The 81810-nt window shown below is 70.6% G+C and carries 73 protein-coding genes and 2 pseudogenes; 50 read left to right on the forward strand and 25 right to left on the reverse strand.

What is annotated here, in order from left to right:
• Positions 1–583 precede the first annotated feature (583 nt).
• From thrB to ABD224_RS14550, 20 genes are all read left to right on the forward strand, one after another.
• Positions 584–1513, forward strand: coding sequence for a homoserine kinase (gene thrB / locus ABD224_RS14455; RefSeq protein WP_344049949.1), 930 nt, complete (start codon positions 584–586; stop codon positions 1511–1513).
• Positions 1514–1930: 417 nt separating this feature from the next.
• On the forward strand, positions 1931–3940 hold the full coding sequence (gene rho, locus ABD224_RS14460) for a transcription termination factor Rho (protein ID WP_344049950.1): 2010 nt from the start codon (positions 1931–1933) through the stop codon (positions 3938–3940).
• 355 nt (positions 3941–4295) lie between these two features.
• The gene (locus ABD224_RS14465; protein ID WP_344049951.1) at positions 4296–5432 is read left to right on the forward strand and encodes an LCP family protein; all 1137 of its coding nucleotides are present in this window, start codon (positions 4296–4298) and stop codon (positions 5430–5432) included.
• Between the two features lie 275 nt (positions 5433–5707).
• Positions 5708–5938 (forward strand): 50S ribosomal protein L31, encoded by a 231-nt coding sequence (gene rpmE, locus ABD224_RS14470; RefSeq protein WP_067391298.1) that lies wholly within the window; start codon positions 5708–5710, stop codon positions 5936–5938.
• A gap of 126 nt (positions 5939–6064) precedes the next feature.
• The gene (prfA, locus tag ABD224_RS14475; protein WP_344049952.1) at positions 6065–7132 is read left to right on the forward strand and encodes a peptide chain release factor 1; all 1068 of its coding nucleotides are present in this window, start codon (positions 6065–6067) and stop codon (positions 7130–7132) included.
• Between the two features lie 146 nt (positions 7133–7278).
• Positions 7279–8118, forward strand: a complete 840-nt coding sequence (prmC, locus tag ABD224_RS14480; protein ID WP_344050015.1) for a peptide chain release factor N(5)-glutamine methyltransferase — start codon at positions 7279–7281, stop codon at positions 8116–8118.
• A gap of 91 nt (positions 8119–8209) precedes the next feature.
• Positions 8210–8857: an L-threonylcarbamoyladenylate synthase gene (locus tag ABD224_RS14485; RefSeq protein WP_067391289.1), complete on the forward strand. Its 648-nt coding sequence runs from the start codon at positions 8210–8212 to the stop codon at positions 8855–8857.
• Positions 8858–8927: 70 nt separating this feature from the next.
• A complete protein-coding gene (locus tag ABD224_RS14490; RefSeq protein WP_344049953.1) occupies positions 8928–9542 on the forward strand; it encodes an arsenate reductase/protein-tyrosine-phosphatase family protein in 615 nt (204 codons plus the stop codon).
• Positions 9543–9704: 162 nt separating this feature from the next.
• Complete coding sequence (locus ABD224_RS14495; RefSeq protein WP_344049954.1) at positions 9705–10961, forward strand: serine hydroxymethyltransferase; 1257 nt, start codon at positions 9705–9707, stop codon at positions 10959–10961.
• A 148-nt stretch (positions 10962–11109) separates the two neighbouring features.
• Positions 11110–12516: an MraY family glycosyltransferase gene (locus ABD224_RS14500; protein ID WP_344049955.1), complete on the forward strand. Its 1407-nt coding sequence runs from the start codon at positions 11110–11112 to the stop codon at positions 12514–12516.
• Between the two features lie 329 nt (positions 12517–12845).
• Positions 12846–13283, forward strand: coding sequence for a Cg1360 family ATP-synthase-associated protein (locus ABD224_RS14505; protein WP_344049956.1), 438 nt, complete (start codon positions 12846–12848; stop codon positions 13281–13283).
• 225 nt (positions 13284–13508) lie between these two features.
• Positions 13509–14330, forward strand: a complete 822-nt coding sequence (gene atpB, locus ABD224_RS14510; protein ID WP_344049957.1) for a F0F1 ATP synthase subunit A — start codon at positions 13509–13511, stop codon at positions 14328–14330.
• Between the two features lie 71 nt (positions 14331–14401).
• Positions 14402–14641, forward strand: coding sequence for an ATP synthase F0 subunit C (atpE, locus tag ABD224_RS14515; RefSeq protein ID WP_344049958.1), 240 nt, complete (start codon positions 14402–14404; stop codon positions 14639–14641).
• Between the two features lie 44 nt (positions 14642–14685).
• Positions 14686–15231: a F0F1 ATP synthase subunit B gene (locus ABD224_RS14520; RefSeq protein WP_344049959.1), complete on the forward strand. Its 546-nt coding sequence runs from the start codon at positions 14686–14688 to the stop codon at positions 15229–15231.
• 2 nt (positions 15232–15233) lie between these two features.
• The gene (locus ABD224_RS14525) at positions 15234–16049 is read left to right on the forward strand and encodes a F0F1 ATP synthase subunit delta (protein ID WP_344050016.1); all 816 of its coding nucleotides are present in this window, start codon (positions 15234–15236) and stop codon (positions 16047–16049) included.
• 138 nt (positions 16050–16187) lie between these two features.
• Entirely contained in the window at positions 16188–17777 is a 1590-nt protein-coding gene (atpA, locus tag ABD224_RS14530; RefSeq protein WP_344049960.1) for a F0F1 ATP synthase subunit alpha, read from the forward strand.
• 21 nt (positions 17778–17798) lie between these two features.
• Positions 17799–18713, forward strand: coding sequence for a F0F1 ATP synthase subunit gamma (locus ABD224_RS14535; RefSeq protein ID WP_344049961.1), 915 nt, complete (start codon positions 17799–17801; stop codon positions 18711–18713).
• Positions 18714–18716: 3 nt separating this feature from the next.
• Positions 18717–20153, forward strand: coding sequence for a F0F1 ATP synthase subunit beta (gene atpD / locus ABD224_RS14540; protein ID WP_344049962.1), 1437 nt, complete (start codon positions 18717–18719; stop codon positions 20151–20153).
• 109 nt (positions 20154–20262) lie between these two features.
• Positions 20263–20637, forward strand: a complete 375-nt coding sequence (locus tag ABD224_RS14545) for a F0F1 ATP synthase subunit epsilon (protein WP_344049963.1) — start codon at positions 20263–20265, stop codon at positions 20635–20637.
• A gap of 130 nt (positions 20638–20767) precedes the next feature.
• Entirely contained in the window at positions 20768–21214 is a 447-nt protein-coding gene (locus ABD224_RS14550; protein ID WP_067391252.1) for a DUF2550 domain-containing protein, read from the forward strand.
• Positions 21215–21566: 352 nt separating this feature from the next.
• Here the strand turns inward: ABD224_RS14550 and ABD224_RS14555 are convergent, their stop codons facing one another.
• The 3 genes from ABD224_RS14555 to ABD224_RS14565 form a co-directional block, all read right to left on the reverse strand.
• A complete protein-coding gene (locus tag ABD224_RS14555) occupies positions 21567–23390 on the reverse strand; it encodes a glycosyl hydrolase family 18 protein (RefSeq protein WP_344049964.1) in 1824 nt (607 codons plus the stop codon).
• 178 nt (positions 23391–23568) lie between these two features.
• Entirely contained in the window at positions 23569–24225 is a 657-nt protein-coding gene (locus tag ABD224_RS14560; RefSeq protein ID WP_344049965.1) for a response regulator, read from the reverse strand.
• Positions 24222–25424: a sensor histidine kinase gene (locus ABD224_RS14565; RefSeq protein WP_344049966.1), complete on the reverse strand. Its 1203-nt coding sequence runs from the start codon at positions 25422–25424 to the stop codon at positions 24222–24224. The genes ABD224_RS14560 and ABD224_RS14565 overlap by 4 nt, the downstream gene beginning before the upstream one ends.
• 151 nt (positions 25425–25575) lie before the next feature.
• On the opposite strand from ABD224_RS14565, the gene ABD224_RS14570 reads away from it, so the two are divergent.
• A complete protein-coding gene (locus ABD224_RS14570; RefSeq protein WP_344049967.1) occupies positions 25576–26196 on the forward strand; it encodes a hypothetical protein in 621 nt (206 codons plus the stop codon).
• Positions 26193–26375 (forward strand): DUF5708 family protein, encoded by a 183-nt coding sequence (locus ABD224_RS14575; RefSeq protein WP_344049968.1) that lies wholly within the window; start codon positions 26193–26195, stop codon positions 26373–26375. Before ABD224_RS14570 ends, ABD224_RS14575 begins: the two co-directional genes overlap by 4 nt.
• A 3-nt stretch (positions 26376–26378) precedes the next feature.
• On the opposite strand, the gene ABD224_RS14580 is transcribed toward ABD224_RS14575, so the two are convergent.
• Positions 26379–26951 (reverse strand): cob(I)yrinic acid a,c-diamide adenosyltransferase, encoded by a 573-nt coding sequence (locus tag ABD224_RS14580; protein ID WP_344049969.1) that lies wholly within the window; start codon positions 26949–26951, stop codon positions 26379–26381.
• Positions 26952–27452: 501 nt separating this feature from the next.
• On the opposite strand from ABD224_RS14580, the gene ABD224_RS14585 reads away from it, so the two are divergent.
• The 3 genes from ABD224_RS14585 to ABD224_RS14595 all read left to right on the forward strand — a co-directional run bounded on the left by ABD224_RS14585 (position 27453) and on the right by ABD224_RS14595 (position 31872).
• Complete coding sequence (locus tag ABD224_RS14585) at positions 27453–28301, forward strand: 3-hydroxyacyl-CoA dehydrogenase family protein (protein ID WP_344049970.1); 849 nt, start codon at positions 27453–27455, stop codon at positions 28299–28301.
• A gap of 153 nt (positions 28302–28454) precedes the next feature.
• On the forward strand, positions 28455–28775 hold the full coding sequence (locus tag ABD224_RS14590; protein WP_344049971.1) for an STAS domain-containing protein: 321 nt from the start codon (positions 28455–28457) through the stop codon (positions 28773–28775).
• A 421-nt stretch (positions 28776–29196) separates the two neighbouring features.
• Positions 29197–31872 (forward strand): P-loop NTPase family protein, encoded by a 2676-nt coding sequence (locus ABD224_RS14595; RefSeq protein ID WP_344049972.1) that lies wholly within the window; start codon positions 29197–29199, stop codon positions 31870–31872.
• Between the two features lie 60 nt (positions 31873–31932).
• On the opposite strand, the gene nucS is transcribed toward ABD224_RS14595, so the two are convergent.
• Complete coding sequence (gene nucS / locus ABD224_RS14600) at positions 31933–32604, reverse strand: endonuclease NucS (RefSeq protein WP_344049973.1); 672 nt, start codon at positions 32602–32604, stop codon at positions 31933–31935.
• A 297-nt stretch (positions 32605–32901) separates the two neighbouring features.
• Between nucS and ABD224_RS14605 the strand changes: the two genes are divergently transcribed.
• Positions 32902–33294, forward strand: a complete 393-nt coding sequence (locus ABD224_RS14605; RefSeq protein WP_344049974.1) for an SCO5389 family protein — start codon at positions 32902–32904, stop codon at positions 33292–33294.
• Positions 33295–33392: 98 nt separating this feature from the next.
• On the opposite strand, the gene ABD224_RS14610 is transcribed toward ABD224_RS14605, so the two are convergent.
• Positions 33393–34433, reverse strand: a complete 1041-nt coding sequence (locus tag ABD224_RS14610) for an LLM class flavin-dependent oxidoreductase (RefSeq protein ID WP_344049975.1) — start codon at positions 34431–34433, stop codon at positions 33393–33395.
• A 242-nt stretch (positions 34434–34675) separates the two neighbouring features.
• Between ABD224_RS14610 and ABD224_RS14615 the strand changes: the two genes are divergently transcribed.
• Positions 34676–35017: an ATP/GTP-binding protein gene (locus ABD224_RS14615; protein WP_344049977.1), complete on the forward strand. Its 342-nt coding sequence runs from the start codon at positions 34676–34678 to the stop codon at positions 35015–35017.
• Between the two features lie 265 nt (positions 35018–35282).
• Here ABD224_RS14615 and ABD224_RS14620 read toward each other — a convergent pair whose 3' ends face one another.
• From ABD224_RS14620 to mce, 7 genes are all read right to left on the reverse strand, one after another.
• Entirely contained in the window at positions 35283–36146 is an 864-nt protein-coding gene (locus ABD224_RS14620; RefSeq protein ID WP_344049978.1) for an ABC transporter permease subunit, read from the reverse strand.
• On the reverse strand, positions 36143–37357 hold the full coding sequence (locus ABD224_RS14625; RefSeq protein WP_344049979.1) for an ATP-binding cassette domain-containing protein: 1215 nt from the start codon (positions 37355–37357) through the stop codon (positions 36143–36145). The genes ABD224_RS14620 and ABD224_RS14625 overlap by 4 nt, the downstream gene beginning before the upstream one ends.
• Positions 37358–37469: 112 nt before the next feature.
• On the reverse strand, positions 37470–38237 hold the full coding sequence (locus tag ABD224_RS14630; protein WP_344049981.1) for an ABC transporter permease: 768 nt from the start codon (positions 38235–38237) through the stop codon (positions 37470–37472).
• A gap of 3 nt (positions 38238–38240) precedes the next feature.
• Positions 38241–39257: an ABC transporter ATP-binding protein gene (locus ABD224_RS14635; protein ID WP_344049982.1), complete on the reverse strand. Its 1017-nt coding sequence runs from the start codon at positions 39255–39257 to the stop codon at positions 38241–38243.
• Between the two features lie 98 nt (positions 39258–39355).
• Complete coding sequence (locus ABD224_RS14640) at positions 39356–40291, reverse strand: coiled-coil domain-containing protein (RefSeq protein ID WP_344049983.1); 936 nt, start codon at positions 40289–40291, stop codon at positions 39356–39358.
• A 453-nt stretch (positions 40292–40744) separates the two neighbouring features.
• Entirely contained in the window at positions 40745–44554 is a 3810-nt protein-coding gene (gene scy, locus ABD224_RS14645; protein ID WP_344049984.1) for a polarized growth protein Scy, read from the reverse strand.
• 207 nt (positions 44555–44761) lie between these two features.
• The gene (gene mce / locus ABD224_RS14650; RefSeq protein ID WP_067397850.1) at positions 44762–45202 is read right to left on the reverse strand and encodes a methylmalonyl-CoA epimerase; all 441 of its coding nucleotides are present in this window, start codon (positions 45200–45202) and stop codon (positions 44762–44764) included.
• Positions 45203–45350: 148 nt separating this feature from the next.
• Here mce and ABD224_RS14655 point away from each other — a divergent pair, with 148 nt between their 5' ends.
• Positions 45351–46568 (forward strand): acetyl-CoA C-acetyltransferase, encoded by a 1218-nt coding sequence (locus ABD224_RS14655; protein WP_344049985.1) that lies wholly within the window; start codon positions 45351–45353, stop codon positions 46566–46568.
• A 118-nt stretch (positions 46569–46686) separates the two neighbouring features.
• On the forward strand, positions 46687–47643 hold the full coding sequence (gene meaB / locus ABD224_RS14660) for a methylmalonyl Co-A mutase-associated GTPase MeaB (RefSeq protein ID WP_344050017.1): 957 nt from the start codon (positions 46687–46689) through the stop codon (positions 47641–47643).
• Between the two features lie 204 nt (positions 47644–47847).
• Here meaB and ABD224_RS14665 read toward each other — a convergent pair whose 3' ends face one another.
• From ABD224_RS14665 to ABD224_RS14680, 4 genes are all read right to left on the reverse strand, one after another.
• Complete coding sequence (locus ABD224_RS14665; RefSeq protein WP_344049986.1) at positions 47848–48324, reverse strand: MarR family winged helix-turn-helix transcriptional regulator; 477 nt, start codon at positions 48322–48324, stop codon at positions 47848–47850.
• A gap of 93 nt (positions 48325–48417) precedes the next feature.
• Positions 48418–49221 (reverse strand): AIM24 family protein, encoded by an 804-nt coding sequence (locus ABD224_RS14670; RefSeq protein WP_344049987.1) that lies wholly within the window; start codon positions 49219–49221, stop codon positions 48418–48420.
• Positions 49218–49868: an AIM24 family protein gene (locus ABD224_RS14675; protein WP_344050018.1), complete on the reverse strand. Its 651-nt coding sequence runs from the start codon at positions 49866–49868 to the stop codon at positions 49218–49220. The genes ABD224_RS14670 and ABD224_RS14675 overlap by 4 nt, the downstream gene beginning before the upstream one ends.
• 1 nt (position 49869) lies before the next feature.
• On the reverse strand, positions 49870–50502 hold the full coding sequence (locus ABD224_RS14680) for an AIM24 family protein (RefSeq protein ID WP_344050019.1): 633 nt from the start codon (positions 50500–50502) through the stop codon (positions 49870–49872).
• A 192-nt stretch (positions 50503–50694) separates the two neighbouring features.
• Here ABD224_RS14680 and ABD224_RS14685 point away from each other — a divergent pair, with 192 nt between their 5' ends.
• The 8 genes and pseudogenes from ABD224_RS14685 to ABD224_RS14720 all read left to right on the forward strand — a co-directional run bounded on the left by ABD224_RS14685 (position 50695) and on the right by ABD224_RS14720 (position 57913).
• Positions 50695–51039, forward strand: coding sequence for a DUF3817 domain-containing protein (locus ABD224_RS14685; RefSeq protein ID WP_344049988.1), 345 nt, complete (start codon positions 50695–50697; stop codon positions 51037–51039).
• Positions 51036–51173, forward strand: a pseudogene (locus tag ABD224_RS14690) (thiamine-binding protein); the annotation flags it as partial. The gene ABD224_RS14685 and the pseudogene ABD224_RS14690, both read left to right, overlap by 4 nt.
• A 19-nt stretch (positions 51174–51192) precedes the next feature.
• On the forward strand, positions 51193–52596 hold the full coding sequence (locus tag ABD224_RS14695; protein WP_344049989.1) for a recombinase family protein: 1404 nt from the start codon (positions 51193–51195) through the stop codon (positions 52594–52596).
• 1665 nt (positions 52597–54261) lie between these two features.
• The gene (locus tag ABD224_RS14700; RefSeq protein ID WP_344049990.1) at positions 54262–54756 is read left to right on the forward strand and encodes a hypothetical protein; all 495 of its coding nucleotides are present in this window, start codon (positions 54262–54264) and stop codon (positions 54754–54756) included.
• A gap of 342 nt (positions 54757–55098) precedes the next feature.
• Positions 55099–55473, forward strand: a complete 375-nt coding sequence (locus tag ABD224_RS14705; protein ID WP_344049991.1) for a hypothetical protein — start codon at positions 55099–55101, stop codon at positions 55471–55473.
• A 133-nt stretch (positions 55474–55606) separates the two neighbouring features.
• Positions 55607–56362, forward strand: coding sequence for a hypothetical protein (locus ABD224_RS14710; protein ID WP_344049992.1), 756 nt, complete (start codon positions 55607–55609; stop codon positions 56360–56362).
• Entirely contained in the window at positions 56359–56664 is a 306-nt protein-coding gene (locus tag ABD224_RS14715; protein ID WP_344049993.1) for a hypothetical protein, read from the forward strand. The genes ABD224_RS14710 and ABD224_RS14715 overlap by 4 nt, the downstream gene beginning before the upstream one ends.
• A gap of 994 nt (positions 56665–57658) precedes the next feature.
• Positions 57659–57913: a hypothetical protein gene (locus ABD224_RS14720; protein WP_344049994.1), complete on the forward strand. Its 255-nt coding sequence runs from the start codon at positions 57659–57661 to the stop codon at positions 57911–57913.
• 447 nt (positions 57914–58360) lie between these two features.
• Here the strand turns inward: ABD224_RS14720 and ABD224_RS14725 are convergent, their stop codons facing one another.
• Complete coding sequence (locus tag ABD224_RS14725; protein WP_344049995.1) at positions 58361–58588, reverse strand: hypothetical protein; 228 nt, start codon at positions 58586–58588, stop codon at positions 58361–58363.
• 166 nt (positions 58589–58754) lie between these two features.
• On the opposite strand from ABD224_RS14725, the gene ABD224_RS14730 reads away from it, so the two are divergent.
• The 6 genes and pseudogenes from ABD224_RS14730 (at position 58755) to icmA (ending at position 62707) form a co-directional block, all read left to right on the forward strand.
• On the forward strand, positions 58755–58991 hold the full coding sequence (locus ABD224_RS14730; protein WP_344049996.1) for a winged helix-turn-helix domain-containing protein: 237 nt from the start codon (positions 58755–58757) through the stop codon (positions 58989–58991).
• Positions 58992–59159: 168 nt separating this feature from the next.
• A pseudogene (locus ABD224_RS14735) lies at positions 59160–59330 on the forward strand (thiamine-binding protein); the annotation flags it as partial.
• Between the two features lie 163 nt (positions 59331–59493).
• The gene (locus ABD224_RS14740) at positions 59494–59946 is read left to right on the forward strand and encodes a hypothetical protein (protein WP_344049997.1); all 453 of its coding nucleotides are present in this window, start codon (positions 59494–59496) and stop codon (positions 59944–59946) included.
• Positions 59947–59957: 11 nt separating this feature from the next.
• On the forward strand, positions 59958–60467 hold the full coding sequence (locus ABD224_RS14745; protein WP_344049999.1) for a MarR family winged helix-turn-helix transcriptional regulator: 510 nt from the start codon (positions 59958–59960) through the stop codon (positions 60465–60467).
• A 129-nt stretch (positions 60468–60596) separates the two neighbouring features.
• Positions 60597–60932, forward strand: coding sequence for a DUF3817 domain-containing protein (locus ABD224_RS14750; RefSeq protein ID WP_344050000.1), 336 nt, complete (start codon positions 60597–60599; stop codon positions 60930–60932).
• Positions 60933–61006: 74 nt separating this feature from the next.
• Complete coding sequence (gene icmA / locus ABD224_RS14755; RefSeq protein WP_344050001.1) at positions 61007–62707, forward strand: coenzyme B12-dependent isobutyryl-CoA mutase large subunit; 1701 nt, start codon at positions 61007–61009, stop codon at positions 62705–62707.
• Positions 62708–62817: 110 nt separating this feature from the next.
• On the opposite strand, the gene ABD224_RS14760 is transcribed toward icmA, so the two are convergent.
• Positions 62818–63561, reverse strand: coding sequence for a TetR/AcrR family transcriptional regulator (locus ABD224_RS14760; protein ID WP_344050002.1), 744 nt, complete (start codon positions 63559–63561; stop codon positions 62818–62820).
• Between the two features lie 301 nt (positions 63562–63862).
• Here ABD224_RS14760 and ABD224_RS14765 point away from each other — a divergent pair, with 301 nt between their 5' ends.
• From ABD224_RS14765 to ABD224_RS14780, 4 genes are all read left to right on the forward strand, one after another.
• Positions 63863–64834, forward strand: a complete 972-nt coding sequence (locus ABD224_RS14765; RefSeq protein ID WP_344050003.1) for a tetratricopeptide repeat protein — start codon at positions 63863–63865, stop codon at positions 64832–64834.
• A 665-nt stretch (positions 64835–65499) separates the two neighbouring features.
• Positions 65500–66132: a DUF6230 family protein gene (locus ABD224_RS14770; RefSeq protein ID WP_344050004.1), complete on the forward strand. Its 633-nt coding sequence runs from the start codon at positions 65500–65502 to the stop codon at positions 66130–66132.
• 155 nt (positions 66133–66287) lie between these two features.
• Positions 66288–66872: a DUF6114 domain-containing protein gene (locus tag ABD224_RS14775; RefSeq protein ID WP_344050005.1), complete on the forward strand. Its 585-nt coding sequence runs from the start codon at positions 66288–66290 to the stop codon at positions 66870–66872.
• Complete coding sequence (locus tag ABD224_RS14780) at positions 66862–68331, forward strand: hypothetical protein (RefSeq protein WP_344050006.1); 1470 nt, start codon at positions 66862–66864, stop codon at positions 68329–68331. The genes ABD224_RS14775 and ABD224_RS14780 overlap by 11 nt, the downstream gene beginning before the upstream one ends.
• 107 nt (positions 68332–68438) lie before the next feature.
• On the opposite strand, the gene pyk is transcribed toward ABD224_RS14780, so the two are convergent.
• From pyk to pta, 3 genes are all read right to left on the reverse strand, one after another.
• Complete coding sequence (gene pyk, locus ABD224_RS14785; RefSeq protein ID WP_344050007.1) at positions 68439–69869, reverse strand: pyruvate kinase; 1431 nt, start codon at positions 69867–69869, stop codon at positions 68439–68441.
• A gap of 101 nt (positions 69870–69970) precedes the next feature.
• Positions 69971–71188, reverse strand: coding sequence for an acetate kinase (locus tag ABD224_RS14790; protein ID WP_344050008.1), 1218 nt, complete (start codon positions 71186–71188; stop codon positions 69971–69973).
• 38 nt (positions 71189–71226) lie between these two features.
• The gene (pta, locus tag ABD224_RS14795) at positions 71227–73308 is read right to left on the reverse strand and encodes a phosphate acetyltransferase (RefSeq protein ID WP_344050009.1); all 2082 of its coding nucleotides are present in this window, start codon (positions 73306–73308) and stop codon (positions 71227–71229) included.
• Between the two features lie 248 nt (positions 73309–73556).
• Between pta and ABD224_RS14800 the strand changes: the two genes are divergently transcribed.
• Positions 73557–74582: an ATP-dependent 6-phosphofructokinase gene (locus ABD224_RS14800; protein WP_344050010.1), complete on the forward strand. Its 1026-nt coding sequence runs from the start codon at positions 73557–73559 to the stop codon at positions 74580–74582.
• A 187-nt stretch (positions 74583–74769) separates the two neighbouring features.
• Here ABD224_RS14800 and ABD224_RS14805 read toward each other — a convergent pair whose 3' ends face one another.
• Positions 74770–75468, reverse strand: coding sequence for a response regulator (locus ABD224_RS14805; RefSeq protein WP_344050011.1), 699 nt, complete (start codon positions 75466–75468; stop codon positions 74770–74772).
• Positions 75465–77150, reverse strand: a complete 1686-nt coding sequence (locus ABD224_RS14810) for a sensor histidine kinase (RefSeq protein WP_344050012.1) — start codon at positions 77148–77150, stop codon at positions 75465–75467. Before ABD224_RS14810 ends, ABD224_RS14805 begins: the two co-directional genes overlap by 4 nt.
• Before the next feature lie 147 nt (positions 77151–77297).
• Here ABD224_RS14810 and ABD224_RS14815 point away from each other — a divergent pair, with 147 nt between their 5' ends.
• Together ABD224_RS14815 and ABD224_RS14820 are read left to right on the forward strand one after the other, a co-directional pair.
• Positions 77298–78710 carry a cation:dicarboxylate symporter family transporter gene (locus tag ABD224_RS14815; protein WP_425580979.1) on the forward strand — a complete coding sequence of 471 codons (1413 nt, stop codon included), beginning with the start codon at positions 77298–77300 and terminating at the stop codon, positions 78708–78710.
• A 189-nt stretch (positions 78711–78899) separates the two neighbouring features.
• Entirely contained in the window at positions 78900–81131 is a 2232-nt protein-coding gene (locus ABD224_RS14820) for a HelD family protein (RefSeq protein ID WP_344050020.1), read from the forward strand.
• Positions 81132–81153: 22 nt separating this feature from the next.
• On the opposite strand, the gene ABD224_RS14825 is transcribed toward ABD224_RS14820, so the two are convergent.
• Positions 81154–81810, reverse strand: a 657-nt coding sequence (locus tag ABD224_RS14825; RefSeq protein ID WP_344050014.1) for an alpha amylase C-terminal domain-containing protein, incomplete at its 5' end; no start/stop codon positions are given.

An 81810-nucleotide genomic window follows, 5' to 3' on the forward strand; every position in this document is an offset into this window, starting at 1 on the left:
CGCGACGGACGCGCCCGCGTACGCCGTGCCGCCCCCCGCGGGCCGTGCGGCAGGTCCCGCGCGGTGGTGGCGGGCGGCGGTGCGCCCGCCCGGGCCCACGGAAGCACGAAAGGGTGTTTCATCCGGGTGGTCCTGTGTGTCGTGGATCGCGGTGATCGGTACGGGATGCGCGCAGGGCGTGACGCTGGGACGGGGAGTGCACCGATGCTCCAGGTGCTCTCACCCGAGCGGCGGTACCGTCCGGGCGGTGTCCCGCCGCGCACTCCGTCCGCCCGGGCGGCGGCCGGCCGCACCCGCGCAACCGCCCCGCTTCCTGCCGACTCCCTCTTCCGGCGCCCCTTCTGGGGACTCCCGGAGGAGGTGGGGGTGCACAAGGGGCTTGCGACACGCATCGTGCGCCTCCTGTGCGCCCTATGTCGCCACTGAACCTTCCTTCGATAGGCTGTAGGGAACCCGCCCGTCGCATATGCCGTGCACAGGGCGTGGCGCCGCGTCGTCCCCGCGGCCCGAGGGTTCTCGTCCTTATCGAAGGTCGATCGAGTCTCATTCGACCATCACGCAGCTCAAGGAGAGTCAACGAGCGATGGCCGGTCCCGCGTTCCGCGCCGCCGCCGTCCGGGTGCGCGTCCCCGCCACCAGCGCCAACCTCGGACCGGGCTTCGACGCCCTCGGCCTCGCGCTGGGGCTCTACGACGACATCGTGGTCCGGGTGGCCGACTCCGGGCTGCACATCGACATCGCCGGCGAGGGCAGCGAGACACTGCCGCGGAACGAGGACCACCTGCTCGTCCGCTCGCTGCGCGCCGCCTTCGACGCCCTCGGCGGACAGCCGCGCGGACTGGAGATCGTCTGCGCCAACCGCATCCCGCACGGCCGCGGTCTCGGTTCCTCCTCCGCCGCCATCTGCGCCGGCCTCGTCGCCGCCCGCGCCGTGACCATAGGCGCCGAGGCCAGGCTCGACGACACCGCGATGCTCGAGCTGGCCACCGAGCTCGAGGGCCACCCGGACAATGTGGCGGCCTGTCTGCTGGGCGGGTTCACCCTGTCCTGGATGGAGGACGGCGCCGCCCGGGCCATCAGGATGGAGCCGTCCGATTCCATCGTTCCGGTGGTTTTCGTGCCCACGAAACCGGTCCTCACCGAAACCGCCCGCAGCCTGCTCCCGCGCACCGTGCCGCACGTCGACGCCGCCGTCAACGCGGGCCGCGCCGCCCTGCTCGTCGAGGCCCTCACCCGCCGCCCCGAGCTGCTGTTCCCGGCCACCGAGGACCGTCTGCACCAGGAGTACCGCGCCCCGGCCATGCCGGAGAGCGCCGCTCTCGTGGAGCGGTTGCGGGCCGACGGCATCCCCGCGGTCATCTCCGGCGCGGGCCCCACCGTCATGGCGCTGGCCGACGAGGGAACCGCCGACAAGGTGGAGCATCTGGCGGGCGCGGACTGGGCAGCGAACCGACTGAGCCTCGATCTGCAGGGAGCCTGCGTACTGCCGCTCACCGTCGGCACGGAGAGTTGAAAGTCGGGGATTGCCGGATTTGGAGAGGGGGAATGTTTGTTGGATCCGGTAGTGTTAATCTCAAGTCAGCACCCGGCCCCACCATGGCGAGGTGCTTCGTGTCCCCGTCCGGGACAGAGATTCCTTCGGGAGCCCCCCAAACCGCACTGCGTGGTGTATGTCGCACCTGAACAGGACGCCGTACGCGCACACTGAGCGGTCCACCGGGCACGCTCCGGAATCGGCGCGACCACGCACGTGACACAGCGACATCCGGTGCCACGAACCGTCGAGGAAGCGCCAATCACCAGAAATTTCCTCCGCCGCTTTTGGCGGACCACCGCCCCGGCACGGTCCCCCCACAAGGGCCGAAGCCGGACAGCACAACCGGTCGCCGAGCCGAGACAGGCCGACGTCCGCTCCAGGGAAGGACGCTTCGTGAGCGACACCACCGATCTGATGGGCGCACGTGTCGAGGAGACCGCTGCCGCGCCCGCCACGGACGCCTCCGCGCCTGCAACAGGTACCGGCTCCCGGCGTCGCCGCGGTACCGGCCTTGAGGGCATGGTGCTGGCCGAGCTGCAGCAGGTCGCCTCCAGCCTCGGCATCAGGGGCACCGCGCGCATGCGCAAGAGCCAGCTGATCGAGGTCATCAAGGAGGCGCAGGCGGCAGGGGGCGCTCCCGCCGCGAAGACCGCTCCTGCCGCGGGTGACGCCACGGGGAGCAAGCCGAAGCGCCGCGCCACCTCCCGGGCCCGTACGGGCGAGGGGGCCGCACCCGCGGAGAAGGCGGCCGAGTCCTCCGCCGACAAGGCCGAGAAGGCCGACAAGGCCGACCGGGCCGGGAAGACCGACAAGGCCGAGAAGGCCGTGGCCCAGCAGCAGATCGAGATCCCCGGCCAGCCGGCCAGCGAGGACGCTTCCGCCGAGCGTCACCGCCGCGCCACCGCCGAGGCGGGCGCTCCGGTGAACAGCGCCGAGACGGCCGCCGCCGAGCCGAGGACCGAGACCTCCGCACAGCCGCAGCAGCAGGACCAGCAGCAGGCCCAGGGCCAGCAGCAGGGCGAGGCGGCCAAGAGCGACGCCGGTGAGGGCGGCGAGGGCCGCCGCCGCGACCGCCGAGGCCGGGACCGCCGCGGCAAGGGCGACGACCAGCAGAACCAGAACGGTCAGCAGCGCCAGCAGCAGAACCAGCAGCAGAACGACGACGAGTACGAGGGCGGCCGCCGGGGACGCCGGGGCCGCTACCGCGACCGCCGGGGACGCCGGGGCCGCGACGACCTCTCCGAGCCGCAGATCGCCGAGGACGACGTCCTGATCCCGGTCGCGGGCATCCTGGACATCCTCGACAACTACGCCTTCATCCGCACGTCCGGCTACCTGCCCGGCCCCAACGACGTGTACGTCTCCCTCGCCCAGGTCCGCAAGAACGGCCTGCGCAAGGGCGACCACATCACCGGTGCGGTCCGCCAGCCGAAGGAAGGCGAGCGGCGCGAGAAGTTCAACGCGCTGGTCCGCCTGGACTCCGTCAACGGCATGGCGCCCGAACACGGGCGCGGACGCCCCGAGTTCAACAAGCTGACGCCGCTGTACCCGCAGGAGCGGCTCCGTCTGGAGACCGACCCGGGCATCCTGACCACCCGCATCATCGACCTGGTCTCGCCGATCGGAAAGGGCCAGCGCGGTCTGATCGTGGCCCCGCCGAAGACCGGCAAGACCATGATCATGCAGGCGGTCGCCAACGCGATCACGCACAACAACCCCGAGTGCCACCTGATGGTCGTCCTCGTCGACGAGCGTCCGGAAGAGGTCACCGACATGCAGCGGTCGGTCAAGGGCGAGGTCATCTCCTCGACCTTCGACCGTCCGGCCGAGGACCACACCATGGTCGCCGAGCTCGCCATCGAGCGCGCCAAGCGCCTGGTGGAGCTGGGCCACGACGTGGTCGTCCTGCTGGACTCCATCACCCGTCTGGGCCGTGCCTACAACCTCGCCGCCCCGGCCTCCGGCCGCATCCTGTCCGGTGGTGTGGACTCCACGGCCCTGTACCCGCCGAAGCGCTTCTTCGGTGCGGCCCGCAACATCGAGGACGGCGGTTCGCTGACCATCCTCGCCACCGCCCTGGTGGACACCGGGTCCCGCATGGACGAGGTGATCTTCGAGGAGTTCAAGGGCACCGGCAACATGGAGCTCAAGCTCGACCGGAAGCTCGCCGACAAGCGGATCTTCCCGGCGGTCGACGTCGACGCGTCCGGTACGCGCAAGGAGGAGATCCTGCTCGGTGCGGAGGAGCTCAACATCGTCTGGAAGCTGCGGCGGGTGCTGCACGCGCTCGACCAGCAGCAGGCGATCGAGCTGCTCCTCGACAAGATGAAGCAGACCAAGTCGAACGTCGAGTTCCTGATGCAGATCCAGAAGACCACCCCGACGCCCGGGAACGGGGACTAGGCACCCCGCCGGGAAAGCCGGGAAGCCGGGGAACCACCGTGGCCCGCGGGCCACGGGCGGTTCACGGCCGGTCGCACGGTTCCTGCGCCCCACGCGGCGCACCGAGGCCGCTCTCATGCCGCTCCTGCCGGCACGGGAGCGGCCTTTTGCCGTGCACGAGACCGTGCACAAGACCGCCGCCTGTCGCGCACGAGACCGTCGCCGCAAGCGTTGTGCGGTCTTTTTCCGGTTTTCACCCTCTGAGGGGAAGAGTGACGATGGTCGGGTACGGCTCGTCGACCGGGTCCGGTCCCGAGACCCCCGAGCACATGGAGCAGACGTCCGGATACGAGACCTCACCAGGCCCGAGGAGCGCATGTCCGCCGAGAGCACGCCGGACCCCGGCATACCGGAGGAGACCGGCAGCACGAGTCCCCGCCGCCGTGCCAGGGGCCGCCGCAGACCCCTCGGCCGGCGGCGCAGGGCCCTGACGGTCATGGCCTGGACCGCCGCGGGGATCGTCCTGCTCGGCGGCACCGGCGTCGGCTGTCTCTACCTCAAGCTCAACGGCAATCTGGCGACGATCGACATCGACCGGCTCCTCGGCTCCGACCGGCCCACCAGGACCGACAACGGCTCCCAGCACATCCTCGTCCTCGGCTCCGACAGCCGGTCCGGCGGCAACGGGAGGCTGGGCGGCGGCACCGACACCGGCAGCGCCCGCTCCGACACGGCGATGATCGTGCACGTGTACGAGGGCCGCAGGAAGGCGAGCGTCGTCTCCATCCCGCGCGACACCCTCGTCGACCGTCCCGAGTGCACCGACGCCGACGGCGGCACGCATCCCGCGGCCCGTGGTGTGATGTTCAACGAGTCGTACTCCACCGGCGGCGCAGCCTGCGCGGTGAAGACCGTCGAGTCGATGACCGGCATCCGCATGGACCACTATCTGGAGGTCGACTTCGAAGGCTTCCGGCGGCTCGTCGACGAACTCGGCGGCGTCCCGGTCACCACGACGAAGGACATCGACGACCCGAGGAGCCATCTTCACCTCGAGGCCGGCACGCACACCCTCGACGGACGGCAGGCCCTCGGCCTGGTCCGCACCCGGCACGGCGTCGGCGACGGCTCCGACCTCGGCCGCATCCAGCTTCAGCAGGCCTTCCTCAAAGCGCTGGTCGACCGGGTCGGGCGGACCGGCCTCCTCACCCGCCCGGAGAAGCTCTACCGCCTCGCCGACACCGCCACCAAGTCCCTCACCACCGACTCCGGCCTGGGCTCGGTCGACGCCCTGATCTCCTTCGCCGCCGGCCTCAAGGACATCGACTCCTCCGACATGACCATGATCACCCTGCCGGTCCGGTACGACCGGGCGGACCGGAACCGGGTCGTGGTCGAGGAGGCCAAGGCCACACAGGTCTGGGAGGCCCTGAGGAACGACCGGCCGATCCCGAAGGCGGCCACCGAGGGAACGGCCACCGGTGAGGCCAGGGGAGTGGTGGGCACCCCGTGAGAAGTACGGGACCGCGCCGGCACACGGCTCGCCTCCCCCAGGACTCACCTCCCAGGACTCACCCCCCAAGAGGGGCCCGCACGAGGGCGCACGGGCCCGTGGAGCCCCCGCGGGGAAAGCGCGGGAAACCCGGGAGAACGCGGGGAACAAAACGACCCCACCCCCCGGTTTGGGGAGATGGCCCCAGTCCTGGCAGACTGGACCGTCGGCTCCGGTTCACGCACCGCATCCCGCGGCTGCGACCCGGCGCCCTCCCGGAACCGTAGGAGACACCCTTGAAGCGCGACATTCACCCCGCGTACGTCGAGACGCAGGTCAGCTGCACCTGCGGCGCGTCGTTCACGACCCGCAGCACGATCGAGTCCGGCACCATCCGGGCCGAGGTCTGCTCCGAGTGCCACCCGTTCTACACGGGCAAGCAGAAGATCCTCGACACCGGTGGCCGTGTGGCCCGCTTCGAGGCCCGCTTCGGCAAGAAGGCCGCCGCCGGCTCCAAGAAGAAGTAGCGAGCCCCTTTCCGCCGGTCCATGGCAGTGCCCCGCCCGGGGCGCGCCGGGACCGGCGTTTTTGATCGCTCGCCTCCCCCTTCCCCGCAGCACCCGCAGCACAGCAGGCAACACAGGAGCCGAAAGATGTTCGAGGCCGTCGAGGAACTCGTCGCTGAGCACGCCGAGCTGGAGAAGAAGCTCGCCGACCCGTCGGTCCACGCCGACCAGGCGGGCGCGCGCAAGCTCAACAAGCGCTACGCCGAGCTCACCCCGATCATCACCACGTACCGCTCCTGGAAGCAGCTCGGTGACGACATCGACACCGCGCGCGAACTGGCCGCCGACGACCCGGACTTCGCAGCCGAGCTCAAGGACCTGGAGCGGCAGCGCGAGGAGCTGACCGACAAGCTGCGCCTTCTGCTCATCCCGCGCGACCCCAGCGACGACAAGGACGTCATCCTCGAGATCAAGGCCGGTGCCGGCGGCGACGAGTCGGCGCTCTTCGCCGGCGACCTGCTGCGCATGTATCTGCGCTACGCCGAGCGGGTCGGCTGGAAGACCGAGATCATCGACGCCACCGAGTCCGAGCTGGGCGGCTACAAGGACGTCCAGGTCGCGGTGAAGTCCCGCGGGCCGGTCGAGCCCGGCCAGGGCGTGTGGGCCCGGCTGAAGTACGAGGGCGGGGTGCACCGCGTGCAGCGGGTGCCGGCCACCGAGTCCCAGGGCCGTATCCACACCTCCGCCGCCGGTGTGCTGGTCACCCCGGAGGCCGAGGAGGTCGACATCGAGATCAACCCGAACGATCTGCGCATCGACGTCTACCGGTCCTCGGGCCCGGGCGGGCAGTCCGTCAACACCACCGACTCCGCCGTGCGCATCACGCACATCCCGACCGGGGTCGTCGCCTCCTGCCAGAACGAGAAGAGCCAGCTGCAGAACAAGGAGCAGGCCATGCGCATCCTGCGCTCCAGGCTGCTGGCCATGGCGCAGGAGGAAGCGGAGCGGGAGGCCGCCGACGCCCGCCGCAGCCAGGTCCGCACCGTCGACCGCTCCGAGAAGATCCGCACCTACAACTTCCCGGAGAACCGCATCTCGGACCACCGCATCGGCTTCAAGGCCTACAACCTGGACCAGGTCCTGGACGGCGACCTGGACGCGGTCATCCAGGCCTGCATCGACGCGGACACGGCCGCCAAGCTCGCGGCCGCCTGAGGCGCACCGGGCGCCTCGCACGGCACAGCGCACACCGCACCGAGCCCGGCGCACAGCACACAGGACACAGACACAGGACGACGCAGGAGCACCGGAGGACCAGCGTGCAGCAAGGAATCGGGGGGCGGCCCCCCAGCCCCCGCAGCGTGCTGCTCGCCGAGGTGGCCCAGGCCACGCAGCGGCTGGCCGACGCCGGCGTGGACTCGCCGCGCGCCGACGCGGAAGAGCTCGCCGCGTTCGTGCACGGCGTCAAACGGGGCGAGCTGCACTCCGTGAAGGACGCCGACTTCGACGCCCGGTACTGGGAGGTCATCGCCCGCCGCGAGCAGCGCGAGCCGCTGCAGCACATCACCGGACGGGCCTACTTCCGCTACCTGGAGCTCCAGGTCGGCCCCGGCGTCTTCGTGCCCCGTCCCGAGACCGAGTCCGTGGTCGGCTGGGCGATAGACGCCGTCCGCGCCATGGACGTCGTCGAGCCGTGCATCGTCGACCTGTGCACCGGTTCGGGCGCCATCGCGCTCGCCCTCGCCCAGGAGGTGCCGCGCTCCCGCGTGTACGCCGTGGAGCTGAGCGAGGACGCGATGAAATGGGCCCGCAAGAACGTCGAGGGCACCAGGGTCGAGCTGCGCCAGGGGGACGCCCTGACCGCGTTCCCCGACCTGGACGGCCAGGTCGACCTCGTCATCTCCAACCCGCCGTACATCCCGTTGAGCGAGTGGGAGAACATCGCTCCCGAGGTCCGCGACTACGACCCGGAGATGGCCCTGTTCTCCGGGGAGGACGGCCTCGACCTGATCCGCGGGCTCGAACGCACCGCGTACCGGCTGCTGCGGCCCGGCGGGGTCGTCGTCATCGAGCACGCCGACACCCAGGGCGGTCAGGTGCCGTGGATCTTCTCCGAGGAGCGGGGCTGGGCCGACGCGGCCGACCACCCCGACCTCAACAACCGGCCGAGGTTCGCCACCGCCCGCAAGGCACTGCCATGACGTCCGTGCGGCCGATCCCCAGCACTTCGATCCAGCAGTACGTGTACATCCAGCAGCACGTGTACGACGTGTACAAGGAGGCCCGCTGACCATGGCACGGCGATACGACACCAACGACGCCACCGACCGCGCGACGGGCCTGCGCGAAGCCGCGTCGGCCGTCCGCCGGGGCGAGCTCGTGGTCCTGCCCACGGACACCGTCTACGGCCTCGGAGCCGACGCCTTCTCCGCCGAGGCCGTGGCCGATCTGCTCGCGGCCAAGGGCCGGGGGCGCACCATGCCCACCCCTGTCCTCATCGGCTCCCCGAACACCCTGCACGGGCTGGTCACGGACTTCTCCGAGAAGGCCTGGGAGCTCGTGGACGCCTTCTGGCCGGGCGCGCTGACCCTGGTCGCCCGGCACCAGCCGTCCCTGCAGTGGGACCTGGGGGACACCCGGGGCACGGTCGCCGTGCGGATGCCGCTGCACCCGGTCGCCCTCGAACTGCTCACCGAGGTCGGTCCGATGGCCGTCTCCTCGGCGAACCTGACCGGCCACCCCGCGCCGGAGAACTGCGACGCCGCGCAGGAGATGCTCGGCGACTCCGTCTCCGTCTACCTCGACGGCGGCCCGACCCCCGGCAATGTGCCGTCCTCCATCGTCGACGTCACCGGCCGGGTGCCCGTGCTGCTGCGCGAGGGCGCCCTGTCCCCGGAGGAGCTGCGGAAGGTCGTACCCGACCTCGAGGTGGCGAATTGACGGCGCTCGCATCCCCCGGGATCCCCGGGGCCTTCGCGCTCCCGGCCGTGTGCGAGCAGGGGGGACCCTCATGCCCGGCATAGGCGACACCTTCCGCATCCTCCACGTCAGCACCGGCAATGTGTGCCGCTCGCCCATCACCGAGCGGCTCACCCGGCACTTTCTGGCGGACCGGCTCGGGGACGCGGACGGCAGCGGGCTGATCGTGGAGAGCGCAGGCACCTGGGGCCACGAGGGTGCGCCGATGGAGGCCAACGCGGAGGCGGTACTGGCCGACTTCGGCGCGGACGCCTCCGGCTTCGTGGGCCGGGAACTGCTGGACGAGCACGTGATCATGGCCGATCTCGTGCTGACCGCCACACGCGACCACCGTGCCCAGGTCATCTCCATGGGCCACTCGGCGGGCCTGCGCACCTTCACCCTGAAGGAGTTCACCCGTCTGGTGCGGGCGATAGACCCGGCCACGCTCCCTCCCCTGGAGGACGGCGTGGTCGAACGCGCCCGCGCCCTGGTCCGTGCCGCCGCCGCTCTACGCGGGTGGCTCCTGGCCCCCACGGCCGAGGCGGACGAGGTCCACGACCCCTACGGCGCCCCCCTGCCCTTCTTCCGCTCGATCGGCGACGAGATACACCAGGCCCTGGACCCGGTGGTGACGGCGCTGACGGGGGTGGCCGCGCGGACCTGACGGGAGCTGCGATCCCGGCGGCGCCGGGGCGGCGCCCGAGGCGCGCACGGGCTCCACGGGACCGGGGCGCACGGCGTACCCGGGACGGCGCAAGGGCCGCGCGGGGCGGCGGGGGCGGGCCTACATTGGTCGTACGTCACCGTCGACCGTCCGGAGCGCGTCATGTCGGTCATCCCCGTCCTCGAGGCCGATGTCCTGCGGCGACAGGACCCCGAACTGGCCGACATCCTGTCGGGGGAGCTGGAGAGGCAGTCGACGACCCTGCAGCTGAACGCCGCCGAGAACTTCACCTCACCGGCGGTGCTGGCCGCGCTCGGCTCGGCGCTGGCGAACAAGTACGCCGAGGGCTACCCGGACGCCCGGCACCACGGCGGCTGCGAGATGGCCGACGCCGCCGAGCGGCTGGCCGTCGAGCGGGCCAAGGACCTGTTCGGCGCCGAGCACGCCAATGTCCAGCCCCACTCGGGCTCCTCGGCGGTCCTGGCCGCCTACGCGGCGCTGCTGCGCCCCGGCGACACCGTGCTCGCCCTCGGCCTGCCGTACGGCGGCCACCTCACCCATGGCTCGCCCGCGAACTTCTCCGGCCGCTGGTTCGACTTCGTCGGCTACGGCGTCGACGCCGAGACCGGGCTCATCGACCACCTCCAGGTGCGCGCTCTCGCCCGTGCGCACCGGCCCAAGGCGATCGTGTGCGGGTCGATCGCCTATCCCCGCCACATCGACTACGCCTTCTTCCGCGCGGTGGCCGACGAGGTGGGCGCCTATCTGATCGCCGACGCCGCCCATCCCATGGGCCTGGTGGCCGGGGGAGCGGCGCCCAGCCCCGTGCCGTACGCCGACGTGGTGTGCGCCACCACCCACAAGGTGCTGCGCGGCCCGCGCGGCGGCATGATCCTGTGCGGCGGCGACCTCGCCCGGCGCATCGACCGCGCCGTCTTCCCGTTCACCCAGGGCGGTGCGCAGATGCACACCATCGCCGCGAAGGCCGTCGCGTTCGCCGAGGCCGCGACCCCGGCTTTCGCCGCCTACGCCCACCAGGTGGTCGTCAATGCGCGGGTGCTCGCGGCCCGGCTGGCCGACGAGGGCCTGGACGTCGTCACAGGCGGCACCGACACCCACCTGATCACCGCCGACCCGGCGCCGCTCGGCGTCGAGGGGCGTGCCGCGCGCGGGCGGCTGGCCGCCGCCGGGATCGTCCTGGACTGCTGCGCCCTGCCGCACGCCGGCGCCCGGGGGCTGCGGCTGGGCACCGCCGCGGTGACCACCCAGGGCATGGGCCAGGGCGAGATGGAGCGGATCGCCGTCCTGCTCGGCAAGGTGCTGCGCGGCGAGCTCGACGGGGCGGAGGCGAGGGAGGAGGTGCGGGAACTCACCGGTGGATTTCCGCCGTACCCCCGTGTCCCGGCCGCGCCGGGATAGGTGAGGCGGCCGGACGACCGTACGAGGCCTCGCACGGCCCCGCACGGCCGTGCGTGCAACCATCGACGCTACCCGGAAGTCCCCATGCATACACCCGCGTCGCTAGGGTGTGGGGCTGAGATGGCCAGCGAGACCTGTGGGGAAGCCTGTGCGTGAATACCTGCTGACGCTCTGCATCACGGCCGCGGTGACGTACCTGCTGACAGGGCCGGTGCGCAAGTTCGCGATCGTGGCGGGGGCGATGCCGGAGATCCGGGCGCGTGATGTGCACCGGGAGCCCACTCCCCGGCTCGGCGGGATCGCGATGTTCTTCGGCCTGTGCGCGGGGCTGCTGGTCGCCGGCCATCTCACCAACCTCAGCGAGGTCTTCGACCGGTCGAACGAGCCGCGCGCGCTGCTCTCCGGAGCCGCCCTGATCTGGCTGATCGGTGTCCTCGACGACAAGTTCGAGATCGACGCCCTGATCAAGCTGGGCGGCCAGATGATCGCCGCCGGTGTGATGGTCATGCAGGGTCTGACGATCCTGTGGCTGCCCGTCCCGGGCGTGGGCACGGTCGCGCTGACCCAGTGGCAGGGCACCCTGCTCACCGTGGCACTGGTGGTCATCACGATCAACGCGGTCAACTTCGTCGACGGCCTGGACGGGCTGGCCGCCGGCATGGTGTGCATCGCCGCCGCCGCGTTCTTCATGTACGCGTACCGGATCTGGTACTCGTACGGCATCGAGGCCGCCGCCCCCGCCACGCTCTTCGCCGCCGTCCTGATGGGCATGTGCCTGGGCTTTCTGCCGCACAACATGCATCCCGCGCGGATCTTCATGGGGGACTCGGGGTCCATGCTGATCGGCCTGGTCCTGGCCGCGGGCGCGATCTCGGTGACCGGGCAGGTCGACCCGGACCTGATGAACCTGTTCACCGGCTCCGAGCGCAGCTCCGTCCACCAGATGGTGCCGGTCTACATCCCGCTGCTGATGCCGCTGACCATCATCGCGATCCCGGCCGCCGACCTGATCCTCGCCATCGTGCGGCGCACCTGGCGCGGACAGTCGCCGTTCGCCGCCGACCGCGGCCATTTGCACCACCGTCTGCTGGAGATCGGCCACTCGCACAGCCGGGCGGTGCTGATCATGTACTTCTGGTCGGCGCTGATCGCCTTCGGGACGCTGGCCTACTCGGTCAACTCCGCCTCCATGTGGATCGTGCTCGGCGTCGCCCTGCTCAGTTTCGTCGGGCTGGTGCTGCTCCTGCTGCCGCGCTTCACACCGCGTGCGCCGCGCTGGATGGAGTCCTTCGTCCCGCCGCGCTACCGGCGCAAGCGCCCGGCCTCGGCGCCGCGTGCCTCGGCGCCGCGTGCCTCGGCGCCGCGTGCCTCGGCGCCGGCGGCCCCGACGTCCACGGCCGCCCAGCCGGCGGCCTCGAAGCCCCTTGTCACGGCCGATGCCCGGGGGACCTCGGGCGAACGGGTCGGGGCCGGTGTGACCGGAGCCAACGGAGCGACCGCGCTGAGTGCCCGCTCGCGCCTGCTGGAAGGACACAAAGCGGAAACATCGCGTTGACGGCCAGGGAAGGAAATCCGGTCAGGGCGTTGCCCTCGCAGGGTTGCGGACGTTGATGAAATGTGGACAAAGTGAGACGCACTGATGCGCGTTCTGCACGTGCGCGCAGCACCGGCCTCATGTGTGAGGGTGAGCACATCGAGAGGGTAAAGACCTCATCAAATAGTTTGTGATACCGTTCACGAGAACCCCCGGACAGAGTCGAAGGACCCGAGTGCGACGGTCCTTTGAGACCTGGTGCTGTGAGACCGAGGTCCCTTCTCTCTCGACGCCGGGACTACGCTCGTCCACGACGACACCCTGCCCCTGTGATCTGCGGAGTTGCCGCCATGCCGTCCAGTGACGTCCGGAACCTGGTGCCGATCGCCGCTCCCGCGGCTGCCGTCGGCGCCGTCGCGGTCGCCGTCGGCGGCGTGGTGGCCGGCGGCAAGGGAGCGATCGGTGCGGCTGTCGGCACAGGGCTGACCATCCTTTTCATGGGCCTCGGCGTCTATGTCCTGCAGTGGACGGCGAGGACGCTCCCGCAGATCTTCCAGGCCATGGGCCTCATGCTCTACGCCGCCCAACTCCTCCTGCTCACGATCTTCTTGGCCCTCTTCAGGGGGACCACCCTCTTCGACGCCAAGACGTTCGCGTTCTCGCTCGTCATCACGACGGTCGTATGGGTGGCCGCACAGGCACGAGCGCACATGAGGGCCAAGATCTTCTATATCGATCCGGATTCCGGGAAGAGCGGGAAGCCGGAGAAGACGGGAACTTCGCCGTGAGAGGTAGGCCCGGGATAAAGGCGTGCGAGAACTCCTGCTATCGTCCGGTGCCAACTGCGGCATCGCGGGCGCGGGCATCCGGGCCTGTGCCCGCTGGATCGCGAGGCTCGATACCCCCCAGCCGCCCCCACATCCGTAAAACCAGTCCGGTGCCGACCCGCGGCTGTGTGCCGCGCCGACACAACGAGGTTGCCCTACCCATGCGCCACGCTGAAGGAGCCCGCGGTGAGTGCTGACCCGACGCAGGTGCTCGCCTTCGAGACCGACTGCCACATCTTCGAGGGCTGTGGCTTTCCGGCTCCCGGCCTGCACTCGTTCCTGTTCGAGCCTCTCTGGGGCGACGCGGACAGCAACCTGTACTTCAACAAGACGATGCTGCTGGCCCTGCTCGGCTCGATCATCGTCGTCGGCTTTTTCTGGGCTGCCTTCCGCAAGCCGAAGGTCGTCCCCGGCAAGCTCCAGATGATCGCCGAGGCCGGCTACGACTTCGTGCGCCGCGGGATCGTCTACGAGACCATCGGCAAGCGCGAGGGCGAGAAGTACGTGCCCCTCATGGTCTCGCTGTTCTTCTTCATCTGGATGATGAACCTCTGGTCCATCGTCCCGGTCGCCCAGTTCCCGGTGACCTCGATCATCGCGTACCCGGCCGTGCTCGCGCTGATCGTGTGGCTGACCTGGATCATTCTGACCTTCAAGCGCCACGGGTTCGTCGGCTTCTTCAAGAACGTCACGGGTTACGACCCGTCGATCGGCCCCGTGCTGCCGCTGTCGATGACCATCGAGTTCTTCTCGAACCTCCTGATCCGGCCCTTCACGCACGCGGTACGACTTTTCGCGAACATGTTCGCGGGCCACACCCTGCTGCTGCTCTTCACGATCGCCAGCTGGTACCTGCTGAACGGCATCGGCATCGCCTACGCCAGTGTCTCGTTCCTGATGGTCCTCCTGATGACGCTCTTCGAGCTCTTCATCCAGGCGATCCAGGCGTACGTCTTCGTCCTCCTGGCCTGCAGCTACGTTCAGGGCGCGCTCGCCGAGCACCACTGAGCACCCCCTCGGTCCCCGAAATCGTCCGGTGGCCAACCCCCACCGGTCCACCAAGAAAAGGAAGAACCGGCATGTCCCAGACCCTTGCTGCTGCTGCCACTGTTACCGGCTCGCTCGGCTCCATCGGTTACGGTCTCGCCGCCATCGGCCCCGGTGTGGGCATCGGCATCATCTTCGGCAACGGCACTCAGGCTCTGGCCCGTCAGCCCGAGGCCGCCGGTCTGATCCGCGCCAACCAGATCCTCGGTTTCGCCTTCTGTGAGGCGCTGGCCCTCATCGGCCTGGTCATGCCGTTCGTCTACGGCGTCTGATCGTCTGATCTGCGACCAGCCCATTCGACGAAAGGCACTCTGATATGAGCCCACTGCTCACTATCGCGGCCGAGGAGATGGAGAATCCCCTCATCCCGCCGATTCCCGAGCTCGTCATCGGCCTGCTCGCCTTCGTCATCGTCTTCGGTGTTCTCGCCAAGAAGCTCCTCCCGAACATCAACAAGGTTCTGGAGGAGCGCCGCGAGGCGATCGAGGGCGGGATCGAGAAGGCCGAGGCCGCCCAGAACGAGGCCCAGAGCGTGCTCGAGCAGTACAAGGCTCAGCTCGCTGAGGCCCGGCACGAGGCCGCGCGCCTGCGTCAGGAGGCACAGGAGCAGGGTGCCGCGCTCATCGCCGAGATGCGCGCGGAGGGCCAGCGGCAGCGTGAGGAGATCATCGCCGCCGGTCACGCCCAGATCGAGGCCGACCGCAAGGCCGCCGCGGCGGCGCTGCGCCAGGACATCGGCAGGCTCGCCACCGAACTGGCCAGCAAGCTCGTCGGCGAGTCCCTTGAGGACCACGCCCGGCAGAGCCGTGTGATCGACCGCTTCCTCGACGAACTCGAGGAGAAGGCAGAGGCCGCTCGATGACCATGCACGGAGCGAGCCGCGAGGCTCTGACCGCTGCACGTGAGCGTCTTGACGCGCTGACGGACTCCACAGCCGTGGACGCCGCGGGGCTCGCGGAGGAACTGGCGTCCGTCACCGCGCTGCTCCACCGCGAGGCCGGCCTGCGTCGGGCCCTCACCGACCCGGCGCAGCCCGGCGAGGCCAAGGCCACGCTGGTGCACCGCCTGCTGGGCGGCCAGATCAGCGGCACGACCGAGGATCTGGTCTCCGGCATGGTGCGCTCCCGCTGGTCGCAGCCCCGCGACCTGGTGGACGCGCTGGAGGAGCTGGCGAACGTCGCCGACCTCACCGCGGCGGAGCGGGCCGGTGCGCTCGACAGCGTCGAGGACGAACTGTTCCGCTTCGGACGGATCGTCTCCTCGAGCACCGAGCTGCGTGCGGCCCTGACCGACCGGGCCGCCACCGCGTCGGCCAAGACCGAGTTGCTGAACCGGCTGCTCGGCGGCCGGGCCAATGCGACCACGGTGCGTCTGGTGACGCGCCTTGTGACCGCGCCGCGGGGACGTAGCCTTGAAGCGGGACTCGAGTCCCTCGGCCGGCTCGCCGCCGACCGCCGCAACCGCATGGTCGCCGTCGTCACCTCGGCGGTCCCGCTGAGCGACCGGCAGAAGCAGCGCCTCGGCGCCGCCCTCGCCAAGCTCTACGGCCGCCAGATGCATCTGAACCTCGACGTGGACCCCGAAGTCATCGGAGGGATCCGGGTGCAGGTCGGCGACGAGATCATCAACGGCTCCCTCGCGGACCGGCTCGAAGACGCCGCCCGTCGCCTGGCGAGCTAGCAGCAACTCAACACAAGACGTACACGACGGCCCTGGTTGGGCCGTGCAGAGGATTCACCTCTTATTGGGGGAGTCCCGACGCGTGGAATACCCCCCCAAGTGAAACTTCGGGCCCAACAAGGAGAGCAGGGAACCCAGATGGCGGAGCTCACGATCCGGCCGGAGGAGATCCGGGACGCACTGGAGAACTTCGTCCAGGCGTACAAGCCGGACGCGGCCTCGCGCGAGGAGGTCGGCACGGTCACCCTTGCCGGCGACGGCATCGCGAAGGTCGAGGGGCTGCCCTCGGCCATGGCCAACGAGCTGCTGGAGTTCGAGGACGGCACCCTCGGCCTCGCCCTCAACCTCGAGGAGCGCGAGATCGGTGCCATCGTCCTCGGTGAGTTCAGCGGCATCGAGGAGGGCCAGCCGGTGCGGCGCACCGGTGAGGTCTTGTCCGTCGCCGTGGGTGAGGGCTACCTCGGCCGTGTGGTGGACCCCCTCGGCAACCCGATCGACGGCCTCGGCGAGATCGAGACCGAGGGCCGCCGCGCCCTCGAACTGCAGGCCCCCACGGTCATGCAGCGCAAGTCGGTGCACGAGCCGATGGAGACCGGCTACAAGGCCGTCGACGCCATGACCCCGATCGGCCGCGGTCAGCGTCAGCTGATCATCGGCGACCGTGGTACCGGCAAGACCGCCCTCGCCGTCGACACGATCATCAACCAGCGCGACAACTGGCGTTCCGGCGACCCGAAGAAGCAGGTCCGCTGCATCTACGTCGCCATCGGCCAGAAGGGCTCCACCATCGCGGCGGTCCGCCGCGCGCTGGAGGAGAACGGCGCGCTGGAGTACACGACCATCGTCGCCGCCCCGGCGTCCGACCCGGCCGGCTTCAAGTACCTGGCGCCGTACACCGGCTCCGCCATCGGCCAGCACTGGATGTACCAGGGCAAGCACGTCCTGATCGTCTTCGACGACCTGTCCAAGCAGGCCGACGCCTACCGTGCCGTGTCGCTGCTGCTGCGCCGCCCGCCGGGGCGCGAGGCCTACCCGGGCGACGTCTTCTACCTGCACTCCCGCCTGCTGGAGCGCTGCGCCAAGCTGTCCGACGACATGGGCGCCGGTTCGATGACCGGTCTGCCGATCGTCGAGACCAAGGCCAACGACGTCTCGGCGTTCATCCCGACCAACGTCATCTCCATCACCGACGGCCAGTGCTTCCTGGAGTCGGACCTGTTCAACGCCGGTCAGCGTCCCGCGCTGAACGTCGGTATCTCCGTCTCCCGAGTCGGTGGTGCCGCCCAGCACAAGGCGATGAAGCAGGTCTCCGGCCGCCTTCGTGTGGACCTCGCCCAGTTCCGTGAGCTGGAGGCGTTCGCCGCCTTCGGCTCCGACCTGGACGCGGCCTCCAAGGCCCAGCTGGAGCGTGGTCAGCGCATGGTCGAGCTGCTGAAGCAGAACCAGTACGAGCCGATGGCCACCGAGGACCAGGTCGTCTCCATCTGGGCCGGCACCACCGGCAAGATGGACGACGTGCCGGTCGCCGACATCCGCCGCTTCGAGAAGGAGATGCTGGAGTACCTGCACCGCAAGGAGCAGGGCCTCATGACCTCCATCCGCGAGGGCGGCAAGATGTCCGACGACACGCTGCAGGCCATTGCCGAGGCGATCGCCGAGTTCAAGAAGCAGTTCGAGACGAGCGACGGCAAGCTCCTCGGCGAAGAAGCCTCGGCCGCCGCCAAGTGACGTAAGGAAGGGACCTGACTCATGGGAGCTCAGCTCCGGGTCTACAAGCGTCGCATCCGATCCGTCACCGCGACCAAGAAGATCACCAAGGCGATGGAGATGATCGCCGCCTCGCGTGTCGTCAAGGCGATGCGCAAGGTGTCGGCCTCCACTCCGTACGCCCAGGAACTGACCCGCGCGGTCACGGCGGTCGCCGGCGGGTCGGACGTCAAGCACCCGCTGACCACGGAGGCGGAGAACCCGACCCGTGCCGCGGTCCTGCTCCTCACGAGCGACCGCGGCCTGGCCGGGGCCTTCAACGCCAACGCCATCAAGGCGGCGGAGCAGCTGACCGCACGTCTCGAGAGCGAGGGCAAGCAGGTCGACACCTACATCGTCGGCCGGCGCGGTGTCTCCCACTACACCTTCCGTGAGCGCAAGATCGCGGAGTCGTGGACCGGCTTCACCGACGAGCCCTCGTACGCGGACGCCAAGACGGTGGCGGCCCCTCTGATCGAGGCCATCCAGAAGGACACCGCGGCCGGCGGTGTGGACGAACTCCACATCGTCTACACCGAGTTCGTCTCGATGATGACGCAGACGGCGGTTGACGCCCGGCTGCTGCCCCTGCGCCTGGAAGAGGTCTCGGACCAGACGGCGACCAAGGACCGGATCCTTCCGCTGTACGACTTCGAGCCCTCGGCGGAGGACGTCCTCGACGCGCTGCTGCCGCGCTACGTGGAGAGCCGTATCTACAACGCGCTGCTCCAGTCGGCCGCCTCCAAGCACGCCGCCACACGGCGTGCGATGAAGTCGGCCACCGACAACGCCGGCGAACTCATCGAGACCCTCACCCGGCTTGCCAACCAGGCCCGCCAGGCCGAAATCACCCAGGAAATCAGCGAGATCGTCGGTGGCGCCAGCGCCCTGGCCGACGCGACCGCGGGGAGTGACTGACACATGACCACCACTGTTGAGACGGCCACGGCGACGGGCCGCGTCGCGCGGGTCATCGGCCCGGTCGTCGACGTGGAATTCCCCGTCGACGCGATGCCGGACATCTACAACGCCCTCCACGTCGAGGTCCTGGACCCCGCCAAGAAGGGCGAGAAGAAGACACTGACCCTGGAGGTCGCCCAGCACCTGGGCGACGGCCTGGTCCGCGCGATCTCCATGCAGCCCACCGACGGCCTGGTCCGCCAGTCCCCGGTGACGGACACCGGTGCGCCGATCTCCGTCCCGGTCGGCGACTTCACCAAGGGCAAGGTGTTCAACACCCTCGGTGAGGTGCTGAACACCGACGCCGAGTACGACGGCGAGCGCTGGCCGATCCACCGCAAGGCGCCGAACTTCGACGAGCTCGAGTCGAAGACCGAGATGTTCGAGACCGGCATCAAGGTCATCGACCTGCTGACCCCGTACGTCAAGGGCGGCAAGATCGGTCTGTTCGGCGGCGCCGGCGTCGGCAAGACGGTGCTCATCCAGGAGATGATCTACCGTGTCGCCAACAACCACGACGGTGTGTCGGTGTTCGCCGGTGTCGGTGAGCGCACCCGTGAGGGCAACGACCTCATCCAGGAGATGACCGAGTCGGGCGTCATCGACAAGACCGCCCTGGTCTTCGGTCAGATGGACGAGCCCCCGGGCACCCGTCTGCGCGTCGCGCTGGCCGGCCTGACCATGGCCGAGTACTTCCGCGACGTCCAGAAGCAGGACGTGCTGTTCTTCATCGACAACATCTTCCGCTTCACCCAGGCCGGTTCCGAGGTCTCCACGCTGCTCGGCCGTATGCCCTCCGCGGTGGGCTACCAGCCGAACCTGGCCGACGAGATGGGTCTGCTCCAGGAGCGCATCACCTCGACCCGCGGTCACTCGATCACCTCGATGCAGGCGATCTACGTCCCCGCCGACGACCTGACCGACCCGGCCCCGGCCACCACCTTCGCCCACCTCGACGCGACGACGGTTCTGTCCCGTCCGATCTCCGAGAAGGGCATCTACCCGGCCGTGGACCCGCTGGACTCCACGTCCCGGATCCTGGACCCGCGCTACATCTCGCAGGACCACTACGACTGCGCCATGCGCGTCAAGGGGATCCTGCAGAAGTACAAGGACCTCCAGGACATCATCGCGATCCTCGGTATCGACGAGCTCGGCGAGGAGGACAAGCTCGTCGTCCACCGGGCCCGCCGTGTGGAGCGCTTCCTGTCCCAGAACACCCACGTGGCCAAGCAGTTCACCGGTGTGGACGGCTCGGACGTGCCGCTGGACGAGTCGATCGCCGCGTTCAACGCGATCTGCGACGGCGAGTTCGACCACTTCCCCGAGCAGGCGTTCTTCATGTGCGGTGGTCTTGAGGACCTGAAGAAGAACGCGAAGGAGCTGGGCGTCTCCTGAGCCATGTGCTCATCCGAGGGGGCGGGTGCGTCCCGCCCCCTCTCTCACGCCCCTTAGAATTGACCCCAACACCCGGCAGTCCCGCCGGGTGGTGACCCGAGGAGCCACCTTGGCTGCTGAGCTGCACGTCGCGCTGGTCGCGGCCGACCGAGAGGTCTGGTCCGGCGAGGCCACCCTGGTCGTCGCGCGCACCACCTCCGGCGACATCGGCATCATGCCTGGTCACCAGCCGCTGCTCGGTGTGCTGGAGTCGGGCCCGGTGACCATTCGTACCAGCGAGGGCGGGACGGTCGTCGCCGCGGTGCACGGCGGTTTCATCTCGTTCGCGGACAACAAGCTGTCGCTGCTGGCCGAGGTTGCCGAGCTGGCGGACGAGCTCGACGTCAAGCGCATCGAGCGGGAGCTGGAGCGCGCGAAGGCGGAGGGCGACGAAATTGCCGAGCGGCGCGCGGAGGTCCGGCTGCGCGCGGCGAAGGCGAGCTGAAGTCTGCCGGCCCTGTGATGACGTCACTCAGCCGCGGTCGGAACCGGAGCAATCCGGTACCGGCCGCGGCTGAGGTGAATATGGGTGTTCTTTCCGTTCCACTGCCGAGGAGACGAGGAGGTCGGTGCCGATGGTCCTCGCTCTGACTGTGTGCGGACTGGTGGTCCTGCTCGTGGTGGTGGGACTGTTCGTCTTCGGTCTGCGGCGCAGGCTGATCCAGCGCTCCGGCGGCACCTTCGACTGCAGTCTGCGCTGGGACGTACCGGAGAACCCCGACCCCGGCGGCAAGGGCTGGAGCTACGGCGTCGCCCGCTACAACGGTGACCGCGTCGAGTGGTTCCGTGTCTTCTCCTACGCCCCCCGCCCGCGCCGCACCCTGGAGCGTGCGTCCATCGAGGTGGCCGGCCGCCGTCTTCCCGAGGGCGAGGAGGAGCTCGCACTGCTCTCCGACGCGGTCGTCCTCACCTGTCTGCACCGCGGTGTCCGCCTGGAGCTCGCCATGAGCGAGGACGCCCTGACCGGCTTTCTGGCCTGGCTGGAGGCCGCACCGCCCGGCCAGCGGGTGAACGTCGCGTAGCGGCGTTCAGGGGCCCGCTGGGTGGGGGTCCCCCCGGCAGCGGAGCTGTTGGGGGAGGGTGAACGTCGCGTAGCGGCGTTCAGGGGCCCGCTGGGTGGGGGTCCCCCCGGCAGCGGAGCTGTTGGGGGAGGGTGAACGTCGCGTAGCGGCGTTCAGGGGCCCGCTGGGTGGGGGTCCCCCCGGCAGCGAAGCTGTTGGGGGAGGGTGAATGCGGCGTGGACGTGACATGGGCGTGAGATGGTGAACACTGCGGAAGGCTCCCCCGGACGGGGTCCGGGGGAGCCTTCCGCGGTTTCTCTGTGTTTTCCGCGCGTCCTTTCGTGCTTTCGTGCTCTTCGGACGCGGGCCGCTGTTACGACAGGCCGCTGTGGATGGCGCTGACCAGCTCACCGTTGCTGGTGTCGCCGCTGAACTCCCAGAAGAAGGCACCGCCCAGGCCCTGGGACTTGACCCAGTTCATCTTGGTGCCGATGGTGGCCGGGGTGTCGTAGGACCACCAGTTGGTGCCGCAGTGGGCGTAGGCCGTGCCGGCGATGGTGCCGGTGGCCGGGCAGGAGTTCTTCAGGACCTTGTAGTCCTCGACGCCCGCCTCATAGGTGCCGTTCGCCGGACCGGTGGCGGTGCCGCCCGGGGCGGCCTGGGTCACGCCGGTCCAGCCGCGGCCGTAGAAGCCGATGCCGAGCAGCAGCTTGTGCGCCGGAACGCCCTTGGCCTTGAGCTTGGCGATGGCGGAGGCCGAGTCGAAGCCCTGCTTCGGGATGCCGTTGTAGGAGGTCAGCGGCGAGTGGGGGGCGGTGGGGCCGGTCCTGTCCCAGGCGCCGAAGTAGTCGTACGTCATCACGTTGTACCAGTCGAGGTACTGGGCGGCGCCGCCGTAGTCGGCCGCGTCGATCTTGCCTCCGGCCGAGGCGTCCGCGGTGATCGCGGCGGTGACCAGGTAGTCCTCGCCGAACTCGGCGCGCAGGGCCTGCATGAGGTTCCTGAAGGCCGCCGGGCCGCTGGAGTCGCAGGTCAGACCGCAGGCGTTCGGGTACTCCCAGTCGATGTCGATGCCGTCGAAGACATCCGCCCAGCGCGGGTCCTCCACGACCTGCTTGCAGGACTTGGCGAACGCGGCCGGGTTCTGTGCGGCCTGGGCGAAGCCGCCGGAGTAGGTCCAGCCGCCGAAGGAGTACAGCACCTTGATGTGCGGGTACTTCGCCTTCAGCTGGCGCAGCTGGTTGAAGTTGCCGCGCAGCGGCTGGTCCCAGGTGTCGGCGGTGCCGCTGACGGACTGGTCGGCGGTGTAGGCCTTCTCGTAGGCGGCGAAGGTGTCGTCGACGGCGCACTGACCGTTCCTGACGTTGCCGAACCCGTAGTTGATGTGGGTGATCTTGGCCGCCGAGCCGGAGGTCACCAGGTTCTTGACGTGGTAGTTGCGGCCGTAGACGCCCCACTCGGTGAAGTAACCGAGCTTGATTTTGTCGCCGGGGAGCGGCGGTTCCTCGGAGCCGCCGGTGGTGCGGACCCGGACCGAGCCGCTGACCGGTCCGGTCTGGTCGGCGGTGTCACGGGCCTGGACGGCGTAGGAGTACTCGGTGCCCTTGGCGAGGCCGGTGTCCGTGTACGACGTGCCGGTCACGGTGGCGACCCGGACGCCGTCGCGCAGCACGTCGTAGTTCTTGATGCCCTTGTCGTCGGTCGCCGCGCTCCAGGACAGCCGCACCGAGGTGTCGGTGATGTCCGAGGCGGTCGGGGTGCCGGGCGCGGAGGGGGGCGCGTCGCCGGGGACGGAGGTGCCGTCGCAGCTGCCGCCGTTGATCTTGCAGCCGGAGGGGGAGCCGGAGCCGGTGCCGTTGAAGCCGAAGGAGACCGATGCCCCGGGGGCGAGGGTGCCGTTCCAGGCGGCGTTCCTGGCGATCCAGTGGTCGCCGGAGTTGGTGACCGTGGCGTCCCAGGCGGAGGTGACCTTGGTGCCGGAGGGGAAGTCCCACTCGAGGGTCCAGGAGTCGATGGTCGTGGTGCCGGTGTTCTTCACCGTCCACTTGCCCTCGAAACCGGATCCCCAGTCCTGGGTCTTGACATAGGTGGCGGTCACGGAGGTGGCGGCCTGGGCGGGGGTCGCGAGAGCGACGAGACCGGCCAGGGGGAGGGTCAGGGCCGCGAGCCCGGCCGCGACTCTATGGGTGAAGCGCATGCAGCGCCTCCTTATGTGGGGGTATGGGGTTGTGGGGATGGAGAGATGTGAAATGCCGGATTGCCGGAATCCCGGAATGCCGGGAAGGGGAGAGTTTGCTGTGGGCATGACCAGTCGGCATGCTCGCAGTGCCGCGAGAATAGAAAGGTCTGGACCATAGGTCAATAGGTCTGGACCACTATCCTTCGAGCTTCTCGATCCCCAACTCCCGCGCCAGCACTGCCGCTTGCACCCGGCTGCGCAGCCCCAGCTTCCCCAGCAGACGGCTGACGTGCGTCTTCACCGTGCCCTCCGCCATGTCGAGACGGTCCGCGATGCCGGCGTTGGACAGGCCCTCGCCGAGGCAGGACAGCACCTCGCGCTCGCGCCGGGTGAGGGAGTCCAGCACCGCCGGATCGGCCGTCGTCCGCCGGGCCGGCTGCGCGGCGAACTCGGCGATCAGCCGCCGGGTGACGGCCGGGGCGACGATCCCCTCCCCGCGGGCCACCGTGCGCACGGCCTCGACGAGGTCCTTCGCCTCCGTGTTCTTCAGCAGGAACCCCGCGGCCCCTGCCCTGAGCGCCCCGAAGACGTACTCGTCCAGGTCGAAGGTGGTCAGCACCAGCACATCGGCGAGCTGCTCCTCGACCACCTGCCGGGTCGCCGACACCCCGTCCAGACGGGGCATCTGCACATCCATCAGCACCAGGTCGGGGCGCAGTTCGCGGGCGAGCGCCACCGCCTGCTCGCCGTCCGCCGCCTCGCCGACCACCTCGATGCCGGGCGCGCTGCGCAGAATGAGGACCAGCCCGGCGCGGACGGCGGACTGGTCCTCGGCCACCAGGACGCGGATCATCGGGTCTCTCCTTGTGCGACATCGGTGAGGGGGAGGCGGGCGCGGACGACCCAGAGCGTGCCGTCCGCGGGGTCCGGGGCGTCCTCGGGGCCCGCGCCGAAGGTGCCGTGCAGCAGGGCGACCCGCTCCCGCATCCCGACCAGACCGGCCCCGGAACCCGGGACGCGAGGGGCGTCCCGGCCGCCGCAGGGGCTGCTCACCCGGAGTTCGAGGCTGTCGTCCCGCTCGCGCAGCCACACCGTGACCCTTCCCGGTGCGGCATGCTTCAGCGCGTTCGTCAGCGACTCCTGCACGATCCGGTAGGCGGCGAGCTCGACCGGTGCGGGCACGGAGTCGTACACGGCGTCGAGGGTGACGTCCAGGCCGTTGGCGCGGGCGTTCCGCACCAGGGTGCCGAGGCCGTCGAGGGTCGGGGTGGCCGCCGGTTCCCGGTCGCCGGACCCCTCCCGCAGAATGCCGATCAGACGGCGCATCTCGGACAGTCCCTGGACGCTGTTCTCCCGGATCACGGTGAGCGCCTCCTTGGAGGTCCCGGGGTCGTCCAGGGAGAGCGCGGCCGTGGAGTGGATGGCGATGGCGGAGAGGTGATTGGCCACCAGGTCGTGCAACTCCCGTGCCATCCGGGCCCGTTCCGCGGTCACCGCCTGGGTGCGGTCCATCTCCGCGAGCAGCGCGGTCTGCTCGGCCCGCAGACGGGCGGCCTCGGCGGCGTCGCGGTGGTTGCGCACGATCAGACCGGTCGACGCGGGCGTGAACGCGAGGGCGCCGACGGCCACCCCGATCAGCAGCGCCTCGGGCATCCGCCACACGGCGTACGGCACCAGCGCGCCGGCGATGCTGAGCAGCCCGGTGAACCGCGGGAGGAAACGGGCGGTGCCGGGCGGGCCGTACAGAACGGCGGCGTACATCAGGTCGGTGTACATCGCGATCACGGCGATGCTGCCCTGGGTCAGGGTGTCCGCCGCCAGCGCCAGGGTGCCGACGAGCAGCGCGGTGCGCGGGGCGGAGCGGCGCAGCAGCTCGCAGCCGGCCGTCACGAGGAGCGGCAGCAGGGGGAACCAGCGGTTTTCGAGGAGCACGGTCGGCTCGTCGGCCGGCCGGACACCGAGACCGAGGCCCCACAGCAGCAGTCCGCCGAGGAGCCCGGCGAGCGCGGCCCATGCGTCGACATGGTGCGGTCGGGGCAGTCGTAGCACCATGACACCATCCAACACGGCGCGCGCACCCGGTGCCTGACCCCTGGGAAGGGTCCCGGACTGCAACTTTCGATTACCACGAGTTCGTCGGCGGCGACGACGCGACGGGCCGGTCCGCACGGGAGCCTGGAAGGGTGACCGAGAGGAGCGAACCGTGATCGTCGCCCTGATCGCCGCCTGCGAGATCGGCTTCTGGGTGCTGCTGGCACTGGGCCTGACCGCCCGCTATCTCCTGAAGTGGCGCCGCACCGGCCTGGCCCTGCTGCTGTGCGAGCCGCTGCTGGAGGTCGTCCTGCTGGTCGTCACCGCGATCGATCTGAGGAACGGCGCCCAGCCGGACTGGACGCACGGTCTGGCCGCGCTCTACATCGGCTGCACCGTCGGCCACGGCCACCGCACGGTGAAGTGGCTCGACGGCCACGCCGCCCATCGGCTGGGCGGTGCTCCGAAGCCCCCGGGGCCGCCGCGCCACGGCCTGGCCCGCGCCCGGCACGAGACCAGGGTGTGGCTGGGGACGCTGCTGGGCGCCGTCGTGGCGACCGTGCTGCTCCAGCTCGCCATCCGGTACGTCGGCGACGCGAGCCGCACCACCTCCCTGGAGGCCTGGCGCCACATCGCCTGGCGCGCCGCGGTGATCCACGGGCTGGTGACCCTGGCCTACTGGATCTGGCCGAAGAAGGCCCCGGCGGGGGAGCCGGAGGCCGGGCGCGCGGCCCGCGCGGAGGGCATCACGCGCGGGGAGCACGTGATGCGCACGGAGCGTGCGACCCGATGACCGAGGCGCACAGGAATCTTCTCGCGGGGGCCGTCACGCTGATGGTGGGCCTGGGACTGTGGCGGTTCGCCGGGGGAGTGGAGCTGCCGGTGGTCGATCTTTCCAAGGTGGGGGTGGTGCTGATGTACGTCGGCGGCGCCGAGGTCCTGCTGGGCCTGTACCGGACGGTGCGGAGGTAGGACTCAGCGCTCCCCGCCCGGCACCCACAGCACGTCGCCGTTCTCCTTGTTCGCGGTGCGGGCCAGGATGAACAGCAGGTCGGACAGGCGGTTGAGGTAGGTGGCCGTCAGCGGGTTCATCGTCTCGCCGTGCACCTCCAGGGCGGCCCACGTCGACCGCTCGGCGCGGCGGACCACCGTGCAGGCCTGGTGGAGCAGGGCCGCGCCCGGAGTGCCGCCGGGAAGGATGAAGGAGCGGAGCTTGTCCAGCCCGGCGTTGAAGCGGTCGCAGTCCGCCTCCAGGCGGTCGATGTAGAACTGCTCGACCCGCAGCGGCGGGACCTCAGGGTTCTCCACCACCGGCGTGGACAGGTCCGCGCCCACGTCGAACAGGTCGTTCTGCACGCGGGTGAGGACCTTGACGATCTCCTCGTCGAGACCACCCAGGGCGATCGCCGTGCCGATCACCGCGTTCGCCTCGTTGGCATCCGCGTACGCGGCGATCCGCAGATCCGTCTTGGCGACCCGGCTCATGTCCCCGAGGGCGGTGGTCCCCTTGTCCCCGGTCCTGGTGTAGATGCGCGTCAGATTGACCATGCGGCCAATCTAGATGCTTCCCCGGCGAATGCCGCCATCGTCTCCGTGTTCTTTCTTCGTACGCGCGTCCTGGTGCGGGAGACCCCCTCGGGGAGGAGACGGCCGGGAAGGAGGGGACGGAGGAGGCGGCGGGGAGGGGAGGCCGCCGGCCCGTGCGGCGCTGACCGGGGCGGATCCGCGAGGAAACCGGAAGAAGCCCGCGAGAAGCCCGGGAGAGGTCCAGGAGAAGCCGAGAGGAATCCGGGGGGAAACCCGGGAGAAATCCGGGAGAAAACAGAGAAATCGGTGCCCGGTCACCACGGCCGGACTCCCCTCCGGCCCGGCCGCCGGGAAGATCATCAAGTCCGTCATGGGGGACGTGACGGGTGTCTCACCTCCTGAGACAGTGACACGCATTACTTACGGTCCTCAAGGAGGCGTGCGAGCGCTAGTGTCCGCCCTGGAGTCATTCATGAGCCGCGAGTAAGCGCTCGCGCCGTCGTCATCCCAGGGGAGTCGTCAGTGGCACGGAAGCTTGCCGTCATCGGGGCCGGTCTCATGGGGTCGGGGATTGCCCAGGTCTCCGCGCAGGCGGGCTGGGACGTCGTTCTGCAGGACGTCACCGACGAGGCACTGAAGCGTGGCACCGACGGCATCAGGGCCTCGTACGACAAGTTCGTCGCCAAGGGCAAGATGGAGGCGCAGGAGGCCGACGCCGCCCTCGCCCGGATCACGACCACCACCGACCTGGACGCCGCCGCCGACGCGGACGTCGTGGTCGAGGCCGTCTTCGAGAAGCTCGAGATCAAGCACGAGGTCTTCCGCACGCTCGACAAGCTCGTGCGCGAGGACACCGTGCTCGCCTCCAACACCTCCGCCATCCCGATCACCAAGATCGCGGCCGTGACGGAGCGTCCGGAGCGGGTCGTCGGTGTGCACTTCTTCTCGCCGGTGCCGATGATGCAGCTCGTCGAACTCGTCCGCGGCTACAAGACGAGCGATCACACGCTCGCCGCCGCACGGGAGTTCGCCGAGTCGGTCGGCAAGACCTGCATCGTCGTCAACCGGGACGTGGCCGGTTTTGTGACCACCCGTCTGATCTCCGCCCTGGTCGTGGAGGCGACCAAGCTGTACGAGTCGGGCGTCGCCAGCGCCGAGGACATCGACCTCGCCTGCAAGCTGGGCTTCGGTCACGCCATGGGTCCGCTGGCCACCGCCGACCTGACCGGTGTCGACATCCTGCTGCACGCCACCAGCAACATCTACACCGAGACCCAGGACGAGAAGTTCGCTCCGCCGGAGCTGATGCGCCGGATGGTTGATGCCGGTGACATCGGGCGCAAGAGCGGGCAGGGCTTTTACACGTACTGACACCGCACCAGGGCCCCCGAGGCTCTGGGTTCACCCGGCAGGGTGAATTCGGTATCGGTTTGCTTACAGCTGGCAACCAGACTGTCGCAGAAACAGTCAGAGGGTGCACAGCCACTGTCAACGGAGTACGCCGCCGCATTCTCGGGAGTGCATATGTTCATCAGGGGCGACCACGCCGAGCTGGTCGTCGGGGGCCGCCTCGATGTCCGCAGCGCGGCGGACGCCCGTACGGTCCTGCACGCGGCCGTCGACAACGGCGTCGGTGACCTGGTGCTCGACCTGTCCGAGCTCGACTCCTGGGATGCCACCGGACTCGGTGTGATCATGGGTGCCCACCGGCGGGCCGGCCGCTGCGGGCGGCGGCTGGTGCTGCGCGGCGTACCGCCGCAGATGCAGCGCCTGCTGGTGGCCACCCGGCTGCACCGCATCCTCGCCATCGAGGGCGGCATCGGACTCGAGTCCCTCCGCGTCTGAAGGAGTGTCATCCAGGCCGGGCTCGTCGGACGAGAGCCCTGCCGCCCTCCTGAGCCGAGCGCTTCCTCCCCCTGCCCGAAGGACGTGCGGGACGTCCCGCGCCGGGCCCCGCCCCCGGGTCCGGCCGGGACCGTACGAAAGGCTCCGGCCGGGCCATGGGCGTGCGCGGGGAAGCCGGCCCCTCGGGAAGCCGGACGCACACCGTCGAACCGTACGTCAGGCGTAATTCTCGCGAGACCTGACGTCTCGGACGGCTCGGTACCCTGGGCTGTCGGAGATACTGTGCGAAGGTTTAGGGTGCGGTCGCCCGCTGCCCAGAAACCCTCGAGCGGGCCCGGACCGGAGGCGACAGCGCGGTAGCGGCAAGGCCGGGAGGGGCCGGCCACGGTCGGCACACGACGCTTTTGGGGGCTTGGAACCTATGGACCCGACCATCCGGGAACCCGAGGACATGGGCCACGACAGCGACGGCCAGACGCCGCGTCAGCGCCCGTCCAGGGAACCCCTCGCATCCGACTTCACGTCGCAGACGCCCGCACCGGCCCGCACGGCACGGATCGTCACGGGCGAGTTCCTGCTGACCGTCAACCCCGTCGACGGCAGCGAGATCGAAGCCCTCCCGCCCGGGGACGTCCGCCCGCTCGAAGGCCCCGGAGGAAAACCCCTCGCGCGGCCGCGGAAGCACACCGAGGAAGAGCGTGCCGAGAGGGAAGCCGCGGCCGAGCCGCCCCACCCGCCGGGCCTGGCCCCGTCCGCACAGCCGCTGCTGGAGCGCCAGGACGAGCGCGAGCAGCTGGTACGGCTGCTCGCCCGCGGCTGCTCCGTACGCCTGACCGGGCCGCGCGGCTCCGGCCGCACCAGCCTGCTGGACCTCGTCGCCGACGACTGCACGGACCTCGCCCCCGACGGCGTCGTCCGCCTCTCCGGCTTCCGCCGCAGCGCGAGCGACCTGCTGTACGACCTCTTCCACGCCGTCTACCACGCGCCCGGGTACCGGCCCGACGAGGACGAACTGCGCGCCTACGTCCGCGAGATCGGCGCGATCGTCGTCGTGGACGACATCGAGTTCGGCGGCAGCGCGCTGGACGAACTGCTGGAGGCCACCCCCGAGTGCGCCTTCCTGATCAGCGCCACACCGGACGTGCCCGCGCCGTCCGCCGAGGCCGACTTCCAGGAGGTCCTCCTCAGCGGCCTGGACCGGGCCGGCGGAGTGGAGCTCATCGAGCGGGGCGTGGGCCGGGCACTCACCGAGGCGGAGACCACCTGGGCCGGCGACCTCTGGTTCGAGTCCGAGGGCCTGCCGCTGCGCTTCGTCCAGGCCGGTGCCCTGCTCAGCCAGCACGACCGGCTGCGGGCCAGCACCAGCGCGGTCGACGAGTTCGGTGTCTTCGAGGACGCGCCCCCCTCGGACGTCCCCCTCGACGGGGGCGCCGGTGACGACGTACCCCTGCCGTCGCTCGGCGAGGCCGCCGCGCCCGCGCCGCTGCTCGCCTCCCGGCTGAGCGCGTCCGCGCGGGACACCCTGCGGTTCGCCGTCGCGCTCGGCGGCGAGGTGCCCCACCAGGCGCATCTGCCCGCGCTGGTCGGCGACACCCACGCCGACGCCGCGCTGGGCGAACTGCTGAGCTGCGGACTGGTCTCCCCGGTCGGCTCCCGCTACCGGCTCGCCGCCGGGGTGCTGACCCAGCTGGAGGCCGCCGGCTACGGCGAGGGCGCCGCGGACCGGGTCCTCACCGCCGCCCGGCACTACACCTGGTGGGCCGGACATCCCTCGGTCAGCTCCGAGCGGGTGTGCGCCGAGGCGGACGCCGTGCTCGCCGTGCTGGCGATGCTGGTGCCGGAGACCAGGCCGGCGGACGCGGAGGAGGCGAGCCCTGCCGTCCGGCTCGCCCGCACGGCCGCGCCCGCGTTCGCCGCGGGGCTCGCCTGGAGCGCCTGGGAGCGGACGCTGCGATTCGGCGCCGAGGCCTCCCGGCTCGCCGGAAACGTCGCCGAACAGGCCTACTTCCACCACGAGTTGGGCATCCTCGCGCTCTGCGGCGGCCGGCTGGACCGGGCCCGCGCCGAGCTGGAGGCCTCCATCGGGCTGCGCGGTGCGCTCGCCGACAAGCGCGGCACCGTCGCCGGGCGCCGTGCCCTCGCCCTGGTCGCCGACCGCTCCGGTACGGCACCGGTCGACATGGGCCTGGCGGCCCTCGGGGCGACCGTGGGGGAGGAGGTGCCGGACGCCCGCACCGAGGAGTCGGCGTCCCCGCCGGGCGAGATCACCGTGCCCCTCCCGGCGCTCCAGCCGCCCGGTGCCGCCCCCGCCACGCCCCCGGGCCCGGCGGGCGGCCCGGCCAGGCACCGTGTCGGTTTCAAGGGCCTGGCCCGGCGCAACCTCGTGGCGGCCGGCGCCGGCACCCTCCTCGCCGCCGGCCTCGGCACGGTGGTGACCCTCGGCGCCACCTCCCACAACGACGCCAACACCCCCGCCGACAAGGTCAAGGTCAACCCGTCCGCCGGCCAGGACACGGACGACGGCACCCTGGACGCCGACGCCCCGGCCCGGGGCGACACCGGAACGGCGACCAGCCGCCCGGCCGGCTCGGGTCCGGGCGGCACCCGCGAGGCGTCCGGCGATCCGACGGCACCGGGGGACGCCGAGCCGTCGGAGAGCGCCAGGCCGTCCGGCACGGGCGAGTCCCCGGGATCCCCGTCCACGTCGCCCGGGACGCCGGGGGAGTCCGGTTCGTCGACCGGCGGCACGAGCGGCGGGAGCAGCGGTGGCTCCACGGGCGGTTCTCCCGGGGGGAGCACCGGAGGCTCTTCCGGCGGTTCCCCCAGCGGGGGCACCGGGGCCCCCACGGGCGGTGCCAGTGGAGAGCCCTCGGGCGGTACCAGCGGGGAGCCCTCGGGTGGCGCCAGTGGAGAGCCCTCGGGCGGTACCAGCGGGGAGCCCACGGGCGGGACGACCGGCGAGACGACGGGAGGCTCCTCGCCGTCGTCCAGCGCCTCGGCGAGCGCCCCGGTCGAGTCCAGCAGTCCGGCGAGCGCCCCGGCGGACGGCGGCACGAGCGCACCGGGCGGCACCGGCAGCCCCGACATGGTGATCTGAGATCCGACAAGTTCTTGCCGCAGCGGCGTCCGGCCGCTGCGGCAAGAACCGTCAAGTGCCTCAGAACAGGCGCAGCTTGTCGTCCTCGATGCCCCGCAGCGCGTCGTAGTCCAGGATGTGACAGCTGATGCCGCGGTCGGTGGCGAGGACGCGGGCCTGGGGCTTGATCTCCTGAGCGGCGAAGATGCCCCTCACCGGGGCGAGATGGGGATCGCGGTTCAGCAGTTCCAGGTAGCGGGTGAGCTGCTCCACGCCGTCGATCTCACCGCGCCGCTTGATCTCGACCGCGACCGTCTGCCCGTTGCCGTCCCGGCACAGGATGTCCACCGGGCCGATGGCCGTCATGTACTCGCGGCGGATCAGCGTGAAGCCCTCGCCGAGGGTCTCGATCCGGTCGGCGAGCAGTTCCTGGAGGTGTGCTTCCACGCCGTCCTTGATCAGCCCCGGATCCACGCCGAGTTCGTGCGTGGAGTCGTGGAGGATCTCCTCCATGGTGATGATCAGTTTCTCGCCTGCTTTGTTGACGACCGTCCAGACGCCCGCCTGATCGCCTGTGCCCTCCTTCAGCGTGCACGGCGGTGACATCCAGTTCAGCGGCTTGTAGGCGCGGTCGTCGGCGTGGATCGAGACGCTGCCGTCCGCCTTGATCAGGATCAGACGGGGGGCTGGCGGCAGATGGGCGGTGAGCCGGCCCACGTAGTCGACGGAGCATCGGGCAATGACGAGACGCATGGTCGGCAACGCTACTCGACGCACGGCGGTGCGCGCGATTCGGTGAGGGACCCGCTGCCGGCGGCCGGCCGCGCCCCTGCGGACCGTCCCGTTTTTCCCTTGATAACCCGTGTTCACTCGTGGCCGATTGTGTGCCCAACTCGACCGGCGTGTATGCGCATTCTCCTAGTGAGCCCTCGTTCTTGTGCCTACCGTAGTGAACGGGAGGTCGTGATCTGTGTACTTACCGTGTTCGGTATCGCGAGCCCCCATACCTGTCAGGCAACCCCTGCTGTTTGGGGTGCGAGAGGAGAACTCATGTCGCTCGACGTCTCACCGGCCCTCCTCGAACAGGCCGAGCGAGGCGAGGTCGATGAAGCCGCTTTCGTCGACTGCGTCCGGACCTCCCTGCCCTACGCATGGGAGATGATCAGTTCTCTGGTGGAGCGGCTGAAGGAGGAAGGCGGCCCGTTCGCCGACAACCAGACGCCCCCGCCGGACGAGCGGGCCCGCGGACAGCTGCTGCGCGTGCTGGCGAGTGACGCCATACGCGGTGCACTGCAGCGGCACTTCGGTGTGCGGCTGGCCTTCCAGAACTGCCACCGGGTGGCGGTGTTCCCGCAGGACCCCTCGGTCGACGAGACGCTCGCCCAGTTCACCTCGGTGCGCAGCCAGGTGCTCAACCAGTCCCCGGAGCTGCGGGACTGCTGACGCCGTGAGCCATGTGCTTGCCGCTCCGTCCGCGGGACGTGCACGGCGCGCAGGGGCGGCAAGCCGTTCGTGGGGTGGGGCTGCTCCCAGGTGCCCGCTCAGCGGAGGCGGGGCAGTACCTCGGCGCCCAGCCGTCGTACGTTCTCCCCCGTCGCCACCAGGTCGCCCGAGCCCTCCACGAGCAGGGCGAAGCGGGAGATGCCGGTCCGCTCGAAGGTTGCCGCGAGCCGGTCGGCGCACAGCTGCGGGGGACCCACCGGGTGCAGACCGCAGAGCAGTTCGGTGTACTCCAGGGGATCGCGCATCCGGCGGGGCCGGCCGTCCACGGTGACATGGGCGTCCAAGCCCCGTTTCAGCCATCCTGGCATCGCCTTCAGCAGCGTCTCCACCGCTTCCGAGCGCCGGTCCGCGATCTGACAGACCCCCGCGGAGACATGGGCGGCGTTCCGGATCTCCTCGTCCGTCCGGCCCGCCGCCCGCGCACACCGCCGCCACAGGGCGACCATCTCGGCCTTCTCCTCGTCCCCGACGTGCATGCCCAGCAGCATCGGCAGTGCGCGCTCCCCGGCCAGCCGGACGCTCGCCGGAGAGGTGCAGGCGACGAGGACCTCGGGGCCCTCCGCCTTCGCCGAGCCCTCCGGAAGCGCTTCCGACGGGCGCGGTACGACGGGCACCTCACGGAAGGTGAATCGTTCCCCCGAGGCCGACACCGAGGGTTCGCGCAGCCAGCGCAGCAGCAGGTCCAGCGACTCCGGGAAGTCCTTCTCGTACGCCTCCAGCCCCGTGCCGAACACCTCCAGGTCCACCCAGGGGCCGCCGCGCCCCACCCCCAGCGAGAACCGTCCGCCGCTCGTCACGTGCAGCAGCGCCGCCTGCTCGCCGAGCGCGACCGGGTGGGTGGTGGGCAGCACACTGACCGCCGTCCCCACTCTCAGACGGCGGGTGCGGCCGAGCAGCAGCGCGGCCAGGGTGATCGCCGACGGACATGTCCCGTACGGAACGAAGTGGTGCTCGGCCAGCCAGACCGTGTCCAGCCCGGCCTCCTCGGCGATCTCGGCGGAGCGGACCGCCCGGTGCAGCGCCTCCCCCTGGCCCTGCCCCGGGAACTGGGCCGCCAGCACGAAACTTCCTACGCGCATTGCTCTTCCTGCTTCCTCGGCTCCGACACGGAGCTCCCCGTCGGGCATAACCGCCCGACACGTGCCGAAGTCACGGCCTGGCGAAGAGATTTACGGATTGTCTGCGGAATGGGAGGCGAGACGGCCGCAACGGACGGCGTCAACGAGGGACTTGGAGAGATCGGTTTCGTACATCCGCCCCTCACGGCGGCGCGTAGGCTGGAGAAGGTCCGTGTTCTCCGTACATGTCCGTGAGGTGTTCCGTGTCCCCGCGTCGCAACCGACCCAAGGGTGGAAGAGGTGCTGCCCGGCCCGGACGGAGCGCCGCGGACGACTCCGCGGACCGCTACGGAGGCTGGCAGTTCACCGAGACCTGGCAGGGCGAGGACTGGAGTGTGCGCCATGTCGCGGGCGCGAGCGCCCAGGGCAAGACCTACCGCTGCCCGGGCTGCGACCAGGTGATCCCCTCCGGCGTCCCGCATGTGGTGGCCTGGCCGCAGTACGCGGGCGTGGACGACCGCCGGCACTGGCACAAGGCGTGCTGGAACGCGAGGGACCGCCGCACCGCACGGGTGCAGCGCTCCCGCAACGCGCCGCGGTTCTAGAAGGGGTTCCGGAAGGGGCCGGAAGGAATCCGGGCAGGAGCCCGGAAAGCGTCCGGAAAGGGGCCGGAAAGCGTCCGGACGGGGTGCCGTTCGGACCCCGCCGCAGGGCGCGGGCTCCGGCTGCACGGCACCGCTCGCCGGGGCCGGCCCGGTCCGATCCGGAGGACGTTCCGATCCGGAGGACGTCCCCGGCCGCCGTCGCTTTTCCGTCGTCCGCCCGCGGAAGGAGCCGGAGGGCGACGGCAGGACCCCGGGTCCGTCGAAGTCAGACGTCCCGCTTCTGCAGCAGCACGCAGGCGGCGGCGAATGCGACGGCCGTCATGCCCAGGATGATCCACAACGAGTCCCAGCCGGACGGGCCGGAGTCCCTGAGCGTGGTGCCGGAGTTGGCGTAGAAGATGGCCATCTGGCTGGGGATCGAGTAGTTGAACAGGGCGTCCCGCACCTTCTCCAGCGATTCCACCTGCATGAACGCCGCGATGACCAGCGGGGCGAGCACCACACCGATCATGAGGGTGATGGCTCCCGCCGAGTGCCGCAGGATCGCGCCCACCGCCAGCGAGAGCAGGCCGAGCAGGGCCAGGTAGAGGCTGATGCCGAGCGTGCCCCTGAGCCACTCCTCGCCGGTCGGCTGCCGGGCGTCGGTGCCGTCGAGCAGGGCCGTGTGCACCAGGGCGACGAGCCCGGCGGAGAACAGGGTGGCGGTGAAGGCGACGAGGAAGAACACCACGGCCTTCGCCGTGAGCACCCGGACACGGCTCGGGCAGGCCGTCATCGTGGTGCGGATCATGCCGGTGCCGTACTCCGAGGCCGTGGTCAGCACCCCGAGCGTGATGATGCAGACGCTGCCGACCAGCAGCCCGAAGAAGCCGAGCGCCAGCGGGTTCTCGCCGCCGTGGAACTCCGAGGGCGACCTCACGATGACCCAGGCGATCAGCGCTCCGATGCCGAGCACGATCAGCATGTAGATGCCGAGGGTCCACACCGTGGACCGCACCGACCTGATCTTCGTCCACTCCGAGGCGATGGCGTGCCCCAGATGGGCGCGCACCATGGGGATCGGCGAGGTGTAGCCGTTCTCCCAGGAGGGCGGCGCGGCCTGCGGCAGCGGAGTCTGCGGTGTGCTCATCGGGCGTCCTCGGACGGGGCGGAGTCGGCGGAAGCGGCGACCGGCGCGGACGGCTGCTCGGACGCGGCGGAGGCCGTCCGCGGCGCGGGAGCCGCCGAGTCCGGCTGCCGGGCCGGGGCGGACGCCCCGGGGGTTCGGGGCGTGTCCTGGGCGTGCGCGTCCGTGTCCGAGGCGGACGGACGGTCCCGCTGGGGCGGCGGTGGGACGTACCAGCCGGGCTGGCCCTGGCCGGGGACCGGCAGGGGCGGCTCGGCGCCGGGCGGTAGGGGCTGCATCAGACCGGCCTTCTGGTCGGTGGTCGAACGGTAGTCGACGGCCTCCTGGGTCATCCGCATGTACGCCTCCTCCAGCGAGGCCTGGTGCGGTGACAGCTCCCACAGGCGTACGCCCGCCTCGTGCGCGAGGTCGCTGATACGGGGCAGCGGCAGCCCCGTCACCCGCAGCGCGCCGTCCTGCTCGGGCAGCACATGCGCGCCCGCCTCCGTCAGCACGGACGTCAGCTTCTCCCGCTGCCGCGGCTCGGTGTCGGGCGTACGGACCCGGGCGAAGCCCGCGGAGTTCGCGGCGATGAAGTCCTTCACGCTCATGTCGGCGAGCAGCCGTCCCCGCCCGATGACGATCAGGTGGTCGGCGGTGAGCGCCATCTCGCTCATGAGGTGGCTGGAGACGAACACGGTCCGTCCCTCCGCCGCCAGCGACTTCATCAGATTGCGGACCCAGAGGATGCCCTCGGGGTCGAGACCGTTGACCGGCTCGTCGAACAGCAGTACCTGCGGGTCGCCGAGCAGCGCGGCGGCGATGCCGAGCCGCTGGCCCATGCCGAGGGAGAAGCCCTTGGACCGCTTCTTCGCCACGTCGTGCAGCCCGACCACGTCCAGCACCTCGTCCACCCGGCGGGCCGGGATGCCGGAGAGCTGGGCCAGGCACAGCAGATGGTTGCGCGCGCTGCGTCCTCCGTGCACGGCCTTGGCGTCCAGCAGCGCGCCGACCTGACGGGGCGCGTTCGGCAGTTCGCGGTAGGGGCGGCCGCAGATCGTCACCGTTCCGGAGGTGGGGTTGTCCAGACCCAGGATCATCCGCATGGTCGTCGACTTGCCCGAGCCGTTCGGTCCCAGGAAGCCGGTGACAGCGCCGGGACGCACCTGGAACGAGAGGTTGTCCACGGCGAGCTTGTCGCCGTAGCGCTTGGTCAGGCCGACTGCCTCGATCATGCTCCGCACCCATCGAAAGGTTCAGGACAGCGGGACACACGCCCCCCGCAAGGGTTAGGAGGATAACCGGGCGCCGATGGTTCCGCCCAAGAGGAAGCAAAGCTCCCGGCCGTCAGGCGTCCCGCTTCCGCAGCAGCAGATAACCGCCGACGAGCGCCGCGATCACCCACAGCACCATGATCCCGAGCCCGCCCCAGGGGCCGTAGGGCGTGTCGTCGCCGGCCGGGATGACCACCTGCATGATGCGGCTGCCGGCCTGGTCGGGCAGGAACTGGCCGAACTTCTTCGTCGCCGGGACGGCGCCGAGGATGTTGGAGATCAGGAAGAAGAACGGCATCAGGATGCCCAGCGACAGCATCGGCGAGCGCAGCATCACGGCGATGCCCATGGAGAACATCGCGATCAGCGCCATGTACAGACCGCCGCCGACCACCGCCCGCAGCACGCCCTCCTCGCCGAGCGAGGTGCCCAGCGAGCCCAGCAGCGCCTGCCCGAGGAAGAACGCCATGAAGCTGGTGACCATGCCGACCACGAGCGCCAGCGTGGTCGCCACCGCCACCTTGCTCGTCAGGAAGGCGCCGCGCCGCGGCACGGCGGCCAGGGAGATGCGGATCATGCCGGTGCTGTACTCGTTGGTCACCACCAGCACACCGAACACGATCATCGCCAGCTGGCCGAGCCCCATGCCGGCGAAGCTGATGTAGGTCGGGTCGAAGGAGAGCCGGTCCTGCTCCCCCATGTCCCCGAACCCGCGCCGGGCCAGGGCCGACACCAGCATGCCGAGTGCGACGGTGACGACCAGGGCCAGGGACAGGGTCCACACGGTGGACGCCACCGACCGGATCTTGGTCCACTCCGACCTGATGATCTGGGTCGTCATGGCTCAGCTCTCCTTCTTCGTGTCCGCGGCCACGGGCTGGGCGGGCGTCGCGGCGGGCTCGGCCGGCTGGGCGGGTGCCGCGGCGGGCTCGGCCCCACCGGTCTGCCGCGCCTGCCCGGTGTGCGCGTGATACTCCACCGACCCGGCCGTCAGCTGCATGAACGCTTCCTCCAGCGAGGACTGCCGGCTGCTCAGCTCGTGCAGCACGATGCGATGCTCGGCGGCCAGCTCACCGATGCGCTCCGCCTTGCCGCCCTCCACCTCGAGCAGCCCGCCGTCCTTCTCCACGGCCGTGATCCCGGCCGTGTGCAGCACGTCGAGCATCCGCTCGCGCTCCGGGGTGCGGATCCGGACCCGGCACTGGGAGTTCTGCGCGATGAAGTCGGCCATGGACATGTCCGCGAGCAGCCGGCCCCGGCCGATGACCACGAGGTGATCCGCTGTCAGTGCCATCTCGCTCATCAGGTGCGAGGAGACGAACACCGTGCGGCCCTGGGCGGCGAGCGACTTCATCAGGCTGCGGATCCACTGGATGCCCTCGGGGTCGAGACCGTTGACCGGCTCGTCGAACATCAGGATCCGCGGGTCGCCGAGCAGCGCGGCGGCGATGCCGAGCCGCTGGCTCATGCCGAGGGAGAAGCCCTTGGCCTTCTTCCGTGCGACCGGGGTCAGGCCGACGACGTCCAGGACCTCGTCCACCCGGCGGGCCGGGATGCCGTTGCTCTGCGCCAGGCACAGCAGATGGTTGTAGGCGCTGCGTCCGCCGTGCACGGCCTTGGCGTCCAGCAGGGCGCCGATGTACGTCAGCGGGTTCTTGAGCTCCTGGTAGCGCCGACCGTCGATGCGCACACTGCCGGCGGTGGGGTGGTCCAGGCCGAGAATCATCCGCATGGTCGTCGACTTCCCGGCGCCGTTCGGTCCCAGGAAGCCGGTGACGGTGCCCGGCCGGACGGTGAAGGTGAGGTTGTCGACCGCCAGCTTGTCCCCGTAACGCTTGGTCAGCCCCTCGAGCTCGATCATGCGGCCCACGCTAGAACAGTCGTGAAGCTCCCCGCCAGTTGAATGAGGCAGGGAGCTTCACGGCATATCGGCCCATGCCGGGCAAAGCGGTGCAGTCGTTACCGGGACTGCTGGGCGGGAACGCTGCGGGAGACCGACTCGTCCTCGGTCGGCGAGCTCGTGGCGGCCACCGCGGCACCGGTGAGGGTCGCCAGCATCTCGCGCACGTTCGTCAGCTGGGCGTTGATGGAGTCGCGGCGGTTGGTCAGAGCCGCGAGCTCGCGCTCGGACTCCGAGCGGATACGGTCCGCCTTGGCGTTGGCGTCGGCCACGATGTCCTCGGCCTGACGCTGGGCCGTCTCCACCGTCTGACGGGCGCGGCGCTCGGCGTCGGTGCGCAGCTTCTCGGCCTCCAGGCGCAGCTGCTCGGCGCGGTGCTCGATCTCCGCCAGCCGCTTCTCCGCCTTGGCCTGACGGGCCGCCAGGTCGCGCTCGGACTGCTCACGCCGCTTGGCGAGGTTCGTCTCGAAGTCGGCGGCGGCCTGGGCGGCCTTGGCACGGGTCTCCTCGAAGAGGGCCTCCGCCTCCTCCCGCTTGGACTGCGCGTCCCTCTGCGCCTCGGCGCGCAGCTGGGCGGCCTCGGCCTGGGCCTTCTCGACGATCCGGATGCCCTCTTCCTCGGCCTTGGCCTTGCGCTCCGCGGCGTAGGCCTCGGCGTCGTTGCGGACCTGCTGGGCCGCGGCCTCGGCCAGCTCGCGCTGCTGCTCGGCCGCGCGCCGGGCCTCCTCACGCAGATCCTTGGCCTCCTCCTCGGCGAGGCGGAGGATCTTCTCGACCCGTGCACCGAGGCCCGCGTACGACGGTTCCGCGTCACTGAGCTGGGCCTGGGCGTTCTGCGTCTCGAGATGGAGCTCCTCGATGCGCTTCTCCAGGGCGCTGATGCGGGCGAGAGCACTGTCGCGGTCGGAGACGAGCTTGGCAATACGTTCGTCCACCTGAGCGCGGTCGTACCCACGCCGCACAAGCTCGAAGCCGTAGGGGGAAGTGTCGCTCATGGGGTTCCTGTCGAAAGAGACCGGTGAGGTGATAGGTGGAATCCTAGGCGCCGAAGCGGTGTGTCATCGAGCGGATACGTGTTTGATCTGGAGAATGACACCTCTTTTGAGTGGCTGACCGCCGGAAGCCTTGCCAAGAAGCGGGGCAAAGCCCCGCGAAAGGCAGGAATCCGGTTCTCCGGCGCGGGGACCGCCCGGCGGGTCCCGCCGCGGGCGCGGGGCCGGCATGCTCCATCCGGGTTCCGCGGGCAGGGAGTTCCGGCGGCGTGCCCGTCGCTTTCCGGCCCGGGCTCCGTGAGCAGGAGGACCCCATGGGCTCCGTGAGCAGGAGGACCCCATCGCGCCGACTTCCTCCTCCTCCGTGCCTGCGCCACACACCGGACCCCGCCCGGACCGCGCCCGGGCGGCTGTGCCGAGCACCACGACCTTATCCCGGCCCGCCGTGCCGGACGGTCACCCCTCCGACGACTTGCCGCCCGACCGGGGTGCCCCCACGCCCGCCTTGATCCCGCCGTCCTTTCCGGACGGCGGGGCCTCGAACGACTCCAGCGCCTCCAGGACGTCCTGGACCCGGGAGATCTCGGCGTTGATGTCCTCGCGCCGGCGCATCAGGATCTCCAGCTCGCGCTTGCCCTCCTCGACCGTGCGCCGCGCCTCGCGGACCGCCTCGGCCTTCAGCTCCTCGGCCTCCTTGACGAGCGTCGCCTTCTTCTGCTCGGCCTCCTTCAGCAGCGCCTCGGCCTTCTTCACCGCGGCGATGCGCACCTTGCCGGCCTCGGTGTTGGCCTCCGAGACGATCTCCTTGGCCTTGGCCTGTGCCTTGGCCAGCTGCTCCTCGGCCGCCTTGATGAGCGCGTCGCAGCGGTCGCCCGTCGACTTCATCGTCTCGGCGGCCTCGCGGCGGGCCCGCTCGTGCAGCTCCTCGATCTCGCGCGTCAGACGCTCGCGCAGCTCCTCCGCGCGCTCCCGGATCTGGGTGGCGTCCCGGCGGGCGCCGACGAGCAGCTCGTCCGCGTCCGTGCGGGCCTTCTCCACCATCGCGGTGCCCTCGATCCTCGCCTCGGACAGGATCCGCTCGGCCTCCTTGCGGGCCGCGCCCACCATCGTATCGGCCTGGGACTCCGCCTCCGCCTTGGTCTCGACCGCGCTCGCCTGCGCCTCGGCGAGCAGCTTGTCGGCCTCGGCCGTGGTCTCCGTGATGAGCTTGTCGACCTGCTCGGCGGCCTCCGAACGCCGCTTGTTGGCCTCCTGGCGGGCCTCGTCCAGGGTCCGCTCGGCCTCCGCGCGGGCCTCGGTGACCAGCCGCTCGGCCTCCTCCTCCGCCTCGGTCCTGAGCCGTTCGGCCTCCTTGCGGATCCGCTCGGCGTGCGTCTGCGCGGAGCCCACCGTCTCGGCGGCCTCGGCACGCAGCCGCTCCGCGTCCCCGGTGGCGTCGGAGATCAGCTTCTCCGCCTCGGCGACGGACTCGGCCCGGACCCGCTCGGCCTCCGCGCGGGCCTCGGACAGGAGCGCGTCCGCCTGGGCCGCCGCCTCCGAGCGGATGCGGTTGGCGTCCTCGCGGGCCTCCGCGCGGGTGCGCGAGGCGTCCTGCTCGGCCCGGGCGACGGTGTCGGAGGCCTCCGTGCGCGCCCGCTGGGCGTGCTCGACGGCGTCGGCGCGGACCCGGTCCGCCTCCGCGATCGCCTCGGAGACCGTGCGCTCGGCCTCGGCCTTGGCGGCCTCGGCCTCCTCCTGCGCCTCGCGCCGCAGCCGGCTCGCGTCCTCGCCGGCCCGCTCCCGCTCGGCGTAGGCGTCGGCGCGGACCCGGTCCGCCTCCTCCTCGGCCTCCTTGCGGGTGCGCTCCGCCGCGTGCTCGGCGGCCGAGCGCAGTCCGGCGATCTCCTCCTGCGCCTGCTCGTGCAGCCCGGCCACGGAGTCCCGTACCTGCTGGGCGTGCTGTTCGGCGGCGGACACCAGCTCGGTGGCGCGCCGGTCGGCCTCCTCCACCAGCCGGGTGGCCTCGGCCTCCGCCTCCTCCACGCGCTTGCGCGCGGAGGCCAGCAGCTCCTCGCTCTGCTCGCGGGCCCGCTCGCGCTCCTGGTCGGCCTCGGTCCGCGCGGCACCGAGCAGTTCCTCGGCCTCGCGACGGCGCCGGGCCGCCTCCTCCTGGGCGGCGGCCAGCGCCTCGGACGCCTCCGTGCCCAGCCGCTCGGCCGCGGCCTGGGCCTCCGCACGGACCCGGTCCGCGGTCTCCTGGGCCTCCGTCCTGAGCCGCTCGGCCTCGGCCGCTGCCTGCGACCGCAGCCGTACGGCGAGGGCCTCGCCCTCCGCGCGGGAGGCGGACGCGTCGGCGGCGGCCTCGGCACGCAGCCGCTCGGCCTCCTCCTCCGCCTGCTGCCGCAGCGTCCGGATCCGCTCGGCGGCCTCGCTGCGCAGCCGCTCGACCTCCTCCGCGGCCTCCCGGCGGATCCGGGCGGCCTCCTCGCGGGCGTCGGTCAGCGCCAGCTCGGCGGCGGCGAGACGCTCCTCGGCCTCGGTGCGCAGCCGGGCGGCCTGCTCGGCGGCCTCCGCCTGCCGGGCCGCCGCCGCCTGCTCGGCCTCCTCGCGCAGCTCGCGCGCGGCCCGCTCGGCCTCCGCCTTGACGGCCTCGGCCTGCTCGGCGGCCTCCTCGCGCTGCTTCTCGGCCTCCTTGCGGGTGCGCTGCAGGGTCTCCTCGGCCTGCCGGCGCAGCGTGGTGGCCCGTTCGATCGCCTCGGTGCGGACCTTCTCGCTGTCGGTCTGCGCGGTGGTGCGCAGCTCGTCGGCGTCCGCCTTCGCCTTGGCCAGCAGCTCCTCGGCGGACTTGGCCGCCTCCTCGATCTGCGCCACGGCCTCCTTGCGGGCCTCGGCGCGGATCTTCTCGCCCTCGGCGACCGCCTCGGCCCGCAGCTGCTCGGCCTCGGCGCGCAGCCGGCGGGCCTCCTCCTGCAGCTGGACCGTCTTGGCGCGGTACTCCTTGGTGTCGTCCTTGGCGGCGCCCTTGAGCTGCTCGGCGATGCTCTGCGCCTCGGCGCGCAGCCGCTCGGCCTCCGCCTCGGCCTCCTTGCGGATCCGCTCGGCCTCCTCGGCCGCGGCCCGGGTGGTGCGCCGGGCGTCCTCCGACGCCTTGTTCAGCACGTCCTCGGCGGTCTTCGCCGCCTTGGACAGCTGGGTCGCGCTCTCCTCGGCGGTGATCGTGCGGGCCTTCTCGGCGGCCTCCGCGACGATCTTCTCCGCCTCGGCACGGGCGTCCGCGATCACCTGCTCGGCCTCGGCCTTGGTGGCCTCGGCCTCCTTGGTGGCCTCCTCGACCAGCCGGGCGACCTGCTCCTTGGCCGTGCGCGTGCGCTGCTCGTTCGCGGCCTCGGCGGTGGCCAGCGTCTTCGCCGCGGTCTCCTTGGCCTCGGCGACCAGCTTCTCCGCCTCGGACTGCGCCTTGCGCAGCGCCTCCTCGGCCTGGGCCATGCGCTGCTCGGCGGCCCGGCTCAGCTCGGCGGCCTGGCGGCGGGCGGCGTCCGACTCGCTCAGTGTGGAGGTGCGCAGCTGCTCGGCGTGCTCGGCGGCCTCCTGGGCCTGGAGGGAGGCGGCGTTCAGCAGCCGTTCGGCCTCCGCGCGGGCACGGCGCAGGACCTGCTCGGCCTCCGCGCGGGCCGCCTCGGCCTCGCTCTGCAGCCGCTGCCGGGCCTCCGCGGTCAGCCGCTCGGCCTCCGCGCGGGCGGCGGCCATCGTCTGCTCGGCCTCCGCGCGGGACTCGTCGAGCAGACGGCGGGCCTGCTGCTCGGTGCGGGCGCGCAGCTGCTCGGCCCACGCGACGTTCTCGTTGACGTGCGACTCGACGGTCTTCCGGCGCTCGGCGAGCTCCTGGTCGAGCTGCTGGCGCCGGCTGACGGCCTCGGCGTGCAGCTCGGCCTGCAGACGCGCGGCCTGCTCGGCGTGCTCCTGGAGGATGCGCTGGGTCTGCGCCCGGGCCTGGCTCAGTTCGCGCTCGGCGTCCGCGCGGATCTGATCGGCCTGCATCTGCGCGTTGCGCAGCAACTGCTCGGCCTGGTAGCCGATGTCGGCACTGTCGTAGGCGGGCCGGGACATGAGAGCGCGGCGCGCCTCGTGCAGCTTGGCGCGCAGCACCTCGACCTGGTAGCCGAGGTCCTCGGCATGCTGGATCGCCTTGTCCCGCTCGGTTTTCAGCCGTTCCATCTCGGCCTCGAACCGAGAGAGGTGGTCGACGTCAGCCGCCGGCTCTCGCTCCTGGCGTTCGTAGCCCCGCACTGCGCGGTCCCATCCGTCCCCTGGTCGCAAGCCTGTCCAAAGAGCTCCGTCCATCCGCCGAACGGGGCCCCCGGGGAATGGTGTCAGATCAACGGCGGAGCGTGCGCTGCCGCCCCGGCGTTCGTCCCCCGAAACCGGACCCCGGAAAGCGGTCGCATCGCAGTGGACACGACCGCTCCCAACCCTACCGGCCCTTTTGTACGTGGGTCAGTGCCGATCCGACTCAACAGGCGCCGAAGTGACCAGTTCTGTCAGCACGCCATGACAGTCCTTGGGGTGCAGGAAGGTGATCCGTGACCCCATGGAACCGCGTCGCGGCTCGTCGTACAGAACGCGTACGCCCTTGCCGCGGATCTCGGCGGCGTCCGCGTCGACGTCCGCCGTGCCGAAGGCGATGTGGTGCACGCCCTCGCCGTTCTTCGCAAGCCACTTGGCGACGGGGGAGTCCTCGCGGATGGGCTCGAGGAGCTGGAGGTAGGACGAGCCGCCGTCGGAGGTATCGTTGATCTTGAGCATGGCCTCGCGCACGCCCTGCTCCTCGTTGACCTCGGTGTGGAACACCTCGAAGCCGTAGGTGGCCCGGTAGAACTCGACGGTGGCGTCGAGGTCGTGGCAGGCGATCCCGATGTGGTCGATTCGCGTCAGCATGGGTTCAGTGCAACGCGCATCGGATGGTTACGCAACGTGCGCGCGATCACACTCACCGCCGGATGACGGGGCGGAGGACCCCTCAGTACATTCGAGGTAAACCCTCGTTCACTCCTCGGCTGTCCAGCCGGTAAGGGGATCGCAGCTCATGTCTTCTGGAACCTCAGGAACGTCCGGAACGAACAGCTCGGTGATCGTCGCGGGCGCCCGTACGCCCATGGGACGACTGCTCGGCTCGCTCAAGTCCTTCTCGGCCGCCGACCTCGGCGGCTTCGCGATCAAGGCCGCCCTCGACCGTGCGGGGATCGGGGGCGACCAGGTGCAGTACGTCATCATGGGCCAGGTGCTCCAGGCCGGTGCGGGGCAGATCCCGGCACGCCAGGCCGCGGTCAAGGCCGGCATCCCGATGAACGTCCCGGCGCTCACCGTCAACAAGGTCTGCCTCTCCGGTCTGGACGCCATCGCCCTGGCCGACCAGCTGATCCGCGCGGGTGAATTCGACGTGATCGTCGCCGGCGGCCAGGAGTCCATGACCAACGCCCCCCACCTGCTCCCCAAGTCCCGCGAGGGGTACAAGTACGGCGCCGTCCAGGTGCTGGACGCCATGGCCCACGACGGCCTGACCGACTCCTTCGAGGGCATCGCCATGGGCGAGTCCACGGAGAAGCACAACGCCCGTCTGGGCATCGGCCGCGCCGAGCAGGACGAGATCGCCGCCCTGTCCCACCAGCGCGCCGCCGCCGCGCAGAAGAACGGCGTCTTCGAGGCCGAGATCACCCCGGTGGAGATCCCGCAGCGCAAGGGCGACCCGGTCCTGTTCAGCAAGGACGAGGGCGTCCGCGGCGACACCACCGTGGAGACGCTGGCCAGGCTGCGTCCGGCCTTCGCCAAGGACGGCACGATCACGGCCGGCTCCTCCTCGCAGATCTCGGACGGCGCGGCGGCCGTGGTGGTGATGAGCAAGGCCAAGGCGCAGGAGCTGGGCCTGGAGTGGATCGCCGAGATCGGCGCCCACGGCAATGTGGCCGGCCCGGACAACTCCCTGCACTCCCAGCCCTCCAACGCGATCCGGCACGCGCTGAAGAAGGAGGGCCTGGAGGTCTCCGACCTCGACCTCATCGAGATCAACGAGGCGTTTGCCGCGGTCGCCGTGCAGTCAATGAAGGACCTCGGCGTCTCCACGGAAAAGGTGAACGTGAACGGCGGCGCCATCGCCCTGGGTCACCCGATCGGGATGTCCGGCGCCCGTATCGTCCTGCACCTGGCCCTGGAGCTGAAGCGGCGCGGCGGCGGCATCGGCGCGGCCGCGCTGTGCGGTGGCGGCGGCCAGGGCGACGCGCTGATCATCCGGGTGCCGGAGGCGTGACGGACCCCGACGGCGCGATCCCCTTCCCCGACCGACCCCTCTCGTACGACTCGTACGACCCCTTTGTACGCCCCCTTGTACGCGGACGGCGTACGAGGATCACGTGAACGGAGCTGTGATGCAGGACGTCTCCTCTCTGGTGGCCCAGGCGAGGGAGGGCCGGCCGAGGGCCGTGGCCCGGCTGATCTCCTTGGTGGAGGGGGCGTCCCCGCAGTTGCGGGAGGTGATGCGGACGCTCGCTCCGCTCACCGGCAACGCCTACGTGGTCGGTCTCACCGGCTCCCCGGGCGTGGGCAAGTCGACGTCCACCTCGGCGCTGGTGACGGCGTACCGCAAGCAGGGCAAGCGGGTCGGCGTGCTGGCCGTCGACCCGTCCTCGCCCTTCTCCGGAGGGGCCCTGCTCGGCGACCGCGTCCGCATGTCGGAGCACGCCTCCGACCCGGGCGTCTACATCCGCTCCATGGCCTCCCGCGGCCACCTGGGAGGCCTCGCCTGGGCCACTCCGCAGGCGATCCGCGTGCTGGACGCGGCGGGCTGCGACGTGATCCTGGTGGAGACGGTCGGTGTGGGCCAGTCGGAGGTGGAGATCGCCTCCCAGGCGGACACCTCGGTCGTCCTGCTGGCCCCGGGCATGGGCGACGGCATCCAGGCGGCCAAGGCCGGCATTCTCGAGATCGGCGACGTCTTCGTCGTCAACAAGGCCGACCGTGAGGGCGCGGACGCCACCGCCCGGGAGCTGAACCACATGCTGGGCCTCGGCGAGGCCCGCGCCCCTGGCGACTGGCGCCCGCCCATCGTCAAGACGGTGGCCTCCCGCGCCGAGGGCGTCGACGAGGTCGTGGAGGCCCTGGAGAAGCACCGTGCCTGGATGGAGGAGCGCGGTGTCCTGACGGAGCGGCGCCGGGCCCGTGCCGCCCGTGAGGTGGAGACGATCGCGGTCACGGCCCTGCGGGAACGCATCGGCGACCTGCACGGCGACCGCCGTCTGACCGCTCTCGCGGAGAGGATCGTGGCGGGGGAGCTGGACCCGTACACCGCGGCGGACGAGCTGGTGGCGGGCCTGACGAAGGAGTAGCCCGCCCGGCCGGCGGACAAGAAGCCGGCAGCAAGCCGGCACCACCCCGGCAGCGAGCGGGGGTCAGCCGGCGTCAGGCGTACAGGAGGCGGACGCCGGAAGCGCACAGGAAAGCGGCAGGCGGGGCTCCCGGGGAGCCCCGCCTGCCGCTCTGTGCGGCGGTGCCGGCGCCGGGGCGGTGCACTCACCCCGGCAGACCGGGTGTCACAGCCGTCCCCTCTGGTCCCGCAGGTGCTGGGCGACCGGCTTCAGCGCCTTGTCCAGCTCCATCAGCACCTCGGGATCCAGCAGGTCGATGAAATGCCTTCGCACGGATGCCACATGGTGCGGTGCGACCTTCTGCATGGTCTCCATGCCGTGCTCGGTGAGGACCGCGTACAGTCCCCGGCGGTCGGACTCGCAGTTCTCACGGCGCACCAGGTTCGCGTTCTCCATACGGGTGATCTGGTGCGAGAGGCGGCTCTTGGACTGGAGGGTGGCGGCCGCGAGGTCGCTCATCCGCATGCGCAGGTCCTCCGACTCGGAGAGATTCACCAGGATCTCGTAGTCGTTCAGCGTCAGGCCGAACGGCTGCAGGTCCTTCTCGAGCTGGTACGTCAACAGCCTGTTGACCTCCAGGTGGGTGCGCCAGGCGCACTGCTCCGCATCGGTCAGCCAGCGGGTGGCCGTCTCGGTCTCCATGAATGAAGTCTACCTAAGAAGTTGAAAAGCGAACTAATGAGGGTGGTGTGACGGGTGTGCACACGTTCGATGTCACACTCCGCAGACTACCGCTCACAGCCCGAAGCGGCGCCGGAGTCCCTCCACCTGTCCGGGAAGGCTCGGTAGACCGGATGAGTGTCCGCCGGTTCCGGACGGGCCTCCGGCGCCGGGTACTCCGGGTGCGTCCGGGAGCACTCCCGTGGCCTGCTCGGGCATGAGGGTCTCACTCGACTGGAGCAGCACGGTGCCGGTCCCCGTGAACTCGAACTGATGCTCCTCCCCGGAGACCGGTCCGAGGCCCGTCATCGCACGTAGACCGCCCCATACGCCGGTCAGATACCCGTGGTCGTAGTGGTGGCACGGGGTGGGGCAGTCGGCCCATCCGACCAGCGCCTGCGGGTCCACCCGGATGGGGGGTTCCATGAACACCACCGGTCCGTTGGAGGCGGCCACGAACTTTCCGGTTCCGATGAGTGTCAGAAAGCCCGGCACGATCGACTGTTTGAGTGCAAGAGTTGGCTGAAAAGCGAGCAGATTGCCGGAGCGAATGGTCAGATTGCCGTCGTCCAGGTCGAAGGAGTTGACATCGAAGGCCCGGTCGGCGAGCAGCATCCGCCCCGAACCCTCGGCCACCACCCAGTCGCTCGCGTGCAGAGGCGAATGGAAGGCGGTGCGGATCAGACGGTCCAGCCGGCCGTGCCCGATGCCGTTGAACTCGATCGCCCCGTAGTAGGCGATCATCTTCCCCTTCTGCAGGAACCACTGGTTCCCCTTGAGCTCCACGCAGAAGGTGTACGGGTTCACGTTGTCGTCGGCCGGCAGGGTCGCCGGGTCGTGGATCACGGGCCCGGCGCCGGGTGTTCCGTACGCGCTCACAGTTTCTCCTCCGACGCCTGGACGTAGACCGTGCCGCTGCCGCTCAGCTCCAGCTGGAAGCCCTCCCCGGAGCCGCGCCCCACCAGCTCGCGCCAGCCCAGCGCGGTGGACAGCCGGTTGCGGACGTCGCCGTGATGGGCGACATAGGCCTGCGGATCGACATGGACCGGACGCTGCGGGGTGATCGGCAGCTCGAAGACACCGCCGTGCGCCATCACGGCCACCGACCCATGCCCCCTCAGCGTGGTCGTGAACAGCCCCTGGCCCGTCACCTGGCCGCGCACCATGCCCATGACCCCGCCCTGCGAGCCCATGAACATCGTCCCCTGCTCGAGCGTGCCCTCGAAGGCGAGCAGCCGGTCCGCCTCCACGTACAGCGTGTCGCCCGTCAGGGTGATCACATGCACATGGTGGCCGCCGTGCCCGAAGAGGACCGTGCCGTTGCCCTCCACGGTCATCAGCGGAGCGGCCTCGCCCGCCACCCGGCGCCCGATCATCGACATCAGACCGCCCTGGCCGCCCTGGAGGTTGGGGGTGAAGGTGACGTCGCCCCGGTAGGCGAGCATCGCCCCGCGCTGGCTGAACAGCCGCTGCCCCGGCACGACCGTCGCCTCGACCATCATGGAGTTGATCTCACGGAACGCCATCTCACACATCACCCGCGATCGTGTTCCGCTCGCTCGGCTGGACGTACACCAGCCCGTCCCCCTCGAACCGGATCTGGACGGCCTCCCCGCCGCCCTCCCCGATGAGGGTGCGGAAGGTCGCGCCGGACTGGAAGGTCTGCCGCACATTCCCCTGATGCGCGACGTACGCGCCTGGATCGACGATCAGCGGGTACTGCGGACTCACCCGGAGCACCACCGCCGGCCCGTCCGACAGGATCGCCGCCTGCCCGTGGCCCTCGACCGTGGTCGTGAACAGCCCGTTCCCCTGCGAGGCGCCGCGCAGCCCGGTGAACGTGGTTCCCGTCCTCAGCCCGGCCTCCGTCGCGAGCAGATTGCTCGCCTCGACGTACAGCCTGTCCCCGGACAGCCGCACCAGATTGATCTCCGACGCCCGGTCGGCGAACCAGCAGGTCCCGTGACCGCGCACCTCCATCACGGTCATCTGCTCCCCGGTGAGCCGCCGGGTCACCATGCCGCGCAGCCCCTCGCCGCCCCCGGTCAGTCTCTTGAAGGACATCTGCCCGTCGTACGCGACCATCGAGCCGTTCTTCGCCCTCACGGCGTCCCCGGTCATCTCGACGGCGAGCACCTTGCTGCCTTGAAGTCGGAACATCGCCACGCAGCGACGGTAGCGGCGAAGGAGGAAGGCCGACAGAGCCCACGGGAGGAGAACGCCCCTGATCGCACCCGTACGGGTCTGCCGCGGCACCCCCCGGCCGCCCCCGCCGGACGGTTTGCCACAATGGGCGGAGCTTGTGCTCGTGTTCACAAGCCCCCGTCAGTCGTCTCCCCCCGAAGGTGACCTGTGGACATCAAGACCGCCACCGCCCTCCGCCGCCTCCGTCTGGTCTCCGGTCCCGAGGCGGTCTCCTTCCTCGTGCTGCTGGTCTGCTCGGTCCTGAAGCGGACCACGGAGTTCAACGCGGTGCCCGTGATGGGCGCGATCCACGGCGTCCTGGTCATCCTGTACGTGATCTTCTGGGCCGACGCGTGGAACCGGGTGAAGTGGCCGTTCAGGACCGCCGCCCTCTACCTCGTCCTCTCGGTCCTGCCGGCCGGCGGCTTCCTCGCCGATCGCCGGCTCAAGAGGGAGGCCGAGGACGCGGTGATCGCCTCCCGTGCCCGCCGTGAGGGGATCGTGAACGCATGATCGTCGCCTTCTCCGTGACACCGCTGGGCGTCGGCGAGGACGTGGGGGAGTACGTCGCCGAGGCGGTCCGGGTCGTCCGCGCATCGGGCCTGCCCCACCGCACCGACGCGATGTTCACCTCCATCGAGGGCGAACACGCCTAGCCTCCCGTACATGGAGAAGCCGAAGACGATAGCCGCATACCTTCGCCTGTCCCGCGAGTCTGACGACTCCGCCAGCCTGGACACCCAGCGCGCTGCCATCGCTGCCTGGGTCCGTACGCATGGTTACGACCCTGACAGCGTCGTGGAGTACGTCGACAACGGAGTGTCCGGCGCAAAGCCGCTGGAGGAGCGCAAGGCCATGGCCCGGCTGATGGCCGACCGGCCTGACGTCGTCGTGGCCTGGAAGCTGGACCGCTTCGCCAGATCCGTCTCTGAGTTCCTGCGCCTGGTCGCCTGGGCGGAGGCACACGGAGCCGCTGTCGCCACCACAGACGGGACTGTCGACGCGACGACGCCGACAGGCCGCATGGTGGCCACGGTCCTGGCCGCCCTGGCGGAGTGGGAGCGCTCGATGATCGCCAGCCGTATTACTGAGGGCCACGCGACCCGCCGTGCTCAGGGCCGCTGGTCCTCCGGCAGGCCGCCGTACGGTTACCGCATCGTTCGCAGGGACGGAGCCGCGTACCTGGAGATTGACCCGGACCAGGCCGCCATCATCAAGGCCGCTGTCTCCCGCCTGATCGATGGCGGGACCGTGGCCGGTACCGCGCGCCTGACCGGCCTGTCCGAGCCGCAATGGAGGAGACTCCTGAAGTCGTACACACTCCGCGGCTGGCGCACACATAAGGGGGAACTGGTCTGTGAGCCTGACGGCGTGACCCCTGTGCAGTTCGCGGAGCCGATCCTGACGGCAGCGGAGTGGAAGGCAGTTCAGGACCGCATGGAGGCCCTGGCCACGGGCAAGGACCGCGCTCCCCGCCGTGCCGCTCCCATGTGCTCCGGGTCGGCCTGGTGTTACCGCTGCAACGGTCCCCTGTCCGGCGGGACCAGTGACAAGGGCATCCCGCTGTATCGGTGCCGCACCGGGCATGTGTCGATATACGCCCAGACCCTGGACAGCCGCGTAGAGGAGGACTTCCTGGCGAAGTTCGGCTTCTACCAGGAGACGGTCGTCCGGCTGGAGGGCGGTAACGATCTGTCGGAGGAGATGCTGGCGGCCAGGGAACAGGCCGATCGGCTGGCCCAGCGTATGGCCACGGCCGGCCCGCTGCTGATGGCTTCCCTGGAGAAGCTGGCCGCGGACCTGGAGGCCACATACGAGCGTTTGAAGGCCGCCCACGACCCGGACGTGAGGGAGGTCCCGGTACCGACTGGCAGGACCATGGCGGAAGCCTGGGAGACGTCCGACCAGAAGGAGCGGACCCGTCTGCTGTCCTCCATGGGTCTCCGCGTCGTGCTGTATCCCAAACAGCGGGAGGACCGGCTGGAAGTCACATGGGGCGGTGCGGAGGACCCGTACGCTCAGCACATGGAGGAGCTGGAGGCGGAGGAGCGCGCGGCTGCCTTCGCCTGACAGAGACGGCGGAGACCTGGAGGAGTCGGCCCGGAGCGGGTCGGCCCCTTTGCTGTGACCGGGGAGCGGCGAAGCGTGACAGCGGAGAGGCGTCTGACCAGGGAATGTGACGTATGTAGTTAGGTGTCACTCCTACCTAGAGAACCTGCATAGTCTGTGCTTTTTCAGCTTCACCAGGATGGTGTGTCATCCGCCCTCTTCCGTAACACACCCCAGGAAGCCGCCCTTCGCGCCTCTCCGCTGCCCTCCAGCCGGAGGCTGCCAGACGCCCCTCTGGCGACCCTAGGCACGCCTCCAGTCAATCGGCCTGCCCTTCGTCCCTGACGCCGTCAGACGCCTGTCTGGCCCTTTCCAGGCCCGCGCCTGTCGGCTGCCAGCTCCCGCGTCTCCCTGGCCGCCTCCTGGTCCGCTGCCAGTCGCGGAGCCAGCCGAGAGCCTGGGGTGCTGGAGGCGGCCAGGAGGGCCAGGAACGGCTCTGGAGGATCCTGTAAGGCCCTGTAGCCCTGTCCTGGACTGAGGGACTGGCCAGCCGTCCCAGGCCCTTACAGGGCCGTCTGCGGCTTTCGTGGCCTGGCAGGGCCAGCGGAGGCAGCGGCGGACGTCGTATCTCTCCCCGCTGTCTTGCGTCTGTCCCGAGCCAGGGGACGTCCTCACCGGACTACTAGTAGAGGGACGCTTTGCGTCCTCCTGCGACCGTCTGTCACCCCTGGGTCGCTGGTCGAGACTTGGCCGTCCTGGCCGCCCCCTCTGAGTGACAGCAGAGGTGAGGGCAGCGGGACGGCCTTCTTTACTGCCCTGGGTCAGGTCGGTCCGGCGCGCGGTTTTCTGCGGCTCTGGTCCCAGGCTCAGACTCCGCGGCCTTCGGCGGGCCACGGGGAGGCTGCCTTCAGTCTCATCTTCAAGGAGGCCCCCAGCAAGGGCTCCACTCAACGCCCCGGACCTGGCCTCTTCATTGGTCCGGGGCCCTCACTCTTCCCAGCGCGCAGGCCCACCACGTTCCGCGCTGCCGACTGATTCCGGCTCCGGACGGCCGGTCCGAACGTCCGAACTCTCTTCCTGGCCGACGTGGCTGGAGGGGCGACAGGTCAAGCGACTGTGGTGGGTCCGCTTCCTGTCGCCTCCCCCTGCCGCGTCGGCCTTTGTCGTACCCAGAACGGAGACCCACCACATGCCCTACAGCGAAGACGAGTTGGCGAACATGTGCGCCGCTCCTGGCTGTACGAACCAGCTCCCAGAACCTGAACCGCGTCAGCGCACGCGCACCTATGGCCTAGAGGCGGAGCCTGGTACCGACATGCGGTCGACGCGTCGGCAGCGTCTGACGTGTTCCGCGGCCTGCCGTAAGCGACTCCAGCGCGCACGCCAGGGCTACCAGAAGCCTTTCAAGCCCTGTCGGTTCTGCGGGGAGCTGATCGACAGCTACAGGGGCAATGACGTGCGCTGCCCAGAGGACGACCGGTCCGATTACTGCGATGACCTCCAGTGGGCAAAGGAGGAGCGCCAGGCCCGTCTGGAGGCCCGTAAGGAGGGCCCTGTCGAGTGTGAGGGCCCGAACTGCACGGCCGAAGTCGTCTGGTCCGGTCGTGGCCGTCCCCGCCGTTTCTGCTCTGGACGCTGTCGTATGGCTGCCGTCCGTGCCCGCCGCCGTGGAGAGGAGACCCAGAAGTGAACACCGCTGTCCTGGACACGATCACTGCTGAACTGACTGCCGCCGGCTGGCACGCCATCGCCCCCCAAGAGTCCGACCCGCGGGCCCCTATCGTCCAGGCCCTCCAGCGTCATCGTGTCAAGGCTGACGACAGGGTCGTCCGTGCAGTCTCTGCCGCGCTGGAGGCCCGGCGCCCGAAGCCTGAGCGGGAATCTGTTGACGACCTGGGCCTTCCCATGCCGACCCGCCAGGAGCTGGCCGAAGAAGCGGCCTGGCTGGTGGATGTGTTCTGGGCCTACTCCTTCACCCGCCAGGACGGTGCCTGGGTCTTCGAGAACCCCAACGTCGTGGCGGACGCGGCTCCGGAGAACCTGCGCCGTACGTGCTTCCGCGCGGGTCTGTTCGTGGCCCAGGCCCACGGCCTGCCGCAGTCGAAGGCTCCGAACATGCGGGACGTCGTCCGTGCGCTCCAGCGGCGCCTCTGGGCTGACGGACGCGTGAAGCGCGGCTGACCGACTGACCGAACCTCACGAGCTGCCCAGGGCTGATCTCCTGGGCTGTGCCCTCTGGCCTCCCCGCTGCCCTCCTTCCCAGCGGGTCAATGGCCAGGGGGCACTCCTCTTGGGAAGGAGACACAGACCCTTGACCTTGATCACCACCGCCGACGCCTACCGCGCGCAACACGGCGACGACTTGGACGCCTGGACGCCGCGGCCTGACCCGCTGGCCGGCCCGGCTCCTCCAGGGCCGTAGACGCCTCCTGAACGCCTCCAGACCTACCGCTGGGCTGGGGGCCTGGGGCGTGCCCAGAGGCCGCTCAAACGGCCGTGCACGCCCTTCCTGGAGGCTTCTCCGTGACCGATCTCTTCACCTCTCCTGGCTTCGATCTGAAGCCGCTTGATCCGTCTCAGTTGACGGACCGGGACCGGGCCAAGGCTTTCGACTTCGCCGACGTCCTGCCGTCCGTGATCGAACCGGCTCCCGGCGAAGAACTGGCCATCGCTGACTTGTCCCGCGCTGTGAACAAGGTCCTGGACCGACAGGAGCGACCCGGCATCCCTACGTCGTCGATTCGTCGCCTGGCGAAGGCCACTGGCTTTCGTCTCCGAAGCAGCCGGGTCGACCGGGAGTCGTACGTCCAGGACGCCCGGCTGAAGGCTCGCAGCGATGACGTGCGCCGTGACCTGAACACCAGGATTCGCCGCGCTCTGCGTGGGGGCCAGCGGTGACCGTTCCCGCACCGGCTCCGGCGCCCCAGCCGACCCCTGTCGACCTCCTGGACGCGATCAAGGCGATTCGCGCCGACCTGAAGGCCGTACGCCGCCTCCCCAACACCCCTACGAAGAAAGCGAGTCCCGCACGATGATCCCCGAACTTGAGCGAACTGTCCTCCCGCCGGACGACCTTCTCCCGCCGCATATCCAGAAGCTGGCCGCCGAACGGGACAAGGCTTTCGAAGCGGCAGACGACTTCCTGGCCGAACATGACGCGCTCCTCTCTGACCGCTGGGAGGAGATCTACGAGGCTCGCGACATGGTCGCTGCCGCGGAGGCTGCCACCCAGGGCAAGGACCCGATGAAGGTCCCCAGCGAACTGGAGAAGGCCCGCGCGCTTCGTCCCCGCATCGTGGGTGCGGCTCGGGGCCTGGTTCGCAGAGCCAACCAGGCTGACCAGAAGCTGGTCGCAGAGTGGCGGAAGGCCGTCGCCGACCTTGCCCCTGTTGCCAGGGAGCGTCTGGAGAAGGCGGCGGAGAAGTACGAAGAGGCGTACCGGGCCTTCGAGGCTGTCCGCGCTGAGTTCGGTGACGCTGCCTACCTGGCCCGCTATGTGCGTGCCGCTCAGGGGCGGTACATGCCGGACTTCCAGGGCGGCCCGCAGACTCCCCGCCATATCGACTCTGGCGCGCAGGTGAAGGCTGCCCCTGGCCCGCTGGAGCTGAAGGAGGTCATGGACTCCTTCAAGCGCGCCGAGAACCAGCCGGTTGAACGCATGGTCAAGGTCGTCAATGACCGCAATGGGATGGTGCTGACGCTGACTGAGGCCCAGGCCCGCGCCCTGGTCGGCTCCAGCGGCGGGAAGGAAGTCGGCCTTCGCATCCTGGAGAAGGACGACCAGTGACCCAGCTCTCCCGCGAAGACCTCCGCGGCATGACTCCCGCAGAGATCATGCAGGCCCGCGCTGAAGGCCGCCTGGACATGATCCTGGGCCGGCCCGTGACCCTGAACCAGGCCCTGGACGCCGTGGAGGCTGGCAGGCCCTCCCAGGCCCGTACAGACGCTGACAGCGGCCAGGGGGACGCGTCCGCCGACCAGGCCGACGACGGCCAGCTTTCCCGCGACGACCTTCGAGGGATGTCCCCGGCTGACATCTCACGGGCCTACCGGGAAGGCCGTCTGAACCGCCTCCTGGGCCGCTCCTGACCCTCCCCAGGTTCGGGGGCCAGTCGCTCTGGCTGGCCCCCTCCTGGCCTGCCCTGAAGGGAGGCTGACCGTTGCGTCTCCGTGTCGCTGCCTTCGCTCGCTTCGAGTACAGCGGCCAGACGTACGTCTCAGGCGACCTCCTGGACGTCCCCGACGATGCGGCCCTGGGCTGGCTTCGGAGCGGCCTGGTCGTCCCCGCGGACGACTCCTGGCCCGATGGCGTGTTCATCGACGCTGCCTCCGCTGCCCAGCCGGCCCAGGCTCCCCGGCCAGGTCCACGCCAGCCGGAAGAGCCAGCGGAGGAGCCTGAAGGGTCTGCCGAAGGCCAGCCGTGCGGAACCTGCGACCCGCCAGCGCGGAAGACTGGCAAGACCCTGTCGACGTGTCCGACCCCTGGGTGTCCCTGTCTCACGACCGGGGGGAAATGCAAGGGCTGCCGCCAGGCCCACGACCGGCGCCGAAACAAGCGCGCGGACCGGCGTGCGTACCAGGCGAAGGACTGGCAGCAAACCCGGCGCGCGTACCTGCGCGAGCATCCGCTGTGTGAGTGTGAGGACTGCGCGGAGATTCCGGAGCCGCTTCGTCCCGCTGCCCAGGTGGTGGACCACATCGGGTCTAGGGCCGCTGGGTCCCCGTGGCCATGACTGGTCGAACCTGCGTGCCATGGCCAAGCGTTGTCATGACCGGCGGACGATGCGCGATCAGGTCCGCAGCGTTGATGACGGAGAGTGACGCATCCCTGGGGGAGGACCCCCTACAGGTAGGGGACGGCAGCCGCGGAGGAGGGCTCTGACCAGTATGCCGAGCGTTCAACCTCACCCAGCGTGACAGTCCGCCGCCCGATCGACCCCGACCCGAAAGGAGGGCCGCCGTGCCCCGACCCCGTAACCCGTCCGCGCCGTACAGCCGGTACCGTGCCGGAGTCCCTGGCCAGCCGAAGGCCGTTGTCCTGCCGCCGAAGTGTGAGCTGCCGGTGCCACCGATCCCGCCCCAGGTGGAGGACGTTTGGACCGATCACCAGAAGGCCCTCTGGCGCTCCCTGTGGGAGTCGCCCCAGGCAACCCAGTGGGATGACGCTGCGGGCCTTACCGTGGCCGTCCTGGTCACGTACTCCCAGGCCATCCTGACCGGTACCGCCAGCGCGTGGCAGGCCCAGGAGGCGCGGTACACGGCGGAGGCCCTGGGCCTCACACCGGCTGCCATGCAGAAGCTGAACTGGCGCATTGCGGAGGCGGACAGCGATGACTGACCGCCGTTCTGCCCGCCGGGCAGCGAAGCGGGCAGCTCCGGCCATCCGTCCGCGCTTCGGTCCCTGGACTGACCGCCCCATGTCCGGCTGGTCCGTGTGCGCTGTCCACGGCTATGGCGTGGCCCCCGGGACGACCTGTCTCCTGTGTCGTCTGGAGGCGGACATGAAGGCCGACCCGGACGCGTATGAGGCTCCGTGACTGAGCACTGTCCCCCCTCCGGTCTGCCCTTTTCCCGGCTGGCTCCCCTGGCCGGCGGGCCTGTCCGCTGGCTGTCCATGGCTGGCCGCAATGGCTGGCCGCAGACCTGCCGCACTGTCCGCCTCCTGGCCGCCCCTGTCCGGGGGACTGGCCGGAGCCTGCCGGACACAGTGAAGCCCTGACCGCTTCCCGCTCTGGGATGTCCGGTCAGGGCTTTCGTCATGTCCGGGGGCCTGTCCGCGGACCGGTCAGCCTGTCCGGCGCCGTGACCGCCGGTTGACCTCCCTCAGTCTCTTCATGAGCGTGTCGTCCTTCTCCCTGTGGTACGGGCAGCGGCAGGGCGGCCAGGCACTGGTCACCTCCATGGGGGCCAGCCTGTCGGACGACTTGTAGACCTTCACTGGCCCCCACGTCTTTCCGCCGTCCAGGCTGACGCGAATGGTCATCAGCGGCCTGCCGTTCGTACGCTTTGCCATGTCGCACGCTCCCTTACAGCGTCGCGGCCACGCCCCCGGACGCCTCGCACGCGTCGCGGGGGTCCTTTCGTTGTCCACCGTACCCATCCGCGTCACACCGCGTCAGGTCATCGCATGACGCGTCCTACGAAAGCGGGTTGTCGTCGACCGTCGCACGCTGTCTCACATGGAGCCAAAGTACGTGTGGCAAGAGGTCGCCGACGCGATCACGGAGGAGATCAAGGCTGGTCGGCCTCCGGTCGGTGGCAGGCTGCCGAACGAGCGGGAGCTGGCAGCTCAACACGGCGTAGCGCTGAACACGATCCGGCGCGCGGTCCGTGAGCTACGGGAGCGCGGCCTGGTTGCGACCCTGCCGAATAAGGGGACGTTCGTGGTGAGGGCGGAGCCGGAGGGCGGGGAGTAGTCGGCGGAGGAGAGGGAGTAAGTAGTAACTCTCGTTTGGTCCCACTTCCCTCGTTGACTCTCCAGCTCCTCACTTCTACGGCTTCACCTGGGGAACTGTGACCAAACTCGGTTTTCTACTTCCCGCCTCCAGCCTGCCCAGCCATGTACTCCAGGCTTGCCATGTTTGGGCGAGTGGGACGAGGTCATGGACGTCGTCAAGCGCGCCGTGGCCGCGGTGGAGGCACGCGCTCCGCGCGTCTCCCTGGTTCTCAAGGCGGACATCCGCCCCGGAGTGACGGACGGCCTCACGTCCAAGGTGGAGACGGTCGAGAGGTACCTCGCCCAGCGGGGGGACTGAGCGCCCGGCGCTACTTCCGTGACGGCCCGGGGAGGCGCGACCGCCGGCACGGCCGCCCGCGGCCCCGCGGACCCGCGTGCGTGCGGCAGCGGGCCGGTCGGTCCACTGAGGGGCGGCGGACTCCGACGCGCTCGGCGCCGGCTCCGCCGGCCCCGGCCTGCCGGTGTGCGCGCGGCCCGCCGGCACGATCGCGGACGAGCCGTGCGCGGGCTCCCGGCCGCGGCCCGCCGTACGCGAGCGGATCGCCCTGCCCCTGGTCTGCCTCATGCCGCTGTCGCACCTCGGCTACGCTCTGCGTCCGAACCTCCCCGTCTCCCTCCTCCTGCTGCTGCTCTCGGGCGCCGGGGCGGCCCGCACACCGGGCCCGGACCAGTGGTTCGCGCGGGCCGTGCCCAGGAAGCTGCGCGGCCGGGCGACGACCCTGCTCACCGCCGGACTCATGACGGTCCGGAAAGCGGGCACGGCGCCGGCCGGGGTGGCAGCGGAGTGCGCGGGGGTGACCGCCACGGTCGCGGGGGCCGGTGCACGGGGGACGGCCTGCCGCGTCCGGCTCGCCGTGGCCGCCCGCCGGACCGAGGAGCGAGACGGGGCTGACCGGAATATGACCGACAGGTAGGGTCTGGTGACGTGCCGAAGCCCCTCAGTCTTCCCTTCGACCCCATCGCCCGTGCCGACGAGCTCTGGAAGCAGCGCTGGGGAAACGTGCCCTCCATGGCCGCGATCACCTCGATCATGCGGGCCCACCAGATTCTGCTGGCCGAGGTCGACGCGGTGGTCAAGCCGTACGGACTGACGTTCGCGCGGTACGAGGCCTTGGTCCTGCTCACCTTCTCCAAGGCCGGCGAGCTGCCGATGTCCAAGATCGGCGAGCGGCTCATGGTGCACCCCACGTCCGTGACGAACACCGTGGACCGTCTGGTCAGGTCCGGTCTGGTGGCCAAGCGCCCCAACCCCAACGACGGGCGCGGCACGCTCGCCGTCATCACCGACAAGGGCCGTGAGGTGGTCGAGGCGGCCACCCGCGACCTGATGGCGATGGACTTCGGGCTCGGGGTCTACGACGCCGAGGAGTGCGGGGAGATCTTCGCGATGCTGCGCCCGCTGCGCATCGCCGCGGGGGATTTCAAGGACGAGTAGGGATTTTCGCAGGTCGGCGCGCTGCGCCCGCCGAAGCGGGGGTGCTGAGGAGACCCCGGCCGGGGCCGTGCCCGCCGGTGGCCGCGCCCCGCCGGAGCGGGGAGTTTCCGGGCGGCTACGCTCGTACCCATGAAACGAAGCGTGCTGACCCGCTACCGCGTCCTGGCCTATGTCACCGGCGTGCTGCTGGTCCTGCTGACCCTCGGCATGATCGCCAAGTATGCGCTTCACCTCGACGGCGCGGCGGACTTCACGCGCATGGTGGGCATCGCGCACGGCTGGCTGTACGTCCTCTACCTCATCTTCGCCTTCGACCTGGGCTCCAAGGCGAAGTGGCCGGTCGGCAAGCAGCTGTGGGTGCTGCTGGCGGGCACCGTCCCCACGGCCGCCTTCTTCGTCGAGCGCAGGATCACGCGCGAGCTCGAGACCAAGCTCGCGCAGGACGAGGCCCCCGCGACCGCGTAACCGCACCGCCGTACGAACGTCCGTACGGCGGTCTGCCATCGACATTTACTAGGACGTCCTAGTAAATTCGAAGCATGGACGCTGACGCCATAGAGGAGGGCCGCCGCCGCTGGCAGGCCCGGTACGACGCCGCGCGCAAACGCGAGGCGGACTTCACCACGCTCTCCGGTGACCCCGTGGAGCCGGTGTACGGACCCCGGCCCGGGGACACATACGAGGGCTTCGAGCGGATCGGCTGGCCCGGGGAGTACCCCTTCACCCGCGGGCTGTACCCGACCGGCTACCGAGGGCGCACCTGGACGATCCGGCAGTTCGCCGGGTTCGGCAACGCCGAGCAGACCAACGAGCGCTACAAGATGATCCTCGGCAAGGGCGGAGGCGGTCTCTCGGTCGCCTTCGACATGCCGACGCTCATGGGGCGCGACTCCGACGATCCGCGCTCGCTGGGCGAGGTCGGCCACTGCGGGGTGGCGATCGACTCGGCGGCCGACATGGACGTGCTGTTCCGGGACATCCCGCTCGACGAAGTCACCACCTCCATGACGATCAGCGGGCCGGCCATCCCCGTCTTCTGCATGTACCTGGTCGCCGCCGAGCGTCAGGGCGTGGACACGTCCGTCCTCAACGGCACGCTCCAGACGGACATCTTCAAGGAGTACATCGCGCAGAAGGAGTGGCTCTTCCAGCCCGAGCCGCATCTGCGCCTCATCGGCGACCTGATGGAGTACTGCGCCGCCAACATCCCGGCCTACAAGCCGCTGTCGGTCTCCGGCTACCACATCCGCGAGGCGGGGGCGACGGCCGCGCAGGAGCTGGCGTACACGCTGGCGGACGGCTTCGGGTACGTCGAACTGGGGCTGAGCCGGGGCCTGGACATCGACGTCTTCGCGCCCGGTCTGTCCTTCTTCTTCGACGCGCACATCGACTTCTTCGAGGAGATCGCCAAGTTCCGTGCGGCGCGCCGGATCTGGGCGCGGTGGATGCGCGACGTGTACGGCGCGAAGACCGAGAAGGCGCAGTGGCTGCGCTTCCACACGCAGACCGCGGGTGTCTCGCTGACCGCCCAGCAGCCGTACAACAACGTCGTGCGCACGGCCGTGGAGGCGCTCGCGGCGGTGCTCGGCGGCACCAACTCGCTGCACACCAACGCCCTCGACGAGACCCTCGCACTGCCCAGTGAGCAGGCCGCGGAGATCGCGCTGCGCACGCAGCAGGTGCTGATGGAGGAGACGGGCGTCGCCAATGTCGCCGATCCGCTGGGCGGTTCGTGGTACGTCGAGCAGCTGACGGACCGGATCGAGGCGGACGCGGAGAAGATCTTCGAGCAGATCAAGGAGCGGGGACTGCGGGCGCACCCCGACGGACAGCACCCGATCGGACCGATGACGTCCGGGATCCTGCGGGGGATCGAGGACGGGTGGTTCACCGGGGAGATCGCGGAGTCGGCGTTCCGGTACCAGCAGGCGCTGGAGAAGGGCGACAAGAAGGTCGTCGGCGTGAACGTCCACACGGGGTCGGTGACCGGGGACCTGGAGATCCTGCGGGTGAGCCACGAGGTGGAGCGGGAGCAGGTCCGGCTGCTGGGCGAGCGCAGGCGCAAGCGCGACGACGCGGCGGTGCGCTCGGCGCTGGACGGCATGCTGGCGGCCGCGCGCTCCGGGGAGAACATGATCGAGCCGATCCTCGAGGCGGTGCGCGTCGAGGCGACGCTGGGGGAGATCTGCGGCGCGCTGCGCGACGAGTGGGGGGTGTACACGGAACCCGCGGGGTTCTGAGACGCCGGAACCGGGGCGGGACGGCCCGGGTTTCCCGCCCCGCCGCCCCGGCCCTTTCCACATCTTTGGGGCTTCGCCCCGCCGCGGCGCAGTGCACGACTGCGCTTCCGTCACCCGGGGCCGCAGGGCTCCGCTCCCGCGGCCCCGCCGGAGGGCTCAGTCCCCGCATCCCCCTCGGCCCGGATGCCCTCGCCCTCACGCTCCCCCGAGTTCTCCCGGCGGGGAGAAGCCCCTGACGGACTGCCGGCCGTCAGCCCCGTCAGAAGAACGCGGGTGAAGCGCCGCACCCACTCCTCGTCCGCCGGTTCCCCGCTCACGAGGGTGCGGTGGACCACCGTGCCCGCCACCATGTCGAAGATCAGGTCGGCTGTGCGGGCGGCTTCCTCCGGGTCCGGCTCCAGGGGGAGTTCACCGCGGGACTGGGCGCGGGCGCGGCCCTCCAGGACCAGTCGTTTCTGCCGGTCCACGATGGAGGTGCGGATACGGTCCCGCAGGGCCCTGTCGCGGGTGGCCTCGGCTGTCACCGCCATCAGCCCGCTCTGGGCCTCCGGCCGGGCCAGGATCTCCGCGAACCGCAGCACCACGCCTTCGAGGTCGGCGGCGAGGCTGCCGCGGTCGGGGAGGCGGAGTTCGTCGAAGAGCCCGGCGACGGCGTCGACCACGAGTTCGTTCTTGCCGGCCCAGCGGCGGTACAGCGTCGTCTTGGCGACCCCCGCCCGGGTGGCCACGTCCCCCAGGGTGAGCTTGGACCAGCCCAGCTCGACCAGGGCCGCCCGGGTGGCGGCCAGGATCGCTGCGTCCGCGGCGGCGCTGCGCGGGCGGCCGGCGCGGGGGGACCGGGTGCGGCTCTGCATGTCATGACCCTAACCGGACCGCGACTGGCTGATCCTGTGCGGTCGTGAGACAGATCACCGGGGCACGGTTCCCCGGAGCCGCCCGATGGCATTACGCTACGGGTCGTAGCGAAAGCGTGGACACAAGCCCGCGCTCGAGCGACGACCACACACAGCACACGCACAACCACACGCACGACTGCACGCACACCGCACGCGTGAACGACCCCGCGTGGCGGCAGCCAGGCGTCAGGTGGGGACCGGCGCCTGGCCGCACGTCACTGTTTTCACATGCGCGCGCCGAACGGGGGAGGATAGACGCATGCAGCCACGGAACATGTCCATGAGCGGAGTCGTCGACCTCGCCGCGGTGAAGGCGGCCCAGGAGGCGAAGGCGAAGGCGGAGCAGGCGCGCGCACAGGCAGCCAGGGAGGGCGGCGCGGGGGCGGTCTCCCCGGCCGATCTCGTCGTCGACGTCAGCGAGGCCACGTTCGAGCGCGACGTTCTGCAGCGCTCCGCCCAGGTGCCCGTCGTCATCGATTTCTGGGCCGAGTGGTGCCAGCCCTGCAAGCAGCTGAGTCCGGTCCTGGAGCGGCTGGCGACCGAGTACAACGGGCGCTTCCTGCTCGCCAAGATCGACGTCGACGCCAACCAGCTGCTGATGCAGCAGTTCGGGGTCCAGGGGATCCCCGCGGTCTTCGCGGTGGTCGCGGGCCAGGTCCTGCCCCTGTTCCAGGGGGCCGCGAGCGAGGCGCAGATCCGGCGGACGCTGGACCAGCTGGTCCAGGTCGCCGAGCAGCGCTTCGGACTGACCGGCCTGACCGTCGACCCGGACGCCGAGCCGGGCGGCCAGGCGGCCTCGAAGGCCCCGACCGGTCCGTACGCCTCGCTGCTGACCGCGGCCGTGCAGGCCCTGGAGTCCGGGGACCTGGGCGGCGCCATCCAGGCGTACAAGAACGTACTGGCCGACGACCCGGCCCACCCCGAGGCCAAGCGAGGCCTCGCCCGGGCGGAGCTGCTCCAGCGGGTGCGGAGCATGGACCCGCAGAAGGTGCGGAAGGAGGCGGCCGAGAAGCCGGCCGACGTACAGGCGCAGATCGCCGCCGCCGACCTGGATCTGGCGGGCGGGCACGTCGAGGACGCGTTCGGACGGCTCGTCGAGACCGTGCGGCGCACCACCGGTGAGGACCGGGACACGGTGCGGCTGAGGCTGCTGGAGCTCTTCGAGGTCGTCGGGGCCGAGGACCCGAGGGTGACGGCGGCGCGCCGGGCGCTGGCGCGCGCGCTGTTCTGAGTTCTGGGCCGGGAGCCGGTCCGGACCGGCTCCCGTGTGCCGGCCGGCCGGCACACGCCGGGGCACGCGGTGCTCCGGTGATCAAAGTGGCCGAGGATGCTTCCACGCGGCCGCGCTTTACCAAAACTTGGTAATCGCGGCCGCTGTTACTGGGAGTAAATCGGAGGCATTGTTCCGCTCGCATCTGTCCGGGCATCAATGGTTTTGTTCCGCCTTGGACGGCAACCGAGCGTCGCCGAACGGGACCGATGGGCCGGGTCCCGGTAATCCGACCGTTACTAGCGAGTAACGAACCCCCTTGTGCGGGCGGCGAGAATGCACCACGATCGGCGACGCTCGGTCCATTCCCGTACCCCGGCAGCCGGTCGGGGCGCGGGGTGTCTGGGTCCCCACCGAGCAGGGCCGGCTGCAGTGGTGCCGGCCCTTGGACAGGGGGGTCTTCGCCCAACGGCGAAGCCTGTCCGCAAGGTTGTGCGTGATGCGTGTCAGGCGCGACCAGTGGTTGTCGCTCGGGGGTGAACGCCGGTGATTCGGGCGCGATGCGCGCCACCGAGCGCGGGCGCTCTCCTTCCCGAGGACGTAGCACTTCTCCCATCCCTGCCCGGCCGGGCCGCCGACCGGCGGTGAGCCGTCGGCAGGAGATGTACGTCCGAGAAGGAGGAATGATGGAGTCCCAAGTGCGTGGCGGGACCAGATGGAAGCGGTTCGCTGTGGTCATGGTGCCCAGCGTCGCCGCGACGGCGGCGATAGGCGTGGCCCTGGCGCAGGGCGCTCTCGCCGCGTCGTTCAGTGTGTCGGGCCAGTCGTTCAAGGTGACGGCCGGAAAGCTCGTCGGTACCGGGTTCTCCCAGTACGGCGCGATCGACTCGGGCAAGAGCCTGGACGGCAGCAAGGACGAGCACCACCCGGTCGCGGTCTCGGCCTTCAAGAAGGCCACGATCAACAACCTGTGCCAGTCGGTCGTCACGCCCACGCCCTTCGGCAATGTGAGCCTGCTTCTGAGGGCGGGCGGCGGTTCCACGCCGGTCGAGGCCAGCAACCTCTACATCGACGTCGCGGACCTCAGCGCCGACGCGACCTTCAACAACATCGACATCGGCGTTGCGGCCAAGGACGCCACCAAGGGTCCGGGCATGAAGGGCGGCGGCGAGCAGGCCAACCCCTTCGGTTTCGCCCAGCAGGCCGACTCGGCCACGCTGACCGACGTGAAGCAGACGGCGTGGGCGACCACCGCCGGGACCTTCAAGCTCAGCGGCCTGAAGATGTCGCTGGCCGTGGGCACCAAGGAGTGCTACTAGGCACTCGGTGACGGGCGGGGGAGCCGGTGGCGCCCCCGCCCGTCCACCCTTCGCCCACTGCCGCACGCCCTCACCCCCCACCTTCACGCATCCCACCCCCCACCGACGAAGCACCACCCTCTTCACAGCAACGCCGCACCAGGGAGCTGTTTTCCATGAGCGCCGAGACCCCTGCCGCACCCGGCCAGTTCACCCGCCGGAGGCAGCAGTTCCGCGCCTGGCGGGGCACACGTCCGTTCTGGGCCGGGCTGTACGTCATGCTCGGCGGTGTCCCGATCATGTACTTCCCGTACGCCCAGCTCAAGCTCGGTCATCTGACCCTGGCGATGGCGACCACCGCGGGAGCCGGATCCCTGATCATCGGCGTACTGCTCGTCGTCCTGGGCATCAGCCTGTGGTTCCAGAAGCACATCCGGGTCTTCGCGGGTGTCGCGGCGATCCTGCTGGCGCTGGTGTCCCTCCCCGTGTCCAACTTCGGCGGCTTCCTCCTCGGCTTCCTGCTCGCGCTCGTCGGCGGCGCGATGGCCGTGTCGTGGGCGGAGGGCGTGCCGCCCGCGCCGGAGAGCACCACGGGGACCGGTCCGGGACGGGACGCCGCACCCGGGACCGTCCCCGAGGCCGCAGCCGGGACAGCGGCGGACGGGACGGCGGTGGACGAGGCGAGCGAGTCGAACAAGCCGAACGACCTGTCAGGAACGAGCCCGGCCAACGGGGCGAACGGGAGGCGCAGTGCCGACTGACGAGGTGGCCCACGGGGCTGAGGCGGACGAGTCCCGTGCGAGATCCGGGCACCGCCACGCGGCACCCAGAAAGCCGCTGTTCAACAGGTTTCACCTGCCGGCCGGCAAGGCCATGGTCATGGCGGCCATGCCGACGGCGGTCCTCATGGGAATGGGAGTCACGTCGACGTTCGCCGTCGCCGACAACAATCCGTCGGCACCGTCCGCCAAGAATCTGACGATCGACGAGTACAAGGACTGTATCGCGGCGCTCGAGGACTCCGAGGACCAGGGCAAGGACACGAACGACAAGGACGACAGGAACGACGACAGGAACAAGGACGAGGCCTCGGCCGCGCCGACGCCGTCCGCCTCCGCGAGCGCCGGTGACTCCACCGGGGACGGCCGGGACGGCGGTGCGGAGCCGGCGCCCTCCGCGGGTTCCGCGAACCAGGCGAACGGGGCGGGCAGGGCCGACGGGGCGGAGAAGACGGGCAGGAGCCCTTCGGACCCGTCCTCCTCGGCGGACGCGGGGTCCGGCGGCAGGGCCGCGCCCCAGCCCTCCGCCACCGCCCCGGAGAGCGAACCGGGCGGCCGGGACGCCGGGGGCACCGCCGCACCGGCCCCGTCGGAGTCCGCGGGCAGGAGCGGCGGTCTGCTGGGGGCCATCGGCGACACGCTCGAGAACGTCCTCACCGGCGGCAAGCCGGCCTCCACGGCCGAGGAGTCCCCGGCCCCCGGGGCGACGCCGTCCCCCTCCGCCACGCCCTCGGCGGACGAGACGAAGCGGGCCGCGGCCTCCGCGGGCGGGAACAAGCCCGGCGGCGCCGGGAACACCACCGCAGGGAACACCACCGCCCGGGACACCGGCGAGAAGACCACCGGCACGGCCGGGGGCGCCGAAGGTGCCGAAGACACCGGAAAGACCGAGGACGGAGCGGACGGCGCGGCCGGTGAGGCCACCGCCTTGCCGAGTCCGTCCGCGAGCCCCACGACGGACCCGGAGAACTGCCCGGTCGCCACCGACGCCGAGGGCGGCGTGGACAACACGGTGCCCCTGGCCGACGACCCCTGGTACCTGGATGCCAGTTCGCTGCTGCTGATGGGGGCCGACTACCAGGGCATCGTGAAGGTGCGCACGGCCAACGGCACCGTCAAAAGAGTGCTGAAGTACGTCGTCTCGCAGGGCACCGACATCGGCGACCTGCACCAGACGGTGAGGGACGAGCGGGCCGGCAAGACCTACCACGTGCAGGCGGCCAAGGGCTCGATGTCCAGGATCCGCGGTGGTAAGACAGTGATGTACACCGAGAAGATCTCCGGCAAGCTGTTCGGGCTGCTTCCCGCCGAGTTCAGCCCGGACAACCCGCCTCCCCTGAACCTCCCCCTGATCTACTTCACCGACGTCCACGTGGTCCAGGCAGCCCAGTTCGGCGGCAATCTGCACGTACCCGGCATGCACGTCTACACCACCGGCTGAGCCCGCCCGGCACCGTCCGGGAGCAACAGGACGCCCGGGGGTTCCCTCTGCGGCAGAGAGAACCCCCGGGCGTCGTGGCGGACAGCGCGGCACACGGCCCCGCTCGGTCAGTCGCGGTCGCCGCCGCCCAGGTGGTGGACGCGGACCATGTTGGTGGTGCCGGGGACGCCGGGGGGCGAGCCGGCGGTGATGATGACCGTGTCACCGGGGGAGAAGCGCTTGAGCCTGATCATCTCCTGGTCGACCAACTCGACCATGGCGTCGGTGCTGTTGACGAACGGCACCACATGCGGCTCCACGCCCCAGCTGAGCGCCAGCTGGTTGCGGGTGGACTCGTCGGTGGTGAACGCCAGGATCGGCTGGGCCGCGCGGTAGCGGGACAGCCGGCGGGCCGTGTCGCCGGACTGGGTGAAGGCCACCAGGCACTTGCCGTTCAGGAAGTCGGCGATCTCGCAGGCGGCGCGGGCCACCGAACCGCCCTGCGTACGCGGCTTCTTGCCCGGCACCAGCGGCTGCAGGCCCTTGGAGAGCAGCTCCTCCTCGGCCGCCTGGACGATCTTCGACATCGTCTTGACGGTCTCGATCGGATACGCGCCCACGCTGGACTCGGCGGAGAGCATCACCGCGTCGGCGCCGTCCAGGATCGCGTTGGCCACGTCGGAGGCCTCGGCGCGGGTCGGACGGGAGTTGGTGATCATCGACTCCATCATCTGGGTCGCCACGATCACCGGCTTGGCGTTGCGGCGGCACAGCTCGATCAGGCGCTTCTGCACCATGGGGACCTTCTCGAGCGGGTACTCCACGGCCAGGTCGCCGCGGGCCACCATCACACCGTCGAACGCCATGACGACGTCCTCCATGTTCTGCACCGCCTGCGGCTTCTCCACCTTGGCGATGACGGGGACGCGGCGGCCCTCCTCGTCCATGACCCGGTGGACGTCGGCGATGTCCTTGGAGTCCCGGACGAAGGACAGGGCGACCAGGTCGCAGCCCATGCGCAGGGCGAAGCGCAGGTCCTCGACGTCCTTCTCGGACAGCGCGGGCACGTTCACCGCAGCGCCGGGCAGGTTGATGCCCTTGTGGTCGGAGATGACGCCGCCCTCGATGACGATCGTCCTCACCCGCGGACCGTCGACGTCCAGGACCTTCAGCTCGACGTTGCCGTCGTTGATGAGGATCTGGTCCCCGCGCGAGACGTCGCCGGGCAGTCCCTTGTACGTCGTGCCGCAGATGTGCTTGTCGCCCGGGACGTCCTCGGTGGTGATCGTGAACTCGTCGCCCCGCTCGAGCTCGACCGGACCCTCGGCGAAGGTCGACAGACGGATCTTCGGGCCCTGGAGGTCGACGAGGACCGCGACGGCCCGGCCGGTCTCCTTGGCAGCGGCGCGGACGCGGTCGTACCGCGCCTGGTGCTCGGCGTGCGTGCCATGGCTGAAGTTGAACCGGGCCACGTCCATGCCCGCCTCGATCAGGGCGACGAGCATCTCGTGGGAGTCGACTGCGGGGCCGAGAGTACAGACGATTTTCGAACGGCGCATGAGGCGATCCTAACGGTTTGTTTCGCTGCGGAATATTCCGTCCGGTGGAAGACACATATGTGCGGAGTCGCGCTCAGGCGCGCAGGGAAAAAGGGCCGCTGTCAGCCGTTTTCCGTCCTGTTTCCCACCAGTTCGTAAGTCCGGGTCGCGATCTCCAATTCCTCGTCCGTCGGAACCACGGCCACGGCCACGCGCGCCCCCTCGGGCGAGATCAGCCGCGCCCCGCCGCCCCGTACGGCGTTGCGCTCGCCGTCCACCTCCAGGCCCAGTCCCTCCAGGCCCGCGATGGCGGCCTCACGTACAAAGGCCGCATTCTCGCCGATCCCGGCGGTGAAGGCGACCGCGTCCACCGTGCCGAGTACCGCGTAATAGGCGCCGATGTACTTCTTCAGCCGGTGGATGTAGATCTCGAACGCGAGCCGCGCCCGCTGGTCGCCCTCGTCCATCCGGCGCTGGATCTCCCGCATGTCGTTGTCGCCGCACAGACCGAACAGGCCGCTTCTCTTGTTGAGAAGAGTGTCGATCTCGTCCATGGACATTCCGGCAACGCGCTGCAAATGGAAGATGACGGCCGGGTCCAGATCACCTGAACGCGTTCCCATCACCAGTCCCTCCAGCGGCGTGAGCCCCATGGAGGTGTCCACGCACCGTCCGCCGCGCACCGCCGAGGCGGAGGCCCCGTTGCCCAGGTGCAGCACGATCACGTTGACCTCCTCCGGCGCCTTGCCCAGCAGTGCGGCCGTGGCGCGGGAGACATACGCGTGCGAGGTGCCGTGGAAGCCGTAGCGGCGCACCCGGAACCGGTCCGCGAGCGCCGGGTCGATCGCGTAGCGGGCCGCGTACTCCGGCATGGTCGTGTGGAACGCCGTGTCGAAGACGGCGACCTGCGGCAGATCCGGGCGCAGCGCCATGGCCGTGCGGATGCCGGTGAGGTTGGCCGGGTTGTGCAGCGGGGCCACCGGGATCAGCCGCTCGATCTCGGTGAGCACCTCGTCGTCGATGACGGTGGGCTGGGTGAAGAACATGCCGCCGTGCACCACCCGGTGCCCGATCGCGGCCAGTTCGGGGGAGTCCAGCCCGAGGCCGTCCCTGGCCAGTTCCTCGGCGACGGCCTTCAGAGCGGTGTCGTGGTCGGCGATCGGCCCCTGGCGCTCACGGGTGGAGTTTGTGGCGAGGCAGGTGTGCCGGAGGCGGGAGGTCTGCTCACCGATGCGCTCGACCAGGCCGACGGCGAGCCGGCTGGCGTCGCGCATGTCGATCAGCTGGTACTTCACCGATGAGGAGCCGGAGTTGAGGACGAGGACACGGGTCGCGTGCACGGCGGTCGAGAGCTTTCTGTTCAGGGGGCGTTCGTGCGTCAGCGGGCGGGCGACTGGCCCTGGGCCTGGATCGCGGTGATGGCGACGGTGGTGACGATGTCCTGCACCAGGGCGCCGCGCGAGAGGTCGTTGACCGGCTTGCGCAGACCCTGCAGGACCGGGCCGACCGCGATGGCGCCGGCCGAGCGCTGCACGGCCTTGTAGGTGTTGTTGCCGGTGTTCAGGTCCGGGAAGATCAGCACGCTGGCCTGCCCGGCGACCTTCGAGCCCGGCAGCTTGGTGGCGGCCACCGTCGGCTCCACGGCCGCGTCGTACTGGATCGGCCCCTCGACCAGCAGATCCGGGCGGCGCTTGCGGACCAGTTCGGTCGCCTCGCGCACCTTGTCCACGCCGGCGCCCGAGCCGGAGGTGCCGGTGGAGTACGACAGCATGGCGATCCGCGGCTCGACGCCGAACCGGGCGGCGGTGGCCGCCGACTGGATGGCGATGTCGGCCAGCTGCTCGGCGTCGGGATCGGGGTTGACCGCGCAGTCGCCGTAGACGAGCACCCGGTCGGCCAGGCACATGAAGAACACGGAGGACACGATCGAGGCGCCCTCCCTGGTCTTGATGATCTCGAAGGCGGGCCGGATGGTCGCGGCGGTGGAGTGCACCGAACCCGACACCATGCCGTCGGCGAGCCCCTCCTGGACCATGAGGGTGCCGAAGTAGTTGACGTCCGAGACGATGTCGTACGCCAGCTCGGCCGTGACGCCCTTGTGGGCGCGCAGCCGGGCGTACACCGCGGCGAAGGACTCCCGCAGCTCGGAGGTGGCCGGGTCGATCAGCTGCGAGTCGCCGAGGTCGATGCCGAGGTCGGCGGCCTTCTTGCGGACGGTGTCCACCGGCCCGAGCAGGGTCAGGTCGCACACGCCCCGGCGCAGCAGCACCTCCGCCGCGCGCAGCACCCGTTCCTCGGTGCCTTCCGGCAGGACCACACGGCGCTTGTCGGAGCGGGCCTGTTCGAGCAGCTTGCGCTCGAACATCATCGGGGTGACCCGGTCGCTGCTCGGTGCGGACACCCGCTTGCTGAGCTCGGCGGTGTCGGCGTACCGCTCGAACAGGCCGAGCGCGATCTCCGCCTTGCGCGGCGTGGCCGCGTGCAGCTTCCCCTCCAGGGAGAAGAGCCGCTCGGCCGTGGGGAAGCTGTTGCCGGCCACCGACACGACCGGGGTGCCCGGGGCGAGCCGGGAGGCGAGGGCGAGGACCTCCTCGCCCGGCACCTCGTCGAGGGTGAGCAGCACACCGGCGATGGGCGGGGTGCCGGCGCTGTGCGCGGCGAGCGAGCCGAGCACCAGGTCGCCCCGGTCGCCGGGGGTGACGACCAGACAGCCCGGGGTCAGCGCCTTGAGCAGGTTGGGCAGCGTGGCGCCGCCGAACACGAAGTCGCGGGCGTCACGGGCGAGGCCCGAGGTGTCGCCCAGCAGGACCTTGCCGCCCAGGACCTGGGTGATCTGCGCGACCGTGGGCGCGGACAGGGCGGGCTCGTCGGGGATGACCCAGCACGGCACCGGGAGCCGGCCGGCCAGCCGCTCGGCGATCAGGTCCCGGTCCTCGCGGGCCACCCGGTTGGTGACCATGGCGAGGACGTCGCAGCCCAGGCCGTCGTAGGCGTGGTAGGCGTTGCGGGTCTCGGCGAGCACGGACTCGAGGCTCTGCCTGCGGCCGCCCACGACCGGCAGCACGGGGGCGCCGAACTCGTTCGCCAGCTGGGCGTTGAGCGACAGCTCGTCGGGGAGCTGGGTCTCGGCGAAGTCGGTGCCGAGCACCAGGACGACGTCGTAGTCCCGGGCGACCCGGTGGAAGCGGTCGACGAGGACGGAGACCAGCTCGCTCCTGCCCCGCTCGGCCTGGAGCGTGTTCGCCTCGTGGTGGTTCATGCCGTAGACGGTCGCCGGGTCCTGGGAGAGCCGGTAGCGGGCGCGCAGCAGTTCGAAGAGGCGGTCCGGACCGTCATGGACCAGGGGACGGAAGACGCCCACCCGGTCGACCTGCCGGGTCAGCAGCTCCATGACTCCCAGCTCGACGACCTGCCGGCCGTCGCCGCGGTCGATGCCGGTCACGTACACGCTGCGGGTCACGCGCGCTCTCCGTTCCTCGGGTCTTCTGGGGCTTTTGGGAGGGTTTCCTAAGAAAGGCAGGGGTGAAGCCCTGTAAAAACACTCACAAGAGTGATCGCAACCCCCTTGACAATACCCCTGTTGCCAGCTAAAGCGCCCATCGGGTCCTGTCGTCGGCCAGGGTGTTCGCGGGGCCGACGCAGTCCGGCGGACATGGAACAATCGGGCGGGATCACCCGTGTCAACAGCGAGCAGGAGACCACAGCACGATGCGTATCGGAGTTCTCACGGCAGGCGGCGACTGTCCTGGGCTGAACGCGGTGATCCGATCGGTCGTGCACCGAGCGGTCACGGCGTACGGTGACGAGGTCATCGGCTTCGAGGACGGCTACGCCGGCCTGCTCGACGGCCGCTACCGGAATCTGGACCTCAACGCGGTCAGCGGCATCCTGGCGCGCGGCGGCACGATCCTCGGCTCCTCCCGGCTGGAGCGCGACCGGCTCCGCGAGGCGTGCGAGAACGCCTCCGACATGATCCACCGGTTCGGCATCGACGCGCTCATCCCGATCGGCGGCGAGGGCACGCTGACGGCGGCGCGCATGCTGTCGGACGCCGGGCTGCCGGTGGTGGGCGTGCCGAAGACGATCGACAACGACATCTCCTCCACCGACCGCACCTTCGGTTTCGACACGGCCGTGACCGTCGCCACCGAGGCGATGGACCGCCTCAAGACCACCGCCGAGTCCCACCAGCGCGTGATGGTGGTGGAGGTCATGGGCCGTCACGCGGGCTGGATCGCCCTGGAGTCCGGCATGGCGGCCGGCGCCCACGCCATATGCCTGCCCGAGCGTCCCTTCGACCCGGCCGACCTGGTCAAGATGGTCGAGGAACGCTTCGCCCGCGGCAAAAAGTTCGCCGTGATCTGCGTCGCCGAGGGCGCCCACCCGGTCGAGGGCACCATGGACTACGGCAAGGGCAAGATCGACAAGTACGGCCACGAGCGCTTCCAGGGCATCGGCACGGCACTGGCGCACGAGCTGGAGAGGCGGCTCGGCAAGGAGGCCAAGCCGGTCATCCTCGGCCACGTCCAGCGCGGCGGCACCCCGACGGCGTACGACCGCGTCCTCGCCACCCGGTTCGGCTGGCACGCGGTGGAGGCCGCGCACCGCGGCGAGTTCGGCCGGATGACGGCGCTGCGCGGCACCGACATCGTGATGGTGCCGCTCGCCGATGCGGTGACCGAGCTGAAGAGGGTCCCGAAGGACCGCATGGACGAGGCCGAGTCGGTCTTCTGACCGCGGCCCCTCGCCCGGAGGTCCGGTCACCCGGAGGTCCGGGCCGCCCCGAAACGCCCTGAAAACGCTCCGAAAAGCCGCAGGCCGGGCCGTCGGTTCCCGGCCGGCGCCCGGACCGCCCGTCTCCCGCGGACACCCGCACCCTGCCGGCGGGGCTCACCCGTCGGCAGGGCTCTCCGGGGGAGTTCTACCGTGCCCTTCCCGCATCCGGGATCCAGCGGTACACCAGCTCCGGCCTGCCCACCTGCCCGTACAGGGGGCTGCGGTCGGCCCGGCCCGCGTCGACCAGGTGCTCCAGGTAGCGCCGGGCCGTGATGCGGGAGATGCCGACCGCCTCGGCGACCCCGGCCGCCGTCAGGCCCGTCGCCGCCTTCCGCAACGCGCCCGTGACCCGCTCCAGGGTCGGCGCGCTCAGTCCCTTGGGGAGGGCGGCCGGGGCCGGGACGCGCAGCGTCGCGAGGGCCCGGTCCACCTCCTCCTGCCCGCCGGCCTCCCCGGCCGTGGCGCGGAACTCGGCGTACCGCACGAGCCGGTCCCGGAGCGTGGCGAAGGTGAACGGTTTCAGCACGTACTGGACCACCCCCAGCGAGACCCCCTCGCGCACCATCGCCAGGTCCCGGGCCGAGGTCACCGCGACCACGTCCGCGTGATGGCCGGCGGCCCGCAGGGAACGGGCCAGCCGCAGACCGTGCACATCCGGCAGATGCAGGTCGAGCAGGAGCAGGTCCACCGGGGTCCGGTCCAGCATCCGCCGGGCCTCCGCGCCCGTGTGCGCCTTGCCGACCGCGACGAACCCCGGCACCCGGCCGATGTACGTCAGGTGCGCGTCCGCCGCGACCGGGTCGTCCTCGACCACCAGGACACGAATGGGCTGCTCGCTCGTCATGCCTTCTGCCCCGCCGTCCGCCATGCCTTGTCCCCGGAGTTCCCGGAGTTCCCGGAGTTCCCGGACCCGCGGCCCGCGCCGTCGTCCTCCAACGGCAGCCGTGCCTCGAACACCGCGCCGCCCTCCTCGCCCTGCGCCACCGTCAGTGTCCCCCCGTGCCGCAGCACCGTCTGCCGTACGAGGGCCAGGCCCAGCCCGCGTCCGCCGGAGGGGGCCGGCTTGGTCGAGAAGCCGTGCCGGAACACCAGGTCGGCGTGGGCCGGATCCACCCCCGGCCCGGTGTCCGCGACCCGCAGCACCAGCTCCGTGCCCTGTGTGCGGGCCGTCACCGTCACCCGCGCCCGCGGGCTGCCCCGCGCCGCGTCCACCGCGTTGTCGACGAGGTTGCCGAGGATCGTCACCAGGTCCCGGGGCGGCAGGTTCCGCGGGAGCAGCCCGTCGTCCAGGCCGCTGTCCTCGGACATCACCAGCTCCACACCCCGTTCGTTGGCCTGTGCGGTCTTGCCGAGCAGCAGCGCGGCCAGCACCGGCTCGCTCACCGCCGAGACCACCTGGTCGGTCAGCGCCTGGGCCAGCTCCAGCTCCGCCGTGGCGAACTCCACGGCCTCCTCCGACCGCCCCAGCTCGATCAGCGACACCACGGTGTGCAGACGGTTCGCGGCCTCGTGCGCCTGGGCGCGCAGGGCCTGCGTGAACCCCCGCTCGAAGTCCAGTTCGCCCATCAGCGCCTGCAGCTCGGTGACGTCCCGCAGGGTCACCACGGTGCCCCGGCGCTCCCCGCCCGACACGGGCGAGGTGTTGACCATCAGCACCCGTGACGCGGTCAGATGCACCTCGTCCACCCGCGGCTCGGAGGCCAGCAGCGCGCCCGTCAGCGGAGCCGGCAGCCCCAGGTCCGCCACCGGCCGCCCCACGACGTCCTCCTCGCCGCCCAGCCCCAGCAACTCCCGTCCCCCGTCGTTGATCAGCGCCACCCGGCGCTGTGCGTCCAGCATCAGCAGCCCTTCCCGCACCGCGTGCAGGGCGGCCTGGTGGTAGTCGTGCATCCGGCTGAGCTCGGTCGCGTTCATGCCGTGGGTGTGCCGGCGCAGCTTGGCATTGATCACATACGTGCCGACCGCGCCGAGCACCAGCACCCCGGCGGCGACCGAGAACAGTGCGACGACCTGCTCCCGCACCCGCTCGCTGATCGATTCCACCTTGATGCCGGCGCTGACCAGACCGATCACACGCCCGTCCTCCTCGATGGGCGTGACCGCGCGGACGGACGGCCCGAGGGTGCCCGTGTAGGTCTCGGTGAAGGTGTCACCGCGCTGGGCGCGGGCGATGTTGCCGAGGAAGGGCCGGCCGATCTGGCGCGGGTTCGGGTGCGTCCAGCGGATGCCCCCGGGAGTCATGATCGTGACGAAGTCGACCCCGGTGTCCTTCTGCACCCTCAGCGCGTACGGCTGGAGCTCCGCCGAGGGGTCCGGGGTGCGGATCGCCTCCCGGACCGACGGTGCGTCGGCGACCGAGCGGGCCACCGCGGTGGCCTGACGGCGGGCCGCCTCCTCGGCCTGGCCCTGGTTGCTGATGTAGGCGAACAGCGCATATCCGGCCACGACGAGGGCGAGCAGCACCGCCTGCATCGCGAACAGCTGGCCCGCCAGGCTGCGAGGTCTCGGAAGGGCGGGTATGCGCATGCCGCAAGTCTGCCTCTCTGTTCCGGCACGAACTGTCCGGGGTGAACTGTCGGGCATGAACTAAATGAACGGAAGGGTGACCGCTCTCACACGGCGGGAGATAGTCACGGCATTCCCGAAAACCCGGACGTGAGCCGCACGCCGGTGATGCCGACGTCGTCATCGAGGAGGGCCGCCGTGAGCAGCGCAGCCGATACGGCACCTGCCGCACCCGCAGCCAAGCGCGACCGCACCCACTATCTGTACATCGCCGTGATCGCCGCGGCGATTCTGGGAATCGCCGTCGGGTTCGCCGCGCCGGATCTCGCCAAGGAGCTCAAACCGCTCGGCACCGGCTTTGTGAGCCTGATCAAGATGATGATCTCGCCGATCATCTTCTGCACGATCGTGCTCGGGGTCGGTTCGGTGCGGAAGGCGGCGAAGGTCGGCAAGGTCGGCGGGCTCGCGCTCGGCTACTTCGTCGTGATGTCGTTCATCGCGCTGGCCATCGGACTCGTGGTCGGCAACATCATCCACCCGGGCAGCGGCATGCAGCTGACCGAGGAGGTGAAGGGCGTCGGCCAGGCGCAGGCCGAGGCCGGGGGCGAGAGCACGGTCGACTTCGTGCTCGGTGTCGTCCCGACCACGCTCGTGTCGGCGTTCACCGAGGGGGAGGTGCTGCAGACCCTGCTGGTCGCCCTGCTCGTCGGGTTCGCCCTGCAGGGCATGGGCCGCAGGGGCGAGCCGATCCTGCGCGGGGTGGAGCACATCCAGCGGCTGGTCTTCCGCGTCCTTGCCATGATCATGTGGGCCGCCCCGGTCGGTGCCTTCGGCGCTCTCGCCGCCGTCGTCGGCGAGACGGGCGTCGACGCCCTGAAGGCACTCGCCACGATCATGTTCGGCTTCTACCTCACCTGTCTGCTGTTCGTGTTCCTGGTGCTGGGCGCGCTGACCCGGATCGTGACCGGCGTCAGCATCTTCCGGCTGCTGATGTACCTGGGCCGTGAGTTCCTGCTGATCGTGTCCACGTCGTCGTCCGAGTCCGCGCTGCCCCGGCTCATCGCCAAGATGGAGCACCTGGGCGTGAGCCGTCCGGTCGTCGGCATCACCGTGCCGACCGGCTACTCCTTCAACCTCGACGGCACGATGATCTACCTGACCATGGCCTCGCTGTTCATCGCCGAGGCGATGGGCCGGCCGCTGTCCCTCGGCCAGCAGGTCACCCTGCTGCTGTTCATGATGATCGCCTCGAAGGGCGCGGCCGGTGTCACCGGCGCCGGTCTGGCCACCCTCGCCGGTGCCCTGCAGTCCCACAAGCCCGCCCTGGTCGATGGCGTCGGCCTGATCGTCGGCATCGACCGCTTCATGAGCGAGGCCCGCGCCCTGACCAACTTCGCGGGCAACGCGGTCGCCACCCTGCTGATCGGCACCTGGACCGGAGAGGTCGACAAGGAGCGGGTGCGGCGGGTGCTCGCCGGCGAGCTGCCCTTCGACGAGAGGACCCTGCTGGACGAGTCCGACGGCGCCGAGGCCCCGGCCGGGCAGCCCGTCCGGGGCGAGAAGGAACTCGCCGGGGCCTGACCTCGGCCCGCCCCGTGCCGGCCGCCCCATGGACGAGGAAATCCCCCGGGAAATTGCGCCCGGGGGATTTCCTTGCGTATATTCGGTGATTCGCGACTTATGAATGAAATGGGTCGCGATGAAGTCTACTGAGAGAAGTATATCCGGGCGGGAGCTGAATTGTCAAACACCGATTTCCCCGACGGTGAATTGCGGCAGGAACAGGAATTCATCGACGGGCTGTACGCGCGGGTGGACGTGCTGCGCGGCGAGGCCGAGGACGCCGTCGCGGACGCGCTCGCCCAGGGCCACACGCCCATGCAGGCCAGGCTGGAACGGGACATCGCCGTCGCCGAGCGGTCGGGGCTGCTGGCCGCGCTGAACGCCGTGGACGGTTCGCTCTGCTTCGGACGGATCGACCTCGCCGACGGCGACAGCCACCACATCGGCCGTATCGGCCTGCGCGCCGACGACGCCGACCGCACGCCGATCCTGATCGACTGGCGTGCCGAGGTCGCCCGCCCGTTCTACCTGGCCACCGGCCACACCCCGATGGGCCTGCGCCGGCGGCGGCACATCTCCACCGAGGGCCGCCGGGTCACCGCCCTGCACGACGAGATCCTCGACCTCGAGGACACCACCCGCACCGGCCACGAGGACCCGACCGGCGACGCGGTGCTGCTGGCCGCGCTCAACTCCGCGCGCACCGGCCGGATGAGCGACATCGTGCGGACCATCCAGGCCGACCAGGACCGGATCATCCGGGCGCCGCACCACGGCGTGCTGGTGGTGGAGGGCGGCCCCGGCACCGGAAAGACCGCGGTGGCGCTGCACCGGGCCGCGTATCTGCTCTACGAGCACCGCGAACTGCTCGCCAAGCGCGCCGTCCTCATCGTCGGCCCCAACCCCGCCTTCCTCGGCTACATCGGCGAGGTGCTGCCCTCCCTCGGCGAGACCGGCGTGCTGCTGGCCACCGTCGGCGAGCTGTTCCCCGGGGTCAGGGCCACCGCGACCGACACCCCCGAGGCCGCCGCCGTCAAGGGCCGCGCCGAGATGGCCGACGTGCTCGCCGCCGTCGTACGCGACCGGCAGACGCTGCCCGACCCGGTGATCCCCGTCGAGCACGACCGCGAGGTCCTGATGCTCGACGACGACCTGGTGCGCGTCGCCCGCGAGCGCGCCCGCGCCACGAAGCTGCCGCACAACGTGGCCCGTGAGTACTTCGAGGGCCACATCCTCAACACGCTCACCGACCTGTACGCCGAGCGCATCGGCACCGACCCCTACGACGGGGCCGGCCTCCTCGACGCCAGTGACATCACCCAGATCCGCGACGAGCTCGCCGAGAACCCCGAGGTCTGGTCGGTCATCGACCAGCTGTGGCCGCGGCTGACCCCCCAGCAGCTGGTCGCGGACTTCCTGGCCGCCCCGGAGGGATACGTCAGTGACGCGGACGCGGACGCGATCCGCCGCCCGGTGACCCGGGCCTGGACCCCGGCGGACATCCCCCTGCTCGACGAGGCCGCCGAACTGCTCGGCGAGGACGACCGTCTGGCCCGCGCCCGCGCCGCCCGCGAACGCGCCTCCCGGATCGCCTACGCCCAGGGCGTGCTGGACGTGTCGTACGGCTCCCGGACCTTCGAGTTCGAGGACAAGGAGGAGATCGATCCCGACGCCGGCGAGGTCCTGTCCGCGCACGACATCATCGACGCCGAACGGTTCGCCGAACGGCACGAGGAGGCGGACCACCGCAGCGCCGCCGAGCGGGCCGCGGCCGACCGCACCTGGACGTTCGGGCACATCGTCGTCGACGAGGCGCAGGAGCTGTCGCCGATGGCGTGGCGGCTGCTGATGCGGCGCTGCCCCACCCGCTCCATGACCCTGGTCGGCGACCCCGCGCAGACGTCGGAGGCGGGAGGGGTCGGCTCCTGGGAGGAGATCCTCCGGCCGTACGTCGGGGACCGCTGGACCCACACCCGTCTCGGCGTCAACTACCGCACCCCCGCGGAGATCATGGAGGTCGCGGCGGCCGTGGTCCGCGCCGAGCACCCCGGCTTCGAGCCGCCCCGCTCGGTCCGCTCCACAGGCGTACGGCCCTGGGCCCGCGCCACCGGCGACCTGCCCGGCGCGGTGGCGGAGGCCGTCGCCGACCTCACCCCGTCCGAGGGCCGGCTCGCGGTGATCGCCCCGCGCGACCTGCACCGCTTTCTGGCCACCCGGCTGGACGGGGTCACGGCCGGCGCCGAGCCCGACCTCACCCGGACGGTCGTCCTGCTCGACCCGCGCCAGGCCAAGGGCCTGGAGTTCGACTCCGTCCTGGTGGTCGAGCCGGGCCAGTACGGCACGAGCGACCTGTACGTGGCCCTGACCCGGGCCACGCAGAGGCTCGGCGTGGTGCACTCCGAGCCCCTGCCGAAGGCCCTGGCGGACGCCCTGGCCTGAGCGGGCTCTGCGCCCGACCGGGTCAGGCCGGGCGCAGCCACACCGTCGCCAGCGGCGGCAGCGTCAGCCGGATGCTCGCCGGACGGCCGTGCCACCCCTGCGGCTCCGGCTTGACCGGGTCCGGGTGGACGACGTCGCTGCCGCCGTAGCGGGCCGCGTCGGTGTTGAGCACCTCCTGCCAGGCGGGCACGTCGCCGGGGACGCCGATGCGGTAGTCGGAGCGGACCACCGGGGCGAAGTGGGACACCACGAGCAGCGGGGTGCCGTCGGCGTCATGGCGCAGAAAGGCGAGGACGTTGTCGTCCGCCGCGTCCGCGGTGATCCACTGGAAGCCGTCGGGGTGGACGTCCCGCGCCCACAGGGCGGGGGTGGCCCGGTAGACGGCGTTGAGGTCGCGGACCAGGTCCCGCACGCCCCGGTGGTCGGCCTCGGCGCCGTACGCCGGGTCGAGCAGCCACCAGTCGGGGCCGCGGACCTCGGACCACTCGGAGCCCTGCGCGAACTCCTGGCCCATGAACAGGAGCTTCTTGCCCGGATGGGACCACATGAAGCCCAGATAGGCGCGCAGATCGGCCCGCTGCCGCCACCAGTCGCCGGGCATCTTCGACACCAGCGCGCCCTTGCCGTGCACCACCTCGTCGTGGGAGATCGGCAGGACGTAGTTCTCGCTGTAGGCGTA

The organism is Streptomyces thermoalcalitolerans (assembly GCF_039525155.1).
Taxonomy (GTDB): Bacteria; Actinomycetota; Actinomycetes; order Streptomycetales; family Streptomycetaceae; genus Streptomyces; species Streptomyces thermovulgaris.

Excerpts from the sequence above, each read along its gene's own strand:
- atpD (WP_344049962.1), top strand. The coding sequence starts at position 18,717 with ATGACCACCACTGTTGAGACGGCCACGGCGACGGGCCGCGTCGCGCGG.
- ABD224_RS14580 (WP_344049969.1), bottom strand. The coding sequence starts at position 26,951 with ATGGTCAATCTGACGCGCATCTACACCAGGACCGGGGACAAGGGGACC.
- ABD224_RS14695 (WP_344049989.1), top strand. The coding sequence starts at position 51,193 with ATGGAGAAGCCGAAGACGATAGCCGCATACCTTCGCCTGTCCCGCGAG.
- mce (WP_067397850.1), bottom strand. The coding sequence starts at position 45,202 with ATGCTGACGCGAATCGACCACATCGGGATCGCCTGCCACGACCTCGAC.
- nucS (WP_344049973.1), bottom strand. The coding sequence starts at position 32,604 with ATGCGTCTCGTCATTGCCCGATGCTCCGTCGACTACGTGGGCCGGCTC.
- meaB (WP_344050017.1), top strand. The coding sequence starts at position 46,687 with ATGCAGGACGTCTCCTCTCTGGTGGCCCAGGCGAGGGAGGGCCGGCCG.
- ABD224_RS14565 (WP_344049966.1), bottom strand. The coding sequence starts at position 25,424 with ATGGTGCTACGACTGCCCCGACCGCACCATGTCGACGCATGGGCCGCG.
- ABD224_RS14665 (WP_344049986.1), bottom strand. The coding sequence starts at position 48,324 with ATGGAGACCGAGACGGCCACCCGCTGGCTGACCGATGCGGAGCAGTGC.
- ABD224_RS14680 (WP_344050019.1), bottom strand. The coding sequence starts at position 50,502 with ATGTTCCGACTTCAAGGCAGCAAGGTGCTCGCCGTCGAGATGACCGGG.
- pyk (WP_344050007.1), bottom strand. The coding sequence starts at position 69,869 with ATGCGCCGTTCGAAAATCGTCTGTACTCTCGGCCCCGCAGTCGACTCC.
- ABD224_RS14505 (WP_344049956.1), top strand. The coding sequence starts at position 12,846 with ATGCCGTCCAGTGACGTCCGGAACCTGGTGCCGATCGCCGCTCCCGCG.
- ABD224_RS14635 (WP_344049982.1), bottom strand. The coding sequence starts at position 39,257 with ATGATCGAGCTCGAGGGGCTGACCAAGCGTTACGGGGACAAGCTGGCG.
- ABD224_RS14485 (WP_067391289.1), top strand. The coding sequence starts at position 8,210 with ATGGCACGGCGATACGACACCAACGACGCCACCGACCGCGCGACGGGC.
- icmA (WP_344050001.1), top strand. The coding sequence starts at position 61,007 with ATGGACGCTGACGCCATAGAGGAGGGCCGCCGCCGCTGGCAGGCCCGG.
- ABD224_RS14800 (WP_344050010.1), top strand. The coding sequence starts at position 73,557 with ATGCGTATCGGAGTTCTCACGGCAGGCGGCGACTGTCCTGGGCTGAAC.
- thrB (WP_344049949.1), top strand. The coding sequence starts at position 584 with ATGGCCGGTCCCGCGTTCCGCGCCGCCGCCGTCCGGGTGCGCGTCCCC.
- ABD224_RS14640 (WP_344049983.1), bottom strand. The coding sequence starts at position 40,291 with ATGAGCGACACTTCCCCCTACGGCTTCGAGCTTGTGCGGCGTGGGTAC.
- ABD224_RS14575 (WP_344049968.1), top strand. The coding sequence starts at position 26,193 with ATGACCGAGGCGCACAGGAATCTTCTCGCGGGGGCCGTCACGCTGATG.
- ABD224_RS14675 (WP_344050018.1), bottom strand. The coding sequence starts at position 49,868 with ATGGCGTTCCGTGAGATCAACTCCATGATGGTCGAGGCGACGGTCGTG.
- ABD224_RS14625 (WP_344049979.1), bottom strand. The coding sequence starts at position 37,357 with ATGATCGAGGCAGTCGGCCTGACCAAGCGCTACGGCGACAAGCTCGCC.
- ABD224_RS14810 (WP_344050012.1), bottom strand. The coding sequence starts at position 77,150 with ATGCGCATACCCGCCCTTCCGAGACCTCGCAGCCTGGCGGGCCAGCTG.
- prfA (WP_344049952.1), top strand. The coding sequence starts at position 6,065 with ATGTTCGAGGCCGTCGAGGAACTCGTCGCTGAGCACGCCGAGCTGGAG.
- ABD224_RS14590 (WP_344049971.1), top strand. The coding sequence starts at position 28,455 with ATGTTCATCAGGGGCGACCACGCCGAGCTGGTCGTCGGGGGCCGCCTC.
- ABD224_RS14805 (WP_344050011.1), bottom strand. The coding sequence starts at position 75,468 with ATGACGAGCGAGCAGCCCATTCGTGTCCTGGTGGTCGAGGACGACCCG.
- ABD224_RS14750 (WP_344050000.1), top strand. The coding sequence starts at position 60,597 with ATGAAACGAAGCGTGCTGACCCGCTACCGCGTCCTGGCCTATGTCACC.
- ABD224_RS14730 (WP_344049996.1), top strand. The coding sequence starts at position 58,755 with ATGGAGCCAAAGTACGTGTGGCAAGAGGTCGCCGACGCGATCACGGAG.
- ABD224_RS14765 (WP_344050003.1), top strand. The coding sequence starts at position 63,863 with ATGCAGCCACGGAACATGTCCATGAGCGGAGTCGTCGACCTCGCCGCG.
- ABD224_RS14630 (WP_344049981.1), bottom strand. The coding sequence starts at position 38,237 with ATGACGACCCAGATCATCAGGTCGGAGTGGACCAAGATCCGGTCGGTG.
- ABD224_RS14525 (WP_344050016.1), top strand. The coding sequence starts at position 15,234 with ATGCACGGAGCGAGCCGCGAGGCTCTGACCGCTGCACGTGAGCGTCTT.
- ABD224_RS14760 (WP_344050002.1), bottom strand. The coding sequence starts at position 63,561 with ATGCAGAGCCGCACCCGGTCCCCCCGCGCCGGCCGCCCGCGCAGCGCC.
- ABD224_RS14655 (WP_344049985.1), top strand. The coding sequence starts at position 45,351 with ATGTCTTCTGGAACCTCAGGAACGTCCGGAACGAACAGCTCGGTGATC.
- ABD224_RS14610 (WP_344049975.1), bottom strand. The coding sequence starts at position 34,433 with ATGCGCGTAGGAAGTTTCGTGCTGGCGGCCCAGTTCCCGGGGCAGGGC.
- ABD224_RS14535 (WP_344049961.1), top strand. The coding sequence starts at position 17,799 with ATGGGAGCTCAGCTCCGGGTCTACAAGCGTCGCATCCGATCCGTCACC.
- ABD224_RS14520 (WP_344049959.1), top strand. The coding sequence starts at position 14,686 with ATGAGCCCACTGCTCACTATCGCGGCCGAGGAGATGGAGAATCCCCTC.
- ABD224_RS14725 (WP_344049995.1), bottom strand. The coding sequence starts at position 58,588 with ATGGCAAAGCGTACGAACGGCAGGCCGCTGATGACCATTCGCGTCAGC.
- ABD224_RS14815 (WP_425580979.1), top strand. The coding sequence starts at position 77,298 with ATGCCGACGTCGTCATCGAGGAGGGCCGCCGTGAGCAGCGCAGCCGAT.
- ABD224_RS14490 (WP_344049953.1), top strand. The coding sequence starts at position 8,928 with ATGCCCGGCATAGGCGACACCTTCCGCATCCTCCACGTCAGCACCGGC.
- atpA (WP_344049960.1), top strand. The coding sequence starts at position 16,188 with ATGGCGGAGCTCACGATCCGGCCGGAGGAGATCCGGGACGCACTGGAG.
- ABD224_RS14555 (WP_344049964.1), bottom strand. The coding sequence starts at position 23,390 with ATGCGCTTCACCCATAGAGTCGCGGCCGGGCTCGCGGCCCTGACCCTC.
- ABD224_RS14495 (WP_344049954.1), top strand. The coding sequence starts at position 9,705 with ATGTCGGTCATCCCCGTCCTCGAGGCCGATGTCCTGCGGCGACAGGAC.
- ABD224_RS14710 (WP_344049992.1), top strand. The coding sequence starts at position 55,607 with ATGATCCCCGAACTTGAGCGAACTGTCCTCCCGCCGGACGACCTTCTC.
- ABD224_RS14770 (WP_344050004.1), top strand. The coding sequence starts at position 65,500 with ATGGAGTCCCAAGTGCGTGGCGGGACCAGATGGAAGCGGTTCGCTGTG.
- ABD224_RS14775 (WP_344050005.1), top strand. The coding sequence starts at position 66,288 with ATGAGCGCCGAGACCCCTGCCGCACCCGGCCAGTTCACCCGCCGGAGG.
- ABD224_RS14605 (WP_344049974.1), top strand. The coding sequence starts at position 32,902 with ATGTCGCTCGACGTCTCACCGGCCCTCCTCGAACAGGCCGAGCGAGGC.
- ABD224_RS14550 (WP_067391252.1), top strand. The coding sequence starts at position 20,768 with ATGGTCCTCGCTCTGACTGTGTGCGGACTGGTGGTCCTGCTCGTGGTG.
- ABD224_RS14620 (WP_344049978.1), bottom strand. The coding sequence starts at position 36,146 with ATGAGCACACCGCAGACTCCGCTGCCGCAGGCCGCGCCGCCCTCCTGG.
- ABD224_RS14595 (WP_344049972.1), top strand. The coding sequence starts at position 29,197 with ATGGACCCGACCATCCGGGAACCCGAGGACATGGGCCACGACAGCGAC.
- atpE (WP_344049958.1), top strand. The coding sequence starts at position 14,402 with ATGTCCCAGACCCTTGCTGCTGCTGCCACTGTTACCGGCTCGCTCGGC.
- ABD224_RS14465 (WP_344049951.1), top strand. The coding sequence starts at position 4,296 with ATGTCCGCCGAGAGCACGCCGGACCCCGGCATACCGGAGGAGACCGGC.
- ABD224_RS14560 (WP_344049965.1), bottom strand. The coding sequence starts at position 24,225 with ATGATCCGCGTCCTGGTGGCCGAGGACCAGTCCGCCGTCCGCGCCGGG.